At 54.6% G+C, this 110,712-nt stretch carries 123 protein-coding genes, 1 tRNA gene and 2 pseudogenes (1 of these 126 only partly in view); 78 read left to right on the forward strand and 48 right to left on the reverse strand.

Annotation, left to right across the window (positions count from 1 at the left end):
• Positions 1-546: 546 nt before the first annotated feature.
• Positions 547-1,179: a LexA family protein gene (locus ACOTW6_RS00005; RefSeq protein WP_017693163.1), complete on the reverse strand. Its 633-nt coding sequence runs from the start codon at positions 1,177-1,179 to the stop codon at positions 547-549.
• 98 nt (positions 1,180-1,277) lie between these two features.
• Between ACOTW6_RS00005 and ACOTW6_RS00010 the strand changes: the two genes are divergently transcribed.
• The 8 genes and pseudogenes from ACOTW6_RS00010 (at position 1,278) to ACOTW6_RS00045 (ending at position 5,776) form a co-directional block, all read left to right on the forward strand.
• The gene (locus tag ACOTW6_RS00010) at positions 1,278-1,499 is read left to right on the forward strand and encodes a helix-turn-helix domain-containing protein (RefSeq protein WP_017693164.1); all 222 of its coding nucleotides are present in this window, start codon (positions 1,278-1,280) and stop codon (positions 1,497-1,499) included.
• A gap of 29 nt (positions 1,500-1,528) precedes the next feature.
• Positions 1,529-2,074 carry a toxin YdaT family protein gene (locus tag ACOTW6_RS00015; RefSeq protein ID WP_062932851.1) on the forward strand — a complete coding sequence of 182 codons (546 nt, stop codon included), beginning with the start codon at positions 1,529-1,531 and terminating at the stop codon, positions 2,072-2,074.
• An 85-nt stretch (positions 2,075-2,159) separates the two neighbouring features.
• On the forward strand, positions 2,160-3,068 hold the full coding sequence (locus ACOTW6_RS00020; protein ID WP_219241102.1) for a replication protein: 909 nt from the start codon (positions 2,160-2,162) through the stop codon (positions 3,066-3,068).
• Positions 3,065-3,754: a replication protein P gene (locus ACOTW6_RS00025; RefSeq protein WP_421766208.1), complete on the forward strand. Its 690-nt coding sequence runs from the start codon at positions 3,065-3,067 to the stop codon at positions 3,752-3,754. Before ACOTW6_RS00020 ends, ACOTW6_RS00025 begins: the two co-directional genes overlap by 4 nt.
• A gap of 1 nt (position 3,755) precedes the next feature.
• Complete coding sequence (locus ACOTW6_RS00030; protein ID WP_421766209.1) at positions 3,756-4,052, forward strand: protein ren; 297 nt, start codon at positions 3,756-3,758, stop codon at positions 4,050-4,052.
• Complete coding sequence (locus ACOTW6_RS00035; protein ID WP_421766210.1) at positions 4,049-4,558, forward strand: ead/Ea22-like family protein; 510 nt, start codon at positions 4,049-4,051, stop codon at positions 4,556-4,558. The genes ACOTW6_RS00030 and ACOTW6_RS00035 overlap by 4 nt, the downstream gene beginning before the upstream one ends.
• Positions 4,555-4,995, forward strand: a pseudogene (locus ACOTW6_RS00040) (ead/Ea22-like family protein); the annotation flags it as partial. The gene ACOTW6_RS00035 and the pseudogene ACOTW6_RS00040, both read left to right, overlap by 4 nt.
• Before the next feature lie 181 nt (positions 4,996-5,176).
• Positions 5,177-5,776 (forward strand): DUF551 domain-containing protein, encoded by a 600-nt coding sequence (locus tag ACOTW6_RS00045; protein WP_246893686.1) that lies wholly within the window; start codon positions 5,177-5,179, stop codon positions 5,774-5,776.
• Between the two features lie 8 nt (positions 5,777-5,784).
• Here the strand turns inward: ACOTW6_RS00045 and ACOTW6_RS00050 are convergent, their stop codons facing one another.
• Positions 5,785-6,222: a hypothetical protein gene (locus tag ACOTW6_RS00050; protein ID WP_048981893.1), complete on the reverse strand. Its 438-nt coding sequence runs from the start codon at positions 6,220-6,222 to the stop codon at positions 5,785-5,787.
• 361 nt (positions 6,223-6,583) lie between these two features.
• On the opposite strand from ACOTW6_RS00050, the gene ACOTW6_RS00055 reads away from it, so the two are divergent.
• The 43 genes from ACOTW6_RS00055 to ACOTW6_RS00265 all read left to right on the forward strand — a co-directional run bounded on the left by ACOTW6_RS00055 (position 6,584) and on the right by ACOTW6_RS00265 (position 37,468).
• Complete coding sequence (locus tag ACOTW6_RS00055; RefSeq protein WP_032647533.1) at positions 6,584-7,033, forward strand: recombination protein NinB; 450 nt, start codon at positions 6,584-6,586, stop codon at positions 7,031-7,033.
• Positions 7,026-7,196: a NinE family protein gene (locus ACOTW6_RS00060; protein WP_193152047.1), complete on the forward strand. Its 171-nt coding sequence runs from the start codon at positions 7,026-7,028 to the stop codon at positions 7,194-7,196. The genes ACOTW6_RS00055 and ACOTW6_RS00060 overlap by 8 nt, the downstream gene beginning before the upstream one ends.
• Positions 7,189-7,479, forward strand: coding sequence for a DUF1364 domain-containing protein (locus ACOTW6_RS00065; RefSeq protein ID WP_015964709.1), 291 nt, complete (start codon positions 7,189-7,191; stop codon positions 7,477-7,479). Before ACOTW6_RS00060 ends, ACOTW6_RS00065 begins: the two co-directional genes overlap by 8 nt.
• Positions 7,476-7,838 carry a crossover junction endodeoxyribonuclease RusA gene (rusA, locus tag ACOTW6_RS00070; protein WP_032680713.1) on the forward strand — a complete coding sequence of 121 codons (363 nt, stop codon included), beginning with the start codon at positions 7,476-7,478 and terminating at the stop codon, positions 7,836-7,838. The genes ACOTW6_RS00065 and rusA overlap by 4 nt, the downstream gene beginning before the upstream one ends.
• The gene (locus ACOTW6_RS00075; protein ID WP_094166857.1) at positions 7,835-7,951 is read left to right on the forward strand and encodes a hypothetical protein; all 117 of its coding nucleotides are present in this window, start codon (positions 7,835-7,837) and stop codon (positions 7,949-7,951) included. The genes rusA and ACOTW6_RS00075 overlap by 4 nt, the downstream gene beginning before the upstream one ends.
• The gene (locus ACOTW6_RS00080) at positions 7,951-8,448 is read left to right on the forward strand and encodes an antiterminator Q family protein (protein ID WP_421766211.1); all 498 of its coding nucleotides are present in this window, start codon (positions 7,951-7,953) and stop codon (positions 8,446-8,448) included. Before ACOTW6_RS00075 ends, ACOTW6_RS00080 begins: the two co-directional genes overlap by 1 nt.
• A gap of 92 nt (positions 8,449-8,540) precedes the next feature.
• Positions 8,541-8,616: transfer RNA gene (locus ACOTW6_RS00085), tRNA-Arg, on the forward strand.
• A 187-nt stretch (positions 8,617-8,803) separates the two neighbouring features.
• Positions 8,804-9,109, forward strand: coding sequence for a phage holin family protein (locus ACOTW6_RS00090; protein WP_122008274.1), 306 nt, complete (start codon positions 8,804-8,806; stop codon positions 9,107-9,109).
• Positions 9,096-9,536, forward strand: coding sequence for a lysozyme (locus tag ACOTW6_RS00095; RefSeq protein WP_421766212.1), 441 nt, complete (start codon positions 9,096-9,098; stop codon positions 9,534-9,536). Before ACOTW6_RS00090 ends, ACOTW6_RS00095 begins: the two co-directional genes overlap by 14 nt.
• Complete coding sequence (locus tag ACOTW6_RS00100) at positions 9,533-10,006, forward strand: lysis protein (RefSeq protein ID WP_148369387.1); 474 nt, start codon at positions 9,533-9,535, stop codon at positions 10,004-10,006. Before ACOTW6_RS00095 ends, ACOTW6_RS00100 begins: the two co-directional genes overlap by 4 nt.
• A gap of 197 nt (positions 10,007-10,203) precedes the next feature.
• On the forward strand, positions 10,204-10,890 hold the full coding sequence (locus tag ACOTW6_RS00105) for a Rha family transcriptional regulator (protein WP_032665504.1): 687 nt from the start codon (positions 10,204-10,206) through the stop codon (positions 10,888-10,890).
• A 142-nt stretch (positions 10,891-11,032) separates the two neighbouring features.
• A complete protein-coding gene (locus ACOTW6_RS00110; protein ID WP_032621551.1) occupies positions 11,033-11,404 on the forward strand; it encodes a hypothetical protein in 372 nt (123 codons plus the stop codon).
• 5 nt (positions 11,405-11,409) lie between these two features.
• Positions 11,410-12,408, forward strand: a complete 999-nt coding sequence (locus ACOTW6_RS00115; protein WP_148369385.1) for a terminase small subunit — start codon at positions 11,410-11,412, stop codon at positions 12,406-12,408.
• Positions 12,386-13,690, forward strand: a complete 1,305-nt coding sequence (locus ACOTW6_RS00120; protein ID WP_044596244.1) for a terminase large subunit domain-containing protein — start codon at positions 12,386-12,388, stop codon at positions 13,688-13,690. Before ACOTW6_RS00115 ends, ACOTW6_RS00120 begins: the two co-directional genes overlap by 23 nt.
• Before the next feature lie 4 nt (positions 13,691-13,694).
• The gene (locus tag ACOTW6_RS00125; RefSeq protein ID WP_148369383.1) at positions 13,695-15,098 is read left to right on the forward strand and encodes a DUF4055 domain-containing protein; all 1,404 of its coding nucleotides are present in this window, start codon (positions 13,695-13,697) and stop codon (positions 15,096-15,098) included.
• A gap of 1 nt (position 15,099) precedes the next feature.
• Positions 15,100-16,206 (forward strand): phage minor head protein, encoded by a 1,107-nt coding sequence (locus tag ACOTW6_RS00130; protein ID WP_111995327.1) that lies wholly within the window; start codon positions 15,100-15,102, stop codon positions 16,204-16,206.
• A 2-nt stretch (positions 16,207-16,208) separates the two neighbouring features.
• Positions 16,209-16,352, forward strand: a complete 144-nt coding sequence (locus ACOTW6_RS00135; RefSeq protein ID WP_164078431.1) for a hypothetical protein — start codon at positions 16,209-16,211, stop codon at positions 16,350-16,352.
• A gap of 126 nt (positions 16,353-16,478) precedes the next feature.
• Complete coding sequence (locus tag ACOTW6_RS00140) at positions 16,479-17,231, forward strand: DUF6651 domain-containing protein (RefSeq protein WP_032621541.1); 753 nt, start codon at positions 16,479-16,481, stop codon at positions 17,229-17,231.
• A gap of 16 nt (positions 17,232-17,247) precedes the next feature.
• Positions 17,248-18,384, forward strand: coding sequence for a P22 phage major capsid protein family protein (locus ACOTW6_RS00145; RefSeq protein ID WP_032621539.1), 1,137 nt, complete (start codon positions 17,248-17,250; stop codon positions 18,382-18,384).
• A 39-nt stretch (positions 18,385-18,423) separates the two neighbouring features.
• Positions 18,424-18,693: a hypothetical protein gene (locus ACOTW6_RS00150; protein WP_241181360.1), complete on the forward strand. Its 270-nt coding sequence runs from the start codon at positions 18,424-18,426 to the stop codon at positions 18,691-18,693.
• Positions 18,694-18,695: 2 nt separating this feature from the next.
• Positions 18,696-19,178 (forward strand): DnaT-like ssDNA-binding protein, encoded by a 483-nt coding sequence (locus ACOTW6_RS00155; protein ID WP_111995326.1) that lies wholly within the window; start codon positions 18,696-18,698, stop codon positions 19,176-19,178.
• A 1-nt stretch (position 19,179) separates the two neighbouring features.
• The gene (locus tag ACOTW6_RS00160; RefSeq protein ID WP_022651630.1) at positions 19,180-19,533 is read left to right on the forward strand and encodes a hypothetical protein; all 354 of its coding nucleotides are present in this window, start codon (positions 19,180-19,182) and stop codon (positions 19,531-19,533) included.
• 2 nt (positions 19,534-19,535) lie between these two features.
• Positions 19,536-20,135 carry a hypothetical protein gene (locus ACOTW6_RS00165; RefSeq protein ID WP_148369379.1) on the forward strand — a complete coding sequence of 200 codons (600 nt, stop codon included), beginning with the start codon at positions 19,536-19,538 and terminating at the stop codon, positions 20,133-20,135.
• Entirely contained in the window at positions 20,125-20,571 is a 447-nt protein-coding gene (locus ACOTW6_RS00170; RefSeq protein ID WP_025759418.1) for a phage tail terminator-like protein, read from the forward strand. Before ACOTW6_RS00165 ends, ACOTW6_RS00170 begins: the two co-directional genes overlap by 11 nt.
• Before the next feature lie 46 nt (positions 20,572-20,617).
• Positions 20,618-21,550 carry a phage tail tube protein gene (locus tag ACOTW6_RS00175; protein ID WP_148369377.1) on the forward strand — a complete coding sequence of 311 codons (933 nt, stop codon included), beginning with the start codon at positions 20,618-20,620 and terminating at the stop codon, positions 21,548-21,550.
• A 141-nt stretch (positions 21,551-21,691) separates the two neighbouring features.
• Complete coding sequence (locus ACOTW6_RS00180; RefSeq protein ID WP_421766213.1) at positions 21,692-22,492, forward strand: phage tail tip fiber protein; 801 nt, start codon at positions 21,692-21,694, stop codon at positions 22,490-22,492.
• A 65-nt stretch (positions 22,493-22,557) separates the two neighbouring features.
• On the forward strand, positions 22,558-22,896 hold the full coding sequence (locus tag ACOTW6_RS00185; protein WP_148369407.1) for a phage tail assembly chaperone: 339 nt from the start codon (positions 22,558-22,560) through the stop codon (positions 22,894-22,896).
• Between the two features lie 62 nt (positions 22,897-22,958).
• Entirely contained in the window at positions 22,959-23,201 is a 243-nt protein-coding gene (locus tag ACOTW6_RS00190; protein ID WP_228037387.1) for a DUF1799 domain-containing protein, read from the forward strand.
• Entirely contained in the window at positions 23,201-26,272 is a 3,072-nt protein-coding gene (locus tag ACOTW6_RS00195; RefSeq protein ID WP_395127545.1) for a phage tail tape measure protein, read from the forward strand. Before ACOTW6_RS00190 ends, ACOTW6_RS00195 begins: the two co-directional genes overlap by 1 nt.
• Before the next feature lie 76 nt (positions 26,273-26,348).
• Positions 26,349-26,762, forward strand: coding sequence for a lipoprotein (locus ACOTW6_RS00200; RefSeq protein ID WP_045626278.1), 414 nt, complete (start codon positions 26,349-26,351; stop codon positions 26,760-26,762).
• Between the two features lie 482 nt (positions 26,763-27,244).
• On the forward strand, positions 27,245-27,424 hold the full coding sequence (locus ACOTW6_RS00205; RefSeq protein ID WP_016156674.1) for a hypothetical protein: 180 nt from the start codon (positions 27,245-27,247) through the stop codon (positions 27,422-27,424).
• A gap of 10 nt (positions 27,425-27,434) precedes the next feature.
• Entirely contained in the window at positions 27,435-27,932 is a 498-nt protein-coding gene (locus ACOTW6_RS00210; protein ID WP_261659141.1) for a type II toxin-antitoxin system death-on-curing family toxin, read from the forward strand.
• Between the two features lie 79 nt (positions 27,933-28,011).
• Positions 28,012-28,362 (forward strand): phage tail protein, encoded by a 351-nt coding sequence (locus ACOTW6_RS00215; protein WP_023622600.1) that lies wholly within the window; start codon positions 28,012-28,014, stop codon positions 28,360-28,362.
• Positions 28,362-29,132 (forward strand): phage minor tail protein L, encoded by a 771-nt coding sequence (locus tag ACOTW6_RS00220; RefSeq protein WP_350366779.1) that lies wholly within the window; start codon positions 28,362-28,364, stop codon positions 29,130-29,132. The genes ACOTW6_RS00215 and ACOTW6_RS00220 overlap by 1 nt, the downstream gene beginning before the upstream one ends.
• Positions 29,133-29,144: 12 nt before the next feature.
• Positions 29,145-29,876 (forward strand): C40 family peptidase, encoded by a 732-nt coding sequence (locus tag ACOTW6_RS00225; RefSeq protein WP_032621517.1) that lies wholly within the window; start codon positions 29,145-29,147, stop codon positions 29,874-29,876.
• A complete protein-coding gene (locus tag ACOTW6_RS00230; RefSeq protein WP_039270163.1) occupies positions 29,864-30,463 on the forward strand; it encodes a tail assembly protein in 600 nt (199 codons plus the stop codon). Before ACOTW6_RS00225 ends, ACOTW6_RS00230 begins: the two co-directional genes overlap by 13 nt.
• A gap of 55 nt (positions 30,464-30,518) precedes the next feature.
• Positions 30,519-34,094, forward strand: a complete 3,576-nt coding sequence (locus tag ACOTW6_RS00235; RefSeq protein WP_421766214.1) for a host specificity protein J — start codon at positions 30,519-30,521, stop codon at positions 34,092-34,094.
• Positions 34,095-34,135: 41 nt separating this feature from the next.
• A complete protein-coding gene (locus ACOTW6_RS00240; RefSeq protein ID WP_017382568.1) occupies positions 34,136-34,450 on the forward strand; it encodes a hypothetical protein in 315 nt (104 codons plus the stop codon).
• Positions 34,451-35,122: a hypothetical protein gene (locus ACOTW6_RS00245; RefSeq protein ID WP_045892418.1), complete on the forward strand. Its 672-nt coding sequence runs from the start codon at positions 34,451-34,453 to the stop codon at positions 35,120-35,122.
• Positions 35,123-35,229: 107 nt separating this feature from the next.
• Positions 35,230-35,463, forward strand: a complete 234-nt coding sequence (cor, locus tag ACOTW6_RS00250) for a phage exclusion lipoprotein Cor (RefSeq protein WP_017382566.1) — start codon at positions 35,230-35,232, stop codon at positions 35,461-35,463.
• Positions 35,464-35,521: 58 nt separating this feature from the next.
• Positions 35,522-36,835, forward strand: a complete 1,314-nt coding sequence (locus ACOTW6_RS00255) for a phage tail protein (RefSeq protein ID WP_421766215.1) — start codon at positions 35,522-35,524, stop codon at positions 36,833-36,835.
• 76 nt (positions 36,836-36,911) lie between these two features.
• Positions 36,912-37,151, forward strand: coding sequence for a hypothetical protein (locus tag ACOTW6_RS00260; RefSeq protein ID WP_063854111.1), 240 nt, complete (start codon positions 36,912-36,914; stop codon positions 37,149-37,151).
• The gene (locus ACOTW6_RS00265) at positions 37,151-37,468 is read left to right on the forward strand and encodes a hypothetical protein (protein ID WP_045911179.1); all 318 of its coding nucleotides are present in this window, start codon (positions 37,151-37,153) and stop codon (positions 37,466-37,468) included. Before ACOTW6_RS00260 ends, ACOTW6_RS00265 begins: the two co-directional genes overlap by 1 nt.
• Before the next feature lie 139 nt (positions 37,469-37,607).
• On the opposite strand, the pseudogene ACOTW6_RS00270 reads toward ACOTW6_RS00265, so the two are convergent.
• Positions 37,608-37,802 (reverse strand): annotated as a pseudogene (locus tag ACOTW6_RS00270) (PTS sugar transporter subunit IIBC); the annotation flags it as partial.
• A 179-nt stretch (positions 37,803-37,981) separates the two neighbouring features.
• Between ACOTW6_RS00270 and ACOTW6_RS00275 the strand changes: the two are divergent.
• The gene (locus ACOTW6_RS00275) at positions 37,982-39,010 is read left to right on the forward strand and encodes a Mal regulon transcriptional regulator MalI (protein WP_022647925.1); all 1,029 of its coding nucleotides are present in this window, start codon (positions 37,982-37,984) and stop codon (positions 39,008-39,010) included.
• 101 nt (positions 39,011-39,111) lie between these two features.
• Here ACOTW6_RS00275 and ACOTW6_RS00280 read toward each other — a convergent pair whose 3' ends face one another.
• Entirely contained in the window at positions 39,112-40,638 is a 1,527-nt protein-coding gene (locus tag ACOTW6_RS00280; protein WP_213788712.1) for a YdgA family protein, read from the reverse strand.
• Between the two features lie 99 nt (positions 40,639-40,737).
• Positions 40,738-41,913: a mannose-6-phosphate isomerase gene (gene manA / locus ACOTW6_RS00285; protein WP_121479061.1), complete on the reverse strand. Its 1,176-nt coding sequence runs from the start codon at positions 41,911-41,913 to the stop codon at positions 40,738-40,740.
• Positions 41,914-42,112: 199 nt separating this feature from the next.
• Here manA and fumA point away from each other — a divergent pair, with 199 nt between their 5' ends.
• Together fumA and fumC are read left to right on the forward strand one after the other, a co-directional pair.
• The gene (gene fumA, locus ACOTW6_RS00290; protein ID WP_121479060.1) at positions 42,113-43,759 is read left to right on the forward strand and encodes a class I fumarate hydratase FumA; all 1,647 of its coding nucleotides are present in this window, start codon (positions 42,113-42,115) and stop codon (positions 43,757-43,759) included.
• Positions 43,760-43,941: 182 nt separating this feature from the next.
• Complete coding sequence (gene fumC, locus ACOTW6_RS00295) at positions 43,942-45,336, forward strand: class II fumarate hydratase (protein WP_045332164.1); 1,395 nt, start codon at positions 43,942-43,944, stop codon at positions 45,334-45,336.
• On the opposite strand, the gene tus is transcribed toward fumC, so the two are convergent.
• From tus to ACOTW6_RS00310, 3 genes are all read right to left on the reverse strand, one after another.
• The gene (tus, locus tag ACOTW6_RS00300) at positions 45,337-46,266 is read right to left on the reverse strand and encodes a DNA replication terminus site-binding protein (RefSeq protein ID WP_062932602.1); all 930 of its coding nucleotides are present in this window, start codon (positions 46,264-46,266) and stop codon (positions 45,337-45,339) included.
• Between the two features lie 74 nt (positions 46,267-46,340).
• Positions 46,341-47,639 (reverse strand): two-component system sensor histidine kinase RstB, encoded by a 1,299-nt coding sequence (rstB, locus tag ACOTW6_RS00305; protein ID WP_213788714.1) that lies wholly within the window; start codon positions 47,637-47,639, stop codon positions 46,341-46,343.
• A gap of 281 nt (positions 47,640-47,920) precedes the next feature.
• A complete protein-coding gene (locus ACOTW6_RS00310; RefSeq protein ID WP_017384578.1) occupies positions 47,921-48,148 on the reverse strand; it encodes a hypothetical protein in 228 nt (75 codons plus the stop codon).
• 151 nt (positions 48,149-48,299) lie between these two features.
• On the opposite strand from ACOTW6_RS00310, the gene ACOTW6_RS00315 reads away from it, so the two are divergent.
• Entirely contained in the window at positions 48,300-48,464 is a 165-nt protein-coding gene (locus ACOTW6_RS00315; protein WP_213083756.1) for a YnfU family zinc-binding protein, read from the forward strand.
• A gap of 116 nt (positions 48,465-48,580) precedes the next feature.
• On the opposite strand, the gene ACOTW6_RS00320 is transcribed toward ACOTW6_RS00315, so the two are convergent.
• From ACOTW6_RS00320 to rstA, 3 genes are all read right to left on the reverse strand, one after another.
• Positions 48,581-48,799, reverse strand: a complete 219-nt coding sequence (locus ACOTW6_RS00320) for a cold shock domain-containing protein (RefSeq protein WP_121479058.1) — start codon at positions 48,797-48,799, stop codon at positions 48,581-48,583.
• A 387-nt stretch (positions 48,800-49,186) separates the two neighbouring features.
• Entirely contained in the window at positions 49,187-49,606 is a 420-nt protein-coding gene (iraM, locus tag ACOTW6_RS00325; RefSeq protein WP_048981886.1) for an anti-adapter protein IraM, read from the reverse strand.
• Between the two features lie 390 nt (positions 49,607-49,996).
• On the reverse strand, positions 49,997-50,713 hold the full coding sequence (gene rstA / locus ACOTW6_RS00330) for a two-component system response regulator RstA (RefSeq protein WP_047051867.1): 717 nt from the start codon (positions 50,711-50,713) through the stop codon (positions 49,997-49,999).
• A gap of 127 nt (positions 50,714-50,840) precedes the next feature.
• On the opposite strand from rstA, the gene ACOTW6_RS00335 reads away from it, so the two are divergent.
• Positions 50,841-51,176 carry a GlpM family protein gene (locus ACOTW6_RS00335; protein WP_032670034.1) on the forward strand — a complete coding sequence of 112 codons (336 nt, stop codon included), beginning with the start codon at positions 50,841-50,843 and terminating at the stop codon, positions 51,174-51,176.
• On the opposite strand, the gene folM is transcribed toward ACOTW6_RS00335, so the two are convergent.
• The 3 genes from folM to ydgH form a co-directional block, all read right to left on the reverse strand.
• Positions 51,173-51,895, reverse strand: coding sequence for a dihydromonapterin reductase (gene folM / locus ACOTW6_RS00340; RefSeq protein WP_062932604.1), 723 nt, complete (start codon positions 51,893-51,895; stop codon positions 51,173-51,175). The two genes, ACOTW6_RS00335 and folM, sit on opposite strands and share 4 nt — an antisense overlap.
• Positions 51,896-51,934: 39 nt before the next feature.
• A complete protein-coding gene (locus tag ACOTW6_RS00345; RefSeq protein ID WP_003857548.1) occupies positions 51,935-53,317 on the reverse strand; it encodes an amino acid permease in 1,383 nt (460 codons plus the stop codon).
• 185 nt (positions 53,318-53,502) lie between these two features.
• Complete coding sequence (ydgH, locus tag ACOTW6_RS00350; RefSeq protein ID WP_000769339.1) at positions 53,503-54,447, reverse strand: DUF1471 family protein YdgH; 945 nt, start codon at positions 54,445-54,447, stop codon at positions 53,503-53,505.
• 535 nt (positions 54,448-54,982) lie between these two features.
• On the opposite strand from ydgH, the gene pntA reads away from it, so the two are divergent.
• The 3 genes from pntA (at position 54,983) to ACOTW6_RS00365 (ending at position 59,131) form a co-directional block, all read left to right on the forward strand.
• Positions 54,983-56,512: a Re/Si-specific NAD(P)(+) transhydrogenase subunit alpha gene (pntA, locus tag ACOTW6_RS00355; RefSeq protein ID WP_421766216.1), complete on the forward strand. Its 1,530-nt coding sequence runs from the start codon at positions 54,983-54,985 to the stop codon at positions 56,510-56,512.
• A gap of 10 nt (positions 56,513-56,522) precedes the next feature.
• Positions 56,523-57,911, forward strand: coding sequence for a Re/Si-specific NAD(P)(+) transhydrogenase subunit beta (gene pntB, locus ACOTW6_RS00360; RefSeq protein WP_063132817.1), 1,389 nt, complete (start codon positions 56,523-56,525; stop codon positions 57,909-57,911).
• A gap of 107 nt (positions 57,912-58,018) precedes the next feature.
• Entirely contained in the window at positions 58,019-59,131 is a 1,113-nt protein-coding gene (locus ACOTW6_RS00365; RefSeq protein ID WP_047051864.1) for a mechanosensitive ion channel family protein, read from the forward strand.
• A gap of 38 nt (positions 59,132-59,169) precedes the next feature.
• On the opposite strand, the gene uspE is transcribed toward ACOTW6_RS00365, so the two are convergent.
• The 6 genes from uspE to ACOTW6_RS00395 all read right to left on the reverse strand — a co-directional run bounded on the left by uspE (position 59,170) and on the right by ACOTW6_RS00395 (position 66,045).
• Positions 59,170-60,120, reverse strand: coding sequence for a universal stress protein UspE (gene uspE / locus ACOTW6_RS00370; RefSeq protein WP_003857535.1), 951 nt, complete (start codon positions 60,118-60,120; stop codon positions 59,170-59,172).
• 137 nt (positions 60,121-60,257) lie between these two features.
• Complete coding sequence (gene fnr / locus ACOTW6_RS00375) at positions 60,258-61,010, reverse strand: fumarate/nitrate reduction transcriptional regulator Fnr (protein ID WP_000611906.1); 753 nt, start codon at positions 61,008-61,010, stop codon at positions 60,258-60,260.
• A 183-nt stretch (positions 61,011-61,193) separates the two neighbouring features.
• A complete protein-coding gene (gene ogt / locus ACOTW6_RS00380) occupies positions 61,194-61,709 on the reverse strand; it encodes a methylated-DNA--[protein]-cysteine S-methyltransferase (RefSeq protein ID WP_015570643.1) in 516 nt (171 codons plus the stop codon).
• A 9-nt stretch (positions 61,710-61,718) separates the two neighbouring features.
• Positions 61,719-63,245, reverse strand: coding sequence for a p-aminobenzoyl-glutamate transporter (gene abgT / locus ACOTW6_RS00385; protein ID WP_421766217.1), 1,527 nt, complete (start codon positions 63,243-63,245; stop codon positions 61,719-61,721).
• 44 nt (positions 63,246-63,289) lie between these two features.
• Positions 63,290-64,735: a M20 family metallopeptidase gene (locus ACOTW6_RS00390; protein WP_121479055.1), complete on the reverse strand. Its 1,446-nt coding sequence runs from the start codon at positions 64,733-64,735 to the stop codon at positions 63,290-63,292.
• Positions 64,735-66,045, reverse strand: coding sequence for a M20 family metallo-hydrolase (locus tag ACOTW6_RS00395; RefSeq protein WP_121479054.1), 1,311 nt, complete (start codon positions 66,043-66,045; stop codon positions 64,735-64,737). Before ACOTW6_RS00395 ends, ACOTW6_RS00390 begins: the two co-directional genes overlap by 1 nt.
• A 175-nt stretch (positions 66,046-66,220) precedes the next feature.
• Between ACOTW6_RS00395 and ACOTW6_RS00400 the strand changes: the two genes are divergently transcribed.
• Both ACOTW6_RS00400 and smrA read left to right on the forward strand, forming a co-directional pair.
• Entirely contained in the window at positions 66,221-67,126 is a 906-nt protein-coding gene (locus tag ACOTW6_RS00400; RefSeq protein WP_003857524.1) for a LysR family transcriptional regulator, read from the forward strand.
• 350 nt (positions 67,127-67,476) lie between these two features.
• The gene (gene smrA / locus ACOTW6_RS00405; RefSeq protein ID WP_003857522.1) at positions 67,477-68,040 is read left to right on the forward strand and encodes a DNA endonuclease SmrA; all 564 of its coding nucleotides are present in this window, start codon (positions 67,477-67,479) and stop codon (positions 68,038-68,040) included.
• Between the two features lie 32 nt (positions 68,041-68,072).
• On the opposite strand, the gene tcp is transcribed toward smrA, so the two are convergent.
• Positions 68,073-69,734, reverse strand: a complete 1,662-nt coding sequence (tcp, locus tag ACOTW6_RS00410) for a methyl-accepting chemotaxis citrate transducer (RefSeq protein WP_213788716.1) — start codon at positions 69,732-69,734, stop codon at positions 68,073-68,075.
• Positions 69,735-69,879: 145 nt separating this feature from the next.
• Here tcp and ACOTW6_RS00415 point away from each other — a divergent pair, with 145 nt between their 5' ends.
• On the forward strand, positions 69,880-70,746 hold the full coding sequence (locus tag ACOTW6_RS00415) for an aldo/keto reductase family oxidoreductase (protein ID WP_045142525.1): 867 nt from the start codon (positions 69,880-69,882) through the stop codon (positions 70,744-70,746).
• Positions 70,747-70,792: 46 nt separating this feature from the next.
• On the opposite strand, the gene ACOTW6_RS00420 is transcribed toward ACOTW6_RS00415, so the two are convergent.
• Positions 70,793-70,993 carry a hypothetical protein gene (locus ACOTW6_RS00420; RefSeq protein WP_003857516.1) on the reverse strand — a complete coding sequence of 67 codons (201 nt, stop codon included), beginning with the start codon at positions 70,991-70,993 and terminating at the stop codon, positions 70,793-70,795.
• 325 nt (positions 70,994-71,318) lie between these two features.
• Here ACOTW6_RS00420 and ACOTW6_RS00425 point away from each other — a divergent pair, with 325 nt between their 5' ends.
• Both ACOTW6_RS00425 and ACOTW6_RS00430 read left to right on the forward strand, forming a co-directional pair.
• Complete coding sequence (locus ACOTW6_RS00425) at positions 71,319-71,738, forward strand: translesion error-prone DNA polymerase V autoproteolytic subunit (protein ID WP_121479052.1); 420 nt, start codon at positions 71,319-71,321, stop codon at positions 71,736-71,738.
• A gap of 346 nt (positions 71,739-72,084) precedes the next feature.
• Entirely contained in the window at positions 72,085-74,514 is a 2,430-nt protein-coding gene (locus ACOTW6_RS00430; protein ID WP_126513950.1) for a glucose/quinate/shikimate family membrane-bound PQQ-dependent dehydrogenase, read from the forward strand.
• An 86-nt stretch (positions 74,515-74,600) separates the two neighbouring features.
• Here the strand turns inward: ACOTW6_RS00430 and pqqF are convergent, their stop codons facing one another.
• The 9 genes from pqqF to yajD form a co-directional block, all read right to left on the reverse strand.
• Complete coding sequence (gene pqqF / locus ACOTW6_RS00435) at positions 74,601-76,877, reverse strand: pyrroloquinoline quinone biosynthesis protein PqqF (RefSeq protein ID WP_213788717.1); 2,277 nt, start codon at positions 76,875-76,877, stop codon at positions 74,601-74,603.
• 5 nt (positions 76,878-76,882) lie between these two features.
• Positions 76,883-78,025: a pyrroloquinoline quinone biosynthesis protein PqqE gene (gene pqqE, locus ACOTW6_RS00440; RefSeq protein ID WP_213788718.1), complete on the reverse strand. Its 1,143-nt coding sequence runs from the start codon at positions 78,023-78,025 to the stop codon at positions 76,883-76,885.
• Positions 78,012-78,290, reverse strand: coding sequence for a pyrroloquinoline quinone biosynthesis peptide chaperone PqqD (gene pqqD / locus ACOTW6_RS00445; protein ID WP_121479048.1), 279 nt, complete (start codon positions 78,288-78,290; stop codon positions 78,012-78,014). Before pqqD ends, pqqE begins: the two co-directional genes overlap by 14 nt.
• Positions 78,291-78,292: 2 nt before the next feature.
• Positions 78,293-79,048, reverse strand: a complete 756-nt coding sequence (gene pqqC, locus ACOTW6_RS00450) for a pyrroloquinoline-quinone synthase PqqC (protein ID WP_003857506.1) — start codon at positions 79,046-79,048, stop codon at positions 78,293-78,295.
• A 2-nt stretch (positions 79,049-79,050) separates the two neighbouring features.
• A complete protein-coding gene (gene pqqB, locus ACOTW6_RS00455) occupies positions 79,051-79,968 on the reverse strand; it encodes a pyrroloquinoline quinone biosynthesis protein PqqB (RefSeq protein ID WP_121479047.1) in 918 nt (305 codons plus the stop codon).
• A gap of 55 nt (positions 79,969-80,023) precedes the next feature.
• A complete protein-coding gene (gene pqqA / locus ACOTW6_RS00460) occupies positions 80,024-80,095 on the reverse strand; it encodes a pyrroloquinoline quinone precursor peptide PqqA (RefSeq protein WP_002905689.1) in 72 nt (23 codons plus the stop codon).
• 138 nt (positions 80,096-80,233) lie between these two features.
• Positions 80,234-81,253 carry a dipeptidase gene (locus tag ACOTW6_RS00465; RefSeq protein ID WP_032653397.1) on the reverse strand — a complete coding sequence of 340 codons (1,020 nt, stop codon included), beginning with the start codon at positions 81,251-81,253 and terminating at the stop codon, positions 80,234-80,236.
• Positions 81,254-81,357: 104 nt separating this feature from the next.
• Positions 81,358-82,623 (reverse strand): Y-family DNA polymerase, encoded by a 1,266-nt coding sequence (locus tag ACOTW6_RS00470; RefSeq protein WP_121479046.1) that lies wholly within the window; start codon positions 82,621-82,623, stop codon positions 81,358-81,360.
• 259 nt (positions 82,624-82,882) lie between these two features.
• Positions 82,883-83,230, reverse strand: a complete 348-nt coding sequence (gene yajD / locus ACOTW6_RS00475) for an HNH nuclease YajD (RefSeq protein ID WP_119934427.1) — start codon at positions 83,228-83,230, stop codon at positions 82,883-82,885.
• Positions 83,231-83,437: 207 nt separating this feature from the next.
• On the opposite strand from yajD, the gene ACOTW6_RS00480 reads away from it, so the two are divergent.
• Positions 83,438-84,472 (forward strand): LLM class flavin-dependent oxidoreductase, encoded by a 1,035-nt coding sequence (locus tag ACOTW6_RS00480; protein WP_121479045.1) that lies wholly within the window; start codon positions 83,438-83,440, stop codon positions 84,470-84,472.
• Positions 84,465-85,412: a zinc-dependent alcohol dehydrogenase family protein gene (locus ACOTW6_RS00485; RefSeq protein WP_121479044.1), complete on the forward strand. Its 948-nt coding sequence runs from the start codon at positions 84,465-84,467 to the stop codon at positions 85,410-85,412. Before ACOTW6_RS00480 ends, ACOTW6_RS00485 begins: the two co-directional genes overlap by 8 nt.
• Here the strand turns inward: ACOTW6_RS00485 and ACOTW6_RS00490 are convergent.
• Positions 85,409-86,449, reverse strand: coding sequence for an AI-2E family transporter (locus tag ACOTW6_RS00490; protein WP_003857467.1), 1,041 nt, complete (start codon positions 86,447-86,449; stop codon positions 85,409-85,411). The two genes, ACOTW6_RS00485 and ACOTW6_RS00490, sit on opposite strands and share 4 nt — an antisense overlap.
• 132 nt (positions 86,450-86,581) lie before the next feature.
• On the opposite strand from ACOTW6_RS00490, the gene ACOTW6_RS00495 reads away from it, so the two are divergent.
• The 3 genes from ACOTW6_RS00495 (at position 86,582) to mdtI (ending at position 87,548) form a co-directional block, all read left to right on the forward strand.
• Positions 86,582-86,752, forward strand: a complete 171-nt coding sequence (locus ACOTW6_RS00495; protein WP_006808891.1) for a hypothetical protein — start codon at positions 86,582-86,584, stop codon at positions 86,750-86,752.
• Positions 86,753-86,869: 117 nt separating this feature from the next.
• Positions 86,870-87,232 (forward strand): multidrug/spermidine efflux SMR transporter subunit MdtJ, encoded by a 363-nt coding sequence (mdtJ, locus tag ACOTW6_RS00500; RefSeq protein WP_015570633.1) that lies wholly within the window; start codon positions 86,870-86,872, stop codon positions 87,230-87,232.
• Positions 87,219-87,548: a multidrug/spermidine efflux SMR transporter subunit MdtI gene (mdtI, locus tag ACOTW6_RS00505; protein ID WP_003857463.1), complete on the forward strand. Its 330-nt coding sequence runs from the start codon at positions 87,219-87,221 to the stop codon at positions 87,546-87,548. The genes mdtJ and mdtI overlap by 14 nt, the downstream gene beginning before the upstream one ends.
• Positions 87,549-87,553: 5 nt before the next feature.
• On the opposite strand, the gene ACOTW6_RS00510 is transcribed toward mdtI, so the two are convergent.
• From ACOTW6_RS00510 to ACOTW6_RS00525, 4 genes are all read right to left on the reverse strand, one after another.
• On the reverse strand, positions 87,554-88,375 hold the full coding sequence (locus tag ACOTW6_RS00510) for a trypsin-like serine peptidase (protein WP_003857461.1): 822 nt from the start codon (positions 88,373-88,375) through the stop codon (positions 87,554-87,556).
• Positions 88,376-88,477: 102 nt separating this feature from the next.
• Complete coding sequence (locus tag ACOTW6_RS00515; protein ID WP_057979992.1) at positions 88,478-88,561, reverse strand: hypothetical protein; 84 nt, start codon at positions 88,559-88,561, stop codon at positions 88,478-88,480.
• A gap of 92 nt (positions 88,562-88,653) precedes the next feature.
• Complete coding sequence (gene asr / locus ACOTW6_RS00520; protein WP_047051876.1) at positions 88,654-88,959, reverse strand: acid resistance repetitive basic protein Asr; 306 nt, start codon at positions 88,957-88,959, stop codon at positions 88,654-88,656.
• 149 nt (positions 88,960-89,108) lie between these two features.
• Positions 89,109-90,596 carry a carboxypeptidase M32 gene (locus ACOTW6_RS00525; RefSeq protein WP_033487066.1) on the reverse strand — a complete coding sequence of 496 codons (1,488 nt, stop codon included), beginning with the start codon at positions 90,594-90,596 and terminating at the stop codon, positions 89,109-89,111.
• 264 nt (positions 90,597-90,860) lie between these two features.
• Between ACOTW6_RS00525 and ACOTW6_RS00530 the strand changes: the two genes are divergently transcribed.
• On the forward strand, positions 90,861-91,451 hold the full coding sequence (locus ACOTW6_RS00530; protein ID WP_128755764.1) for a hypothetical protein: 591 nt from the start codon (positions 90,861-90,863) through the stop codon (positions 91,449-91,451).
• A gap of 73 nt (positions 91,452-91,524) precedes the next feature.
• Here ACOTW6_RS00530 and ACOTW6_RS00535 read toward each other — a convergent pair whose 3' ends face one another.
• A complete protein-coding gene (locus ACOTW6_RS00535) occupies positions 91,525-92,778 on the reverse strand; it encodes an MFS transporter (protein WP_063132805.1) in 1,254 nt (417 codons plus the stop codon).
• 121 nt (positions 92,779-92,899) lie between these two features.
• Between ACOTW6_RS00535 and ACOTW6_RS00540 the strand changes: the two genes are divergently transcribed.
• From ACOTW6_RS00540 to bioD, 3 genes are all read left to right on the forward strand, one after another.
• Positions 92,900-93,805 carry a LysR family transcriptional regulator gene (locus tag ACOTW6_RS00540; RefSeq protein WP_121479043.1) on the forward strand — a complete coding sequence of 302 codons (906 nt, stop codon included), beginning with the start codon at positions 92,900-92,902 and terminating at the stop codon, positions 93,803-93,805.
• Between the two features lie 121 nt (positions 93,806-93,926).
• A complete protein-coding gene (gene mlc / locus ACOTW6_RS00545; RefSeq protein ID WP_032658277.1) occupies positions 93,927-95,147 on the forward strand; it encodes a sugar metabolism global transcriptional regulator Mlc in 1,221 nt (406 codons plus the stop codon).
• Positions 95,148-95,278: 131 nt separating this feature from the next.
• Complete coding sequence (gene bioD / locus ACOTW6_RS00550; protein ID WP_062932618.1) at positions 95,279-95,974, forward strand: dethiobiotin synthase; 696 nt, start codon at positions 95,279-95,281, stop codon at positions 95,972-95,974.
• Here bioD and clcB read toward each other — a convergent pair.
• A complete protein-coding gene (gene clcB / locus ACOTW6_RS00555; RefSeq protein ID WP_062932619.1) occupies positions 95,909-97,219 on the reverse strand; it encodes a voltage-gated ClC-type chloride channel ClcB in 1,311 nt (436 codons plus the stop codon). The genes bioD and clcB overlap by 66 nt on opposite strands.
• A gap of 231 nt (positions 97,220-97,450) precedes the next feature.
• On the opposite strand from clcB, the gene ACOTW6_RS00560 reads away from it, so the two are divergent.
• Both ACOTW6_RS00560 and ACOTW6_RS00565 read left to right on the forward strand, forming a co-directional pair.
• Entirely contained in the window at positions 97,451-99,115 is a 1,665-nt protein-coding gene (locus ACOTW6_RS00560) for an S-type pyocin domain-containing protein (protein ID WP_074135685.1), read from the forward strand.
• Positions 99,112-99,579, forward strand: coding sequence for a DUF6392 family protein (locus tag ACOTW6_RS00565; RefSeq protein WP_062932621.1), 468 nt, complete (start codon positions 99,112-99,114; stop codon positions 99,577-99,579). The genes ACOTW6_RS00560 and ACOTW6_RS00565 overlap by 4 nt, the downstream gene beginning before the upstream one ends.
• Before the next feature lie 87 nt (positions 99,580-99,666).
• Here the strand turns inward: ACOTW6_RS00565 and osmV are convergent, their stop codons facing one another.
• The 7 genes from osmV to ACOTW6_RS00600 form a co-directional block, all read right to left on the reverse strand.
• A complete protein-coding gene (gene osmV / locus ACOTW6_RS00570; RefSeq protein ID WP_062932622.1) occupies positions 99,667-100,815 on the reverse strand; it encodes an osmoprotectant ABC transporter ATP-binding protein OsmV in 1,149 nt (382 codons plus the stop codon).
• Positions 100,815-101,462: an osmoprotectant ABC transporter permease OsmW gene (gene osmW / locus ACOTW6_RS00575; protein ID WP_022647970.1), complete on the reverse strand. Its 648-nt coding sequence runs from the start codon at positions 101,460-101,462 to the stop codon at positions 100,815-100,817. Before osmW ends, osmV begins: the two co-directional genes overlap by 1 nt.
• Before the next feature lie 8 nt (positions 101,463-101,470).
• Positions 101,471-102,370: an osmoprotectant ABC transporter substrate-binding protein OsmX gene (gene osmX / locus ACOTW6_RS00580; RefSeq protein WP_017694085.1), complete on the reverse strand. Its 900-nt coding sequence runs from the start codon at positions 102,368-102,370 to the stop codon at positions 101,471-101,473.
• Between the two features lie 18 nt (positions 102,371-102,388).
• Positions 102,389-103,099 (reverse strand): osmoprotectant ABC transporter permease OsmY, encoded by a 711-nt coding sequence (osmY, locus tag ACOTW6_RS00585; RefSeq protein ID WP_047719422.1) that lies wholly within the window; start codon positions 103,097-103,099, stop codon positions 102,389-102,391.
• A 250-nt stretch (positions 103,100-103,349) separates the two neighbouring features.
• Positions 103,350-104,099: a YoaK family protein gene (locus ACOTW6_RS00590; RefSeq protein ID WP_047719423.1), complete on the reverse strand. Its 750-nt coding sequence runs from the start codon at positions 104,097-104,099 to the stop codon at positions 103,350-103,352.
• Positions 104,100-104,245: 146 nt separating this feature from the next.
• A complete protein-coding gene (locus ACOTW6_RS00595) occupies positions 104,246-105,430 on the reverse strand; it encodes an MFS transporter (RefSeq protein WP_062932624.1) in 1,185 nt (394 codons plus the stop codon).
• A 57-nt stretch (positions 105,431-105,487) separates the two neighbouring features.
• Positions 105,488-106,615, reverse strand: a complete 1,128-nt coding sequence (locus ACOTW6_RS00600) for an alpha/beta hydrolase (protein ID WP_074135684.1) — start codon at positions 106,613-106,615, stop codon at positions 105,488-105,490.
• A gap of 114 nt (positions 106,616-106,729) precedes the next feature.
• Here ACOTW6_RS00600 and ACOTW6_RS00605 point away from each other — a divergent pair, with 114 nt between their 5' ends.
• The 3 genes from ACOTW6_RS00605 (at position 106,730) to ACOTW6_RS00615 (ending at position 108,730) form a co-directional block, all read left to right on the forward strand.
• The gene (locus ACOTW6_RS00605) at positions 106,730-107,614 is read left to right on the forward strand and encodes a LysR family transcriptional regulator (RefSeq protein ID WP_116329883.1); all 885 of its coding nucleotides are present in this window, start codon (positions 106,730-106,732) and stop codon (positions 107,612-107,614) included.
• A gap of 85 nt (positions 107,615-107,699) precedes the next feature.
• Positions 107,700-108,377 (forward strand): type A chloramphenicol O-acetyltransferase, encoded by a 678-nt coding sequence (catA, locus tag ACOTW6_RS00610; protein WP_062932627.1) that lies wholly within the window; start codon positions 107,700-107,702, stop codon positions 108,375-108,377.
• 38 nt (positions 108,378-108,415) lie between these two features.
• The gene (locus ACOTW6_RS00615) at positions 108,416-108,730 is read left to right on the forward strand and encodes a hypothetical protein (protein ID WP_062932628.1); all 315 of its coding nucleotides are present in this window, start codon (positions 108,416-108,418) and stop codon (positions 108,728-108,730) included.
• 114 nt (positions 108,731-108,844) lie between these two features.
• On the opposite strand, the gene ACOTW6_RS00620 is transcribed toward ACOTW6_RS00615, so the two are convergent.
• The 3 genes from ACOTW6_RS00620 to ACOTW6_RS00630 all read right to left on the reverse strand — a co-directional run.
• Complete coding sequence (locus ACOTW6_RS00620; RefSeq protein ID WP_003857437.1) at positions 108,845-109,156, reverse strand: YebG family protein; 312 nt, start codon at positions 109,154-109,156, stop codon at positions 108,845-108,847.
• A 109-nt stretch (positions 109,157-109,265) separates the two neighbouring features.
• On the reverse strand, positions 109,266-109,880 hold the full coding sequence (dmsD, locus tag ACOTW6_RS00625) for a Tat proofreading chaperone DmsD (protein WP_062932629.1): 615 nt from the start codon (positions 109,878-109,880) through the stop codon (positions 109,266-109,268).
• Between the two features lie 44 nt (positions 109,881-109,924).
• Positions 109,925-110,712: the 3' portion of a dimethyl sulfoxide reductase anchor subunit family protein gene (locus ACOTW6_RS00630; RefSeq protein ID WP_421766218.1), read on the reverse strand. It continues 67 nt past the right edge of the window; 788 of the gene's 855 nt are visible here — the last part of the coding sequence; its start codon lies beyond the right edge, outside the window — the gene reads right to left on this strand; the stop codon is at positions 109,925-109,927.

The following is a 110,712-nucleotide window of genomic DNA, read 5'->3' on the forward strand; positions in this document are numbered from 1 at the left end:
CGTTTAAACTCTGCGCTGAAATTTCTTTTTTTCATTATGACACCTGTGTTGTTCTGAGGTGAGCATATCACCTCTGTTCAGGTGGCCAAATTCAGTAAACCACTTCACACCAAGCATCGGCGCCCGGTGCTTGAGGTTGGCTCTGTAGTTACCCGCTGATGCGGGAGAAATGCTTTGGTCGGTGTGGTGGATTCGTGGACCGGATTGATCCGTGAGCATCACGAATCAGCTGCCCACCACACCCCAAAACATTCCAGTTACGCACCATTGCCGCTCTCCCTGAGCCCGCCGGGCGTCCGACGCATGGTTTACTGTCGCGCCGTTCGACTGACCGAATCTCCACTTCGCCGCTGGCTAACTTCGCTCAGCTGTCGATGTTTCGTTTCGATGGATTAAGGATACAGATAAAACTGTATTATCGTCAACAGACAAAACTGTATTTAATAGCGTGCGAAACATATGTTTCTGTATTTATGAGTAATTTATTTTGTAAGGACGAAAAAAAACCGGCGTTAGCCGGTTTGATTAGACGTTTGAGAGGGGGTTTTAGCGTTTGCGGCGGTAAATACGGTGCTCAATCATTACACCGATAATGGTTAAAGGTTGGTGATCGCTGTTAATGACAGGGTAGTCGTCATTGAGTGGGACCAGTTCAAAGTGCTGGCAGCCGAGAGGGTCTACCCATGTCGGGCGGTATTTTTTGAAGGTTGCCTGTGTTCCGCCGTTCTTCGCAACAACAAATTCCCCAGGCGTGGGTTCTACCTCAGGGTCGACAATAATAACGTCACCAGCCTTAAAATCTGGTTCCATTGAGTCGCCTTCAATACGCAACGCAAAGGTGTGCTGGGACACATCCAGATCAGTAAGTATGTATTCAAGGCTGCCATCGAAAGCCTCGATAGGGTTTTTCTCAGCCAAGGCTCCTGCCTGTACGTAGCTTATCAACGGAACTCTCCTGCTGTTGATCTCTGCCATCGGCATAAACGCGCCGCCGTTCATTAGCCAATCGGCGTCGCATTTAAGCGCCTTGGCTATTCCAATTATATTACGTGGCTTGAGAGTTTTCCCATCTTCAATGCTCTGCCATGACTGCTGCCGAATACCGGCCTTCTCAGCAGCTTCTGTCTGGGTTAATCCCAGCTCAATTCTTTTTTGTTTAACGCGATCCGCAAGGCTCATAAATCCCTCTCTCTGTATGCCTTGATAGTCACAGTTAAAACTGTAATTGACAAACAGAAATAACTGTCACAGAATACAGATAAAACTGTGGAGGTGATATGGAAACAATTTCTCAACGCCTCAAGCAAAAACGTGAAGAGATGAATCTGTCTCAGGACCAGTTAGCAAAACTGGCTGGCATGAAACAGCAATCACTTCAGGCCATCGAGGCCGGGACTACTAAGCGTCCACGTTATTTGGTTGAGCTGGCTCGGGCTCTCAAATGTGAACCTGAATGGCTTCTTTTTGGCGATGAGCCGAATAAAACAACAGCCGCTTAACGGCGGCTCTAACCACGAAAGGGAAAGCAATGCATTCACTTGCGTATCAACAAGGTAACAAATTTTCGCCAACGGCGATGATTTACCAGAATCGCCGGGAACCTGATTCCTCGGCGTTAAACATCGATGGGATCCGCGCAGCCGTACGCGCCTGGGCAGCTGATTGCCGCAGCCGTGAATTTGTCGCCGCTCTGATTGTTGAAGAGTGGCGGGCAACCGGCGGCACCGGGCTGGATATCCCGACTGACTCACACCGCCAGATGCAGAAGGTGTTCCGCTGGATCGACGGAGACACCGAATATGCGACCAACAACATTCGCCAGCTGGCGCCGGCAATCATGTCCGTCCTGCCGCTGGAGTATCGCAACCGCCTGACACCGCAGAACGACACGATGTCGCTTATCGCCTCTGCGATGAAAGAGTGTGCCGAGGCTAAGCAGGCTGTCCTGCTGGACGCCCCAGAGCATCAGAAGCTGAAAGAAGTAAGCGAGGGTATAGCATCGCTGTTCCGCCTCATGCCGGAGCAGGTAGGGCCGCTGATGACGATGGTTACGTCGATGCTGGGGGTTATGTGAGAAGCACCAGAAAAGAAAAAGCCCTTGAAGCGGTAACTTCAAAGGCCCTTATCACACTGTGTTACGCCAAGTAACGGGAGTAAGTATGTCAAACACCGCTGAAATAATCAATTTCCCAAATAAAACCGAACAACCGGGAGGTCGTATGGCCGACCTGTCGAACGGGTATACCAAGGTCGCTAACGAGATCCAACAGCTTAAGCCTCGCCTGAGACTGTCAGGCCGGGAATGGCAATGTTTTGAGGCGGTGATCTGGCTTACCTACGGCTGGAACAAGAAACAGGACCGCGTGACAAATACGGTTATTGCCGAGCTTACGGGCCTGAGCGATACGCATGTATCTGACGCGCTTAAGTCTCTCGCAGAACGCAAAATCATCTTTTCACAGAAGCAGGGCATGATGAAAATCGTCGGTGTAAACACTGACCTTTCAGCATGGAATTTAGACAAACCGGAAACGGGAAGAAAATTCCCGAAAACGGGAAAATCCTTCCCGAAATCAGGAATAACCTTCCCGAAAACGGTAGACACCCAATACAAGAACAAGAACAGTATTAAAAGATCTTCGTCCGAGAATTCTGACGAATCCTCTGACGTACGTCTGAAGAAATTTTTATCAGCTCATCCTGAAGCTGAGGTCTACACGCCATCCGGTGCGAAGTGGGGCTCTGCTGAAGACCTCAAAACCGCCCAATGGATATCTGCCAGGGTGAAGCAGATTAACCCAACCTGCAAAGCCCCGGACATGACCTCCTGGTCTAACACCGTTCGCCTGATGCGCCAGATAGACAACCGGTCGCACCAGGACATCTGCGCGCTGTACGACTGGGCAAGCAAGCACCACTTCTGGCAGACCAACATCCTGAGCCCGGAAAGCCTGCGTAAGCAGTGGGACAAGCTGACAATGCAGCGAAATGCTGGTGGCGAGCATCGCGCCGCTAAGCCGGATCTGGACTTCAACAACACTGACTGGGCCTATGGGGTGATCCGATGAAATCTCTTGCAGAGCAGATGCGTAACCACGACCGCGAGCAGATGAGCCGTATGGCCCATAACCTGCCAGAGCAGTACCAGGAGCGCGCGCCGGTCGAGCAGGTAGCGCAGGTATTCAACAAGCTGTTCAACGAGCTGCGCGCCGCGTTCCCGGCCAGCATGGCAAACTTCCGCACCCAGGACGACCTGAACGAATTCCGCCGTCAGTGGTTGCTGGCGTTTCAGGAAAACGGGATCCACTCAATGGCCCAGGTTGAAGCCGGTATGCGAGTGGCTCGCAGCCAGGTACGCCCATTCCTGCCGTCGCCGGGCCAGTTCGTCGCCTGGTGCAAACAGAGCGGCGGGGTGCTGGGCGTCAACGTTGACCAGGTGATCGCCGAATACTGGGACTGGCGTAACCGTTCGTTCGAGTTCACTTCCAGTGAACAATTCCCCTGGTCGCAGCCGGTCATGTACCACATCTGCGTTGAACTGCGCCACCGCAGCACAGAGCGCCAGTTAACTCATGGTGAGCTGGCGCGCGAAGCGGGCGATCTGCTGGACATGTGGGAGAAGCGCGTCACCGAGGGTAAGCCAGTACCGCCGGTACGCCGGGCGATTGCCGCACCGGCTGCCGAGCATGGGCCGACGCCGATCCAGCTGCTTCAGGCCAAGTACAACCGCAACAAGTCGAACGGGATAGTGTGAGATGAAAGGCAAACAGGCAATTCTGCGTTATCTCGAAACGCACCGGACCTTCACCGCGAAGGATGTTGCCACAGAGTGCGGCATGACCATCAACTGCATCACGAAGAACGCTATCGATCTGGAGCGGGCCAAGAAGATTGTCCGAGTGAGCAAGGTCTGGCGAACGGTGACCTATCGCCTAGCGACACCGGAAGAGCAGGCTGGTACCGCGCGCAGTTGTACCAACGGAATATTTCAGGAGTGCCGCAACAGCGCGGCGATGAAGCGAATTTTAAGCGTATACGGGGTGAGAGCATGAAACCGAGTTATGAAGAGTTAGAGCAGCAACTTGCAGTGTCTCAGCGCGAATTCCGTGCTACTGATGCGACTATCGAGAATCTGCAGATGCAGCTCAATGCAGAGCGCGAAGCGAAGTTGTCGCTGGCTGCGGAGAATGCGGGGCTGAATAAATACATCACGCAGAGTTGCTACGTGTTTGACGGTGAGCAGCATGAAATATCAGACGCGTATATCTGCGCTACAGATGGCGGGATACCAGAAACCCCAGCAACCGACGCTTTTTTTGATGACTTACGGGAGAATGCCCACAAAGAAGGCGCGCACTTTGTTGCTAACAGAATGCTGGCTGCATGGGATGCTGGTTTTATTGATGATACCGCGAAGAACGCCGCTGACATTGCGAGGATGATCCTTACCTCCACAGAGTTTATGGCTGATGCGCCGGAGGGGGATTTCGATCGCTCTTTCGCTGATGGCGTACTCGAAGACATCGCCGCCCAGCTTCGCAAAGGAGTGCAGTCATGAGCAACATCGACAAACTTATGGAAAAGCTGAAATCGGCTGCGCTAAAGCTTAACTGCGAGCAATGGCAAACACGCAATGGCTTTAGCGGCGTTGAGGTGATTGTTAAAGGCAGTGTGGCAAAGGGGCATGGTTGTGTGAGTTATCAGCCGGTCGCTTCTGAACTGGTTGATACCAAAACGGCAAAGGCAATCGCTTTATTTTGTCCGGCCAACATTTTGGCGCTGCTGGATGAGCTGGAAGCCAAAGATGCTCAAATAGCGAATCTTACCGCCGAACGCGATGCTCTTCGTGAAGGCGAGATGGGCGACGCCAAGCATAGTAATACACGGGCCGCAGCGGATATCTATTTCCAGTTGGTCGAGGAGTGCGAAATACCTGCCGGCGGCTCACTGGTTGAGTATGTAAGCCGGCTTCGTGAGTGTGCTGAGGCAGGTAAAGGAGTGTGATCATGAAACAGGGTGACATTATCGAAAGCGTCCACACCGGAAACAAATTCATCATCGAATACATCTCTAACGATGGGAAAAGTTTTGTGCTTGTCTACCAGGCTGATGCTACTCAGCCATCTCGGTGTTATGCGGATTATGACATCAGACGCAGTTTCAGGAAGGTGAACCCATGAGCACACTTACCAAAGAATGGCTCCAGCAGACAATCGCGGAGCTTGAAGAAGAGCGCGATGCGACGCCAGGCGCAGTAAACGAAGATGCGGCTATGGCGCTGGCGGCGATGAAGCTGGCGCTGGCCTCGCTCGAAGCGGATGGTACCCTCGCCAGTGAGGGTACCATAACAGCCACGCAGTTTAAGCCGGTAGCAGACCTCTACGAGGTAACCGTACCTAGCGGCAGGTCGACAACTTTCACAAAGTATGCTGCTGAGGCATCGGACTGTAGAGTAATGGGGTGGTCTGTGCAGGAATATGTCAAACTTGAGCGCTATCAGGCCGCAATGCTTCAGGGTGCGGCTGGCAACTCTCCGGTGATTCCGGATGGTTGGGTGGCTTGCAGTGAGCGTATGCCAGACATCGGCACAGAGATATTCTATTTCTGCAAGGATGATGGCCTGAGAGATTGCGGTATTGTTAGTTCATCAAATTTTAGCGGCAGAGGCGACGCACAGTTATACGTTCATGCAGAAGGCTATGACCTGCGTTTGGGCGTAGATATAACCCACTGGATGCCACTGCCAGCAGCACCGCAGCAGGGGGATTCTTTTTAATGTATTTGTTATAGTCCTTTATAGGTAACAATGATTCTCAAATCACGACCTATAGCATTGAGAGAGTCGTTAACGAGGACATAGTCTTTTCTGGGGGTGATATTGCTCGCCCCTTCCAAAGTACTCGCTATAAGATTCAGGTTTCTCGATGCTTTAATTATGCTTTTATGCTGAGGAAGTAAACGTAATTTAACGAAAGCGCCATATAGGGGGACCGCGTTAGATTTTGAAAGCAGTAGGGCCGAAGCGTGCTTTATTTCGTCAATCACTTCATTACTGGCGCTTAAGTTAATAATCTTGTTTTGCTCCCGTAAAAGAATTGCTGAGACCATCCCCAACTGCTCTTTGAAAGAGAGGTAAGGGTCCAAGATGCCCTTTACAAGAATGTGACCCGTCACAAAGACACAAACACCAGTAATGATAGTGGTAAATACCACGATGCTCATATTCCACCAGGCTAATTAGTTATTAGTGCTGACATGGTAATCCAGACATTGCCCATGAGGCGAGATGAATTATTGAATTTGTGTTAGGGTTTGGAGTCTAAGGTAATCCCTTCGGAAAGAACGCAGGTAGCTAGAAAGGTAAGTGTATTAAAAACAAAAGCTTGCAAACGATGTTCTCCCCGCGTTGATTTCCAATAATCATCAAGCCATAATCATGTCATCGGAGCCTGAACAACTCCGGTGACTTCTGCGCATTTAAGGGGACTTAAATGCGACCACAATCTGAACTCCTCACCTTGTCACAGATGCAGAAATGCACCTGCGATTTTCTGCATTCTGCGTTACCTCTCGGAGGTGGCGTATGAAGCAGCACTACTGCATCGTCAATGACACCGTTAAAGAGAACCTCATCGCGTACATTCGCACCCTGCCGGTAAACCCTCGCGCACCGATGGTAGTCGAGGCCAGGGAAGAGACACGCACCGACAAGCAAAACCGCCTTATGTGGCCGCTACTGAAAGACCTGTCTGACCAGGTAGTCTGGCACGGCGAAAAGCTGACCCGCGAAGAATGGAAGGACCTAATCACAGTTCTGGTGAATCAGACTCAGGACCAGGAGCAGAAGTCCGCGCCGGGCATCAACGGCGGCCGCGTATATTTCGGCGTCCGCACATCCAAATCCAGCAAACGCTACATGGTCGACGTCATTGAGGCGATTTACTGGTTCGGAACCGACCGCGGCGTGAAGTTCTCCGAAGCATCCAGTAAGCGCATTGCCTGGGCGCAAGAGTGGAGGGCTTCCCGTGGGTAGCCCTCTCGCACGCGTCATCACAAACGAAATCTTCCGCGTTCCGGCGCGCCGCCAGCGTAAGCCAGCGGTTAAGCCGTCCGACGTCCCGACCCTGAAAGACTACACCGCCCGCCTGGTGGATCAGAAATGGCTGCGTCTCGCGGCACGGAGGGCGCATGGCTAATTTATGCAAAGCGGCACGCGGGCGCGAATGTCAGGTGCGGATCCCCGGCGTATGCAACGGCAATCCTGAAACCTCAGTACTGGCTCACATTCGTCTTGCTGGCCTCTGCGGGACCGGAATCAAGCCGCCTGACCTGATCGCCACCATCGCATGCAGCAGTTGCCACGACGAGATTGATCGCCGCACCCGTCTGGTCGATGCGGAGTATGCAAAGGAGTGCGCGCTGGAAGGCATGGCTCGCACGCAGGTCATCTGGCTTAAAGAGGGGCTCGTAAAAGCATGAATGAATACCGCATCAGTCTCCCATGGCCGCCGAGCAACAACCGCTACTACCGGCATAACCGCGGGCGCACGCACATCAGCACAGAGGGGCAGGCGTACCGCGACAGTGTCGCCAGAATCATCAAAGACTCAATGCTGGATATCGGCCTGGCTACACCCGTGAAAATACGCATTGAGTGCCATATGCCGGATCGCCGCCGCCGCGACCTGGACAATCTGCAAAAGGCCGCGTTCGACGCCCTGACGAAATCCGGGTTCTGGCTCGATGACCAGCAGGTCGACTACTACAGCGTGAAGAGGATGCCAATCGTCAAAGGCGGCAGGCTTGAACTGACCATCACCGAACTGGAGGCCGAATGAATCACACAGACTTCCTGCGGTACCAGGCAGAAAGCGTTAAGCGCGCCAGCATGCCGCCAGTAGCAAAGCACAGCCAGACCAAAACAAACCAGCCACAGAAGGAAGCCGCATAATGAAACTGGAATTAACCAACGACCAGCATCAATGGGTAGACCAGTGGCTCCAGTTGTGGGGCGCATGGTGCCAGACCGGCAAGATTGATAAAGCGATGATCAACATGATTGCCAGATTCATGGCTACCGTCGAGCCCCAGCAAGCATCACGACCGGTATGTAGTGATGATGACGGGATGCTCATTGATGCTGTCATTCGCCACTACCTGAAGAATGTGGATGAAAATGCCTGGCGGGTTATCTTCGCCTACTATGTCTGCAACTCCAGCGAGATCCGAATTGCATTATGGCAGCATGCAGTAAGTAAGCCTCGCCTTATGAAGACGCGTGGCGGAAATCAGTACAAACACCCAAGCATCTCGACAATCCGTAGAGAGGTGAAGCAAATCATCAATGCTTCATTGTTCTGTTTATACCAACCGTTTCAAAATGCGTTTAACGATCGCGAAAATGTGAGGAAAATTGCAAATAAATCACACAACGTGCTTGCAATTTAATGAACAAATGAGCAAACTAATTCGTATATGTTGCCATTGTTGTGTGTGACATGAATGAATACCAAGCCTCGCCATCGTGCGGGGCTTTTTATTTGCCTGTAGCTCAGAGGAAAGAGCAACCGCCTTCTAAGCGGTTGGTCGCTGGTTCGAATCCAGCCAGGCGAGCCAAACCCAGCCAGGGTATTTACGGCCAGAGAGCCGACATTGCCTTACCCTCATCTTCCCGGCCTGTCGCCGGGTTTTTTATTCAGGCCGCAGACAATCAATTCCAGATGCCCAGTAGCTATCGTGTCTGACGGCCATTCCTACTACACAAACAGCACCCCGTTCTTTCGGAGGTGATATGGCTAAACGTATGCAAGATAAAGAAAGCATTGCCGGAGTGTCATGGCTGATTGTCCTTGCTCTGTCATGCTGGGGCGGCCTGGTCCGATACCTTATTGACGTTAAGCAGAACAAAGCTACCTGGAGCTGGATCAACGCGCTGGCGCAAATTGCAGTATCCGGCTTTACCGGCCTTATTGGTGGCCTGATTAGCGTAGAAAGTGGCCTGAGCCTTTACATGATTCTGGTTACGTCGGGCATTAGCGGGGCGATGGGTTCCGTGGCTCTGACCTATTTCTGGGAACGCCTGACGGGGATGAAGAATGCAAACCAGTGATAAAGGCATTGCCCTGATCAAGCAGTTCGAAGGCTGCAAACTCACCGCCTACCATGACAGCGTCGGAGTCTGGACGATCGGTTACGGCTGGACTCAGCCTGTCGACGGTAAATCAATCCGCGCCGGGATGACGATTAAGCAGGAAACTGCGGAGCGCCTGCTGAAAACCGGGCTGGTTAGCTACGAGAGCGACGTATCCCGCCTGGTTAAAGTGGGGCTGACTCAGGGGCAATTCGACGCCCTGGTGTCGTTCACGTACAACCTCGGCGCCCGGTCACTGTCGACATCGACCCTTCTGCGAAAACTCAACGCCGGTGATTACGCTGGTGCATCCGATGAGTTCCTGCGCTGGAATAAAGCTGGTGGGAAGGTGCTGAATGGCCTGACACGTCGCCGTGAGGCAGAGCGCGCTCTGTTCCTGTCGTGATTGGTGCACTGGTCAAGCGTTACTGGTTGCAGCTTCTGGTGGTGGCGTTAATCGGCGTGCTGGCGTTCTTCGTAAACCGCTACCGCGACAACGCCATTACCTACAAAGACCAGCGAGATAAAGCAACCAAGAGTCTCCGCCTGGCTAACGAAACCATCAAAGACATGCAGATCCGCCAGCGTGATGTCGCTGCACTGGATGCCAAATACACGAAGGAATTGTCCGATGCGAAAAAAACCATTAACGATTTGCGTCGGGATGTCGATTCTGGCGCTAAACGGCTGCGCATCGCCGCAACCTGCCCTGGAGTGTCAAAAGCCACCTCCGCCACCGGCGTGGATGATGCAGGAACCCCCGAACTTACTCCAGACGCTCGACGGAATTATTTCGATCACCGGGACGGAATCGCAACCGCTGACAAAATGATTCGCGGCATGCAGGACTACATCAAAGAGCAGTGTCTTAAGTGATTCGTCACCCAAATAACAGAGCCTGACTTCGGTCGGGCTTTTTTATGCCCGAATTTCACCGCGCACCGCAGCGCATTCAACCCACGTCGAACCATACCCTTTGAAATGAGCCTTTGAGGAAGTCAGTTAGTGCTGGCGAGCCTCGACGGGCTGATTTCCTATGCGGCAAAGGTTCATCTCAAAGAAAGGTACACGCCATGCAATTAGTTGAAATCAAGAAGCTCGACCTGGTCACCAACTCGGCAGTGATCGCCAGTGGTGTCATGAAGGATCACAAGCCAGTGATTCAACTCATCAGGAAGTACAAAAGCGACCTCGAAGAGTTCGGAAGGGTGGAATTTGAAATGCGACCCTTTCAAACCGATGGAGGCATGCAGAAGCAGGAAATAGCACTGCTAAACGAACAGCAAACCACGCTGTTGATCACCTACATGCGAAACAATGAAGTTGTGCGTGAATTCAAAAAGCGCCTGGTAGCTGAATTCTTCACTATGCGCAGTGCGCTGGCGAAAAAGAAGATGGACCGCAACTCCGCGCGCCTGGAATACAAACCCATGACCGACGCCATCAAGCATGAGCGTGAGGCGCAGGGTAAGCAAATCGCCCCGCATCACTTCAGCAACGAAGCTGACCTGATTAACCGGCTGGCGCTGGGCATGACGGCGGCCAAGTTCCGTGTGCATCACGAAATCGGGAAGAAAGAGCCGATCCGCGATTACCTGACGCCGGAACAAATTCACTGCATCACCGAGCTACAGCGCGCCAACACGGTATTCATCAGCATGGGGTGGGACTTCGAACAACGCAAAGAAGTGCTGCGCGGCATGTTCGAGCGTAATCACCGCCAGCCACTTATCGAAGAGCAGCACCGCTTGGCCGCATAACCACAAATCTGTGGTTTTTGAGAGCCACTTTCACAGCGGCTTTCCATTACAAAGCTCATCTCCGGGTGGGCTTGATAATGGATATCCCACTGAGCGGATAAATCAAAAATAACCCCTGCAACGGATAATGACGGAGCAACAAATGGCAAAAGCCAAATGGCACAGACTTCCGGCATTCACCATTCCGCTGTTTCAAAGTGCGCATGTCTACCTCGCAACAACCAGAGAACAGTTTCAGCACGCTGATAAATTCCTTGGCGGCAGCGGGGATGAGAGGCCGTTTAACTCTGGACTGGCAAGCAACTATGAAAACACCGATACCGGAGAGCGTTGCTACCTGATCGGAGTATTCGATAATCAGATATCCACGCTCGTTCATGAATGCGCTCACGTATGCTTTTACGTTTGCTGTGATGTCGGCGTGACAACCAAGCCGGAAGACGCCAACGAAACGTACTGCTACATGCTGGATCGCATGTTCAGTCACTTCCTGCCATACATCAAACAGGAATAAACAATATGGCAAAACCGGACTGGGGCGCGCTTCAGCAACGGTTCCTGTCCGACCATGCCGTAACCGGCGTATCACCGAAGGATTGGTGTGAAGCGCAGGGACTGAATTATGCAACCGCACGCCGATATATCAAAAAACCTTCTGCGCAAACTGCGCAAAAATCTGCGCAGAAAAAAGTGCGCACTGCGCAGAAAGAACAAAGCGCAGAAGAGCTGGTGGATGATGATGGATTAACGGCACAGCAAAGGCGTTTTGTCGCAGAATACCTAAAGGATGGTAACGCCACACAAGCAGCTATCAGGGCGGGTTATAGCAAAAAATCCGCTGAACAAATCGGTTATCAACTTCTTCAGAAAACTTCAGTTGCACAGGCCATTGCGCAGCAGCAGAAAGCCTCCATTGCGCGCACGCTTGGCAGTGCTGATGAGGTTCTCTCCCAGATGTGGCAACTTGCCACTTTCGATGCAAACCAGCTTTCACAGTATCGTCGCGGAGCTTGTCGCTATTGCTGGGGCTTTGGCCACCAGTATCAGTGGCGTGATGCCGTGGAGTTTGAAGAGAAGCTCGCTGAGGCTGTAGCGAAAAAAGGTAAAGAGCCAAATGATAGGGGCGGCTATGGCTACGATCACACCCGAGAGCCTAACCCTGGCTGTCCGCGCTGCAACGGCGATGGTATTGGCCAGCCGTATTTCGCCGACACCCGGAAACTCTCCCCTGTTGCTGCTCTGGCTTATTCCGGTGTGAAGCTGGGGAAGAATGGCGTCGAGATAACCGCTATCAGCCGCGAGCGCATGTATGAAGCCGTTATGAAGCGGCTTGGCCTGGCAGATAGCGAATTCGCGCAGCGCCTCCAGCAGATCGAAATCGACCGCCGGCAGCTGGAGGTTGAGAAACTCCGCAAAGAGCTGGCCGGTGATGGTGATGATGACGAACCAACGCCAGTTGCAATCAATATCAACGTAGTGGACGCGAGGGCGGAAGATGGGGATCAGCCCGACACTTAATATCCCTCAGGCGCGGTTCCTGGCAATGCAGCACAAATTCAAAGCCTACGTTGCTGGGTTCGGTTCCGGTAAGACGTGGGTGGGTTGTGGCGGCATTTGCAAAGGAATGTGGGAACACCCGAAGATTAACCAGGGCTATTTCGCGCCAACGTACCCGCAAATTCGTGACATCTTCTACCCGACGATTGAAGAGGTGGCCTTTGACTGGGGGCTGACCGTCAAAATCAACGAGGGGAACAAAGAGGTTCACTTCTACGAGGGGCGACGGTACCGCGGGACAACTATCTGCCGCTCGATGGAGAAGCCCGGCTCGATAGTCGGCTTTAAAATCGGTAACGCGATGGTGGATGAGCTGGACGTTATGGCGGCTGCCAAAGCGCAGCAGGCGTGGCGAAAAATCATTGCCCGTATGCGTTATAAGGTTGATGGGCTGCGTAACGGTATTGACGTCACGACCACGCCAGAAGGGTTCAAATTCGTCTACCAGCAGTTCGTTAAGGCTGTGCGTGAAAAACCTGAGCTTTCTGCTTTGTACGGGCTGATTCAGGCCAGTACGTTCGACAACGCGAAGAACCTGCCCGCGGATTACATCCCTTCGCTGATGAACTCCTATCCTCCGGAGTTGATTAAGGCGTATCTGAGGGGGCGCTTCACCAACCTGACCAGCGGCACTATCTATCACCAGTTCGATCGACGCCTGAATAACTGCACCGATGAAGAACAGGCAGGCGAGCCGCTGTATATCGGCATGGACTTTAACGTTGGCAAAATGGCAGCCATCGTCCACGTCCTTCGGAATGGCGAGCCGCGCGCCGTTCGCGAATTGATAAAAGTTTATGACACGCCGGCCATGATAAAGCGTATCCAGGAAGAGTTCTGGCGCTACGAGGGCGGACGCTACGTGTCGTCCAGGCAGATTTATATCTTTCCAGATGCCTCTGGTGATTCGCGCAAATCGAATAACGCCAGCGCTACGGATATTGCGCAGCTCAAACAGGCCGGATTCAGCGTGGTGGTAAACGCAGCCAACCCGCCAGTGAAGGATCGCATCAACTCCATGAACGCCATGTTCTGCAATGGCAACGGCGAGCGCCGCTACAAAGTGAATGTTGCTCGCTGCCCGGTCTATACCGACAGCCTTGAGCAGCAGGTATGGGCGGCAAACGGCGAACCGGATAAATCAGCCGACAACGATCACCCCAACGATGCTGGTGGCTATTTCATCGTGAAGCAATTCCCGATCATCAAGCCGACCGGAAAAGTCACTCAACTACGGATGTAATTCCATGCCTGACATCTCAACACCCAATCTGGACTATGGGAACATGGTCGAGGCGTGGGATATCAACGATGCCCTGATGGGCGGCACGCTCTATATGCGACAGCTTGGAGAGTCTTATCTCCCGCGCTGGCCAAAAGAAGACAAAGAGGACTACAAAAAACGCCTCGCCGTGGCCACGCTTCTGCCAGCCTACGAAGAGACCATTAAGCAAAACATCGGGCGTGTATTCGCCGAGCCCATTAAGCTTGCCGAGAATGTGCCGGATCAGCTTCGAGAGTATGCGAAAAACTTCGACCTTGAGGGGACGCGCCTGGACGTATGGGCGCAGGCATTCTTCGGTCTGGCGATGCAGTATGGACTCTCCCACGCGCTGGTGGATTATCCCAGGGTGGACACCGAAAAGGTGAAAACCAAAGCTGAAGAGAAAGCTACCGGCGCGCGCCCCTATGTCACCATGCTTAATCCACGCCAGGTAATTGGCTGGAAGTCGAAAATGGTGGACGGCAAAGTGGTGCTGACTGCGCTGCGTATCAAAGAGGTTGTGGTCGAAGACGGCGACGACTTCGGGCAGACCAAGGTCGAGCAAATACGGTACCTGACACCTGGAAAGGTGGAAATTTACCGCAAGGCCAAAGATGCTGACGGTGCCGCGAACTGGGCGCTATTCGAGGAGTGGCAGACATCCCGCCAGGATATCACTCTGGTCACGCTCTACACCAAGCGCACCGGGTTTATGTGCGGATCACCGCCACTGCTCAACATGGCCCTGCTGAATATCAAGCACTGGCAGAGCCAGAGCGAGCAGGACAACATCCTGCACGTCGCCAGAGTGCCGTTGCTCACGGTGTTCGGGCTGGAGGAGGGGCAAGAACTTGTGATTGGCTCATCCTCTGCCACTTCATTCTCCGATCGGCAAAGGCAGGGCCTGGAATACGTCGAGCACACAGGTTCCTCCATCGGTGCCGGCAAAGAGTCGCTGTCAGAGCTGGTGGAGCAGATGCGACAGGCGGGTGCGAAGCTGCTGCGCACCGAAAACACCTCAACTAAATCGGTAGACCAGACCTCTGAAGAGAAAATGCAGGAGCAGTCACCGCTCTACACCATGGCGACAAGCCTGGAAGATGCGATCGACAATATCCTGCAAATCATGGCTGAGTACATCGGTGAAGCGGAAGGCGGCAACGTTGATGTGCGCACCGAGCTTGATGTCGAGTCGAAAGAGTTTAATCCACCAGCGGCGATGGCCATTCAGTCGCTGCGCCAGGGCGGTGACCTTCGTCGTATCGATGCAATCAGAGCCCTGCAAAAACTCAACCTGATTGATGCCGACGCTGATCCCGATGTGGTTCTGAGCGAGTTGCTTGCTGAGTCAGCATCTTTAACTGAACCGCCACCTGGCGAGGTGTGATATGGCTCGTTCGGTAAACGACAGGTTGCAGGACGAGACCATAGCTCACGGACTTTACGTGACGCGCTACGGTACGGGCGTTGCCCGACGAATGGTGACGCTGCTTAACAGGATGGATGCTGAACTGGCTGCCCGACTGCTTGTACTGCTGGAGGGTAAGCGCGCTGACAACTACAGCGCGCGTCGCCTTGCATCGCTACTGGCTGGTGTGCGGGATCTAAACCAGCAGGCCTACGAACCGGTCAATGCTGCTCTGATGCGCGAACTGACGCGTTACGCTGATTATGAGACCGGGTATCAGTTTGACCTGTTCAGCAGCCTCATTCCAGGACAGGTGCTTAAGCATGTCCCGCTGCAAAGCATTGTCCCGGAACAGGTCTATGCTGCTGCGGTGGCGCAGCCGTTCCAGGGGAGGTTGCTGAAAGAGTGGGGCAAGAAACTCGAATCGGATCGGCAGGAAAAAATTACCAGTGCCGTGCGCACCGGATTTCTTCAGGGTGAAACCGTCGAGCAAATTGTGAAGCGGGTCGCCGGCACGCCGCAACTTAAACGCCAGGACGGGGTTATCAATGCCTCACGTCGAGACCTTGCGGTAGTAACCCGCACGGCGGTGAACCATGTGGCCGCTACAGCGCGCCAGGAGTTCGCCCAAGCCAACAGCGATATCGTGAAGGCTAAACAGTGGTCTTCGACTCTGGACACCCACACCAGCCAGTGGTGCATCATCCGCGACCGCAAACTCTACTCGCTCGATGGCAAGCCGCTGGGCCATGCAATCCCATATCTGCGCGGGCCCGGCAAAATTCATTTCTGCTGTCGCTCATGCGAAATTCTGATCACTAAATCGTGGGAGGAATTGCAGATAGCCTCTGGCGAACTGAGCAGCGCCACACGCGCTTCGATGGATGGACAGGTGCCTTCGCATACCAGCTATGCCGAATGGCTCGTAAGACAACCGTACGCACGGCAGGAGCAGGTGCTGGGCGTTACTCGCGCGCGGATGCTGCGTGACGGCAAAATCACCGTGCCTGAGATGTTCAATGATGCCGGGGAGTTTTTGACCCTGGACGAGCTGCGCCGCGTGGATGCATCGGCGTTTGAGGGTTAACCATGCAAACTGAGAAAGACAAAACTGTCACCCTGACCGAGGCTGAGCGCAAATTCATCATGATTGCGATGATTGCCTATGCCTTATCTGGTGAGCCGTCAGAAGAAGACGCAAAAATCGCAGAGCAAATAATCAATAAGCTCTGAGCATTACAACATTCAACTCAAGGCTGCCTTCGGGCGGCTTTTTTTATGCCTGCCGCTAAGCGGATGCGACGCGGTGACCGGGTCGGATGACCTATTACCAATGGCCGGAAGGCTGGAGCAAAAACAATGAAACTGAAACTTGATGCTAACGGAAATGTGGTCGTTGAAAACGGTATGCCTGTGTACATCCATGATGATGGCAAAGAAATCCCGTTCGACGCAGCCGCAGCGATGACCAAAATCACCTCCCTGAACGGTGAAGCTAAAACTCACCGTGAAGCGAAGGAGGCGGCGGAAGCCAGTCTCGCGAAATTCTCTGGCATCACCGATCCGACCAAGGCGCTCGAAGCCCTGGAGATGATGACCAAAATCGACCAGAAAAAACTGATCGACGCTGGCGCTGTTGACCAGGTTAAGGCTGAGATTACCAAGGTATTCCAGCAGCAGCTGGATGAAGCGAACGGCAAGACCAAACAGCTCGAAAGCCAGCTCTACGACGAGATGATCGGCGGCCGCTTCGGTGGCTCCAAATTCATTTCAGAGAAGATGGCGATCCCGGCTGAGTTCGTGCGTTCGTACTTCGGGCAGAACTTCAAAATCGAAGACGGCAAGGTCGTGGCCTTCGACGGTCAGGGCAATAAGGTGTTCTCCCGCACCAAGCCCGGCGAGCTGGCCAGCTTCGATGAAGCGCTGGAATCTCTGGTCGAGTCGCACCCGCAGAAAGACTACATCCTCAAAGCGTCCGGCAACAGCGGCGGTGGTTCTCACCAGTCGCAGCATCAGGCTGGGCAGAAAACCATGAAACGCGCTGCTTTTGACGCCCTGCCACCAGCTGAACAACAGGCTGCGATTGGCGGCGGCACGAGCATCGTTGATTAATCGAAAGGAAAAATAAATGTCCAACACTTTGACTGGCCTGATCCCGACCATCTACACGGCACTGAACCGCGTATCCCGTGAGCAGGTGGGCTTTATCCCGGCGGTGGCCCGTAACGCTAAAGCCGATGCCGCGGCCAAAGACCAAACCGTGACCGCACCGGTAGCACCAAAAACCACCACCGTTGATATCACTCCGGCGGCAACCGCGCCAAACGACGGTGATCAGAACATTGGTACCGTGGACGTGAAAATCACCAAATCCAAAATGGCCCCGGTCAAATGGAATGGTGAAGAGCAGCTTGCCATCGGACCATCAGGCACTTATGACGTTGTCCTGGCTGACCAGTTTTCTCAGGCGTTCCGCGCACTGAGCAACGAAATGGATGCTGACCTGGCATCGCTGGCTTATAAGTCTTCCCGCGCTGTTGGTGCTCCAAAAGATACACCGTTCAGTGTCAAAGACGACCTGTCTGATGCGGCGAACGCTCGTCAGGTGCTGACTGATAACGGCGCACCAACCACTGACCTGCGCATGGTACTGGGCGGCGAAGCGATGGCGTCAATCCGTGGTAAACAGTCCGTACTGTTCAAAGCGAACGAAGCCGGTACCGATCAGCTGCTGCGTGAAGGCATCATTGGTCGTGTGATGGGCTTTAACCTGCACGAATCCGCCAACATCAAGCGCACCGCGAAAAGCACGGCGGCGGGCTATAAGGTCAATGGCGAGAAGAAAGAGGGCGACATCATTATTGCTATCTCTGCTGGCACTGGCGGTATTGCTGCCGGGACCGCAGTCAAGTTCGATGGTGATGACAACCAGTACATGGTTGTAGCGGCAACCTCTTCGACTATCACCATCGGCGCACCTGGCCTGCGTCAGGATCTGGCAGATCAGGCAACTGTCACTGTGCTGAGCGAGTTCGTGCCAAACGTTGCCTTTGACCGTAACGCATTCCTGCTGGCTTGCCGTACCCCGGCCATGCCAAAAGGCGGCGATACCGCTGATGACGTGATGAACGTAACCGATCCGGTCTCTGGTATTACCTTCCAGATCGCGCTGTACCGCCAATACCGTCAGGTGCGTTACGAGGTTGGTGTGGCGTGGGGTGTGGCCTCCGTTCAGCCTGAACATTCCACCATCATCATGGGTTAACCCAGGGGGCTTCGGCCCCTTTGTTATTCAGGAGGCCCGATGGCCGGATTAACAAAAGAGCAGCGCGCGCAGCGTGAAGCGGAAAAGCTTGCAGCTCAGCAGACCGCTGATAATAACCCTGCCCAGCAGGAACAGCAGCAGGAACAGCAGCAGGAACAGCAGCAGGAACAGCAGCAGGAACAGCAGGGTATTGAGCTGGTGGTCATGGTTCGCGACACCCCAGAATTCCCAGGCGGCCCGCTGCGCGCAGATGTTCATCCTGACGAAGTGAATAACTGGCGGGCGCTGGACTGGCGTTTGGAGGAATAACCATGCTGGTTGCCGATCCCCATTCGCCGGACTTTAACAGCTACGCCAGCGTGTCCGACCTGCGGGTCTTTGCCGCCGCGCGTGGATACACCATTCCTGCCGAAGATGGCGAGTGTAGCCAGATGCTGATGCAGTCGATGGACTTTCTGGAAGGAAGGTCCTGGCGTGGTCAGCGCTCCAGCGCATCTCAGCCTCTATCCTGGCCGCGCTCCGGCGTACGCTTCGATGGCGTGGACCTGCCGGATGATGCTATTCCACAGCGCCTGATTGATGCCCAATGCCGCCTGGCTATCGAGTCGCAGGAGATTGATCTCACGCCGTCGGTCTCCGGTGGCGGCGCGGTCATAGCTGAGAGCGTACAGGGGGCCGTCTCTGTGCAGTACGAGCCGGGAACGAATAAGGCCACTCCTTCATTCCCCTGGTTCTATTCCTCGCTGCGCGGGCTTGTGGTGGGCGGCAACCAGGTCCGGATCGAAAGGGGGTAGCATGGCAATCGACTATCGCCGCATGCGCGCCACGGCAACGCGGCTGCTGACGGAGAACGGCAAAGCCTACCAACTGACTCGCGGCGGAACCACCACCCGCGATCAGTACGGGAAAGAGGTTATCACCGAGCCTATTACAGCGACCGTTACCGGCGTTATCACCGAATACTCCACGCGTGAAATCGACGGTTCACTGATTGCTACGGGCGATAAGAAACTGGCGGCCACGTTTGAAACGGAAGTGCGCATTGGCGACCTCATTGATATCGACGGCAAAAAGTGGCGCGTGGTTCAGCCGAATCCGGTTAAGCCCGCAGATGTGCTGATCTCCTACAACATCCAGCTGAGGACCTGATTATGACCAGTTCTGCAAATCAGCCGTTCCTGGCTGCCATTCAGTTGTTCGTAGATGGTTCAAAGCAGGAGATTGAGGAGGCGGTCCGCCGGACGGGTATCAAAATCCTCGGGCGGTTGGTGGACATGTCACCTGTCGGGCAGCCAGAAATCTGGCAGGTAAACCAGACGGCATCAGCCTATAACACCGCGGTGCGAGAGCATAACGCGGCGCTACGTAATGATCCGGCCAACCTTACAAAAGCAGGGCGGCTCAGGCGAGGCCTGCGTGTCAACGATTCGATGGACATCAAAAAGCCAGAGGGTTATGTCGGCGGGCGATTCAAAAATAACTGGTATGTGGGTCTCGACAGCCAGCCTACAGAGACGAACGATACCCCAGATGCTTCCGGGCAGGGTTCCAACTCCCGCGGGCTGGCGGTGCTCGAAGTGTTCCGGGTGGGGCAGGTGAACTCTATTTACTTTACCAATAACCTGCCATATGCCCAGGCGCTGGAGAATGGTCATTCGAATCAGGCGCCCGGCGGCATGGTCGGACTGACCGCATTGGATGCTGCGCAATATTTCCGAGAGGCAATGAGCGAGGTACGCAATGGTCGGTGATCAGTCCATGCGAATAGCTGACCTGCTGGAGAGTCGGGTAGCCATAATCTCGGCCTCTCTCGGCTTGCCGATCGCCTGGCCGAATATCGTATTTGATCCACCGGATGCGCCATACGCCCGTGTTTATGTTTTACCTGCACAAACTGTAGGTCAGGACATAGAAGGTCTGATGCGTACCTATCAGGGGATCTTGCAGGTAAACATCATTACTCCCGCAGGCTCAGGCGTGAGCCAGGCGAGAGGGCTTGCCCAGTCGGTGGCAGATGCATTCCCTGAAGGACTGCCGCTGGTGGACGGTGATCTGACGGTTTACATCAACGGGCCGCCGCAGGTGAGACAACCCATCCAGGACCGGCCAACCTCGGCGCCCAACGGGTCCAGTGGCTCCATAACCTACACCATTCCCGTCAGCATGCAGTACCGCGCTGACTACTGACCCGCCGGATGGCGGGTTTTTTATTACCTAAATTCAGGAGAGTGCTATGGCATTCGCAATCCCTAACGGCTCGCGTGTGAACGTGGCCAAGGCCTATCAAGCCCCAATCACCTTTACCGCTGCCTCTAACGCGACGGAATGCGAACTGACCGTTGCATCGGCCTCCGGCATTCTGGCCGGTGACGTAGTTCAGGTGAGTTCCGGCTGGTTAAAGCTCGATAACATGGTGCTGCGCGTCAAATCGGTGACCAGTAATAAAATCGTGCTGGAAGCATTCGATACTACCGACACCACCAAATTCCCGGCAGGCACTGGCGCGGGCACGCTGCGCAAAATCGACTCATGGATCACCATGCCTCAGGTGATGACACTATCAACTGAAGGTGGTGACCAGCAGACCATCAGCGTGCAGTTCCTGGAAGATGATAAGGCCCGTACCATCCCGACGTTCAAAAACGCCGTGGTTCAGGTCTACACCTTCGCACACGACCCGATGTTGGCGATCTACAAGCGCCTGATTGACCTGGACGACTCCAGCGATACCACAGCGGTGTGGTTCCACAACCCGCGCGGCAAAGCGGATCGTTACTACTCTGCCAAAGTGTCTTTCCAGCGCGTGCCGCGTACCGAAATCAACGCCGTTGAGAGCAACGAAGCGCGTATGAACTTCGAATCGGATATGCAGATTTACCCGATCGCCGATTCATCCGTGACGCCGCTGGCGTTCCTGACCGACCTTCCGTCCACGAAAGCACTCGCAACTGGCGCTGCGCTGGATCTGGCTGTGGTTATGCAGGGTGGTTCCGCGCCGTACACCTATGTATGGAAGAAAGGCAGCACCGCTCAGCCTGGTAAAACCGCCTCAACGTTCAACATTCCGTCTGTCGCATCCAGCGATGCTGGCGTCTACACCTGCGAAGTCACCGACGCCGCGGGCAAGACCCTTACTTCCGCTGCCTGCACCGTCACTGTCAGCTAACCAAACAGGCCCGGCGCGCCGGGCTTTATTTTGCGCATCGCACGCGCACATCGAAGAAAGTCTTTCAGCTGTGAGCCTGGGCAAACCGATAACTTTCGGCGGTTTTGCCGTGCGACAGGCTCACGTCTAAAAGGAAATATCATGTCTCAGACATATCAAATTTGTGAAGCAACAGTAACGCTCCCGTCTTTAGGAACCATCACTACTGACGGCCCCGGAAACCAGATTAAGCATGGAGATAAATGCCGTGTGCATCTTTATGCCGTTAAACCTGACTGGCACTCCGGGACTATCTTTGAGGGCTTCAACGTTGGGGCTATCTGCTTTACCGGTTACACAGACTCACCATTCAAACGTTCTCAAAAAATCATGATGCCAGACGGTTTTAAATTAGTGGCACTGCGAGTGGATGATGACGGAGTGCCAACGTCATGGGAAAGCCTGCCAGTGCAGTTTTCCGGCGGACTCATCAGCCTGAACGATGCCGATGGAGCTATCAGAGCAAGGATTGGCAAGATTGATGGCGCAGAGCCCTTAATCAAGGATACCGCAATTGGTAATAGCATTGTTTCTGCGACCTATAGCGTAAATCTGAATATCAACAATAATGGCAAACAGCACGCTGCGGGTATGGCTATTGAAGTTGAAGATGGCCAGAGCACCGTTGAGTTTATGGCTGATCGCTATACGGTGCATGAAACCGCTTCATCCATCATCAAAAACGCCGCCGCAACAAGCGCGAAGACGAAGATTAGGCTTCGCGATGAAATGAAGCAGGCCATCATTGATGCCGTGCGTGAAAGTGATTTATTCGCATCCCTCAAGGCAAATATTGATGCGCAAACAGCGTCAGTAGCTGGCCTGCAACAGGCGGTGAGCGAAGCGGCCACCAATACTATTAAAAACGCGCTGAAGCCCGGCGGCCTGCTTTACAACCGTTAACCTCCCATCACGCACTCGAATACTCAACCCGCTTCGGCGGGTTTCTTTTTTTCTAAGGAACCGTAATGACCAAATTTTCTCTGATCCCCAACCCAACTTTTTCTGTGACCGCGAACATTCCACGCGCTGGTGCCGAAGACGGCAAGCTGACGTTCACTTTCCGCCATAAAACGCTTGAAGAGCTGCGCTCCATGGATGCGAAGATGCAAAAGGCCGCCGAAGGTAAAAAGGATGCTATCGAGCCGCAGGCCGACTACCTCATGGAAATTGTCGAGGGGTGGGCGCTTCCCGATGAGTTCAACCGCGAAAACGTTATTGTCCTTCTGCGGAACTATCCACGCGCGTTCGACAGCATTGGTCTGGCATACACCAAAGAGCTGATGGGTATCCGCGAAAAAAACTGAGGCAGGTCGCCGCAGCATTGTATACGCCGGGACCGACTCTCGCGGAGCTGAGCGCTTTTGGTTTGACGCCTGAGGACGTGGAGGAAGAGGTGGGGATACTGCCCTCAGTGTGGAGGTCCTTCACCATCTTCTCTTCCCTGGCGACCCAGTGGCGAGTCGGCGCGAGCGGGGCGACCGGCCTTGATTACAACGTTCTCCCCTGGATGTTCGAGTTACACGGGGTTGAGGATGCGGCGGCCTGCATGGCTGACCTTCAAATTATGGAAAGCGAGGCTCTCAAGGTAATGCATAAGGAGACGAAATAATGACAGACCAGATCGCCTCGATTACTTTGCGGGCCGATGTTTCTGACCTGAAAACAGCCAGCAACGAACTGGATAAACTCGGCCAGGCGGCGGCCGGTGCTGTAGATAAAGCAGATGATCTGAATAGCGTGTTTCGCGCTGGGGCCGATGCCGGCAAGCAGAGCGCAGCGGCTTTATGGGAGCAACAAAAATCCTTCAAGGGGCTGCTTGAAAGCATAGATCCAACTCTCGCAGCCTTAGGTAAGCTTGATGATCAGCAGCAAAAACTGCGGACAATTCATAGCAAGGGGTTACTCGATACTGAGGAATTTACTCATTATCAAAAAATCCTGGACGACACCCGCCTCAAGCTGACCGATACCGGAGAAGCCGCGGCGCGCGCTCAGGCCGAATTAGCCGCTACCCAGGCGGCAGAGAAGCAGTCCGCAGCGTTAAAGAACCTGCTGGGTTCCATCGACCCGACTATCCGCGCGTTTAATTCATTGGATGAACAGCACGCACAGCTGGTGGCCCATTTCGAAGCAGGGCGCATTAACGGTGCTCAGTTCGAGCACTTTAACACAATCCTTAACCAGACGCGTGAGCGCCTCTCTGGTGTCGCAGACGTACTACCAGAAGCTCTATCCCGGCAGGAAGCTGCTGCCCGGCGCGCTGGAATCTCCGTTGGTCAGTACAGCGCAGCGATGCGTACGCTTCCGGCACAGTTCACCGATATCGCTACGCAGCTGGCTGGCGGTCAGTCTCCGTTCCTGATCCTGCTGCAACAGGGCGGGCAGATTAAAGACCAGTTCGGCTCGGTTCAGGGGGCGCTGTCCGGTGTCGGCGAATACATCCGCAGTATGGCTGGGATGATTAACCCTACCACAATTGCACTTGGTGGTCTGATTGGCACGATCGGCCTGCTGGCTGCCGCTGCGTACAACTCCTCTGAGCAATTTGACCAGGTGGCACGCTCGGTCATTATGATGGGTGGGGCTGGCTTCTCCTCAATGCAGCAGCTCAACCAGGCCGCTGAGGAAGTGGCCGGCAAGACGAATACATCGATCAGTTCCACCGTCGATACGCTGGTTACGCTGAACGATACTGGTAAATATACCGCCAGCCAGATGAAGCAGATCGCAACGACCATCACCCTCATGGGTAAGGCCGGAAACGATACCAAAACGGCAATGGCCGACTTCGGCAAGATTGTCAGCGACCCGGTTAAAGGGCTGGCCAGCCTCAATGAGCAATATGGTTTCGTTGATGAGGCCATGATTAAGCACATCATCCAGCTTCGTAAGCAGAAGGGTGAGCAGGCGGCTGTTACTGAAGCCATTAACCTGTTTGCTGGCGTCATGGAAAAACGCGCACAGGAGACTATTGAGGCAACGGACAATATTGGCAAAGCATGGACTGGGCTAAAAGCATTCGCCTCTGACACTTTCGGCCAGATCGGAATTACTGTGCGGGCTTGGGGCAATCAGGTTATCGAGGTGTTCAAGTTATTGAGCACTTCGTTTGAAGCCCTTTTCGTCAAGATGAAAGAGGTCTCCCTTGAAATTATGGGGGGGATGATTACCGGTTTCACGGATATTGCTAACAAACTACCGGGCGGGGAAGCTCTCATCAAATCCATGGGGTTTGATGGGCTCGCTGAGAGCGTTGCCGAGAGCAGAAAGGCTGCAAGCAAGGAATATACTCAGCTTACAGCTGAGTACAATAAGCACATTGCTAATCTCAGTAAATCCCAGTGGCAATGGGAGGAGGAAGCGAAGAATGGTTCTGGTGGTGTAAAAGGCACAGGCTCAGTTGATCGGCAAACTAAGGATGCTGTTTCGAAGCTTGCTCAGGACTCAGACAAAAAGACCAAAGAGGCGAAAGCCACTCTGGAAGCTGGCGATCGCACCCTGGAGAACTATCGCGCCCAGGCCAGAACGTTAACTGAAACGCTCGAGACCCTCCGACAAACAGGAGAAACCCACGCTAAAAACACCGAGTTCAGTAAACAGCAATCTCGATTCGCTGAATTGGATGAGGCAGCCAAAACCCGCGCGCTGACTGCTCAGGAAAAATCTTTACTGTCGAGCCGTGAGGCGATTCTGAACGCCGCCAAGGTGGTTGATCAGAAGAACAAGGAAGTAGAGGCGCAGCAGAAGATTAACGGCCTGGCGCAGCAGGCGAATAAATACGTCACGCAGATGTCGGAAAAAACCGATGCATTGCGTGATAGTGCAGGCCTCAGCAGTCGGCAAACGCAGCGCATGATGGAAGAGGCGCAGCTTCGCCAGGGCTGGCTCAACGGTGGCGGTAAGCTTGACGATGCCGGTTATAAAAAAGAACTGGCAGCTCTCAGGAAATATTATGCCGAAGAGGACAAATTACGGGGCGACTGGAAGGCAGGGGCTGTTGCTGGCTGGAATGAATATCTGGACGCCGCTACCAACACCTATGACGCCGTTAAGAATGTGGCCAGTTCCACACTGACAGGTCTATCTGACATGCTCACCGAACTCATGACAACCGGAACCGCTTCGGTTAAAGAGTTCGGGAAGTCTATGTTGAAGATGATTCTTCAGATAACCAATCAACTCTTGGTTGCCTATGCAGTTCAGGCTGCGATGGGTTGGATAAACGGTGGCAGCAAAGGCGGAAGCACCCCAGGGGGATCATATGCGAACGCTGCTGCTGGCGTAACGTTCAATGCCAAAGGCGGCGTGTATGATTCATCCGGGTTAAGTAAGTATGTGAATGGCGTCTACGATTCTCCTCAATACTTCACGTTCCAGGGGGCGTCGAAGTTTGCCAAAGGTGGCGTCTTTGGAGAAGCAGGGCCGGAAGCTATTATGCCGTTAGCTAAAGATTCAGCAGGGCGGTTGGGAGTGCGTGCCCAGGGCGGTGGCGGTATGGCTCCGGTTATTAATACCACCGTTAACGTTGATGCTGGTGGTTCTGCAACTGTTCAGTCTTCCAGCTCAGGTGATGCTATGGGCCGTGCCCTTGCTGATGAAATGCAGAACGCTGCGTTGCAGGTTATCCAGAAGCACCTTAAGCCTGGTGGCATGATTTACAACTTTAGCAAAGGTAGATAGCCCGCTTCTGCTGGTTTTGCCTTTGTCTGAATGCTGTTAGGATTAGTCCGAGCTTTCACCGAGGGAAGATAGGGACATGAAGAAACTTATTTTGGTTATGGGTATCATCGCTTTGGTTGGGTGTGCCACCAAGCCAATTTCAACTGAGCAGGCTAAGCCAGCGCCAGCAAAACAAATTCTTGATAACACTCTCTTCACGAAAAAGGCTGGCACCGGGGAGGTTGTGATTAAACGTGACTCTGGTTATGTGGGGAGTGCTTGTTTGACGAGGGTTTATGTCGATGGGCGTGAAGTTGCCGATCTTGACCCTGAACAAAAAATCACAATCTACCCCACCTTGGGGGATCACATCTTCAGCGCGTGGCCAAAAGGAATGTGTGGTGGGGGAATGAGTGAGCAGGCAGGTAAAGTAATCGAAGGTAAGGTATTAACTTACAGGATAGGTTACGGCTCTGGTTCAGAATTTGGGATTTACCCAACCGCATTTTAACCACTAACCAAGACCTCCCGGGCCTATAGCCCAACAAGCCTCGCAGATGCGGGGCTTTTTTGTCGGCGTAAGACTCGGTCTTGTTGGTTAAAATCTGAGCGTCACTTTCAAAGGGGGCGAAATACTACAGCAATCTTTTGGTTGGTGCATTGCTATCTGGACACTGTTTTTGTGCAAAAAGTGCTATTTGTGCGCATTGGTACAGATTGAAACGCATTGGAACGTATTGCAACTTTGCACGATCATGTTGTGATTCTGCAATCACCTTAGAGGTAACTTCGGTGAAACTGATTTCAACGTGCTTTAAGTGCTTCGGAAATGTCGTCGAACGTGCATCCATCTTCAGACATAGACCCATTGCTCAAATAAGAAGAATGGTATTAAATTGTCCTCAACCACTAAGAGTGGTCATGAATTATTTGGATGTGTTTGCATCCTACAATTTGAGAAAGCACTGCCAAACGTGCATGAGGGTGATAATCATGGGTCACGCATTAAAAAAGGCAGATCGCTTGTACATTCCGCCTCGTGACAAATCCACAGTGGCGAAACCTCGTGCAGCGATCAGCGAAGCATGTTCACATACTGGTCAAGTTAAAAATGCCTTTGAATTTGGATTTGCTCGTTACGAGAAGGCGATGGAAGAACTTTCAAAGGTCTGAGTAAAAACGGATGACGATAGAGTATGTTGAAGGAGTCAATTATCTTTCCATTGACGATATCGTTTTCATCAACAGGTCTCTGATCGAGACTCAGACGCCAAATGAACCAATAGGCGTCCTGAATCCGAATAACCTCAGTTCTTCACAGTCACGACCAAGTACCATTCGATATTATGAGCAGACAGACGATATGTTTCGTCTGTCTGCTGTGCTAATTGAAAGCCTGATCCAGAATCATCCATTCGCAAATGCAAACAAACGCACTGCCATGATGGCTGGTTACGTATTCCTGTTGCTGAATGGATATGAGCTTACAGCACCCAGTGATGAGGTCGTAACCATCGCAGAGGGTTTGGCTCGTAAGGATTATTCAGTGGATGACCTAGAGAATTGGTTATGCCACTGGTCTCGAGAGTACGATTCCAGAACGTTATGTGCTACAGGCGGAAATTCGCTTCAGGCTCTCGTGGCGACTTCACACTACATCCGAATCATATCGAATAACTGAATCCGCTAAGAGGCGGTTTTTCTGCCGACCAATACTGAATTATATAACCCGCTTCGGCGGGTTTTTTTATGGAGTAAATATGGCAGTTGAAACATACAGCTGGCGCTCGCAGCTCGGTGCTGGGGCGATTGAATATAGTCAAACGGTGCGCGCTGCGCAGTTCGGTGATGGCTATGAGCAGGTTGCTGATAATGGCATTAACTCTACTGCTATTCAGGTGCCAATGAAGCATACCGGCACCGAAACGGAGGTGAACAGTATTCGTGATTTCCTCCTGGCTCATACCGTTAAAGCTTTTATCATCACGCCGCCCGGCGAAGCGAAGGGGCTTTATCGGGTAGTCGCCGATTCCGTACGGAAAAATCAGATCAGCAGCAAGTTTGCTGAGCTGACGTTCACCATCAAACGGGCTTACGGAGTGTATGCATAATGGCATTAGTCGATCAGGCGGCGATGCTGGCACCGGGTGGCAGAGTACGCCTGGTTGAAGTTGACGCCTCAGAATTCAGTGGCGGGATTCACCGATTCCACTACGCACCTTTCCCCCATACACCGGAAGAAATTGATGCTGCCAATGGAGATGAAGAAAGGCTTGGACCCAAGCCAATCGTCTTCGGTGGCAACACCTACGATTTTTGGCCGTTTCAGGTTTCAGGCCTGGAGCTTTCAACAGACCAGGCGGCGGAGCCCACTCTCAGCGTCTCAAACCTTGACGGCCATATCACTGCGCTGTGCCTGCAATTTAAGGACATGGTTAACGCCAAAGTGAGCATTATCGATACCTATGCGGTCTATCTCGATGCTTTGAATTACCCTGGTGGGATGAACCCGACCGCCGACCCGTCGATGTTCACGCTTCAGACCTTCTGGCTTGACACGAAAACCTCCGAAGACGACGAAGTGGTTTCGTGGTCACTCAGTAGCCCCGCAGACTTGCAGGGGCTTGTTATCCCAACCCGACAAATCACCTCGCTCTGCGAATGGGCGCTACGCGGGCAGTACCGGAGCGGCGATGGATGCACCTATAACGGCACTGCGTATTTCGACGCTAAAGGGAATCAGGTATCAGATCCTGCCCTTGATGTGTGCGGCGGCTGCCTGAGTGACTGCCGTAAGCGGTTTGGTGCCGGGCTGGCAGAGCCTAATACCGCGACCCTTGATTTTGGGGGCTATCCAGCCACCGTGCTTTTTTCCCGATAACCGGACGTACCAATGAATAAAACCATAATGGCAGCTATCCGGGCGCATGCACTGGAGGAATCCCCGCGTGAGTGCTGTGGCTTCGTTATTCAGTCTGGCCGTCGCCAGCGCTACATTCCCGTGCCGAATACGCACGAAAATCCGACAGAGCATTTCCGCATCGACGGCGAGCACTGGGCTAACGCCGAAGATATCGGGACGATTATTCGCGTCATCCACTCCCACCCTGGCGACGGTGCCCGGCCTATTCCGTCCGATCTGGACCGACAACAGTGCAATAACTCCGGCGTGGTCTGGGGCATTTACGCGCCGGACAGCGATGAATACGCCGAGATAATGCCGGAGGCGGTGCCGCTTATTGGGCGTCCGTTTATCCTGGGCTCGAATGACTGCTGGGGGCTGATTATGGACTGGCACGCCATTCAGGGCGTCACGCTGAACGATTTTCGCGTCGATTACCCGTGGTGGGAAAGCCAGTACCCGGACAATCTCTATTTCGAAAACTGGGAGCGGGAAGGGTTTGTCGAATGCGACCCCGCGCCAGGCTGCATGGTAATCATGCAGGTTGAATCCGCTAAGTGGAACCACGCGGGCATCATCACTGAAGAAGGTGAACTGCTCCACCACCTTTACGGCCAGCCTTCCTGCATTACCCCGTATGCCCGAGGCTATTTCAAAGACCGCACGATGATCTGCGTTCGTCACAAAGACCTGCCGCAGGAGATAAAGCCATGGCGCGTTTAACCACCATTCGTCTGTATGGCGCACTGGGCGCCCGCTTCGGGCGTGTGCATAAACTGGCAGTGCAGACATCTGCCGAAGCGGTAAAAGCCCTATGTATCAACTTCGACGGGCTGGAAGACTATCTGATGAATGCCAAAAAAAATGGCATGACCTTCGCGGTGTTTCGCGGTAAGCGCAACATAGGCGTGCAGGACTTCCAGGAGTTGGCAGGCGATAGCGATATTCGCATAGCGCCAGTTATGGAAGGGGCGAAGAAGGCCGGCATGTTCCAGACAATCCTCGGCGCCGTGATGGTTGTTGCTGGTGTCATTACTGGAGTGGTAACCGGCTGGACGGGCGTAGGTTTGACATTTGGGGCTGGACTTATCATGTCGGGCGCGTCAATGATGGCCGGCGGTATTTACCAGATGCTTTCGCCCCAGCCCAAAGGGTTACAGGGGCGAGACGACCCTGACAATAAACCCTCTTATGCCTTTGGTGGCTCAGTGAATACCCTTGCGATGGGAAACCCGGTCGCGCTGCTTTATGGTGAGCGCGAGATTGGCGGTGCCATCATCAGCGCTGGCATAGTCGCCGAAGACATCTGATAACTCCTTTCTGAATATCAAGCACCCAGTCGGGTGCTTTTTTTATGGATGTAATATGGAAGCGATCACTGGTGCAAAGGGTGGCAGCCAGAAGCAGCACACACCTGTAGAACAACCTGATTCGGCGCAGTCAATGGCGCGCTGCCGCATGCTGCTGGCGCTCGGGGAAGGTGAGTTTGCTGGTGGTCTGGATGCGACCAGCATTTTCCTGGACGGTACGCCGCTGGGAAACTCAGACGGAACGATGAACTTTGAAAACGTTTCCTGGGAATTTCGGCCAGGCACACAGACCCAGACGCCGATTCCGGGTTTCCCCGCAGTGGAGAACGAAACTACAGTCGGCGTATCGCTGACAAAAGCCACGCCCTGGACGCGCGCGCTGAGCAACACCCAGATTGACGCTGTGCTCGTTCGCATTGGTATTCCGGGTTTGCAGCAGCAGGAAGACGACGGGGATATTGTCGGCACTACCGTAAAGTACCATATCGATCTTGCTGTAGATGGTGGTGCGTTCTCTACGGTCATGACAAGAACCGTCACAGAGAAGCTCAGTTCGCTCTATGAACTTACCCATCGCATTAATCTTCCGAAAGCCAGTACGGGCTGGCAGATTCGCGTGGTCCGCGACACCGACGACAGCACCAGCCAGATGTTGCAGAACAAAACGCAGGTACAGGCGATCACTGAGGTTATTGATGCGCGCCTGCGTTATCCCCACACGGCGTTGCTGTATGTGTCGTTCAACGCCAAATCGTTCAATAATATCCCGAAGGTTTCCTGTAAACCTAAGGGGCGCATTATCCGCATCCCTTCGAATTACGATCCGATAGCCCGAACCTACAGCGGCACATGGGACGGGACGTTTAAGTGGGGCTGGACGAATAACCCGGCCTGGATTTGGTTCGATGTTCTGACAGAGCCGCGTTTCGGCCTTGGCCGCCGCGTGACGCCAGAAATGCTCGATAAGTGGGAGCTCTATCGCATCGCCCAGCGCTGCGACCAGAAGGTACCCGACGGGAAAGGCGGAAGCGGTACCGAGCCGCGCTTCATGTTTGACGTGTACATTCAGGCGCAGGCCGACGCCTGGCAGGTGATCAAGGATATCGCCGCAGGCTTTAACGGCATGACGTTCTGGGGCAACAACATGTTCAATGTTGTCTCTGACATGCCGGCGGACACGTCGAAGCTGCAAATCCTTACCCGCGCTTCGGTGGTGGGCAAGCCGGTTTACTCGAGCGGCAGTGAAAAGACCCGCTTCTCCAGCGCGCTGATTAACTTCAGCGACCCTGACAATCACTATCAGGACCGCACAACAGCGGTGATGTTCCCGGACCTGGTTAAGCAGTTCAAGTTTAAGCAAACGCAGATCACCGCAATCGGCTGTACGCGCGAGAGCGAAGCACAGCGCCGTGGCGGGTGGGCTGTGTACTCCAACTCACTTGACCGGATTATCACGCTACAGACCGGGCTTGATGGCTATGTCTACGTGCCGGGCACCGTGTTTGCATTTGCTGACGAACGCCTTTCAGGGCGTGTTTATGGCGGGCGTATAACCGGATATAACGCCGGGTTGAAGGCTGTGATAACCGATCGGGGAACCAGTGCCGTTGCGGGTGACACACTGATGATCCGCACACGGGGCGGTACCGTTGAAAGCAGGGTGATCCAGGCCGTAAACGGCACGCAGCTGGTGGTCGCCACGCCTTTCACGGCAGAGCCGTTACCCAACGCTGTATTCGTCATCGATGCCGGGCAGTTGCGCCTGCAATACTTCCGCGTTACGAACCTGAGATTTGATGATGAAGAAAATACCTTCACAATCATCGGGGCCGAATATAACGCATCAAAATATGATGCGGTCGACAACAATGCCCGCCTGGACACGCCGCCAATCAGTCTGATACCAACCGGCCTCGTCAACCAGCCGACCAATATCGTGGTAGCGAGCTATGACGCAGTGCGCCAGGGGCAGCGAGTGGCTACCCTGACGGCATCCTGGGATGCGCCGGTCGACAAGAACGGCAAACCACAGGCGGATGTCATAGCCTATCGGGTGCAGTGGAAGCGCGGCGACAATGAGTGGGTTAACGTACCGGAGACCGGTCTTCGCAATATCGAAGTGCCTGGCATCTTCGAGGGTGATTATCTGGTCCGTGTACGCGCGATCAACTCCGGCGGTGCATCGAGTCTCTGGGCAACTTCCGCGCTTACACACCTGAAGGGGCGTACGGGGGATGTTCCTAAGCCTGTCGGTCTTACGGCATCTGAAAATGTCGTTTTTGGGATCCATATAACTTGGGGCTTTCCCGCCGACACAGGTGACACGTTGAGTACAGAACTGCAATACAGCGTTGCGGCTGACGGCTCAAATCCGATTCTATTGGCCTCTGTTCCTTACCCGCAGAAACTTTATCAGCAGATGGGGCTGAAGGCGGGGCAGGAATTCTGGTACCAGGCACGGCTTGTCGACAGGATCGGGAATCAGAGCGGATGGACCGACTGGGTGCGCGGGCAGGCCAGCATCGATGTATCCGGTATCACCGGTGCAATTCTGGAGGACATGAAAGGCTCCGATACGTTCAAAGACCTGATCGAGAACGCGGTAGACAGCAATGAAAAAATTGCTGGTATGGCTGACGACATTAAACAGGCCAACGACGAACTGGCGCAACAGGCGCAGGAAATAGCAAAAAACGCCGAGGATATCGGGAAGGTTCAGACCAGCGTTACAAACCTGACGAGCACGGTCGGAGATGTGTCTTCTTCTCTGAACGAGCTTGAGCAGACCGTTGCGACTGCTGATACCGCGCTGGGCCAGCGAATCGATAACATCAGCGTGTCTGTGGACGGCATGGCGGGAGGAGTGAAGAACTCCGCCATCGCGATTATTCAGGGCAACCTGGCGCAGGTGGCTGCGCGCAAAACGCTGTCTGCATCGGTCGCCGGTAACAGCGCGCAGCTGGACCGCATTGATGAGGTGATCGTCAACGAGAAGGAGGCAACGGCGCGTTCGCTGCTGAGTTTGCAGACTGACGTGAACGGCAACAAGGCATCCATAAACAGCCTGAACCAGACCTTCTCCGATTACCAGCAGGCCACCGCCACGCAGATAAACGGCATCACGGCGACCATCAACGGACATACCTCAGCCATTACCACTAACGCTCAGGCCATCGCGAACGTTAACGGGGATCTGAAGGCGATGTACAGCATCAAGGTCGGGTTATCCAGCAACGGTCAGTATTACGCGGCTGGGATGGGGATCGGCGTTGAGAACACGCCATCCGGCATGCAGTCACAGGTCATCTTCCTGGCTGACCGCTTCGCCGTAACGCACCAGGCCGGAGCCACGGTGACCCTTCCGTTCGTTATCCAGAATGGGCAGGTGTTCATCAGAGACGCGCTTATAGGTGATGGCACCATCAGCAACGCCAAGATCGGCAACTACATCCAGTCCAATAACTATGTCGCTGGCTCAGTCGGGTGGAGGCTGGATAAGGGCGGTACGTTTGAGAACTACGGTTCGACAGCTGGTGAGGGGGCCATGAAGCAGACAAACCAGACAATCAGCGTGCGGGATTCCAACAATGTGTTGAGGGTGCAGATCGGGAGAATCACGGGAACATGGTAACGGGAGGCCTCTTACGGGGCCTCTTTTTTCAGGAGAAATGAATGGCGGAATATGGTGTTCAGACATGGGACGCATCAGGCAAGGTAAACAACTATGGCGTTAAGCCTGTCAGCGTTTGTGGCTATCTCCAGCTGGCCCAGAACCAGAAAACAGGCTCTTACACCGTAGCGCTTCCACCGGGTTGCAGGCTGACCTATTTTCAGAGCATGAACGGCGATCAGTTTGGTACGAGTCGGAGGAAGATCACCATTTCGGGGGGAACAGCAACAGTGTCAGCAGCAGGTGATACCGACTACTCAGCAGGGACTGAGCCTGCGGCAGCGGCTTATCTCATTTTCCAGATCGAGAGGGCATAAATGGCGGAGTATGGCGTTTTACTGACGACCACGAGCGGGGAAGTATGGGTGACCGCGAACAGCTCGCCAATCGCTCTTCAGGCGCGAAAGACAGCGGCACTTCAGGGAACATCGGGGTTCAATACCAAAGTGACGCACACATTCCCCGCAGGTCAGCCTGTTGTCGCCTTCGTTCATTGCACGGTTGAGGTCGAAATAACTCAGACGATAAGCGGGAACACCATCACGATTGATTTTCTCAGACCGAATGCAACCGGCACAGCGTACGTTTATTTTTTCTCTATTTTCCCGCAGACAAAGCCAGACTACGGGCTGGCTGTGTGGGATGCATCAGGGACGCTGATTTTAACAAACGAAACGCGCACGCTGAGTGATGTAGTCACCCTCGGTACCGCCGGGGTGGATGCCAGCTCAGGATACAACATCAATACAACTCTGGCGGGGAAGTGGGCCTGTATGCCTGCCATGCTGGGGCTAATTACCGGGGTTATATCGGCTGGCGGTCAGCCGCAGCCATACATGGCAATATATAAAAGCATGGCAAAACTTGAGGGAAGCAATACGCGGATATTCGCCAGGCCGCAGACAACCCCTGGCGGCAACCTTCAAAACGTCGCGTATTCAAATCTGAGGAACGTGATTATGGCCATCAACTGCGCCAACTATGATTGATCGTTTTGAACGATCAATTTTGAATAATTGATCTACCAAATCAATTATATCCCGTTGATTCATATTGTTATTGTGTAGCTTCATGAATGCCCTGGGATATAACCACTATGAAAAATATGATTCTTTGCCTGGCGGTAGCGGTATTGCTCTCCGGTTGCGCTGGCGTTATTGAGAAGCAGCAACCCGTATGCACCGGAACAGCCCTGGTCGGCGGACAGGAAAGCAGCGTCCAGATCTACGGAGTCCGCAAGCAAAACAATCAGACGCAGTACCGCGCCGGTTATCCCTTTAACTGGTCATGGGTGAGCGCCAACACGTTCACCAGCACCACCTGCCACTAACCCATTCAGTTTTGAACAAACCCCGCTCCGGCGGGGTTTTTTATTGCCTGGAGAAAATATGCTTTATAACACTGGCACCATCGACATTAACGGAAATACAGCCACCGGCACCGGTACGAACTGGACGGCACCCGCCAGCCAGATCCGGGTTGGCCAGACGTTGTTTGTTCTTTCTAACCCGGTACAGATGTTTCAGATCACCGCCATCAACAGTGCGACGTCACTGACGGTTACGCCTGCCGCGTCTCCGGCGTTGAGCGGCCAGAAGTACGGCATTCTTGTTACTGATAGTCTCTCGGTCGACGGCCTGGCGCAGAGCATGTCTCAGCTCATCAACGAGTACGACGAGAACATCGGCGCGTGGGAGACGTTCGCCACCACCTCAGCAAACCAGAACATCACCGTCACCATCAACGGCGCTCGTGTAACTATTCCGGCGATCGGCAAACTTGTCCAGAAAGCGAGCAATGGGGCGGTTGGAGTTTCGGACGGTGGGACCGGAGCAACGAATGCCGCTGACGCTCGCACAAACCTCGGTTTGGGAACATCTGCAACAAAGAACACGGGAGAATGGGATGACGATGTATTGGCACCAGGTTCATTTGGTGTCGGTTCAAAAAATCTTCCTGTAATTTCAGACATCTGGGACAAAAGCCAGGGAACCCGCTTTTGCAATGTTAATCCCGCGACCTCTGGCGGTCCTGGAATGTATGGTTCTGGCATCCGGTTATCAGACCGTAATATTGGGAGTGGAAGCACTCCGGCAGCGCAACAATCATTTGCTGCGCTGATTCTTAGCGGGAAAATTATTCAGTTCATGAGTATGGCGGATGGCAATGATTCTGGCTGGATGCAGATTTACCACACCGGAAATACGACCCGTGCATCTGACGGTACGTTAAAAGCCGCTTCTCCGATTGTACAGTTGTTCGGTGATGGTTCGTGTCAGCTTAACGATGAATCTGAAGGATGCACTGTAACACGCCAGGCTATCGGTGAGTATCTGATTGAAGGGTGTGTGGGGCTGAACGCTGACGCGGCATGGGGTGGGATAGATGGAGGTTTTGACATCCCAACCGATCGCAATAAGCAGCCGCTTATCTGGCTGGATTATGAGGTAAATGCAGACGGATCGGTGCTGGTAAAAACATTCCACCGGGAATACCCTACAGCGCCGTCATTTGCGAGGAACGTATTGAAGGGTGTGGCGGATGGCGAACCGGTCGATATTCCCGCCGACCAGTTCGTAAGTGTTCGCGTGGAAATGCCCGTGGACAGCCTCTGGAACCAGCGACGCAAAGATGCATTTACAGTGTCGAAGCAAGAGCAAAATCCCCGTTTGGACAGTAACCTGCACACCAACGAAAATTGATAGCCAATATCTGCATTGACCGATAGCCCTGTCAATATGATACTGTGTTTATGTACAGTATTTTTGTGAGGTAATGATGCCACGCACAGCAGATATACACACCGCCTTCGTCGCGGCAATAGAGGTTAACCCTAAAGGCTACCGTTATCTGAGAACAGACAACTTCATCAAAAAGTTGCGGGGGTTTAACTGGCATTTCAGCCGTGCAGAAGCGAACACATGGATAGAACGCTATCAACCCGGTTTTGCAGATAAGACAACTGACGGCAGTGATAACAGATACTGGATCCTGCGTAACATGGGGAGGGTGCACTGATGGGATTTCCTTCACCGGCGGCTGATTTCGTAGCACCGCGTTTATCTCCGGAAATTATCTGCGGGATCGGCATGGACAGCCGCATCCTCGAAACCTCGTCTGGCTTTGCGGTTATCGAGCCGTGCACCAGACTGGCACAGAATCAGGTTCTGCTAATCCTCAGCGGCGGACGGACTCAGTTTGCCAGGGTCATGGGCAGGGCGCTGATTTGTGATGATGGTGAAGCGATAGAGGGGGAGGCTGCGGAAGAGGTTGAGGTGATGGGGCGGGTGACGTTCTTCATCAACAGCGTGATGCAGGATGACAGGGTGGTGTGATGGGGCATGGGTGGGGCATAAAGTTACCGCGAAACGACGTTAGTTCATTGCACATGACAAATCGTATCGCGGCAACATAGCAGAAGTTACCGCACATCAATCCAACATCAAGCCACTTCGTTAAAAGACTTAATAGTCTCCAGATGAAGATCGCCTGAAGTACCGGATTTCCGAGGAAAGGGATCAGGGTAATGACGTCATGGCTGCTTAACGAGCTGCCGATCCCCAGCATGATCCCGCAAAAAGAGAGAAGCGCCACGGGCAGCATAAAGGTTTTACCCAGTTGCTGGAAAAACTCCCACAGCGATATTTTTTGTGCTGCTTTCGTCGTCATAAAACGACTCCTTAAATGGTAGAAAGAGATTTAACGACCTCGATGGGGCGAGAAGATAAAACGTTTTATCAAACTTTAGTGCGCGCTAAATCACATTCTCAGGCTTTTACTGGTAGTATAAAGATAACGTATTGATAAAACGTTTTAGCGATCTCATTATCAAGGAGTCACGCCACCACATGGCTGTAGCGAAAAAGATCACCATCAACGATGTCGCGCTGGCGGCGGGGGTTTCCGTCAGCACCGTTTCGCTGGTATTGAGCGGGAAGGGGCGCATCTCTCCTGCAACGGGTCAGCGCGTCAACGAGGCCGTTGAGCAGTTAGGCTTTGTGCGTAATCGCCAGGCGTCGGCGCTGCGCGGTGGGCAAAGCGGGGTGATAGGGCTGATCGTTCGCGACCTCGCGTCGCCGTTTTATGCGGAACTGACCGCCGGGCTTACCGAGGCGCTTGAAGCGCAGGGGCGAATGGTTTTCCTGCTCCACGGTGGGCGCGAACCGGAGCAACTGCTCTCCAGGCTGGATATGCTGCTGACGCAAGGGGTGGATGGGGTGATCGTGGCCGGCGCGTCCGGCGTGGGCAGTGAATTGTGTGAGCGCGCGGCGCAGAAAGGCGTACCGCTGGTGTTTGCGTCGCGCGCCAGCTATCTCGACGAAGCCGATACCCTTCGGCCGGATAACATGCAGGCCGCGCAAATGCTGACCGAGCATCTTATTCATCGCGGCCATCAGCGCATCGCCTGGCTCGGCGGTAAAAGCTCGTCCCTGACGCGTGCCGAGCGGGTGGGCGGTTACTGCTCCACGCTCATCAAATACGGCCTGCCGTTTCACAGCGAATGGGTGGTGGAGTGTGAATCCAGCCAGAAAAAAGCCGCGGAAGCCATCGGCACGTTGCTCCGCAACAGCCCGACGATCAGCGCGGTGATTTGCTATAACGACGTCATTGCGATGGGGGCGTGGTTCGGTTTGATCCGCGCCGGACGCCAGAGCGGTGAGGGCGGGGTAGAAACGTTCTTCGGCCATCAGGTGGCGCTGGGGGCGTTTGCGGATGTCGGTGAAAATGCGTTAGACGATCTCCCCATCGTCTGGGCGACGACGCCGGCTCGTGAAATGGGGTACACCCTGGCAGACAGGATCATGCAGCGCATTGAAAATACGGACGTGCAGGCCGGGCATCAGATTGTCGCTGCGCGGTTAGTGACCGTGAAGTAAACGCTTTGCTTGCACGGGCCTGCAACGGCTCATGATCGTAGGCCGGGTAAGCGTCAGCGCCACCCGGCAATAAAAAACCCCTCATGCGAGGGGTTGTTCGTTTACTGCTGCGGTACTGCCGGCGGCGCTGCCGGGTCAGCCGGTTCCGGCATGCCCAGCGTCGGCATACCAAACATGCCGACAAACTCTTCCAGCGGCATTTTGTCGCCGTTGAGCGTCACCTGGCCATTAGCATATTGCAGGCTGGTGGAAATGGTGTTGTCTTCCACCTTCGTGATGCGGAACATCTGGCCCATCGCCGCCAGGCCTTTCACCTGTTGGTTTGCCAGTTTACCTGCATCCTCTTCACCATACCCTTCAAGTTTCGCAATCTGGGTCATGAACTCGGTCGCCATATCCATCGGGATGGTCAGCTTGCTGTCGAGCGATTTCACGCTGCGGTCAACTTCCTGCGCCAGGGGCTGCGGTTCGCCGGTTGCGGCGGCCGGATCCTTCAGGAACAGCGACAGGTTGAAGTTGGTTTCGCCTTTGCCGTTTTTCCAGCTCAGTGGCGCAACGGTAATCACCGGCTCGCCCTTCAGCAGGATCGGCAGGTTATTAAACAGTACCGTCATCGCCTGCTGCTGGTACGCCTGCGGGTTCTGTTGCAGGGCGGCATCGGTCAGCAGAGCCTGGCTCTCTTTGCTGTATTTCTGGCTGAATTCGTGCCACGCCTGGCCGTCAATATTGCCGATTTTAAGAGACAGCTTACCGGTACCCAGATCCTGATTCTGTACTTTCAGGCTTTTCAGGCTGTAATCCAGCTGGGTGTTGATGCTTTTACCGTCTTTGGAGACGTCAGACTTACCGTCCAGATCCATGCCTTCCAGTACCGCCATCTCTTTGCCTTCGATCGCAATGGCGATCTTATCGAGGCTCAGTTTCTGGTCGCCGATACGCTCATCAAAATCGGTCATACGGCTATTGCCGCTGGCTTTCAGGTTGTTGAAGGTAAGCTGAACCTTCTGGTTATATTCATTGACTGAATTTACCAGGCCGCTGGCGGCATCGCCGGTGAGAGAGACATTCTTGCCGTCGCGATCGGCATCAAGCTGGAAATTACCGCCGCTGAAGGCGACTTTATCGGTGCCTTGTTCGTAATTCAGGGCTTTCAGGTCGATGTCGGAATGCGTATCACCGGCATAGCTGATGCGGGTATTGATCTCAAACGGCGACTCATTTTTCGCCATATCGAAAATCGGCTTCGTCACCTCGTTATTCACCAGTACGGTTCTGGCGGATGCCATGGAGGGGATCAGGTTAAACTTTTTCAACTGCGCCAGCGGGAACGGACCGTGGCTGACCACTTCATCCAGCACCACGCTCTGGCCCGGTTTCAGCCAGGCGTTCTGATTACCCGCAACTGGCTTCACCACCACCTGCATATGGCTGGTAAACACGCCACGCTGGTAGTTCTGGTAGCTCAGCTCCAGACCTGCTTCAGGCGCGCTGCGCTTAATCTCGCTGTTTGCCTGCGCCATCATCTCTGCCAGACGGCTTTCCAGCTGTTTCCCGGTATACCAGGAAGCACCCGTCCAGATCACGCCTAAAGCAACAATCACTCCTACCGCTACGACCGATTTTTTCATTGCGATTATCCCTAAAATGAAACCAGGCGGTTAAAACCGCCTGGTGTTACAACGCCTGTTACTAGCTTAGCAAGAGTTGTTAAAAAATTCAGTAAGTCCCTAAAGCTTATTAAAAACACGCGCCAGGCGACCGGTGCCGCTCACCCGGACAGGCGACTCGTTGGCCGCGACAAAGGCGGATTCACCCGGTTTGAGCACCAGACGCTCGCTATCTTTGTGCAACGTCGCTTCGCCTTCCACACAGAACAGGATCGCGGCGCTCTCCTGTGCAATGGCGGTTTCGTCTGCGCTGAGGTCGTGCAGCGAGAAGGCAAAATCATCAACCGGAATCGGGAAGTCCAGCTCTGCGCCGTTTTTCACCGGCTGCGTAAGCAGCTCCGCAGCAGGTTTCGCCACGAACTTCACGTTGGCAACCAGCTCAGGGATGTCGATGTATTTTGGCGTCAGGCCCGCGCGCAGTACGTTATCGGAGTTAGCCATCACCTCCAGCGCCACGCCGTTCAGGTAGGCGTGCGGGGTTTCAGCGAACAGGAACATCGCTTCGCCCGGGTTGAGCTTCACCACGTTCAGCAGCAGCGGAGAGAAGAGACCGCTGTCGTCCGGATAAAACGTGGAAATTACGCGAATGGTGTCCCATGGCTCACCCTGCTGGCTGTTCAGCGCGGCTTTCAGCACAGCCAGCGCGTGGGATTTTTCCTCGCCCTGCATATTCAGCAGGCTGGCAAACAGCTCGCTCAAGGCTTCTGCGTTCGGGTTTTCCAGGAAATGGGCGATCGCGTTGTGAGCCCCGGCGACCGGTTGCAGCAGGGAGATGATCTCGGAAAACTCGCGGAAGGCATTCATCGCCAGGAAAGGGGTAAGGGCGAAAACCAGTTCCGGCTTGTGGTTAGGATCTTTGTAGTTACGCTCTGCGGCGTCTAATGGAATACCGGCGGCATTTTCTTTGGCAAAGCCCAGCTCAGAGGCTTTTTTGTTCGGGTGAACCTGAATGGAGAGTGGCTGGTCGGCGCACAATACCTTGAACAGAAACGGCAGCTCACCAAAACGATTCGCCACTTTATCGCCGAGCAGTGCGGCTTTGTCGGCGTCGATGACGTCACGCAGGCTGCGAACCTGGCCGCTGGCATCTTCAATTTTTGAGCTGCTCTTCGGATGCGCGCCCATCCACAGCTCTGCCATCGGCAGGTTGCCCGGGTTGGCGATGCCGTAGAGATCCGTTAACGCAGTTTTACTTCCCCAGGCGTAGTTTTGCACTGAGTTGATGAGTTTTTGCATTATCAAGCCCTGATTCATATGTGGAATTAACTCCGCGTATTAAAGCAATAAACCGAATGGAAGTAACCTGCGGATGTAAAAAGTCGTACTAGTCTCAGTTTTTGTTAAAAAATTGTGTAGGATAAGCTGACTCGCTTTTAAGCCGGGCAGCGGAACATCTGCCCTGAATAAACAGACCGAAGCAGTAAGTGAGAGAACAATGTCGAATAAACCCTTCCATTATCAGGATCCTTTCCCCCTCAGTCAGGATCAGACCGAGTATTACCTGTTAACCCGCGATTACGTTTCTGTCTCTGAGTTTGAAGGGCAGGAGATCCTCAAAGTTGACCTGCAGGCGCTGACGTTGCTGGCGCAGCAAGCCTTCCACGATGCTTCCTTTATGCTCCGTCCGGCGCATCAGCAGCAGGTTGCTGATATCCTGAGCGACCCGGAAGCCAGCGAGAACGACAAATACGTCGCGCTGCAATTCCTGCGTAACTCTGATATCGCGGCGAAAGGTATTCTGCCGACCTGCCAGGACACCGGCACGGCGATTATCACCGGTAAAAAAGGCCAGCGCGTCTGGACCGGCGGCGGTGACGAAGCGGCGCTGGCGCGCGGCGTTTACAATACCTACACCGAAGACAACCTGCGCTATTCGCAAAACGCGGCGCTGGATATGTACAAAGAGGTGAACACCGGCACCAACCTGCCTGCGCAGATTGACCTCTACAGCGTCGACGGTGACGAGTACAAATTCCTCTGCATCGCCAAAGGCGGCGGTTCAGCCAACAAAACCTATCTTTACCAGGAAACCAAAGCGCTGCTTACCCCGGGCAAGCTGAAGAATTATCTGGTCGAGAAGATGCGCACCCTCGGCACCGCGGCCTGCCCGCCGTACCATATCGCGTTTGTGATTGGCGGTACGTCTGCTGAAAGCACGCTGAAAACCGTTAAGCTGGCCTCAACCAAATACTACGATGGGCTGCCAACGGAAGGTAACGAACACGGTCAGGCGTTCCGCGACGTGCAGCTTGAGCAGGAGCTGCTGGAAGAAGCGCGTAACCTGGGCCTCGGCGCGCAGTTTGGCGGCAAATACTTCGCTCACGACGTGCGCGTGATCCGTCTTCCGCGTCACGGTGCTTCCTGTCCGGTGGGGATGGGCGTTTCCTGTTCAGCGGACCGTAACATTAAAGCGAAGATCAACCGCGACGGCATCTGGATCGAGAAGCTGGAGAACAACCCGGGCAAATACATCCCTGAACACCTGCGTAAAGCGGGCGAGGGGGAAGCGGTTCGCGTGGATCTGAACCGACCAATGAAGGAGATCCTGGCGCAGCTTTCGCAGTATCCGGTTTCAACGCGCCTTTCCCTGAACGGAACGATTATCGTGGGCCGCGACATCGCCCATGCGAAGCTGAAAGAGCGCCTGGACAACGGCGAAGGGCTGCCGCAGTACATTAAAGATCACCCGATCTACTACGCAGGCCCGGCAAAAACGCCTGATGGATATGCTTCCGGCTCGTTAGGCCCAACCACGGCGGGCCGTATGGACTCCTACGTCGACCAGTTGCAGGCCAACGGCGGCAGTATGATCATGCTGGCGAAAGGCAACCGCAGCCAGCAGGTGACGGACGCGTGCCACAAGCATGGCGGCTTCTACCTCGGTAGCATCGGTGGCCCGGCGGCGGTGCTGGCGCAGGGCAGTATCAAGAGCCTGGAGTGCGTGGAGTACCCGGAACTGGGTATGGAAGCGATCTGGAAAATTGAAGTGGAAGACTTCCCGGCGTTCATCCTCGTGGATGACAAAGGTAACGACTTCTTCAAACAGATCCAGTCTTCCCAATGTTCGGCGTGTGTGAAGTAAGTCTGTAAATTGCCGGGTGGCGCTGACGCTTACCCGGCCTGCATTCTCGCAGGTCGGGTAAGGCGCAGCCGCCACCCGACATCAAAAAGAGCGCACAAAGCGCCATAACGTTTCTCAGAAGTCATCAATACTTATCTCTTAAGCATGTGAGCAATCCCATCTTTGTTATCAAGGAGTAAGTAATGACAATGCATCGCCGCGAGAAAGACTCCATGGGCGCCATCGACGTCCCGGCCGACAAGCTATGGGGCGCACAAACCCAGCGTTCGCTGGAGCATTTCCGCATTTCGACAGAGAAAATGCCCGTCTCGCTAATCCAGGCGCTGGCGTTGACCAAACGCGCTGCCGCCAAAGTCAATCAGGATCTGGGCCTGCTGGATGCCGATAAAGCCACCGCCATCATCAATGCCGCCGACGAAGTGCTGGCGGGCAAACATCCCGACGAATTCCCCCTTGCCATCTGGCAGACCGGCTCAGGCACCCAGAGCAACATGAACATGAACGAGGTGCTGGCGAACCGCGCAAGCGAGCTGCTTGGCGGCGTGCGCGGCATGGAGCGCAAGATCCACCCGAACGATGACGTGAACAAAAGCCAGAGTTCCAACGACGTGTTCCCGACGGCCATGCATGTGGCGGCCGTCATCGCTATCCGCGAGCAGCTTATCCCGCAGCTCAACGTGCTTAAATCTACGCTTAATGAGAAAGCGCAGGCCTTCCGCGACATCGTTAAAATTGGTCGTACGCACCTTCAGGACGCGACGCCGCTGACGCTCGGCCAGGAGATCTCCGGCTGGGTGGCAATGCTGGAGCACAACCTTAAGCATATCGACAATAGCCTGCCGCATCTGGCGGAGCTGGCGCTCGGCGGGACGGCGGTGGGCACTGGCTTAAACACCCATCCCGAGTACGCGGTGCGTGTGGCCGAAGAGCTGGCGAAGATCACCGGGCAGCCGTTTGTTACCGCTCCGAATAAATTCGAAGCGCTGGCGACCTGTGATGCGCTGGTGCATACCCATGGCGCGCTGAAAGGGCTGGCGGCCTCGCTGATGAAAATTGCCAACGACGTGCGCTGGCTGGCCTCCGGCCCGCGCTGCGGCATCGGCGAAATCAGCATTCCGGAAAACGAGCCGGGCAGCTCCATTATGCCGGGTAAAGTGAACCCGACGCAGTGCGAAGCCATGACCATGCTGTGCTGTCAGGTGATGGGTAATGACGTGGCGGTTAACATGGGCGGCGCGTCGGGTAACTTCGAGCTTAACGTCTATCGCCCGATGGTGATCCACAACGTACTGCAATCGATTCGTCTGCTGGCCGATGGCATGGAGAGCTTTAACGAGCACTGCGCGGTGGGCATTGAGCCTAATCGCGAGCGAATCAGCCAGCTGCTGAATGAGTCTCTGATGCTGGTAACGGCGCTGAATACCCATATTGGTTATGACAAAGCGGCCGAAATCGCTAAAAAAGCGCACAAAGAGGGGCTTACCCTGAAAGCCTCTGCGCTGGCGCTGGGCTACCTGACGGACGCCGAGTTTGATGCCTGGGTCCGCCCGGAAGCGATGGTGGGCAGCCTCAGGTAATCACTGCGCCACATACAGGTGCAGCCGCGGAATAATCAGCTGTAGCGGCTGCGCCTGGGGTTTATAGCGATGCTGAACGTTTTCAGCATCGTAGTTCAGCAGTTCCCCGATATCCGGCACCACCGCACCCTGATCGGCATCATAGAGCGCAATCAGCGGCGTCGGGCAGGCGTATTGCACCTGCTTTTGTTGTCCGGCGTACCAGACGCGGGCGATAGGCTGCACCTTCACCGGACGCTTTATTTTAAGACGGGTATCAGCTGGCAGGGAGGCAATGCTGTGGTACTCCTGCTCCAGCCTTTCAATCCACTGTTCCCGCGACCACGGGGCGACCGTTCGCGGCGATTTCAGGCTTTTCTCCAGCTGAGCCAGGATCTCATCGCGCGTGAAATTTTTAATGATGTGCTTGTTGGCCCAGCCGAAGCGCAGCGTGGCGGGGTGGCGCAGTACCGTCAGCGTGCGGTAAGCATTCAGGGTGATCAGCCCCGGAAGCTGGCGATGCACCCATTCAAAACGGGCAGCCGGCGCCAGCCCGGACTCAACGGTTACAATCTTCTCGAAGGCGGCTTTCAGGGTATTGATATGCGTAATCTGCGCCTCAATTCCTTCACGCGTTGCGGCATCCGTTTGCAGACAGATGACGCCGGGCAGGCGAACGGCGGCCTTACTGCTGCGATTTTCGGACTGCTGCTGGATGAAAAGGCGACGATAGTGCTGCAACGTCAGTTCCAGCGCTGCCTTGCCAATATGCTGCGTCACCTCAATGGTGTTCAGCGGGTCGTGCTCGGCGCCTTTCGCTACCTCGGGCAGGGAAAAGACGCGGGCGGCCAGCAGTCGGCAGTCCTGAAGTTGCCCCGTCAGGGTCAGTAACGCCTGCTCTATTTCCCGAAATGTGGTGTTAAGCCTTTCAATGAGATCGTAAGTTGCCATGGTAGCCCCTAATTAGTTACAACATACTACTGATATAGCACAACACGCCGGGTCAGGCCAGCGTGCGGTTTAGGTCAGGCAGGTACGGGAAGGGGAATGTTGTGATAGATCGGCCAGCTAAAGACGAAACGGGCCCCACCCAGCTCGCTCGCTTCGCAGCGAACCGTACCACCCATCGCCTGGGCAATGGAACGGACAATAGCCAGCCCCAGGCCACAGCCGCCGGTAGCCCGGTCGCGGCTGGGATCGAGGCGCACAAACGGCTCGAAAACTTTTTCACGCTCCGCCGGCTCAATGCCGGGGCCATCGTCTTCTACACACAGAATCGCCTGGCTTCCCTGCAAATCTAAACCTATGCGCAGCGTCGTTTCGCTGTAGCGCATGGCGTTGTTCATCAGATTATCCAGCACGCGTTCCATCAGTCGCATGTCCAGCGCGCCGTACGCGCCGGGGGTAATGGCTGCCAGCAGTTTTCGCTGAGGGTTAACGCTCTGCACATCGTTAATATGCGTCTGTAGCCAGACGGGGAGATCCGGTGTACTGAGGCGCAACTCCGTCTGAGGACGATCGAGGCGGGCATAGGTCAGCAGCTCTTCAATCAGCGCTTCAAGCTGGCCAATATCCCGATTGAGCGCCTGCGATTCCGCCCCGGTGAGGTTCTCGCTCATCTCCAGGCGATAACGCAGGCGTACCAGCGGAGTACGCAGTTCATGTGCAATGCCGTCGATCAGCTGCTTCTTGCTGGCAATCAGGGCGTTGATATTATCGGCCATCTGGTTAAAGGCAATGCCGAGACGATCAAAACTGGAACCGCTGTCGAAATGGATGCGTTCAGTTAAATGACCCTCCCCAAAACGCTGTGCGGCGGATTCCAGTTTCAGCATGTCCTGCCAGTGCGGTCGCATCCAGATGAACACAGGCAAAGCGAGCGAGATGGCAATAAAGCCCAGCAGGGCGAGATCCAGCAGGCGCATCTGGTGCAGGTAATAGAGATAGGGCACCGGCCCGACGGCAAGGACATAGTGGCTGCGTGGAATACGCTGAATGAAGGTATATTTCTCGTCCAGTGCGACGATGTCTCCGTCGCGCAGACGCTGCATCGCAGGCGGCGCCAAATCAAAATCCTTCATGGGTTCGATACGCAGATCAAACGACAGATTCAGATCCAGCTCTTTTAACGTGCGCGCCCAGTCATGAGGAGGAATTTCTCGCAGCTCGCTACGCATCAGGTAGAGCGAGCTTTTCATCAGATCGTCCAGGGATTGCCTGCCCGCGCGCTCTGCGGTGAATTTGTAGACCAGCCCGACCAGCATGGTCATCACCAGAAAGCAGACAAACAGCAGGAGATAAAACTGCACAAACAGCTTTTTCATTGGATAGCACCGCTAAATCAATCAATTAAGAACCCGGCTTTACTTCGTCAGCCCTGCGTGGACATCCATATCACCACAGGAACGAAGAAGGTTGATGATACACTTTCTTCGAAAACAGAGGGAGCAAAGTGAGCAGCACGATTATGCGGAATAGTTAAATTTAAAGGGCAATGTCGTAAAAAAGCCTGCATTTTGCAGGCATTAATAATGATGGATTGTAATTTTTCTCATTCTGAGTGAAATAAATGCTGTGTTGTTAACCGGACTAGTGACAGAAAATATTATAAATATTGTTTGGCAGCATCAGATATTTCCTGAGAGGTAAGTTCCCTGTCTGAAGCAACATAGATAGAATTATGATCTCCCGTCAACGACGGAAAGCTTGCAGTCATGATCTGAAGATTAATTTCTTCACCATCCGGATATGTCTGGCGTACAGACGTTATGCCCTTAAGCACGATAATGACTTTGCTGGGGTTGGCATTAAAAAAAATGATCACCTTTTTCATATATCACTCTATATCTCTTTGTGATTGTGCAAGGTAAGAATGTTCCAGAAGCGTGGCTCCTTTCTATTTTTTGCTCTCTTTGGAAAATAAAAGCAAGCAATATCCTGCCTTAACGTGTATGGTGGCAATCCTTTTCATTCAGGAGCAGCCTATGTCGGGACGTAAAAACTCGCAACTCCGTCGCAATTATTTAGTCAAATGTTCATGTCCAAACTGCGCTAAAGAGTCAGAGCACAGTTTCACTCGCATACAAAAGGGGGCCCAACTTGTCTGTCCCTACTGTAGCGCTTTGTTTAAATCCTCTCAGCGTCTCTGAAGAAATACGCATACAATAAGTGGAAGAGATGATGCTTTTGAGATCGCCTGACCTCATTAACAAGGCCCGGTCTGGTCAGGGAAAACTATCATCGTTATCGCGGGTCCTTGTTAATATCATTTATCGCAAAGCGTTACATTCACAGCAGCAGGGCCTTTATTGCCGCTTACGATGATAAATTCGACTTTCTGACCTTCAAAAAGTGTTTTGAAGTTCTCTCCCTGAAGGGCAGAGAAGTGCACGAAAACATCTTTGCTGCCATCTACAGGGGAGATAAAACCAAAGCCTTTATCTTCCTTAAACCACTTAACCAGACCTAAAATTTTTGATGACATAAAGACCCCATTTGAACATTTTCGAAGTGATAGAAAAGCTAATAAACATATAATGCTAAGGTATGGACTCAAAAGGAGGGGATATCAGCGATAGCGCCTGGTTATGAGAATTGTCATGCAAGGTGTTAAACTATTATTGGATCGGACTAACGAGACCATTAATGCACGGGCAGGGTTAATTAGCAATTTTTATTTTGGCCTTCCGGATGGCTTTCTTAAAAGTGCACGATAAAAATTAATTTAGTACAAGAAGCCAGAGTTGCCAGGCGTGACTACAGCCCAAATGTCCCTACAGGAGCATTTGGGCTGTAGTCACGGAGATTTATCCGGACAAAGGCAGCGCAGCAGAAATATTAATTATCATGAACTCAATATTTCCGATTTTCGCTAATGTCTGGATTTACCTGTGCTGACAATCAGTGGGTTGGTGGCAAACCCATGCGGGCATTTCCGCGCGTTGCAATGCACCGCGTATGTGCATATCTCCTCTTGCTGGTTTCGATTGTATGGGCAGGCCATCTTGTTTTTAATTTCACTCCACAACATTTCGTTGTAAGGGGATATGTTGTATATCGATATAGGCTTGAAAACGCCATTTATGAAGACGCCATTTTTTGTCGGATATATCCTGTCGCCGGGGTACAAATAGACATCGCTTTCATACCAAATGATGAGTTTCAAGAACTTGAGCCCCAAGATGCTTGAATAAACGATTCCCGTGTTAGGACAAATTACCGAGCTAATGACTCTCCATGACATTGCTATACCTCTTTCATTAAATAATTGAGAGAGTATAAGGTTTAGCATGAGAATTAGATTTCTGCAAACGCGTAAGCCATTGAAAAAGATCGATATTATTTATATGGTTGCCATTATCCCCTTTGTTTTCATAAGGATAAGATAATGATTAAGTCAATTGTAAAGATTATTTTTAGCTCAATGTGCATTTAAGTGACGGATTTTTGATCGATGATAGTGCCCGATCTGCTGAATATATATTGTACTATAGCAATCAAATACATTAGGACTACTTTTGTTTAGGCGAAAAATGCCCATCAAAATAGAACTGGAGAGAGGAAGCAGACCAGGGGATATTTCATAACTGACGATGCATATAATCGATAACTTTCGACGAATACCGATAACAATTCCGATGCATCGTAAGTTATTTTTCGAATATTCCTGTTTGCACCTTTTTCAGGTTTCCCAGGCGTGCGGTGCAAACAGATAGCCCTTATTGCGTACGGTTTTAATGCGGTAAGGTTCCGTGGCGTTATCCAGTAGTTTTTTACGCAGTCGTGAAATCGCCACATCAACGCTACGATCCATTCCGTCGTAACTTACGCCGCGCAGATTTTTCAGTAATGCATCCCGGTCCATAATTTGCCCGGCATGGGTTGCCAGCTCCCACAGCAGGTCAAAATCTGCGGTTGAGAGCGCAATCAGCTCCCCGGAAAGCATAACCTGTCGGTTGACCGGGTCGATAGAAAGCGTGCCGAAACGCATCGCTTTATGCGGCGTTAAAGAGGGGGCAGGCGCTTCACGCTCAGCGCTGGCACGCTGACGCAGATGCAGGCGCAAACGGGCGAGCAGAACCGCCGGCGGCGTGGTTTTCAGGATGTAGTCATTTGCCCCCATCTCAAGCGACAGAATATGATTCATATCGCTGTCTAGAGAGGTCAGCAGCACAATCGGGCCGTCCCACTTCGCGCGCAAATCCCGGCAGAGCGTCATACCATCCTTCCCGGGCAGCATGATGTCCAGTAACACCAGGTCCGGGTTTTCGCGGGTGACGACGTCTTCAGCGCGATCGCCACGAGGCTCGACAACCACTTCCATATCATGTTTACCCAGATAAGCGGCGATCAATTGTCCCACTTCGGGTTCATCTTCAACATAAACAATCTTATTCATACAACGTCTGTCATCGCGAAAAACGTCAACATACACCGCGCAACCTTAACCTTCCATTAATCTTTCAAAATTAGCCGGAGTTCCGTTATCCTGCACGGGAATGTTATTTGATTGTTAAGGGAAAAGAATGGGGCTGGTGATAAAAGCCGCGCTGGGTGCGCTGGTCGTGCTGCTGATTGGGGTGCTGGCTAAAACGAAGAACTATTACATTGCCGGACTGATCCCGCTGTTTCCCACCTTTGCGTTAATCGCGCACTATATTGTGGCCTCTGAGCGGGGTATTGAGGCGCTGCGCGCCACCATTGTGTTCGGGATGTGGTCGATCATCCCGTATTTTATCTACCTGCTGTCGCTGTGGTACTTCACCGGTTTTCTGCGTCTGCCCCTGGCGCTGGGCGGGGCGGTGGTCTGCTGGAGCCTCAGCGCCTGGGTGCTCATCTTCTTCTGGAGCCGCTTTCACTAGCGCAGCGGGCGGCCACCGTCCACGGCAAACGTTCGGCCCGTGACGTAACAGCTGGTCAGCAGATAATCGACCAGGTCGATCACCTCTTTCTCGCCAGGCGCGATTTTCATCAACGACTTGTTGAGCGCCTGCTGACGATACTCGGCATCATCGCCTTCGTTAAATAAAATCATCGCCGGAGCAATCGCGTTGACCTTTACCTCGGGCGCCAGCTTGCGCGCGAACGAGCGGGTCATATTATCCAGCGCGGCTTTGCTGGCGGCGTAGGCGATGTGTTTGTCGCTTCCTCTCTCCACCACGTAATCGGTGAAATGGATAATGTCGCCTGCGGCATGGCCGTGTCCGCGCAGCAGATCCTGTAGGGCATGGTTGAGCAGATAAGGCGCATTAACGTGGATCTGCATCATGCAGGCGAGCGTTTCGCTGAGCGAATGTCCTGCTTTTTCGGGAAGCCAGGTACTGGCGTTATGAATAACCGCCCGCAGCCCGTGGGTGGTCGATTTCACTTTGTCCGCGAAGGCGAGAATACCTTCATCCGTGGAGAAATCCGCCTGAATGCAGACTGCTCCGGCATTTCGTAGCCCTTCAATGGACGGATATTCCGTGCGGTAACTGACGATAACCGGATGGCGAAGGTTGAGAAAGTGATGGGCGAGGGCCAGGCCGATGCGACGGCCTGCGCCAGTGATCAATATTGGGCGTTGCTGCGTGTGTCCCATCGTAATCTCCTTTTCAGTTCAACAATGGGACAGGCGACGCTATCCCATTAACATCCACGTTGCCGGTACGGCAGCGACTAACAGCAAACCTATCAATGCCATTTCGCGGCGCTTAAGGGCATTATCAAGCTGATGCGTACGGCGAGCGTAGATAAACACCAGCAGGCCAGGGGCGTAGAGCACCACGGACAGCAGCAGATGCATCGGGCCGGAAGCATACAACAACCATAGACCGTAAATACAGGCGCCGACGCCTACCGCATAGTGTGCCGGGCGGGTCGCAATTTTTAACAGATATGCGCCCACTAAGAAATAGGGTACCAGAATCATCTCGGAGGCGATGGTCAGCAGCGTGTTATAGTCCGATCCTGTGAGCCAGATCAGCACCAGACAGACCTGCACGCTGATGTTGGTGAGCCACAGAGAGGCCGATGGCGCACTGTTTTTGTTCTGACGGGCAAACAGGCGCGGGAACGCTTTATGCGTGGCGGCCAGGAACGGGACTTCCGCTGCCATAATGGTCCAGCTCAGATAGGCGCCGCAAACGGAAACAATCAGACCCGCTGCGATAATCACGTCCCCCCAGGGACCCAACATTTTCACCATCAGCCCGGCCATGGACGGGTTACGCATTTCCGCCAGTTCAGGGCGGGCCACCACCCCGAGCGACAGCAGCGTCACCAGCAGATAAACGCCCAGCGCCGCCAGTACGGCCAGCAGCGTGGCGCGTCCCACGTCGCGCTTGTTACGCGCGCGGGCAGAGACCACGACGGCACCTTCAACGCCGATGAACACCCACAGGGTGATCAGCATGGTATTTTTCACCTGTTCCCAGACGGGAACGCCCAGCGCAATGCCGCTGAAATCGAGCGTAAAGACATCGAGACGGAAGGCGAGGAAGGCCAGCACGACGAACAGGCCAAGCGGCACCAGCTTGGCCAGCGTCGCCACCAGGTTAATGCTGGCCGCGGTCTGGACGCCGCGCAAAATCAGCCAGTGAACAATCCACAGCAGCACCGAGGCGCCGACGATAGACTGCCAGGTATTGCCGTCGCCAAACAGGCGCAGTTCGGGCGTGTCGGTAAAGAAGCTGAGCGCCGAGAAGACGATAACCAGATAGGAGACGTTGGCGATCACCGCGCACAGCCAGTAACCCCAGGCGGAGCAGAAGCCGATCAGCTCGCCGAAACCTTCCCGGGCGTAAGTGAATATTCCGCCGTCCAGATCCGGTCGGATACGGGTCAGCAGCAGCATGGCGAATGCCAGCAGCAAAATCCCGACACCGGTAATGCCCCAGCCAATCAGTAATGCGGCCGGGCTGGCGACGGCCGCCATGTTCTGCGGCAAACTGAATACGCCCGCGCCCAGCATTGAGCTCAATACAAGTGCAGTTAAAGCACTCAGGCCAAGTTTCTTTTCCATTGGCTTCCTGTTATGAAAAGTCCAAATCCAGAATAATTATTTCGCTAAGGCGCATAAAAATGGTGGATCACGCTAAGGCGCGGGATTTTACGGAGTGTGAAGGATGCATGCAATGACGTGTGGCAGAAATCAGAAAAAAAGTAACAAAAAAGGCGGCACTGCGCCGCCTTTATGAAACCGTTTTGTTACTTGTACAGATCGGCGCTGATGGTCAGGTTGTTACCACGTTCCTGCCACTGGCGGGTGATGTGGTAATACTTCGCACCTTTCTTCGCAGCACGCTTCGCCACCTGATAGGAGATTTCCGTCATGTTGCCATAGTTGCCCGTAAACTTGATGCTGTCGAACGGCACCATCTGCGCGGCAGTGGCTTTGTTCAGCTCTTCAATTTTCGTGCCGTCTGGTAACGTAACGGTATATCGACCGCCTTTGGTGGATTGGGTTTCAAAGAAACGACCCACTTCAGCGCTTGGTGCCGCCGAGGTTGCAACGCCCGGGATTTCCACTTTCTTCGCTTCTTCACCGCCTTTCGCTAACGCGGCACGTCCCGCATCTGAATCCGCTGGAATGGCATCCGGGCTTTGCACGACGCGTTTTTTCGCATCTTGCTTATAGATGAAGGCGGTGATGCGCTGGTTTCCGCCCTGGTTGGCGTCAACCTGACGCACGATATAGAACGCGTAAGCGCCTTTTTCTCTCGCGGCTTTGGTGATGGCATCGTTAACTTCAGGCTGGCTGCGGTAGAAGCCCTGAACGGTCACGGTGTCATACGGTTCCAGCTGAACAGCCTGATCTTTCGGCAGTTCAACAATGCCGTTAATCACGCGGTTTTTCTGTTCATCTGCTTTTGGGGCATTCTCTTTGTACAGCGCAATCGTCACGCGCTGGTTGCCGCTGTTGCCCTGATCGGACTGGTCAACAACGTAAAACGAGGCAGCGCCGTTTTTATCGGCGGCTTTTGATGCAGCGGCGACGGCATCGCCAATTGAGTTATAGCGACCCACAATGACCGTATGGTCAAAAGGTTTTAACGCTGCCGCTTGCTCCGGCGTCAACTCTGTCGCGGCATTCGCAGACAGGGCGGTCGCGGAAAGAAGTGCGGACGCCAGGAGTGTGTTCTTAAGCTTCATAAAAATAATCCTTCGCCTTGCGCAAACCATGTACTGGTGTTGTTGTTAATTTGAGACGGTCCCGATTATGGCATTTAACACCCGTCGCTGTCTGCGGCATTTTTCACAGCCTGTGCTCACCAAAGGACCTGATTCGATAACATTTTGTGATATGTGGAAAAAACAGGCGTTTCACAAGCAAAACTGATTAAGCATATGACTTTTACAAGTTAATTTAATGTTAATGAGTTGATCTTTTATGGCGCTATATCATGTTTTTACCGCTTCGCTTGCGCGATTTATCGGTCCTGAAGGCGAATTTAAGGTAAATATCTCTGTCAGTGACCCCGATCGCTTATTTTTCACAGATAAAGTAAGAAATAGTGTTTTCTGGCGGTAGATCACGGGCGCTATTTTCAGTAGGTTATAGAAAGTTTGTTACTGTTTTATTTTCCGGGGTTAATCATTTTCCGTCGTTATGTCGATGGCGAAAATTGATACAAACCGCGGGCAATTATCGACAAACCATCATCAAAAACCGATGGAAGGGAAAACTATGCGTATTGGGGTACCAAAAGAACGGTTAGCCAATGAAACCCGCGTAGCGGCAACACCAAAAACGGTGGAGCAACTGCTTAAACTGGGTTTTACCGTCGCGATTGAAAGCGGCGCGGGCAAACTGGCGAGTTTCGATGACGAGGCCTTTACTCAGGCTGGCGCGGACGTAGTGGACGGTGCTGAGGTCTGGCAATCACCCATCATTCTGAAGGTCAACGCACCGGAAGAGAGTGAAATTGAACTGCTGAACGCGGGCACGACGCTTGTGAGCTTTGTCTGGCCAGCCCAAAACCCGGAGCTGATGGAGAAGCTGGCAGCACGCGGTGTCACCGTGATGGCGATGGACTCCGTGCCGCGTATTTCGCGCGCGCAGTCTCTGGATGCGCTGAGCTCCATGGCGAACATTGCCGGCTATCGCGCTATTGTCGAAGCTGCGCATGAGTTTGGTCGCTTCTTTACCGGTCAGATTACGGCGGCGGGTAAAGTACCACCCGCGAAGGTGATGGTGATTGGTGCCGGTGTGGCAGGTCTTGCCGCTATCGGGGCCGCAAATAGCCTGGGCGCTATTGTACGCGCGTTCGATACCCGGCCGGAAGTGAAGGAGCAGGTGCAGAGTATGGGCGCCGAATTCCTTGAGCTGGACTTCAAGGAAGAGGCGGGCAGCGGTGATGGTTACGCGAAGGTCATGTCTGAAGCCTTTATTAAGGCGGAAATGGCGCTCTTTGCGGCGCAGGCAAAAGAGGTGGACATCATTGTCACCACCGCGCTTATTCCGGGTAAACCGGCGCCGAAGCTGATCACCCGTGAGATGGTGGATTCCATGCAGCCGGGCAGCGTTATTGTCGATCTGGCGGCGCAAAACGGCGGTAACTGTGAGTATACCGTGCCAAACCAGGTCACGACGACCGCGAACGGTGTGAAGGTGATCGGTTATACCGACCTGCCAGGGCGTCTGCCAACCCAGTCCTCTCAGCTGTACGGCACGAACCTCGTTAACCTGCTGAAGCTGCTCTGCAAAGAGAAAGACGGCAACATTACCGTTGATTTTGATGATGTGGTGGTGCGTGGCGTTACCGTGGTGCGTGAAGGGGAAATCACCTGGCCTGCACCACCGATTCAGGTTTCCGCTCAACCTCAGGCTGCGCCGAAAGCGGCGCCAGAGCCGGCGGAGCCAGCAAAACCTGCGCCGCCGTGGCGCAAATACGCCATCATGGCGCTGATCATTATCCTGTTTGGCTGGCTGGCGGACGTCGCGCCAAAAGAGTTCCTTGGCCACTTCACCGTCTTCGCGCTCTCCTGCGTGGTGGGTTACTACGTCGTGTGGAACGTTTCCCATGCGCTGCATACCCCGCTGATGTCGGTCACCAATGCCATCTCCGGGATTATCGTGGTCGGGGCATTGCTGCAAATTGGTCATGGCGGCTGGATCAGCTTACTGAGCTTCATTGCGGTGCTGATCGCCAGTATCAATATTTTCGGTGGTTTCACCGTGACTCAGCGCATGCTGAAAATGTTTCGTAAAGGCTAAGGGGTAGCATATGTCTGGAGGATTAGTTACAGCCGCATACATTGTTGCTGCAATCCTGTTTATTTTCAGTCTGGCGGGGCTTTCCAAACACGAAACGTCTCAGCAGGGAAATAACTTTGGTATCGCCGGGATGGCGATTGCGCTGATTGCCACCATCTTTGGGCCGGACACCGGCAACGTGGCGTGGATCCTGGTGGCGATGATCATCGGCGGCGCGATTGGTATTCGTCTGGCGAAACGCGTTGAAATGACCGAGATGCCGGAGCTGGTTGCCATTCTGCACAGCTTCGTGGGTCTGGCGGCGGTGCTGGTGGGCTTCAACAGCTACCTGTACCACGAACCGGGCCTGGAGCCGATTCTGGTGAACATCCACCTGACGGAAGTGTTCCTCGGCATCTTCATCGGTGCGGTAACCTTCACCGGGTCGATTGTGGCGTTCGGCAAGCTGCGCGGGAAGATCTCTTCCAAACCGCTGATGCTGCCTAACCGCCACAAGCTGAACCTGGCGGCGCTGGTCGTTTCCTTTGTGCTGCTGGTGGTCTTCGTGCGTACCGAAAGCGTAGGCTTGCAGGTGCTGGCGTTACTGGTGATGACCATCATCGCGCTGGCCTTCGGCTGGCATCTGGTGGCGTCTATCGGCGGGGCAGATATGCCGGTGGTGGTTTCCATGCTGAACTCCTACTCCGGTTGGGCGGCGGCGGCGGCAGGCTTTATGCTGAGCAACGACCTGCTGATTGTCACCGGTGCGCTGGTCGGTTCTTCCGGTGCGATCCTGTCTTACATCATGTGTAAGGCGATGAACCGTTCGTTTATCAGCGTCATCGCGGGTGGCTTCGGTTCTGACGGCTCATCAACCGGTTCTGATGAGGAAATGGGTGAACACCGTGAAATCAGCGCGGAAGACACCGCAGAGATGCTGAAAAACTCGCATTCCGTCATCATCACCCCAGGCTATGGCATGGCGGTGGCGCAGGCGCAGTATCCGGTGGCGGAAATCACCGAGAAACTCCGCGCGCGCGGCATCAAGGTCCGCTTTGGTATTCACCCGGTGGCGGGGCGTCTGCCAGGCCACATGAACGTGCTGCTGGCGGAAGCGAAGGTGCCTTACGACATCGTGCTGGAAATGGACGAGATCAACGATGATTTCGCCGACACCGACACCGTGCTGGTGATTGGCGCCAACGACACCGTTAACCCGGCGGCGCAGGACGACCCGCGTAGTCCGATTGCGGGTATGCCTGTTCTCGAAGTGTGGAAGGCGCAGAACGTCATTGTCTTCAAACGCTCTATGAACACCGGCTATGCTGGCGTGCAGAACCCGCTGTTCTTTAAAGATAACACCCACATGCTGTTTGGCGACGCCAAGGCCAGCGTGGATGCGATCCTGAAAGCGCTGTAATTGCGCTTCATCCTGACAAACCGCCCCCTGGGGCGGTTTTCTTATTTCTGCGGCCAGCTTTTCTCCTCTGTCTATACTTTACCCTTTGTGTAATACGAGGAGGTGTAATGCGATTTTTGTCCCGCTTCGACATCATCGAGCTGATGATGACGCCGTCTTTCTGGATCGGCGTCGCCACGGTGGTCTTTGTGACTCTGCTGGTGTACTGGCTGCTGACGCGCCTGATCGCCTTCGTTAAGAAAGGGATCACCACCTGGGGCGACAAGCACCCCAGCACCAACCGGATGCGCTTTATCCTGACGGATATGCTTAACCGCACCAGCCGCGTCCTGCTTTTTATCGTGGCACTGTTGTTCAGCCTGCGCTTCGTTGACTTACCGGATCATCTCTTTGGCACCGTGAGTCACGCCTGGTTCCTGGTCTTCGCCATCCAGGTGGCGCTGTGGATGGATCAGGGGGTGGTGTCGTGGCTTCGTCACGTCATGCTGGCGCCGGGAAGCCATAAAAACCCGGTGACGCTGGTGATCACGGGGCTTATCCTCCGTGCCATAGTCTGGTCAGTGATGCTGCTGTCTATTCTTGCTAACGCGGGCGTCAACATCACTGCTCTGGTTGCCAGCCTTGGGGTAGGGGGGATTGCTATCGCCCTCGCGGTGCAAACGATCCTGAGCGACGTGTTTGCATCGCTCTCCATCGGTTTTGATAAGCCGTTCGAAATCGGCGATTTTGTGGTGTTTAACGATGTCGCCGGGACGGTAGAGCACATTGGCCTGAAAACCACCCGTATCCGCAGCCTGAGCGGGGAGCAGATTGTCTGCGGGAACGCCATCCTGCTGCAACAGACGCTGCATAACTACAAGCGAATGCAAACACGCCGGATCGTCTTTACCTTCGGGGTTGCCAGCGACACGGCGCCGGACAAACTGCGTTCAGTGGGTGAGATGGTCAAACAGATCATTACCGACGTCGGGGAAACGAAGTTTGACCGCGCCCATTTCCTGGGCTTCGATCGCGATCGCCTGACCTTCGAGGTGGTCCATATCGTTAACACGGCGGACTACAACAAGTACATGGATATTCAGCAGGAGATCAATATTCGTATTCTGGAGGGGCTGAACCAGCAGGAGATCAAGCTGGCGCTGCCGAGCATGGTTCTGCACGCGCCCTGGATGAATGCCGGCGACGAGGCACCGACGCAGCGGTTGAGCGAAGCGCAATAAAAAAAGCCCGCTGTTACCGGCGGGCTTTCATTTTGGGGTCAATCGTCTTCCTCATCGTCCAGCTCAACCGGTGTCTGATACTGATCCGGTTTGATGACCAGAAGATCGCAGCGCAGATGGTCGATCACCTGCTCGGCGGTATTTCCCAGGAACGCGGCAGAAATACCGGTCCGGCCAATGGTGCCCAGCACCACAATCCCGGCCTGCAAATGCTCCGCCAGATCCGGAATAACCTCTTCCGGTAACCCTTTTTCTACGTGCGTCATATTCTCATCGATACTGAATTTCTGGCGCAGCGCTTTCATGGCCAGCAGATGCTGACCGCGAATCGCGTCGTTATATACGCTCGGGTCAAATTCAGGCAGCTCGATGGCGATATTGATTGGCGTAACCGGATAGGCACCCACCAGATGGACTTCGGTGTGGTTAACCTGGTCGGCAAGCTGAAGCGTCTCCTTCACCAGCTTCTCGTTCAGCGAATTGTGATAATCCTCTTCGCTGGCCAGATTCACCGCCACGACGGCTTTCCCGCCCTCAGGCCACGGCTGATCTTTCACCATCCATACCGGACAAGGGCATTTACGCAGCAGGTGCCAGTCGGTCGGGGTGAAAATCACGGATTCCAGTTTGTCATGCTGGTGCGCCATTTTCAGCAGCAGGTCATGCCCACCGGCCACCACTTCCTGAATAATGGCTTCGAAAGGTCGGTTGTGCCAGACCACTTTGATATCAATCGGTACGCCCGCTTCCAGGTAATACTTCGCCTGCTCGCGGATCCACGCGGTACGCTGGCTGATCACTCCCTGACGCATAGCGGTGCGCTCGTCAGGCGACAGAAGGGTGGTCATCTCGTATGAGAAGTCATAAATCGGCAAAAAGGCTTTAATTTTGCCACCAATCCGTTGATGTAAATACACAGCACGTCGTAATGCCGGCTGATCGTCCTGGTTAGGATCGATAGCCACCAGCATGTTTTGATACTTTGCCATACAGGTCTCCTTACTACTGTCACCACAGTCTGTAAGTAAAAGAGTAACCTATATATCTTGAATGAAACAGGGGGGAAGTTTTTGCCAGATCAATAATCATGAAAATTTATCGACCTGGCATAAGATATCCGGGAGAGTTATGCCACGTTACGTGAGTGACCCGCCAGAATGGCCAGCGCTTCACCGTTTTCGATGGTGATGTACTTACCTTTAACCGCCAGCATTCCGCTCTTCTGGAAGCGACCCAGCAGACGGCTGATGGTTTCCACGGTCAGGCCCAGATAGTTACCAATATCGCCGCGCGTCATGGTCAGACGGAATTCACGCGGGGAGAAGCCACGTTCCGCGAAACGGCGGGAGAGGTTATAGATAAAGGCGGCCAGACGCTCTTCGGCATTCTTTTTGGAAAGCAGCAGGATCATATCCTGATCGCCTTTGATCTCACCGCTCATCAGACGCATCATCTGCTGACGCAGGTTCGGCATCTTACCGGACAGATCGTCCAGCGTCTCAAACGGGATTTCGCAGACCATAGAGGTTTCCAGCGCCTGAGCAAAGCTCGGGTGATGGCCACTGCCGATGGCGTCAAAGCCGACTAAATCGCCTGCCAGATGGAAGCCGGTGATCTGCTCGTCGCCCTGTTCGGTAATGGTGTAGCTTTTGATGGTGCCAGAACGGATAGCATAGAGCGATTTCAGTTCGTCTCCCGCCTTAAACAGCGTCTGCCCTTTCTGAATAGGCTTTTTGCGCTCGATGATATTGTCAAGCTGATCGAGTTCATGCTCATTCAGAGTAAACGGGATACAGAGCTGGCTGATGCTGCAATCCTGGCAATGGATAGCACAACCGCCAGACTGAATGCGTCGTATAATTCGCTTTTCCGGGATCATAGGTTTGCTCAAGCCTTAATTGATATTGGTCAATTTTAACATCTTTTTGGTAAGGACGTAAGTCTGGCAAACCCCCAATAAAGACAAGAGACGGCACCACGTTGCCATCTCCTTGAAATTCCACAGAATGATTAAGGATTATCAGCCTGGCAGGAAGAAAATTAAGCACAAAAAGCCTGGGAGTTACAGCAGAAAATACCCTTCGTGACGCAGCAGCCACTCTTTGCGCTGTACGCCCCCGGCATAGCCGGTGAGGGTGCCGTTGCGCCCAATCACGCGATGGCAAGGCACCACAATGCTGACGGGATTTGAGCCATTTGCCGCACCGACCGCGCGTGCCGCACCGGCACGGCCAAGCTGTTCTGCCAGCTGACCGTAGTGCATTACCTGTCCGCAGGGAATATTACGCAGCGCCTGCCACACCTCGCGCTGGAAAGGGGTACCCGCCGTGGCGGTTGGCAGGGTATTAATAATGCTGAGATCGCCCTCGAAGTAGGCCGTCAGTTTATCGCTCAGCCCGCCAGGATTACGGGCAGTAATACGCTCGTAACCCTCGGCGCGATAATGGATGTTGAGCAGCTCAACCATCCGGTCGCTGTGCTCTTCCCATTCAACCGCGCGCAGATTGAACGCTTCATCCGCGATAACCCACAGCGGCCCCAGCGGCGTCGCAATCTTATCTTCGAGTAATCTCAGCATCAGTACTCCTTAGTTCAGCCTCGGGTAAACACCCGGTCCAATCGGCAGGCCGACAAGATACCACGCCACCAGCATCACCAGCCATACCCCTAAGAAGATAAGCGGATAGGGCAGAACCAGCGAATAGTAGGTACCCAGCTTAGCCTCCGGTCTGTAGCGTTGCAGGAAGCCTAAAAACAGCGGAACGAAGGGTGACACGGGCGCCAGCGGGATCACCGAGGAATCGGCGACACGGAACAGGATCTGGGCGAACGCCGGATGGAAGCCGAGCATCATAAACATGGGGACAAAGATGGGCGCCAGAATCGACCAGATGGCCGACCCGCTGGCAATAAACATGCACAGCAGAGACGACAGCAGCGCCAGGCCGACAAACGCAGGAATACCGCTCAACCCCGCCGCCTCCAGCGCGTCCGTCAGGCTCACGGCCATAAACTTGCCCATATTGCTCCAGTTAAACATGGCGACAAACTGCGCCAGCGGGAACACCATCACGATAAAACCCGCCATCTCCTTCATCGGCTCGATCATCAGGTGCGGCAGATCTCCCTGACGGCGGATTTTGCCGGTGGCGATGCCGAACGCGAGCGAAACGACGAAGAAGAAGAGAATTATCAGCGGCACAATGCCCTGAATAAACGGCGAGGGCAGTACGGTATGTTTGATTGGATCGCGCAGCACGCCATTCTCCGGCACCACCATCAGCGCCACCACCGCAATGAACGCCAGCGAGACGATCCCGGCTACGCGCAGGCCGAACTGCTGCTCTTTGCTCAGCGTCTCCAGCTTTTCATCGCTCCGGCCTTCCCATTTACCCAGGCGCGGCTCAATGATCTTATCGGTAATCAGCCCCCCGACAATCGTCAGGACAATCACCGAACTGGCCATAAAGTACCAGTTGTCGATCACGCTGACGTGCATGGTCGCATCGATGGTGCTGGCTGCCTCTGTGCTGATGCCGGAGAGCAGCACATCGGTGGTCACGATCAGCAGGTTAGCGGTAAACCCACAGCCGACGCCCGCAATCGCCGACAGCAGACCCGCAACAGGATGACGGCCAACGGCGAGGAAAATCAGCGCCCCCATCGGCGGCATGATCACCAGCGCCGCGTCGGACGAGATATGGCTGAAGAAGGCAATAAACAGCGCCATATAGCTGGCATAACGCGCGCTGACGTGCGAGGCCATTTTCACCATCAGCGCAGGCAGCAGACCCACGCGTTCGGCCAGTCCCGCGCCTAACACCAGCGCCAGGATGGCGCCCAGCGGCGCAAAACCGCTGAAGTTTTTAATCACGTTCGGTAAAAACCAGTGCAACCCTTCAACGCTGAGCAGGTTTTTCACTGCCACCATGCTGCCGTCGGCCGGGCTGCGCACGCTCACCTCAAAGGCGGACAGCACGGCCGTCGCGACCATCAGGATGACAATTAAATAGATAAAAAGCAGGAAAGGGTGCGGCACTTTATTACCGATCCTTTCAACCCAGCCATAGAGCTTACCGGATGGGGAATGCGAAGGTATGGAAGACATACTCATGGGCGTTCCTCGGGACTGTTGTTGTGTTGTTGTGTTGTGTTTTTTTATTTTAAAGGTGACGGTGTCACGCCCTGCGGGATCGGACACTCGTACGGTTTTTCTGTTATGTGTTGTTCGAACTCTTCCCGGCATTTTCGCAGCAGGTCGGCATCCTGAAGCAGATGCAGCGCAGTCGCGCCCATCACTTTTCCGGCCAGCAACATGCCTTTATGGGCAATTGAGGTACGCCCCTGCGCCACTAATTGCCAGGTATGCAGTGGGGTGCCGACGGTAAAACAGGGGCTAAAGCACTGTGCGACAGGCATCTTCCAGCTGACATCCCCCACATCGGTGGAGCCTGCCAGCACGTTATCGGTGATGGCGTAAGGGGCAACTTCATCCACCAGCAGCGTCTCCTGATGGCGTCGGGCGAACGCTTTTCCCTCTTCGGCCCCCGTTGCGGCAATGTTTTTCAGGCTGTTTTGCAGGTCGTTTGCCGTGAGCGTGGCGCGGATTTCACGGGCAAATTCGCGTTCCTCTTGCGTCCAGGCTGGCGTGCCGTAATGCTGCAATGCGCGGTACATCGCCGCTTCGAGCGTACGGTTCGGCAGATAGCTGGAGCAGGCTTTATCAAAGCGGCACTCGACGGTGGTTTCGGTCATCATCGCCGCGCCCTGGGCGATTTTCTCGATGCGCGCGTAGATCTGCTGCGCATCGGCCATCTCCGGGGCGCGGATCAGGTACAGCACCTCGGCCTGGGCCTGTACCACGTTGGGCGAAATCCCGCCGGTATCGGTGATGGCGTAATGAACGCGCGCTTTTTCAATGATGTGTTCGTTGAGGAAGTTTGTGCCGGTGGTCATCAGCGTCACGGCATCCAGCGCGCTGCGCCCCAGATGTGGGGAGTTTGCGGCATGAGCGGCGATCCCCTTAAACTGCCAGGCGGCCTGAATATTGGCCAGCGTGCTGACGTTAAACATCCCGGCAAAGGCTTCCGGGTGCCATGTCACGGCAGCGTCCACGTCGTCAAACAGACCTTCACGTACCATAAAGGTTTTACCGGAGCCGCCTTCCTCGCCGGGGCAGCCGTAAAATCGTACCGTTCCGCTGCCGCCGTGTTGTTCCAGCCAGCTTTTCACCGCCACCGCCCCGGCAAAGGCAGCGGTGCCTAACAGGTTATGTCCGCAGCCGTGGCCGTTCGCCCCCGGTGTGGCGGATTGCGCCGTCGCGCAGTGCGCCTGCTGGCTTAGCCCGGCCAGGGCATCGTATTCGCCCAGAAGGGCGATAACCGGCTTGCCGCTGCCGTAGCTGGCAATAAAGGCGTTGGGAATGCCTCCGGCTTCCCGCGTCAGGGTAAAGCCCTCGGCTTCCAGCGCGCTGGCGAGCCGTTCGGCGGACCAGAACTCTTCGAAGCGCGTTTCGGGATGATCCCAGATGTCGTCGGCAATATCGGTAAACGTCTGACATCGCATGTCGATGGCATCAGCGATAAAAGCGTAGTTCTCCTGCATTACACACCTCGCGTCCACGGGAAATTAAGCGCTGTTCGCGCCAGCGTTTCGATGGCAACGTTCATCACCTGCTCATCAAAATCGAATTTTTCGTTGTGATGTCCGGCGCTCAGCTCGGTGCCGAAGACCATATACGAGGCCATGCCGCCGTTCTGCTGTACGCGGGCCATCATCAGCGTGGCATCTTCGGAGCCCGCAGGCGCTTTGACCTTATTAATGGCCTGAGTCACGCCGGGCACCTGGCTTGCCTGCTCGCGCAGATAATCGACCCAGGCCGGGGAAGGGGCGCTGGAGGTCGCCGCCCCCATCAGGTTTATCCCGGCTGTTACGCCGTAGAGCGCCGCCGCGCCGGTAATTACCGCCTGCGCGCGTTCAAAGACATACTGATTAATGGCCTCGCTTTCGCCGCGGGTTTCAACCTTCAGCAACGCATCAGCCGGAACCACGTTGCGTCCGCTGCCCGCCTGCATGACCCCGACGTTAACCCGGGACGCGCCTTCGCTGTGTGGCGCGATGCCATGCAGTGCGATGGCGGCCTGGGCAGCCGCGAGCAGGGCGTTACGGCCCTCTTCCGGTTTACCGCCAGCGTGTGCGGCGACCCCGGTAAAGCGCACGTCAAATTTGGTGGTTGCCATGAAGTTATCGCTGCCGCAGATCACCGTCCCTTTCGGCACGCCGGTCCCGATATGAATGGCGGTAAAGTAGTCCACGCCGTCCAGCGCGCCTGCGGCGACCATAGCCCGCGCGCCGCGCGTACCCTCTTCGGCAGGCTGGAAGATCAGTTTGATGGTGCCGTTGAGCTGCGCTTCATGCTGCTTAAGCACCTGCGCAAGCCCCAGACCAATGGTGGTATGCCCGTCGTGGCCACAGGCGTGCATCATGCCCGGGTTGCAGGAGGCAAACCCGTCGCGGAAGGGGCGATGACTTTCGTCAAGCGCTTCGCTTAAATCAAGTGCATCCATGTCTACCCGAAACGCCAGCGTTGGGCCCGGACGTCCGGTATTCAGGGTCGCCACAATGCCGGTAAATCCGCCCTCAAACGGCGCCAGCCATTTCTCCGGCGCGCCCTGTGCCCGGGCGCGGGCAAACTCTCGCGAAAGGGTGGCGTCATCGGGCAGTCCCATACGGCTTTCGGCATCGACCACGTCGCGCCCCATCGCCAGTTCGTAGCCCAGCGAGTCGAGGATCTCCGCGACTTTCGCGGCTGTTCGAAACTCCACCCAGCCGGATTCCGCGAAATGGTGGAAATCGCGACGCCATGCGCTCAGTTGTGGGGCTAATGTCTGGATGTACTGCGCCAGTGCATTCATATCTTTTCCTGTCATCATTAAAATATGTGAACTGCTTCACGCTGTGATAGTTTTTACTTATCACTAATCGTTTTTTCACAGTTTTAACCGTTCAGGAATTACCCTCGCACATCCGTTTCCATTAAAGTAGATGACAGTTTCTTTACTCTGATAAACAACGGTTATCGGTCGCGTTATGTCATTTCAGATTAAATTTCATCAAATCAGGGCGTTTGTCGAAGTGGCGCGTCAGGGCAGTATTCGCGGCGCCAGCCGGACGCTTAATCTTTCCCAGCCCGCGCTGACCAAATCCATTAAAGAGCTGGAAGAGGGCATGGCGGCCCAGCTGTTTGTGCGCCGGAGTAAAGGCGTCGCGCTGACCGAGTGCGGAGAAGGGTTTTATCACCGCGCTAATTTGATTCTGGAAGAGCTACGTGCGGCGCAGGATGACATCCGCCAGCGGCAGGGCGAACTTGCCGGGCAGATCAATATTGGGATGGGGGCCAGTATTTCACGCAGCCTGATGCCAGCCGTTATTACGCGTTTTCATGCGCAGCATCCTCAGGTCAACGTCCGGATTATGGAAGGCCAGCTGGTGTCGATGATTAATGAATTACGTCAGGGTGAGCTGGACTTTACCATCAATACCTATTATCAGGGGCCGTACGATCACGAATTTACGTTTGAAAAGTTGTTCGAAAAGCCTTTTGCCGTATTTTGTCGGGCAGGGCATCCGGCGACAGGGGCGACCTCAATTAATGAGCTTTTGCAATATAACTGGACGATGCCTACGCCCCGGGGAAGTTATTATAAACAGTTGCAGGATACTTTTAACCACCGCTCTCAAATACCGCGAATTGGCGTTGTCTGTGAGACCTTTTCCTCCTGTATTAGCCTCGTCGCACAAAGCGATTTCATCAGCATTTTACCGCAGGAGCTGGGCTGCGATCCGCTTCTGGCGCACCGTCTGATAATGCTGCCGGTTGTCGAAACCCTGCCTAAAGCAGCATATTATTTAATTCAGCGTCGTGATTCTCGCCAGACACCGCTTGCCGAATCATTAATCACGCAGTTTCGAAGGGAAGCCAGGAAATTAATTTAATCAAAATAACAACAATAAAAAAATAGAGTCTGCCCGACATCAGACAGACTCCACAGTACACACAGTCGTGCTTCCTTTCGCGGATCCTACATGCATTATCCATTGGGCAGGTTTATTAAGTTATAACAGCTTTTTCTTAAAAGAGAAGGACGTTGAGTGATTGATTTCACGATTTTTTAACGTAAATTATTTAATTAATTACGGCTGAAATTTAAGTTAAGGTTGGATTAAATTTATTGCGTCTGCGATTATCCGTTCCTTAAGCCATTATTTGAACCCGTGCCCGGATGATTGAGACCCGCAACGGGCGCAGGTATAGTACATCACTCAGATGTAGCCGGAGGATTTCCATGAACCCTGACGACAAATCACTTTTTCTTGACGCCATGGAGGATGTCCAGCCGCTCAAACGCTGCGCGGATATTCACTGGCAGCAGAGCCGCAACACGCGGGCGCGTCAGGAAATAGATACTGAGCAGCTCGATAACTTTCTGACGCTGGGGTTTCTGGAACTGTTGCCCCTTGACGAGCCGCTGATGTTCCAGCGGGAAGGGGTACAGCAGGGGGTATTTGATAAGCTGCGTTCCGGCAAATATTCCCGTCAGGCCAGCTTAACGCTGTTACGCCAGCCTGCGGAGCAATGCCGCCAGCTGGTCTATTCCTTTATTCGCCAGGCCGGACGTGACGGGCTACGCAACCTGATCATCGTGCATGGTAAAGGGCGTGAGCAGCAGTCGCATCCTAACGTGGTGCGCAGCTATCTTGCGCGCTGGCTGACCGAGTTCGACGAAGTACAGGCCTTTTGCGAAGCGCAGCCGCATCACGGCGGCAGCGGAGCATGCTATGTCTCGTTGCGTAAGTCAGAGGATGCGAAGCGAGATAACTGGGAGCGCCACGCCAAGCGCAGCCGCTAATCAGGAAGGCGGGCGAGATGCCCGCCTGTCACTCAGAAGGTTTCCCAGTTCGCGTCAGCTGTATTCGCGCCTGCCGCTGACGGGCGCAGCAGTACGGGCGTTTTCACGTTTTTAGGGCGAGCCGCCGGCGATTCCTGAGCGTTCAGCCGGAATGCCGCCACGGCCTGACGCAGCTGTTCAGACTGATCTTCCAGCGCTGCCGCCGCCGTTGCCGACTCCTGTACCAGCGCGGCGTTTTGCTGCGTGACGCTGTCTATCTGCGAGACCGCCAGGCTGACCTGCTCTATACCGCGGCTCTGCTCGTCAGACGCAGAGGAAATCTCAGCCATAATATCGGTTACGCGCGTCACGGCCGCGACGATCTCTTTCATGGTCGCACCCGCCTCGCTTACCTGTTCCGAGCCGATATTCACCCGGCTGACAGAGTTCTCGATAAGCCCTTTGATCTCTTTTGCCGCCTGCGCGCTGCGGCTGGCCAGCGTCCGTACTTCACCTGCCACGACCGCAAAGCCGCGACCTTGTTCCCCGGCACGGGCGGCTTCAACCGCCGCGTTGAGCGCCAGAATGTTGGTCTGGAAGGCAATGCTATCGATAACGCCGGTGATATGCGCAATTTGCTGAGAACTGTCGGCAATGTCATTCATGGTACGCACCACGTTATCCACCACCTGACCGCCGCGTGCGGCGGTTTCAGACGCATTCTTCGCCAGCAGCGTCGCCTGGCGGGCGTTATCCGAGTTCTGTTTCACCGTGGCAGTCAGCTCTTCCATACTGGCGGCGGTCTCTTCCAGCGAGGCTGCCTGCTGCTCGGTTCGCGCGGAAAGGTCGTTACTCCCGGCGGCAATTTCTCCTGCGCCCGTGTAGATCGAATCGGTGCTGCCGCGCACGGCGCTGACGGTGCTCACCAGCGACTGCTGCATCTCGTGCAGACCAGCAGCCAGCTGGCCCATCTCGTTGCGCCCGGTAATCGCGACATTTTGCGTCAGATCGCCGCTCGCGATGGTGCGAATATGGTTCATGATGGCGTTGAGCGGTTTCAGGAGCAGGTGCTGTAAACCCTGCCAGATCACCACCAGCACGGCGATAACGGTCAGGAAGATCGCCGCCAGCGTCCACTGCATCTGGGTAAAGCTGCTCTGATTCTCTTCGGCGGCGGCTTTCAGCAGCACGTTGTTTTCAGCGCGCCAGCGGGTATAGACCGCCTCCATCTCATCCTGCGCCTGCTGGGCGTCCAGGTCGCCATAGGCCTGATACTTATCGGCGCGCAGATACTCAATGGACAAGCGCATCACCTCGTGCATTTGCTTCCAGGCTTTCTGCATCTCTTCGGTGAGCGCGGCATTCTGGCCCTTCACCTGCGGAATCGCCTGCCAGTTTTTGTAATAGTCTTCGGCTTTGGTCAGCGAACCGTTGGCGGTGCCCAGCAGCGTGTTGATTGCTGCGAGAGAGGCCGGATCGCGCTGGTTTTTCAGGTAGCGGATCGCCACGCGGGTGACGGTAACGCGCGTTTTCACCAGCGTGTTCACGCTGTCGCTCAGGCTCTCCTGTTGGGCATTGAGTAACCCGGAGTTCTGAAAGTTGTGACGATCGTTGTTAACGGCAGAGTAGAACAACCCTCCCGTGACAACTTGCAGCAGACAGAATATGGTGAGTGCAAAGATAATACCGGTAATCACGTGCAGATTTTTCAGCATGGCGGTCATCCGTAAGAGAAGAGGCAGGGTTACATCAATACTATCGTCGTAGCGAATTTAAACTTTAATTTTACTATTGCTTAACTAATGGTTTCGTTGCGGAACCTGTTGTAAACCCGGATCATTTTTTATGAGGAAGGTCAGCATGAGCAGCATAGATAAAAGCGGAACGTTCACGCTCGGAACGCGTACGGTTAAACGATTTGGCTATGGCGCGATGCAGCTTGCCGGGCCTGGCGTTTTTGGTCCGCCAAAAGACAAAAATGCGGCGCTGGCGGTGCTGCGTGAAGCGGTGGCGTCGGGTGTGAATCACATTGATACCAGCGATTTTTACGGCCCTCATGTGACCAACCAGCTTATCTGCGAGGCGCTTCATCCGTACCGGGACGACCTTACGATTGTGACCAAGATCGGCGCCCGACGCGGCGAGGATGCCTCCTGGCTGCCGGCGTTTTCCGCGCAGGAGCTGACGCAGGCGGTGCATGATAACCTGCGTAACCTGAAGCGGGATGTGTTGGACGTGGTTAACCTGCGGATCATGTTTAGCGCCCACGGACCGGCGGAAGGCTCGATTGCCGCGCCGCTGAGCACCCTTGCGGAGCTGCAACAGCAGGGGCTGGTTCGCCATATTGGGCTGAGCAACGTCACCGCTTCGCAGGTTGCTGAAGCGCAGAAGATGGTTTCCGTGGTGTGCGTACAGAACATGTACAACGTTGTGAATCGTGGTGACGATGCGCTGGTCGATTCGCTGGCGCAGCAGGGGATTGCCTGGGTGCCGTTCTTCCCGCTGGGTGGTTTCACGCCACTGCAATCTTCCGGACTACAGGCGGTGGCGGATTCACTGGGCGCGACGCCGATGCAGGTGGCGCTGGCATGGCTGCTGCAACGCTCGCCAAATATCCTCTTGATCCCGGGAACCTCGTCGGTGGCGCATCTGCGTGAAAACCTGGCGGCAGCCGATCTGGTATTGCCGCCTGAGGCGCTGGAGACGTTAAATTCGCTGGTGGGGTAATCCCGATACCAGCAAAAGCCCGGAGAATTTTTCGGGCTTTTGCTGTTTATGATCCAATCTGACTTCTTTGGCGATGAAGCGCTAACGCTTCCGCCACGATTTCCTGCTTACTTTTCCGTGTTTCATACGCAGTAATGCGGATGTACTCCATCAGCGCAGGATCGATGCGCGCGCTTAACATCCTGAGTTCGGCCTCCTTTGCGACACCGCGAGCAACACGCTTATCGGGATAATCACGGGCGGGCATAGAAAACGTCCTCCAAAAATTGTCTTGTTAATTTGTGCTGTAAAATATGCGCCAGTCTAAATAGAAAGTCAACGGGTAGTGATTATGCAGTGATGGTGCTTTGTCTTTTATACATTTACAAGTCATCAATAAGTGATGCTGTAGTGATGTTTTATGACGCGTTAAGCTTGCCCATGCGTAAAAATTTACAAAACAAATAATCTTCATTGCTATAGAGGGTTATAAGCGAAGCGGTTAAGGCGTAGCCAGCCGCTTACGCTGACATGGCTTGATCGATACCTCAGTTAAAACTACTGTATATAAAAACAGTATGGAGGTGTTTATTATGATCTTTTTCAGACCCGCAGAGTTGCGTGAAATCGTTGCTATTCCACTTTTCAGCGACTTAGTACAGTGCGGCTTCCCCAGCCCGGCAGCGGATTATGTAGAGCGGCGTATCGATTTAAACGAGTTATTAATCGCCCATCCCAGCTCCACTTACTTTGTCAAAGCCGCCGGTGACTCGATGATAGAAGGGGGGATTAATAACGGTGATTTGCTGGTGGTGGACAGTTCCCGCAAGCCTGAGCATGGCGATATCGTGATTGCGGCGGTAGAGGGCGAATTTACCGTGAAGCGCCTCCAGTTGCGTCCCAATATTCAACTCAACCCCATGAACAGCGCCTATTCACCGATTATTGTCGGCAGCGACGATACGCTCGATATCTTTGGTGTAGTGACGTATATCGTGAAATCCGCGAGCTGATCGTGTTTGTGAAGCTTAATTAATAGGCAATAAGTTAATTCTCATCATGCAAAAATCTTACGTTATCCGGGCTGACTTGTCGGCAAACCTGATATTCATCGCATAAGCCGGAACTGACTGGTCAAATATTCTGGTATTGGCGAATTACAGAGTGATATCCCATTTTTTTATTTTGTTATGTTCCTGCACTTTAGTGAGTTTTCTTTTTTTCCGACAGAATACATTTTGTCTACATTATAATTTTAATTTATGATTCGCACACGAACAATTGATGTTGTGCGGGGTTTTAGCATCGTGGCAGTCAATAAAACCCTGCTGTTATAAAGTAATCAGGAGATTCATTTTTATGTCAGACAATAATCCCCGCCCATCCGGCTGGTTAGGCCCGTGGTGCCTGCTGGTGGGTGTGATACTTCTTGTAACGGGGCTCTTTTTTGCCATCGGCGGTTTTAAACTGGTTTCCCTGGGGGGGAGTTGGTATTTTCTCATCGCCGGGGTTATCACTCTGCTCTCTGCAATTCAGTTCTTCCGCCGCAAGTCCTCTGCCGTGGGGCTGTTTGCCCTGGTGTTTCTTGGCACCCTGATTTGGGCATTTTTCGATGCCGGGCTCGACTTCTGGCCGCTGGTTTCCCGTTTAATGGTACCCGCCGGGCTGATGGTGCTGGCAGCCGCTACCTGGCCTGCATTGCGTAAACGTGAAGGAAAACCGTCCTGCGCAAAAGGGGCCGTGGGGGTCTGCGCGGTCCTTATTATCGCCATGGGCGTCACCTTTGTTCAGATGTTTCAACCCCATCCGACCGTGCCGTTTAGCGGTGAAAAACGCCCGCTGGTGCCGGTAAAAGATGATGCGAAACAGGAGAACTGGGATCACTACGGTAATACGGCTGGCGGTAGTCGCTTTGTGGCGCTGGACCAGATAACCCGTGACAACGTGAAAAACCTGAAACCGGTCTGGACCTACCATACCGGTGACGTACCGGAAAGTCCGGACGGCAATGGCGCAGAAGATCAGCAAACGCCGCTACAGGTTGGCGATCGTGTCTTCCTCTGTACGCCGCATAACAACGTGATTGCCGTGGATGCCGATAGCGGGAAAGAGATCTGGAAAGCGGAAATCAACGCCAAGTCTGCAATCTGGATGCGCTGCCGTGGCCTGGCGTACTTTGATGCCACCAAACCGCTGGCACAGCCAACGGTAGCTGGCTCCACGCCGGTTCTGCCAGCGCAGGTCGCACCGGGCGCTGCATGCCAGCGCCGTATCCTGATGAATACCATCGACGGTAAGCTGATCGCGTTAGACGCCGATAACGGCAAGTTCTGCCCGGACTTCGGTACTAACGGCAGCGTTAATCTGCATGAAGGGATGGGCGACGCGTCAGATCCCACCTACGTGCTGACGTCGGCCCCGACGCTGGCGGGTACGACGGTTGTCGTTGGCGGCCGCGTTGCGGATAACGTCAGCACCGATATGCCGGGAGGCGTTATACGTGGTTATGACGTGATCACCGGCCAGCTGCGCTGGGCGTTCGACCCGCGTAATCCGGATCCGAACTATGTTCTGAAGCCGGGCGAACACTACAAACGTAGCTCTGCAAACTCCTGGGCCCCTATGTCCTGGGATGCGTCGATGAATACCGTGTTTATCCCGATGGGAAGTTCCTCTGTCGACCTGTGGGGCGCTGACCGTATTCCGGAAGATCACAAATACGCCACCTCAATCCTCGCGCTGGATGCGACTACCGGGAAAGAGAAGTGGGTATACCAGACCGTACATAACGACCTCTGGGATTTCGATATCCCGATGCAGCCGAGCCTGGTTGATTTCCCGACAAAAGAGGGCAACAAGCCCGCGGTGGTGGTGGGCACCAAAGCGGGGCAAATTTATGTTCTTGATCGCCTGACGGGTAAACCGCTCACTGAAGTGAAAGAGGTTCCGGTAAAACCAGCGGATATTCCACGTGAACAGTACCCGGCAACGCAGCCGCGCTCTGTGGGGATGCCGCAGATTGGCGCGGAAACCCTGAAAGAATCGGATATGTGGGGGGCGACGCCGTTTGACCAGCTGGCCTGTCGTATCAGCTTCAAATCAATGCGTTATGACGGTCTGTACACGATGCCGGGAACCGATATTTCCCTGAGCTTCCCGGGCTCGCTGGGGGGAATGAACTGGGGTAGTCTGTCCACCGATCCGAACAACCAGTACATCTTCGTCAACGACATGCGTCTGGGTCTGTGGGTCCAGCTGATTAAACAAGATCCGCAGAGCGCGGTGGCAAACACGGGCGGTGAAGCCGTGAACGCCGGGATGGGCGCCGTTCCGATGAAAGGAACGCCGTATTCGGTCAACAAAAACCGTTTCATGTCACCGCTGGGCATTCCGTGCCAGAAACCACCGTTTGGCTCCCTCTCCGCGATTGACCTGAAAACGCAGAAAATCGTCTGGCAGGTGCCGGTCGGTACCGTTCAGGATACCGGTCCGTTTGGGGTAAAAATGCGTATGCAGATGCCTGTCGGTATGCCGACGCTGGGCGGTACGCTGGCCACGCAGGGCGGCCTGGTCTTCATTGCGGGAACCCAGGATTACTACCTGCGCGCCTTTGATTCCTCCACGGGGGAAGAAGTGTGGAAAGCGCGTCTCCCGGTGGGTAGCCAGGGCGGACCTGTCAGCTATGTATCACCGAAAACCGGCAAACAGTACATTCTGATCTCTGCCGGCGGTGCACGCCAGTCGCCGGATCGTGGTGACTACGTGATCGCCTACGCGCTGGATAAATAACAGCGAAATAAGCAGCCCGGCCCCGTCGTAGTACGGGGCTTTTTTTTGACTGAAAACCACGCACAGGAAGAAAGCGCCGGTTCCGGTCAGCCCGTGAAAAGCACCCGCCAGCGTCGGCGACGGCGAGTCATCTCGCGCCATAGCGCGACTATCTCGTCAGGTTGCAGGGCATCAATAGCCTGCGGCGTTAACACCGGCAAACCATAGCGCTGGCGCAGGGCGGCCACTGCCGTGGCGCTGGCATCCATCGGTGAGCGGATCTGCGTCGCCAGCTGCTGTCGCAACATGCTGAACGCTGCCTCATCGCACGGCGTCAGCTCACGCAAAAATCGTTTGCAGCAACCCAACAGGTTCACGGGAGAACGGTCAGGCGACTGTAACGCCAGCAGCAGGCCATCGCGATCGGCAATACGCTGATAACGACAGCTGACCACGTAGCCAATCTGCTGTTCCACGCGCAGGCGCTGGAAAAATTGCGGTTCGCAGCATAACGCCAGCATCCGCAGCGCGGCGAGCGACGCGCCCGGCGGCAGGGGAATAAACACCAGCAGCGCCGAATCCGCGCTGGCGTGCGGGATGTGTTCGATCCCGCCGGGACAACCGCTTAACGGCAACGGCTTAGCGTTAACCGGCGTCCGGAGCAGGCCAAGCTGCCGGGCTAACCCGTGCGCGTGTCCGGCGCTGCCGCCAACTAACGCCGCCAGCCAGCCGTCCCGTGGCGGATCCGATGCCAGACGTTCAGGCAATTGCTGAAGCAGCTCACGGATGGCAATGCCTTCTGGCGCTGGCGTAATCGCCGGAGCGGGGTGGGAGAGGCGATCGATTATCGCCCCGATGATGGGCTCCGCCGTCACCATGGCGTCAGGAAGCCGCAGGGTGAGCTGCCAGCTACCGTCAACCGTTTGCCACTCGGCGCTGCCGTCGATATGGCGCAGTTCAGCAAGGAGAGGGCGTAACTGTTTGCCCATCGCCACCCCCTGAGACCTGTCCACGCGCGAATAAAAAGGCCTGCGCAGGATCAGCGTCGGCGGTTGTGTCTGCGCCGTCAAATGCAGCAGCGGAGCGGCTTCTGACGTCGGGGCTGGCGCAGCATACCTGGCAGTCTGCGGGTAGAAGGAAAACGCGATGGGGCTATCATCTGCAACCGGCTGGCGACGCCAATGGCTAAGCGGCAGGGCAAAACCCTGGCTGGCAATAATTTCAGCGGTTTCCATTTTTTTGCAGGCCAGATACGAGACTGGCGCCGCCAGTAAGTCAGCACAGAAGGCGGAAAAACCTACGGGCGCCGCGCCGGGCGCAAAACCAAATGCCCGCTGGCGCAGCTGCTCCAGCGTCGGCAGGGCGCTGAAACGCTGCTGTGCCAGCCGATAATAATGCCGCTGCTGCTCATCCGTCGTTTGCTGTAGCGCCCGTAGCCAGTGCGTAATATGCGGGTCAATGTCCTCGGGCCGTTCGCTATCAACCGTTAGCGCCAGCCAGCCGTAATCGTCATCCTGATAAAGCCAGTTCAGGGCTACCTCTTCTGCCAGTCCGCGCGCCCGTAGCCCGGCAATCAGGCTTCCGGGGGCGTCGTCCAGTAAAAACTCCCGAAATAAAGTGACGTTGTCACTTTTTGGAATGAGCGGACAACGCCACAGTGCGGGTCGCTCCGTCACCGCCAGCTGATAATCTGCTTCAGCGCTAAGACGCAACGGGGGAGCGGTTTCAGGCATGCCTCCTGACGCAAAACCTGACGCAAACGTATGGGCAAGCTCGGCCAGGACATCCAGCGTTTGCGGCCCTTGCAGCCACAATTGCAGGTGCCCGGCTACATAATAGCGACGATGAAAGTCGCGCAACGCGGTTTGCAGCGATACCGGGTCCTGCCCGAGAGACTCCTTGCTACCCACCTGAAAACGGCGAAAAACCGCGGGTTCTTCCATCGCGTGGCGCGCCGCCGCTTCGCGCCTGGCGGAATCATGTTGCTGGATGAGCCGGTTTTCCGCATCAATGACCGCCACTTCGCGCTGTATGTCATGCGGTGAAAGCAGCGGCGCCAGCAACATATCCCGCAGCCGCGCGACGCCGTCGGACAGGTTATCGGCGGCAACGTCGAAGAAAAAAGCGCTGTGGCGAGCCAGCGTGGTGGCATTGACGCTGCCGCCCTGGCGCTGGACCCAGGCCATGAGTCGATCATCGCCCTGATAGCGCTGGCTACCGCGGAACAGCAGGTGCTCAAGCAAATGCGCCAGACCGGCGAAGCGCGGTGGCTCGTGATGGCTTCCGGCACTCACGCGCGCCAGCGCCGCCGCGCGTGTCGCCTGCGGCTGATGCACCAGCGTTGCGCGCAAACCGCCTGCCAGTTCCACGATGCGGGTGGTCATTATCGTTACAGTTCCCGGGTTTTATAGATAAGCTGAGAACGGGTACGGTTGCGGAACTGAAGCTGACCGATCTTCATATCACTACAGGCTGCTTCGCGGCGCGCCTCGAGGATTTTATGATGATGCAGCGATTTGCTGCACACCGGATCGGCGTTATCAGCATTCCCGGTGAGCATAAAGGCCTGGCAGCGGCAGCCGCCGAAGTCCTTCTCCTTTTCATCGCAGGAGCGGCACGGCTCTGGCATCCAGTCAAACCCGCGATAGCGGTTGAAGCCGAAAGAGTCATACCAGATGGATTCCAGACTCTGCTCAAGCACCGACGGGAAATCCACCGGCAGCTGGCGCGCGCTGTGGCAGGGCAGCGCCGTGCCTTCCGGGGTCACGCTGAGGAAAATCGACCCCCAGCCGCCCATACAGCCTTTTGGCCGCTCTTCGTAATAATCGGGGGTGACGAACAGCAGGTTGGTCAGATTGCCGCTGGCGGCCATTTTTTGCCGATATTCGGCAACCACGCGTTCCGCGCGGGCAATCTGTTCCCGCGTCGGCAGAAGCCCCTGACGATTAAGGAACGCCCAACCGTAGAACTGGCAGGTGGCAAGTTCGACATCGTCGGCGTCCAGTTCGATGCACAGCTCGATGATTTTATCGATCTGATCGATATTATGCCGGTGCAGGACGAAATTCAGCACCATTGGGTAATCGCGGGCTTTGACCGCTCTGGCCATGGCCAGCTTCTGCTGGAAGGCTTTTTTATTCCCCGCCAGCGCAGCGTTGAGCACTTCATCGCTGGCCTGGAAGCTAATCTGGATATGGTCCAGACCGGCCTCGCTGAACGCGTCGAGCTTGCTTTCCGTCAGGCCAATTCCCGAGGTGATCAGGTTGGTATAAAAACCGAGATCGCGGGCGGCGCGGATCAGCTCCGGCAGATCTTTACGCGTCAACGGTTCGCCGCCGGAAAAACCTATCTGCACGCTGCCCATCGCCCGCGCCTGGCGGAAAACCTCAATCCACTGTTCGGTGGTCAGCTCCTGATCCTGCCGGGCAAAGTCCAGCGGGTTAGAGCAGTAAGGACACTGTAGCGGACAGCGATAGGTCAGCTCCGCCAGCAGCCACAGCGGTGGATTGACGGCGGGTTTATTCTGGCTCACGGAAAATCATCCACTTCTGTTGATAAGCGATTTGCAGGAATTCTACGACGTCGTCATCCACGCCGCCGGCTTCCGGGAACCGTTCGTTGAGTATGGCAATGATGGCCGCCGCGTCGCGTTGGCCATCGACCAGTTCGAGGATCGCGGCCGCGGTCTCATTGAGTTTAGCCATGCCTTCCGGATAGAGGATGACATGGCTGTCCTGAGCGGCTTCCCATTGCAGGCGATAGCCGCGACGAAAGGCGACGATGGAGTTTTTTTGCATGCTTATACCAGTCGGGTTGTGTGCCAGGCCGCTTTGTCGGTGACCGTGTGATAAGGCGGACGCTGTAGCGCGTAGGCCATGGTCATCGCGTCGAGCATCGACCACAGGATATCGAGTTTGAACTGGAGGATCTCCAGCATCCGATTCTGCTTTTCCGCGCTATCGCAGTAACGCTTCGCCAGCTCCAGGCCGTGTTCAACGTCGCGGCTGGCCTGGCTGAGGCGGCTGCGGAAATAAAAATAGCCTTCCTCTTTGATCCACGGGTAGTGCTGTGGCCAGCTGTCGAGACGCGACTGATGGATTTGCGGGGCGAACAGTTCGGTGAGCGAGCTGCATGCCGCCTCCTGCCAGTTGGCGCGGCGGGCGAAGTTAACGTAAGCGTCGACGGCGAAACGGACGCCGGGCAGCACGTGGCGTTCGCTGATTAAGTCCTCGCGGCTGAGCCCCACGGCTTCGCCCAGCTGTAGCCAGGCTTCGATACCGCCGTCATGACCGTTGCTGCCGTCGTGATCGAGGATCCGCTGCACCCATTTGCGACGCGTGTGCGGATCCGGGCAGTTCGCCATAATTGCCGCGTCTTTCAACGGGATCGTCGTCTGGTAGTAAAACCGGTTCGCCACCCAGCCCTGGATCTGCTCGCGGCTGGCCTCGCCGTTATGCATCGCGATATGGTACGGATGGTGAATATGATAGTAGGCGCCTTTCGCCCGGAGGGCGTGCTCAAACTCTTGCGGCGAGAGCGTTTCGCGAATGTGCATAGTTAGTCCTGAAGCGTGATGTTCATCCCGTCCCAGCTCACTTCTATTCCCTGCTGCGCGAGGGCGTGACGCTGCGGCGACTGCTCGTTAAGGATCGGGTTGGTGTTATTAATGTGGATCAGAATCTTGCGCTTTGCCGGCAGCGAGGCCAGCAGCGCCATCATGCCGTGTTCATCGCCGAGCGCCAGATGCCCCATGTCGCGGCCGGTATTGCGCCCGACGCCGGTGGCCTGGAGTTCATCGTCCTGCCAGACGGTGCCGTCAATCAGCAGACAGTCCGCTTTTTTAAGCCACGGCAGGATGGTGTTATCGGGTTCACCGAGACCCGGTGCGTAGAACAGCGTCTGACCGTTGCGGCGGTTTTCGATAAACAGCGCCACGTTATGCCCCGGCAGCGGGCGGTCGCGCCACGGCGAATAGGGCGGCGCGTTACTGGCGATGGGGACAGCGGTAAACTGCAAATCAGGGCAGGCTTCCACGCTAAAGGCGGTGAGCGGCGCGATCGGGTGATGAATCAGGCCGCCGTTCCAGTGCCGGAGCATGGTAAAAATCGGGAATCCGCTGGAAAGATCTTCATGCACCTCCGGCGTACACCATACCTGATGTGGGCACCCCTCGCGCAGGCTGAGCAGCCCGGTGGTGTGGTCAATCTGGCTATCGGTGAGAATAATGCCGCCAATATGCGTGCCGCGCAGAACCTCTTTCTTATTCAGTTCTGGGGTATGGGCAATCTGCTGGCTGATATCGGGGGAGGCGTTACACAGCACCCACTCTTTGCCGTTATCGCTGACGATGATCGACGACTGGGTGCGAGGGGTCGCCTGAAGGGTACCGTCGCGCAAACCCTGACAGTTGGCGCAGTTACAGTTCCACTGGGGGAAACCACCGCCAGCGGCGGAACCGAGGACTTTTATAAACATGAAGATGGGCCAGGTAGTCAAACAAAAATGCCCGCACGGATGGCGGGCAGAGCGATTAGCGGTTGGAAATGTACAGGGTCACTTCCAGGCCAAGACGTAAATCAATAAAAGCAGGTTTCTTCCACATCGTTTTTTCCTCTTTAAAAATGCAGCACCAACGCCATTGTTTGTGCCAGTTTTGTGATGGTCATCAAATAATGCGTCACAGGAGGGCAAAGCTCAACCCGAAAGATGTAAGGAATTAACTTAATGTTTACAACGTAACCTATTGTTGCCAAACATTTTGCAATACCTTTTGCCAGTTGCCCCACAGCAGCTTATTCAGCACAAATTGATCATAGCCGCTGTCACGCAACGCGCTGATTAGCCGCGGTAAACCACTCACATCGTGTAAGTCATCAGGCAACGTAATGCCGTCAAAATCGGAGCCCAGCGCGACATGATCGTCACCCATGATGTTAATAAGATAGTCGATATGGCGAACAATCGTACTCAGCGGGGTATCGCTATCGCGTTTACCGTCGGCGCGCAGAAACGCGTTGCCGAAATTGACGCCTGCCACGCCGCCGCTGTCGCGGATAGCCAGCAGCTGCCGATCGGTCAGATTGCGCGGTTGCGGGCATAGCGTATGGGCGTTGGAATGGGTGGCGACCAGCGGTGAAGAGGAATGACGAGCGGTATCCCAGAACGCTTTTTCATTCATATGCGAAACGTCAATCAGCATGTTCAGGGCGTTAGCGTGCTTAATGAGGGCGATACCCTCTGCGGTAAGCCCTGGGCCGCTGTCCGGGCTGCCGGGAAACGCCCCGTTAACGCCTGTGCCAAAACGGTTAGCAATGTTCCAGAAAGGCCCAATGCTGCGTACACCGGCGGCATAGAAAGCCTGTAGATCGTCTCCCTCGCCGTCAAAACCGCCCGCGCCCTCAATATGCGCCACCATCGCCAGCACTTTATCCTGACGGCAGCGTTCGATATCCGCCGCGCTCAGGCACAATCGCGCCCGGCCATCGGAGTGGGCGACAAGCTGCTTAAGGATCGTCAGCTGCTGCCAGAGAATGTCGACCGGCTGCCACGGCTCGCTGGCGTATTGTGGCGCCATGCGGGCGATATACTCCTGCGGCGGCACGAACAGCGCGAACAGCCCGCCGGAAAATCCGCCTTGCTGCATGCGCGGATAATCGAGGTGTCCCTTCTCAATGCCGGAGAAGAAGGCCGTTACCGGATCCTGGCGATGGTGAAGCCATAAATTAAGCAACAGGTCATTGTGACCATCAAAAATCGCCATAGCGCATCCCACTGTCTTTTATTGCTGCGAAAGTTGCCTGGCACGATAACCGATTTGTCCGGTCCGGCAAGGGGAAAATTACAACTTAGCAGCAATTGTTAATATCACTTAACAGTGAGGAGATCCGCAAAGCGGGTGGTGTAGCGGGGTGAAAGCATCTCCCGTTTCATCTGCCACGGCTGCTGTATACCCTGTCCCGCGAAGTAAAGCGTGCCACGGCCATTTTCAGCATTCAGATGGTCTAATACATCCATTAACTGTTGGCTGTTTTTCCTGGGTGCGTTGTCGTCAAACAGATTAAGTTGCGCGACGCCCTGGCTATAAAAATCTCCCAGCATCACTCCGGCTTTCTGGTACCGATGGCCGTTCTTCCAGACCGCATCCAGACAACGAACTGATGCGCTGATAATATCCCGGCTATCCTGGGTTGGGGTGAGCAGTTTTACCGACGCGCTATTGCCATAATATGGCTCGTTAAGCGCGAAGGGCGAGGTTTTAACAAATACGGAGATAAAGCGGCAATGCTGATGTTCATGGCGAAGTTTTTCTGCTGCCCGGGCAGCATAACTACAGATGGCCTGGCGTACATCGTCATATTCCGTGATGCGTTCGCCAAACGAGCGCGAACAGACGATTTCTTGCTTTACCGGGGCAAATTCTTCCAGTTCAAGACACGGTTCGCCCCGTAATTCACGCACCGTTCTCTCCAGCACGACATTGAAATGTTTTCTTATGAACCGGATATCGGTGTCTGCCAGTTGCAGGACGGTCTTAATCCCCATCATCTCAAGCTTCTTCGCTATGCGACGTCCTACACCCCAAACGTCTTCGACGGGTAGCGCCGCCATCAGCTTTCTCTGACGATCCACATTGGACAAATCAACAACGCCTCCCGTCTGGCGCTGCCAGCGTTTCGCCGCGTGATTTGCCAGTTTCGCCAGCGTCTTTGTGGGTGCGATGCCCACCCCGACGGTCAGATGGGTGCGTTGCAGTACGGTCGCTCTCATTTCATGCCCAAAATCGGAAAGGTCGCGACAATTACGCACGCCGGTAAGATCGCAAAAGATCTCATCAATTGAGTATATTTCGCTACGAGGCGACATCGCTTCAAGCGTGTTCATTACCCGGTTGGACATATCCGCGTAAAGCTCATAATTACTGCTGAAACAAACCACGCCATGATGCCTGAAGCGATCTTTCTGTTTGAAGTACGGTTCACCCATTTTCACAAAGGGTTTGGCTTCAGCGGAGCGAGAGATGACGCACCCATCGTTATTGGACAACACGACCACCGGTCGTCCCTTCAGGTCCGGGCGAAAAACCGTTTCACAGGAAGCATAGAAAGCGTTCACATCACACAGTGCAAACATGGTCAGCTCGCTCTGGTATCGCCAGGTGGGGTGAAAAACTGCATTATGATCACCGTTAATTGATACTGTATTTATATACAGTATTGTATGTTGGTAGCAAAGATCAAGGGGGAACGAGGAGTGACGTCGTACGGGGGCAGGAGGGCGAGGGTTATGTCCATAATGGCGGCGAGGCAAATCTGGCGGAAAGGGTATTTAATGAAATGTTTAAGGAATATAAGTGCCCATACGGCAGGTATGGGCAGTGATGCCGTCGATATTACTTCTTCTTGTTCATCATCGACTTGAGATCGGCAAAGGGGTTAAACGTGGCGACACCCACGTCTTTTTGCGCATCCTCACCCGCGACAACGGTGGTGCCGTACTGATCCGCTTCGGTGTACTTTGAGTGTTCGTGATCGTGACAAAACAGGCACAACAGCTCCCAGTTACTGCCATCTTCCGGGTTATTGGTGTGATCGTGGTCGATATGGTGAACCGTGAGTTCACGAAGATTTGAATAAACAAACTCACGCGAGCAGCGTCCACAAACCCAGGGGTAGATTTTTAGCGCTTTTTCACGGTAGCCGCTTTCCAGCCGTGCGTAGTTTTTGGGGATCAGAGCCATTGCTGATGTTACCTGTTAAAAAGAGAATAATTCACACTATATCCCATTATGAGATGTCAGGAGAATGCCTCCTCTGCGGGAAGGCAGCGTGCGATTTGCGTGTTTCTGTCAGTTTATTTGAAGCATTCCGTTAAATAATCACCATTTATTCTCATTCGTTAATGCGTAGAGTAGGGATAACGCAATGCTTTATCAGGATACTCAACTATGAAAAAGATCGGATTTTTGTCGTTTGGTCACTGGACGCCGTCACCCCAGTCCGGCACGCGAACCGCAGCTGACACGCTGCTACAGTCCATCGATCTGGCGGTCGCCGCCGAAGAGCTGGGCGCGGACGGGGCTTATTTCCGTGTGCATCACTTTGCCCGCCAGCTCAGTTCGCCATTCCCCTTGCTGGCGGCAATAGGCGCGAAAACCAAACGCATCGAAATCGGGACGGGCGTGATCGACATGCGGTATGAAAATCCGCTGTATATGGCGGAAGATGCTGGCGCGGCAGATCTCATCTCCGGCGGGCGATTACAGCTTGGTATCAGCCGGGGTTCCCCGGAGCAGGTGATTGATGGCTGGCGTTATTTTGGTTACGTGCCGCAGGAAGGGGAAAACGAGTCTGATATGGCGCGCCACCACACTGAGGTACTGCTTGATGTATTACGCGGTGAGGGGTTTGCGAAGCCTAACCCACAGCCGATGTTCCCAAACCCGCCGGGATTGTTGCGTCTGGAGCCGCATTCAGAAGGCTTACGCGATCGTATCTGGTGGGGGGCTGGCTCTAATGCAACGGCAGTATGGGCGGCAAAACTGGGGATGAACCTGCAAAGCTCAACGCTGAAAGATGATGAAACCGGCGAGCCGTTCCATATTCAGCAGGCAAAACAGATCCGTGCCTACCGAGAGGCCTGGGCTGAGGCAGGGCATACCCGTCAGCCACGCGTTTCGGTCAGCCGCAGTATTTTTGCCCTGATGGACGGTCGCGACCGGATGTATTTCGGCTCAAGCCGCAATGAGAGCGACAGCGTGGGCTATCTGGATGAGAAAACGCGGGCCATTTTCGGACGCAGCTATGCCGCAGAGCCAGACAAGCTGATTGAACAGTTGAAAAAGGATGAAGCGATCGCGGAAGCAGATACGCTGTTGCTTACCGTGCCGAATCAGCTGGGCGTGGAATACAACGCACATGTGATCGAGTCCATCCTGAAACATGTCGCACCGGAAATGGGATGGCGCGATCGCAATGCGTAATCTGGCCCTCTGGTATCGCCGGTTTGGTGAGCCTGAATCGGTACTGCAAGCGGAAACCGCGTCATTGTCGCCGCGACAGCCGGGAGAGATACGTGTGCGCATGCTTTTTTCTCCGGTGAACGCCTCCGATCTCATCCCCATCACCGGGGCATATCGCCATCGCACGCCGCTGCCTGCGATAGCCGGTTATGAAGGGGTCGGAATAGTGACCGAAACGCCCGCCGCTTATCCGGCGCTGCTGGGCAAGCGGGTCCTGCCGTTACGGGGGCAGGGAACCTGGCAGCGCTATGTCGACTGCCCGGCGGCGTATGCGGTTCCCGTCCCGGACGACGTCGACTCGCTACTTGCCGCGCGGGGGTATATCAACCCGCTTGCCGCACAGATGATGCTGGACCGCTATCCTCCGGTCGGGAAAACGGTGCTGCTCACCGCTGCCGGTTCTGACTGCGCCGTTCTGCTCGGGCAATGGGCACGCCAGGCGGGTGCAGAGGCGGTTTACGGGATCCATCGCTCGCCCGTGCACGCTCAACGTCTGGCTGAAATGGGGATCGTCCCGATTGCGCAACATGATACGGCCGCCGTCAACGCTGCCGCCGTGCAAGCGGAGGTGGTGTACGACGCCACGGGCGGCAGCCTGGCGGAGACGATCCTGAGCGTGATGCCCGAAACCGGCACCTTTGTCTGCTACGGGCTACTCTCCGGGCAGACCTTCCGGCAGCAGCGGCCGTTGCCGCGCGTGGCGTGGTTTCACATTCGTAACTATCTGGACGCGCTGAACGCTGAGGCGTGGCAGGCGGAGTTTCGGCGCATCTGGCCTAAACTGCGCGCCAGCCAGTGCAGCGATGTCACCCTCTACCCGCTGTCGGAATGGCAGCGGGCAGTAGGCAACTATCGTGAAGCGGGAAGAACGGGTAAGCCCATGCTGTCGATGGACAATTAGTCGGCCTTATGGCTCATGTCGCTCAGCAGTACAGCGATACTTTGTCCACCGGCGGTCTGCTCCAGGCCAATTTTGACAATAATTGTCAGTGGAACGGAGAGCAGCATGCCGACAGGCCCGAGCAGCCAGCCCCAGAAAATCAGGGACAGGAACACAACAAGGGTTGAAAGCCCCAGCCCGCGTCCCATTATCCGTGGTTCGAGAATGTTCCCGAAGACAAGGTTAATCACCAGATAGCCTGCCAGCAGGATCAGGGCATCATACAAACCGCTGAAAACCAGCACCTGAAGGATAGGGGGGATCGCCGCCAGCACGGAGCCGATGTTAGGAATATAGTTGAGCGCAAAGGCCAGCAGCCCCCAGACGAAGGCAAAACGCACATCCAGCGCGGCGAGCATCCCCCAGACCACTAATCCCGTCACCAGGCTGATGGCCGTTTTCAGCACCAGATAGCGTGAAACGCTGTCGAGCGCGCGCTGAATGGCGCCCATTCCCTCTACCGGACGCACCATGATGTGCTGGAGCTTTGCAGGCAGCTGTGGGACTTCCAGCAGCATAAACACAACCGTCAGGAACAGCAGGAAAATGGAGGTCATGGCGTTGGAGAGTTGTGCCAGCAGGCTGGTGACAATCGTCATGGCGGCATTCGGATCGATGTATTTAAGCAGTTCCTCAACCGAGACTTCGATACCCGCGCGTTGCAGCCAGGGTTCAATTTGCAGCAGCGGGGTCGCCAGGGAAGAGCGGTATGTCGGCAGCGTCCGCGCCAGCTCGTTCAGGGAGGTTCCCAGATAGGCGACTAACAGCACCATCGCAACGATAATAATACTGATAAGCAGGCTTATCGCCAGCACACGCGGGATGCGCAGCCGCACCATTCGCTGCACCAGCGGATTGAGGATCACCGCGATAAAAAGCGCCAGGATAAAAGGCACGATGATATCGGCCGCAAAACGAACGCCGGTCAGAATGATCACCAGCATGCCCAGCATGATGACGATCTTAAGCCCGTTGAGGGTGATAATAGGTTTGGCCATGGACGTTCCTGAACAGTTTTTTATTTATAATAGAGGGGAAAGCGGATTAAAAAAACTAACCAAAATCAAACAGACTGGGTAAAGAAATGAAAAGGCTTTGAGTAAATTCCTGGCTTATGATACAAATCAGGCGTGTTCAACTACCGAGGACAATTTTCATCCGCAAAGACGAGAAGCAACACCGCGGATAATTGTAATTTTATGGACAATTTGTTCAGGACGTATTTTTCAAACAACTCTGCTCTGTTTTCAACCTCCCTCTGCCTGCTTTCTGGTGAGCAACACTGGCGTTCCGCGCTATAGTCACGTCTTCTGCCTGAGCTGGCGCTATGCGCTTAGCTAACTGATTTAATTCCCAATTTTTTGGTTTGCTGTCCGCAGCGAGCCTCGATGGATTATATTCTCAAGCAGGAGAAAAACATGTTTTACTGGATTTTATTAGCTCTGGCGATCGTCGCTGAAATTACTGGCACCTTGTCGATGAAATGGGCGAGCGTGAGTGATGGCAGCACCGGTTTTATTTTGATGCTGGTCATGATTACGCTTTCCTATATTTTCCTCTCATTCGCGGTTAAAAAAATCGCGCTGGGCGTGGCATACGCATTGTGGGAAGGTATTGGTATTTTATTGATTACGCTGTTTAGCGTCATGTTATTTGATGAAACCCTGACGACAATGAAAATTGCCGGGCTGACGACCCTGGTCGCAGGTATCGTGCTGATTAAATCGGGTACACGCAAACCGGCAAAACAGCAGAAGGAGCAGACCCATGCAGCAGTTTGAATGGATCCACGCGGCCTGGCTGGCTTTCGCCATCGTTCTGGAAATTATTGCCAACGTCTTTCTGAAGTTCTCCGACGGTTTTCGTCGCAAAGCCTACGGCCTGTTATCGATTGCTGCGGTTCTGGGGGCGTTTAGCGCCCTGTCGCAGGCGGTGAAAGGCATCGATCTGTCCGTGGCCTATGCGCTGTGGGGTGGCTTCGGTATTGCCGCCACCCTGGCGGCAGGCTGGATTATGTTCGGGCAGCGTTTAAACAATAAAGGCTGGATAGGGCTGGTATTACTGCTCGCCGGTATGATCATGATTAAACTGGCCTGAGTGACCTACTGCTGCGCCAGGGCTTCCAGCCGGTCGCGAAAACCGGTCACCGACAACGCCCGGTTATCGGCGCGCCAGCGGTCTTTCGCCGCTGGCGCAGAACTCTGAACGCCAATCAGCTGCCAGCCGTTATCGGTTTTTAACATCAGGGGCGATCCGCTATCACCCGGTAGCGTATCGCACTGATGCGACAGCACGCTGTTTTGCGCCCAGCCCGTCACCACGCAGTCCGTATGGGTGTACAGCGAATCGAGGTGATCAACAGGATAACCTGATTGCGTCACTTTTCGATCGGCGGCTTTCAGGGCGGCGGTGAGCGCGGCCTTATCGCCATCAAAGAGCGGCAGCGGGGTGATCCCGGACGGCGGATAACGTAAAACGATCAGCCCGAAATCCCAGGAGGCCGCCCCGGGCGGCACAATCCAGCCATCGCCATCCGGTTTCAGGCGTTTGCCAAGCGACGGATCCACCCGCCCCTCAATACCGTGAATTTCGTAGCGCCATATTCCTTTTTGCGACACAAAGCGCAGGGCGATTGCTTTATCCGGTTTGCCTTCAGGCGGCATTAACAGGCAATGACCCGCCGTCAGCGCAAGGCGTGGCGTAATGAGGGTCGCGGTACATAAATTGCCGCTGGCGGTTTCCAGTTGCCCGATGGCATCCCAGGGCGATTCGGTAGGATCGGTGACACGCGTACGATCGTCATGACCAAAAAACAGCGTCTTTACCTCTTTGGCGCTAATGGCGTCATCGTCGCCATCATCCGCATGTGAAAAGCCAGCAAAAAGGCTAAACGTTCCCAGTAACAACACAACAGATTTACGCATATCACACTCTGGTGGGGGTAATTATGATTATTAAAAGTGAACCCTATGAAAATACTATAGACGCGACGGCGAGAAAGTGGGAGTAAAATCAGCGTGCTACATTCAGGAAAGATAAAAGTGGCTGGCGATGAGCGCGCATAAAATTAGCAGGATAAGAATGAACTCAAACCGATAGCGCCGCAGCATACGCCCTCCGGATAAAAAAACGGCGCTGACCGCAAACCCGTTCAGCGCCGGTTTACCAACGTGCCCCGAAGGGCACGGTTAAGCTTGTACTCTTACGCTGCTGGCTGTGCAGCAGGTTTAGCCGCTTCGTGTTTTGCCGCTTTTTTGTGATGCTTTTTAGCCGCCTGGGCTTTTTGCTCTACCGCAGGTTTTGCCGCTTTTTTGTGGTGCTTTTTCGCGGCCTGCGCTTTCTGTTCTGCCGCTGGTTTAGCCGCTTTGTGATGTTTTTTATGGTGAACCGTTTTGGCCGGAGCAGTGGTGGATGCCGCAGGCGCTGCGGTGGCGGTAGTTTCAGCTGCGAATGCAGCGGAAGACAGACCCATAGCAGCGGCAACAACCAGAGCTAATACTTTTTTCATTTTCATACCCTCGAATTTGGTTTCTCATTTAACCCCACTGCGGGGCCGTTGAAATAACTATATCCCTGTAAATTCGGGGTTTCCGTGAGTGATTGGTATCGGCGTGTAACCATATGTACAACGCCGGGGTGGACCCCCGGCGCGTCCGGTTACAGGTAGCGGGACGTCAGGTGTTCGCGGAAGTAGCGGATATTCAGATCTTCACCCGTGGCCTGGGTGATGAGCTGCGATGTGCTGAAACGGCTGCCGTGCTGCCAGATATTCTGACGCAGCCAGTCAAACAGCGCCGAGAAATCGCCCCCGGCGATGGATGCCTGCAACCCGGGCAGCGCAGTTTTGGCGGCATGGAACAGCTGTGCCGCATACATTGCCCCCAGCGTGTAAGACGGGAAGTAGCCAAAACCGCCGTCGGTCCAGTGGATATCCTGCATACAGCCGTTGCGGTAGTTATCTTTGGTGGATAACCCAAGCCAGGCCTGCATTTTCTCATCCCATAACGCGGGAATATCATCGACTTCAATTTCGCCATTGATTAACGCACGCTCGATCTCATAGCGCAGCACCACATGCGCCGGATAGCTCACTTCATCCGCATCAACGCGAATGTAGCCCGGCTTCACGCGCTGGTTCCAGGCAATAAAATTCTCTTCGCTGAATGCCGCCTGGCTGCCGAAACGGGCATGAACCGCCGGAAGCAGATGCTTCAGGAAAGCGTCGCTGCGGCCCAGCTGCATTTCAAAGAACAAGCTCTGGGATTCATGGATCGCCGTAGAGCGCGCCAGCGCAACGGGCTGACCGGCCCACGCTCGCGGAAGGTTTTGCTCGTAGCGGGCATGTCCGGTTTCGTGGATCACGCCGAAAAGCGCGCTGAGCAGTTCATCTTCATCGTAACGCGTGGTGATACGCACATCTTCCGGCACGCCGCCGCAGAACGGGTGGGCGCTAACGTCCAGACGACCGCCGTTAAAATCGAAGCCAAGCATTTTCATCGCTTCCAGGCCCAGCTCGCGCTGCGTGGCGGTCGGGAAGGGACCCTGTGGCGGAACGAACGATCGTTGAGCCTGTTTTTCCACAACCTTTGCCAGCAGCTCCGGCAGCCAGGACTTCAGATCGCCGAACAGCACATCCAGGCGAGCGCTGGTCATGTCGGGTTCAAAGATATCCAGCAGCGCGTCGTAAGGCGTGCAGCCTTTAGCCTCAGCGCGCAGGCGGGCTTCTTCACGACTGAGTTTCACCACCTCTTTCAGGTTGGCTGAAAAGCCCTGCCAGTCGTTGGCCGGACGCTGAGTGCGCCACGCGTGTTCACACCTGCTGCCTGCCAGCGATTTGGCCTCCACCAGCGATTCCGGCAGTAAAGTGGCCTGCTGGTAGTGGCGCGTCATTTCACGCAGGTTGGCCTGCTCAACGTCGTTCAGATCTTCGTCTGCCGCCGCCGCCAGCCATTCACCCACTTTTTTATCGGTCAGGATCTGATGTTGCAGGACGCTCATCTCCGCCAGCGCTTCACCGCGCGCGGCACTGCCACCTGGCGGCATCATGGTGAACATGTCCCAGCTGGCGATGGAGGAGAGGTGCGAGAAGCGGGAGAGGCGCTGGAAGGTTTTGGTAAGAGATTGATAAAAATGGTTATTTTTCATTCTGTGCTCTCGTTGTGTTTGAATGTCATAACGAGCATACAGAGGTTCATATCTGATTAAAACATATGTTACTTATTCAAATGACGTTGATATTCTATGTTATCGAATAACCTGCGCAAATAAATAATGTTGTTTATATTGATTGGGTGAATTATTTGGATGTTGAAAATAGCTCTCATAGTCAAATATAGAAGAGTGTATAGGAATATTCTTATCTGGCGCGATATTCAATGCGTCAAAGTCAATTAATAGGCAACTCTTATAATGAATAAATTTATTTTCTGCGCGATTGCAGCGCCTTTGCTAAGTGGCTGCGCGATGCAACCCGTTCCTTCTCAGTATAGAAATGCCACAATTACCCTTATTGGGCATAGTAAGGCAGAAGCAATGACTGATTTAGGGATACCAACACGTACAATGCCCATCAATGGCAGTCAGACGATGTATCAGTGGGACAGTAATCAGGGGACAACGTCTGTCGGTTCTTTTAGTACTGATACTAATGCTGTGGCGGTGAGTGGTTCCAGTTATCAGGGATATGGTAACGGTTTTTCTGGTGGGGCGGTTGGAACATCTGACACCACTGGAAATTATGGCAGTGCTACGGCAACTCATATTTGTGCATTGTCATTATCAATAGATAATAAAACTGATAAAGTACTTTCGGGCACCTTCAATGGAACTGTTGATGAAGCTTGCATGAATCATTTTAGCAATGTTATTACATTGGACCCTAACGCGGTTAATGCTAATAAAGCAGCAATAATGCATAACCAGCATGTAAAAGAGGCTAAAGCAGTGGTGGGTGTATTGGCTATTGTTGGCGCAGGTATTGCCGCTTACAATACTCGTTGATTTAAGTCTTTTAAAACGAAAGGCCATCAAATTTGGCCTTTCGTAATATGCAATATCGTCAGTTCAATTAAATTTAATGCAGTCGTTTATGCAGGCTCGCGCCCACCAGCAGCGCCGCGCACAGCATCAGCGCGATAAATCCGCCCACGCCGTTCCAGCCGTAGTTGTGCCAGAACACCCCGCCGAGCGTACCGGCTATGCTGGAACCAAGATAGTAACTGAACAGATACAGTGACGAAGCCTGACCTTTGGCGCGGCGCGCGCGTGGGCCAATCCAGCTGCTGGCAACGGAATGCGCGGCAAAGAAGCCCGCAGAGAAGAGCAGCATTCCGGCAAAAATCAGCCACAGGGAAGAGAAAAGCGTCATCAGCAGTCCGAACAACATCACGGCGGTGGAAACCAGCATCACCGGACCACGACCGAAGCGCGCGGTCATGGCGCCCGCTTTTGGCGAACTCCATGTCCCGGTGAGATATGCCACAGAGAGCAAACCCACCAATGCCTGACTAAGATGCCACGGTGAAAGCATCAGACGATAGCCGATGTAATTAAACAGCGTCACGAACGAGCCCATCAGCAGGAAACCGGTCAGGAACAAACGGGGCAGCCCTTGATCGCGCCAGTGCAGACGAAAGTTGATAAATAACGTTTTCGGACGCAGGGAGGTCGGGCGGAAATGGCGCGATTCCGGCAGGATTTTCCAGAACATCAGCGCCGAAGCGAGGGCGAAGCAGCCGATAACGGCCAGCGCAATGCGCCAGTTAAAGAAATCAGTAAACACACCGCTGAGCAGGCGTCCGCTCATCCCGCCGATAGAGTTCCCGCTAATGTACAGCCCCATGGAGAAGGCCACGAAGCTCGGGTGGATCTCCTCGCTGAGATAGGTCATCCCGACCGCCGCCACGCCGCTAAGGGATAACCCAATCAGCGCGCGCATGACCAGAATGCCGTGCCAGCTGGTCATCATGGTGGACAGCAAGGTACACACGGAGGCCAGCATTAACGCCGTTACCATGACCTGCTTACGCCCGATGGCATCCGAAAGTGGCCCGGTGAACAGCAGACCGATCGCCAGCATCCCGGTTGAAATGGAGAGCGAAATACTGCTGCTGGCTGGCGACACGCCAAATTCATGCGACAGGACCGGCAGGATCGGCTGAACGCAGTAGAGCAGGGCGAAAGTGGCGAGACCCGCTGAGAAGAGCGCCAGCGTGACGCGCATAAACTGGGGGGTACCACGTTTAATAAACTGAACCGGCTGCGGTGCTGCGGGTAAATCATCAATGTCGCTGGCCGGCGCGATATCAATGGTCGTTGTACGGCTCACACATATTCCTTGCTTAAACATCCCCGTGGTTTCTGGTGACGGGTATGACCACAAGAATAGGGTAGGAAAATGTAAATATTCTGTCTAATATATTAATAATCTCAAATGATACTTTATAAATATGAATATCGAGCTGCGCCACCTACGCTATTTTGTCGCCGTCGCCGAAGAGCTGCATTTTGGTCGTGCGGCGGCAAGGCTGAATATCTCTCAGCCACCGCTAAGCCAGCAGATCCAGATCCTGGAGCAGCAGGTCGGGGCGCGTCTGCTGGCGCGAACCAACCGCAGCGTGAGCCTGACGGCGGCGGGAAAACAGTTTCTTACCGATAGCCGACAGATCCTGAGCATGGTGGAGGACGCCGCCGCCAGAGCGGAACGGCTTTATCTTGGGGAGACGGGGGAGCTGCGCATCGGGTTTACCTCATCGGCCCCCTTTATCAGCGCTGTTTCACAAACGCTATCCTCGTTTCGCCGTAATTTTCCGGATGTGCATATTCAGACGCGCGAAATAAATACCCGGGAGCAGATAGCGCCGCTTAACGAAGGATCGCTCGACCTGGGGCTGATGCGTAACACGCAGTTGCCTGATACCCTGGCGTGGCAGGTGATCCTCCGCGAACCGCTGATGGCGATGATCCCCCGGGATCATCCGCTCGCCGCGCAGCACAGCGTCACGCTGGCTGAACTGGCGAAAGAGCCGTTTGTCTTTTTTGACCCACAGGTGGGTACCGGGTTGTATGACGACATTCTTGGTCTGATGCGGCGATATGGCCTTGTCCCGACTATCGCGCAGGAGGTGGGGGAAGCCATGACGATCATTGGTCTCGTTGCCGCAGGGCTTGGCGTGTCGATTCTCCCGGCCTCGTTTAAACGGGTACAACTGGCGGAAATGCGCTGGGTGAAGATAGCCGAGCAGGATGCAGTCTCAGAGATGTGGCTGGTATGGTCTAAACATCATGAACAGAGCCATGCGGCACAGCGTTTCAAAGAACAATTAATTACCGCTTCTCACGGGCGTTATTTATAGGGAAAAGTGGGCGAAAATGTGCAGTAAATCACATGGCTAAGTAAAAATTTGACGTCAGCCATTGAAGTGCTTCACCATAGCCCTCAGTTTATTTCGAAGCTCGAAAATAAGGGAGTACGAGGTGGTTGCTGATAGTCAGCCAGGGCATATCGATCAGATCAAGCAGACCAACGCGGGCGCCGTATATCGCCTGATTGATCAGCTTGGTCCGGTTTCGCGTATCGATCTTTCGCGCCTGGCACAACTGGCACCCGCCAGTATTACCAAGATTGTCCGCGAAATGCTGGAAGCCCATCTGGTTCAGGAGACAGAAATTCAGGAGCCGGGCAGCCGTGGTCGTCCGGCGGTAGGGCTGGTGGTGGAAACGGAAGCCTGGCACTACCTGTCGCTGCGGATTAGCCGCGGGGAAATCTTCCTCGCGCTGCGCGACCTCAGCAGCAAGCTGGTGGTGGAAGACCGGCTGGAACTCCCGCTTGATGCAGAGCAACCACTCCTCGATGCCATTCTGACCCACATCGACCAGTTCTTTATTCGTCACCAGCAGCGTCTTGAACGTTTAACGGCGATTGCGATCACCCTGCCGGGAATTATTGATACCGAAAATGGCATTGTGCACCGCATGCCGTTTTATGAAAACGTCAAAGAGATGCCGCTGGGCGACGTGCTGGAAAACCACACCGGTGTGCCGGTCTACATTCAGCATGATATCAGCGCCTGGACGATGGCGGAGGCGTTGTTTGGCGCCTCCCGGGGCGCGCGCGACGTGATTCAGGTGGTGATTGATCATAACGTTGGCGCAGGTGTGATCACCGACGGGCGTCTGTTGCATGCTGGCAGCAGTAGCCTGGTGGAGATCGGCCATACGCAGGTCGATCCGTACGGAAAACGCTGCTACTGCGGTAACCATGGCTGTCTGGAGACGATTGCCAGCGTCGAAAGCGTGCTGGAGCTGGCGCAGGTGCGGCTCAGCCAGTCGATGAGCTCCACGCTGCACGGTCAGCCGTTGAGCGTTGAGGCACTGTGCGCTGCGGCAAGGCAGGGCGATCTGTTGGCGAAGGATATCATTACCGGCGTGGGCAATAATGTCGGGCGCATTCTGGCCATTATGGTGAACCTGTTTAACCCGCAAAAAATACTGATCGGCTCCCCGCTCAGCCAGGCGGCGGATATCCTCTTTCCGGCGATTTCCGCCTGCATCAATCAGCAGGCGCTTCCCGCGTACAGTAAAAACATCGTGGTCGAAAGTACGCAATTTTCCAACCAGGGCACGATGGCTGGCGCCGCGCTGGTAAAAGATGCGATGTACAACGGCTCGTTACTGATTCGTTTGCTTCAGGGCTAACTCTTTTCCAGAGATGTACGAAAAATTGCGCTATCTCAAGCCGGGTAGCGCACGCTTCCCGTAGACTTTCCCCACTGAATTATTTACCTGGTTTATATTTTTTGAAGCATACCCAAGAGGTGGAATGAGTCATGCTTAAGCGTTTCTTTATTACTGGTACGGATACGTCTGTCGGGAAGACAGTCGTATCCCGCGCGTTACTCCAGGCCCTGGCGGCAAGCGGTAAACGCGTTGCAGGATACAAGCCGGTTGCAAAAGGCAGTAAAGAGACGCCAGAAGGGCTGCGCAATAAGGATGCCCTGGTTCTGCAAAGCGTCTCGTCTCTGGAACTGCCTTATGATGCCGTCAATCCTATCGCCTTAAGCGAAGAGGAAAGCAGCGTCGCCCACAGTGGGCTGATCAACTACAGCCTGCTTTCTGATGGCCTGGCAAATCTGAGTGAAAAGGTTGACCACGTGGTCGTTGAAGGGACCGGCGGATGGCGCAGCCTGATGAACGATTTACGTCCCCTTTCCGAATGGGTGGTGCAGGAGCAGTTGCCGGTGATTATGGTCGTGGGCATTCAGGAAGGGTGCATCAACCATGCCTTGCTGACGGCGCAGGCTATCGCTAATGACGGCCTGCCGCTGATTGGTTGGGTGGCGAACCGTATTAACCCGGGCCTTGCGCACTACGCTGAAATCATCGACGTGCTGAGCAAAAAGCTGCCTGGCCCGCTGGTAGGCGAACTGCCTTATCTGCCCCGCGCCGAGCAGCGCGAATTAACGCACTATATCGATCTCTCGGCTTTCGGCGGTATGCTGGCCGTAGATCGAGTCGTGGCGTAGCGTTCTCGATAATACCGACGCCACAACACAGGCAACCAGCAAACCGGGTAGTAAAAAATACTGCCCGGTCATCTCACAGACCATCAAGGCCGACATGATTGGCGCATGCGTTGTGGCGGCGAGCAGCGTCGCCATACCCGCCAGCCCAAGCAGGATCGCCGTCTCAGAGCCAGGAAACCACAGCGCAAAGATCTGCGCAAACAGCATTCCCGTTGCTATACCGACGAACAAGGTTGGCGTGAACACGCCTCCCGGCGCGCCGGACCCGCTGCTTGCCAGCACCGCCAGCAGCTTGCAAATAAAGACGCCAGCAATCACCGACAGCAGCGGCGGCGACTGCAAAAACGCCTGAACCACGCTGTAGCCATTCCCCCATACCTTCGGCGTCAGCAGCGACAGCAGCCCGACGATCAGACCACCCAGCGCCAGCTGCCACGGCGGTGAAAGTTTGAGACGCAGAAACAGCCTGTGGCTGGCCGCCATCAGCCACATCAGCAGCGGGCCGCAAACGCCAGCCAGCAGACCCACGCCAACGATCAGGAAATAATCCACCGCCGTAAGCATCTCGCTGAGATGGACATCATATAGCGTATTCGCGCCGGGACTTAACAGGCGCGTGGTCAGCAGGGCCACTACAGCGGCAATCACCACCGGGCCGAGGGAGGCCAGCATCAGCGTGCCAAACAGGATCTCTGCGATAAACAGGCTGCCCGCCAGCGGCGCATGATAGGCGCTGGCCATCCCGGCGGCGGCACCGCAGGCGATCCACAGTTTCCATTCGGATTTCGGCGTACAACGTTGTGCAAAAAAGGAGGCGGCGAGGGCGGCGAGCAGGATCATGGCGCCTTCACGGCCGATGGCGCTGCCGCTGGCGACCACCAGCAACGACGCGAGGGATTTCACCAGGCTGGCGCCGTAATCAAAGTGGCCGTCACCGGTCTCAAGCGCTTCCATATAATCGGTGGGGGCGTGGGGACGTTGTGCCGTCATGCGCTGCCATCCCCACAGTAGCATTCCCGCGGCCAGACCACCCAGCGCAGGCGTCAGCGCCCGCCGCCAGGGCGATAACGCGGCTGCGGCGTTCACCAGACTTCCGCTTTCGTTGCTGAGAAATAGCCACTCCAGCAGATACATGCTGTGGCGGAACACCGCAACGGCCAGCGCCGCCAGCACGCCGATGATGGAAGCGATCAGGAGTCGGCGCAACATCACGCGGATGTCGGGGTAAGCATTAAGACGTTGCATGGGTCGCAATTAAATGAGGACAAAACAATATTGTGATGGGAAAACGTGAGGTTAGCAAAAGGTATGCGTGCGGATTCGGAAGGGAATAAACAGAAGTGCTGTTAGCTTAATAAATGCAGGTTAATCTCAAGGATGCTTCAATGTTTAACATATTGAAAATAAACATTTTTACTCTGAAGGCGGCGGTGATAAAATTGGATCTATTTTTCCAGGGATAGAGAATGTGTACCAATGGGATACCGTACCGATAATTATGGACGGGGGCAGGCGCTCGAAAATGACAGGACAACCACCGGCGCCAGATGTATTGCTTCCATCACGGACAGCACTGAATTTGGCCGCAGGATACTCCGGGTAGGTGATAAAACCACTCCCTGCCCCAGATGCGGGAAACAGGGCGTCATTGTATCAGGTGAGCCGCGCGTAAGTTTTCACGGCGTACCTGTAGCCGTTCATGGGTCCGAAGTACATTGTGGTTGTCCGCCTGGTTCGAACCGGGTGATAGCCCCGGCAGGTCAGTGGCTGGGACGTGGACGAGACCCGGTTGACGTTGCCAGGGAAGAACACGCCGCCAGGCTGGCAGCAGAAAAGCAGGCCGAAGAAAAACGCAGGGAGGAGGAAAGGGAGCGCAACCGGGTATTCGCAAAATCCTGCCTGCGTGGTGAGGGTTGCAATGATGCCGGTGACCAGCGCGAGCCCCACACTAATTTTGCCGATATGGCATTTTATCACGCCATGCCCGCCAGCGATTCAGACGTCCCGCAGTACGCACAGACCGCTAAAAAGAAAAAGCCTGAAAATATCCCCAAACCGAAGAAGCGCAGCGCTCTCTGGCGCTGGTGGAACGGTAACCATGAGGAGATGGATTACCAGGCCGCCGTTGCTGCCGCGTCTGCTGCTGCACGGGCGCAGGCGGCCACGGCAGGCGCAAGCCTACTGGAGCTGATAAGCGGCAGGGCGCTGACCTACGGCACCTGGGCGGTGCGTGGCGCTGTTGCCGGACCCGGTGCACCTGTGGCAGGTCTGCTGGTGGGGATGATGCCCGGCAGGCTGAATGACGGCGAACAGGACTTTATCGACCGTATGCGCCTGGAGCAGATGCGTGAAGCCCCGAGCCGTATTCGCTATACGTGGGAGAACGACAGCAGGGGGAACCCGGTGCCGCATGGCTGGCACACACCACCTGGCCGGGACAGTGTGCGCGTCAGAAAAATGGAGTATGACAGCAGACAGCAGGCGTACATCTTCACCACCGAGGCAGAACCGCGCATAACCATCGTCTGGACGCCTGATCGAACGGACGAGAAAAAGCCGTGGAATACCGGCAACCAGGCGCGGCCGGTGCTGCCGAACCCGGTGATTGTGGACCCGCTACCCAATAACACCGGCATAACGGCGACCACCAGCCCGGCACTGGAGGAAAAGAGTTTCGCGGATTACATTCTGATCCTGCCGTTCCCTGACCTGCCGCCGATTTATATCTACCTGAGCAAACCGCCGGTGGAGTTTCTGGAGGTCGAATTATACAGTGACTTTAAACGCCGTTCGCGGCAGGGGATTTATGAGGCAGATCATATGCCGTCAAGAGCTGCTGTTGATGCATATCTGAGAGCTAATTATCCGTTGTTAGACGATGACGAAATACTTTCGCTGACTGATAAAGTTTCTGCCATCGTGATCCCGAAAGAGATGCATCAAAAAATAAGCGAGACATATGGTGGACGTAATACGCCTAAACAAATTGAGCTTGACTCGAGGAACCTCAGGGCAGCAGTTGACCGCAATCTGGATGCCATAAAACCGGCATTGAAAGAGCATGGAGCAACCGAAATCCAGATCGAAGAAGCAAGGGTAAAAATTCATAAAATAAACAGTGAAACGGGGTTGTACAAATGACGGTAAACGTTGAAGCGCTGATAAATAGTCTGGGTAAATCTTATCAATATATGCTTGATAAGGATTTAATTCCGTATAAGTCTCCACCAAAGGGAGCTTCTGGAACGCCAACCATTAATCTCGAAATGGCCCAGGAAGGAATTTTTCTTTCTTTCTGGCGGGAGGGACGGATATTGAAATCTGTCACACTCAGAATTCAGCACGAACCTGCGTCCAGTTGGACATTCCCTAATGAACTACCAGCACCTTTGCAGGTGTCTATGTCACGCAAATGGGTTAATGAAAATCTTGGTGAGCCTCTACGAAGTGCGCCTCCTTACACTGTAATGAATAAGGATTATGGCTGGACAGACCTTTATGAAGTAAAGGATTACGATATTCCTACCAGTATGCAAATTAACTATGACGTAGCGGATAGCGTGAGGTCTGTAACCTTCATGCCAACGTCAGAGCTTCGCTGGTAGGAGAATTCAATAACGTTACTAGCGAACAATGATTACGCGGCACGAAGGGCTATTATGTTTTAATAGCCCTCGATTCGGTCCTGGTGATTAAGTTTCGCTATGAATATTCAACGCCCGGCGCGTACGCCCTGAGCTCAAATATTCCGCAATATAATCCTGGGATATCTCGCCGTTATAGCGTCCGTCCTCGTCCACAATCGGCATCCAGCTGGTGTTGCTCTCATACAGGCGAGAAAGCACCACGCGCAGGTTATCCTCGGCCTTACCGGTCATGCGGAACGGATGCAGAATATCCCCGCAGCTGCCGCTGGCGTTACGCGCTTCGCGGCGCTTCACAAAGCCGAGCGGTTTGCCGTGCTCATCAACCACGGTAATGGCGCGAATATCGTTGTCATCCATGGTGGCGAAGGCCTCCGGCAGCGGCGTCGATTCGCGTACCGTAATGGTCGGCTGCTGGTCGGTGACGTCGCCCGCCGAGACCAGCAGCAGGCGTTTCAACGTCCGGTCCTGACCAACAAACGAGCCGACAAACTCATTCGCGGGTTTCGCCAGCAGCTCGTCCGGGCTGGCGCACTGCACGATACGTCCCTGACGGAAGACGGCAATACGGTCGCCCAGCTTCAGCGCTTCGTCAATATCGTGGCTCACCAGCATCACGGTCTTTTTCAGCTTGCGCTGCATCTCCAGGAACTGGTTCTGGATCACTTCTCGGTTAATCGGGTCGACCGCGCCGAACGGTTCATCCATCAGCAGGACCGGAGGATCCGCTGCCAGCGCGCGGATGACGCCGATACGCTGCTGCTGACCGCCGGACATTTCGCGCGGATAGCGGTGAAGGAATTTATGCGGATCCATTGCCACCATATCCATCAGCTCTTCGGCGCGGGATTTACAGCGCGCTTTGTCCCAGCCCAGCATGCGCGGCACGACGGTAATGTTCTCTTCGATGGTCATGTTCGGGAACAGGCCAATCTGCTGGATCACGTAGCCAATGTTGCGGCGCAGGGTCACGGTGTCCATTCCGCTGGTGTCTTCGCCGTTAATCAGGATCGTCCCGCTGCTTGGCGTAATGAGACGGTTGATCATCTTCAGGGTAGTGGTTTTCCCGCAGCCGGACGGGCCGAGCAGCACGCACATTTCCCCTTCAGGCACGTTCAGGTTGACGTTGTCGACGGCCTTAAACGTCTGGCCGTGTTTCTGTGAAAATTGTTTGGTGAGGTTTTCCAGTTTTATCATTATCGAATCCCCTTCGGAGTCAGTACCACCTGCAAACGGTGCAGCAACCAGTCGAGCACAATCGCTAAAAGACAAATCATCAGCGCGCCCGCAATCAACATACGAATATCACTCCCGCCAATACCGTTAAGCAGCAGCAGGCCCAGCCCGCCCGCACCGATCACGGCGGCAATCGCCATGACGCCAATGTTCATCACCACGGCGGTGCGGATGCCGCCAAAAATCACCGGCAGCGCCATCGGGATTTCCACCCAGCGCAGACGCTGCCAGAAGGTCATGCCGATGCCGCGTCCCGCTTCTCGCAGGCCCGGCGGCAGGCTGTCGAGCGCCGTGTGGGTGTTACGCACAATCGGCAGCAGCGAATAGAGGAACACCGCCGTAATCGCGGGCAGGGCGCCAATGCCCTGACCGATCAGCGAAAAGAGCGGGATCATCAGGCCGAAAAGCGCAATTGACGGGATGGTGAGCACAATGGTGGCAATCCCCAGCACCGGCGTTGCCAGCCATTTATGGCGGACAATTAAAATGCCCAGCGGCACGCCAATCACAATCGCCAGGCCGACGGCGAGCGCCACCAGCCACAGGTGTTGCAGCGTCAGGGTTAAGAGATAGTCCCAGTTGTCGAGAATATAGTGAATCGTCTCCATAGCGCCTCCTACAGCAACTGTTTGCTACGCAGGAAATCACGGGCGACCTGCTGCGGTGACTGATGGTCGATATCCACCTTCTTATTCAGTTCGGTGATAACGTCGTTATTGAGCTGGGCTGAGAGGGTGTTCAGCGCCTCCTCCAGTCCCGGGTTAGCCTCCAGCGTGTCTTTTCGAACAACTGGCGTCACGGCGTAACTCGGGAAGAAGCCTTTATCGTCTTCCAGCACTTTAAGATCGAAGCCCTTTACGCGCCCATCGGTGGTGTAGATCAGCCCCGCATCGACAAACCCGTCGCGCACCGCGTTATAGACCAGGCCCGGATCCATCTGGCGGATCTGCGGGCGGTCCAGCTCCATGTTGTAGGCCGCCTGCAACGGCTTCATCCCGTCGCTGCGCCCGGCAAATTCCAGGTCAAGGCCCAGCAGCCAGTTGTTATCCGGATCGGTTTTACGGATCTGCTCAATCTTTGCCACCATTTCAGACATGGTATTGATATGTTCAGCCTCGGCGCGCTTGCGCTGCATGGCAAAGGCATACGTATTGTTCATATCGGCAGGTTTAAGCCACACCAGACCGTGCTTCGCGTCGAGGCGTTTCACCGTCTCGTATGACTCCTGCGGCGACATGCGTTTGTTGATGTGGTTGAAGATGATCAGTGACGTGCCGGTATACTCCCAGGTCATATCAATCTGCTTGTTGATCATCGCGTTGCGGGAAATCACCGTTGCAATATTGGTCTGCGGCTGTACCTGAAACCCTTTCTTTTGCAGATACTGCACGGTCATGGCCGAGAGAATGTGCTGCTCGGTAAAGCTCTTGGTTGCCAGGATCAGCGGCGCGGCGAGCGCCTGGCTGGTGAAGAGCGCGGCGGCGCACAGCGCCGTCAGGCCGGAAAACAGTCTCATAGAAGCTCCTTGTTATAATTATCGCGCGAGATGCGGGCTCAGTAGCCGACCCAGCGCCGCCAGCAGCGTATCCAGAATCAGGGCGAACAGGGCGGTGGCCGCCGCGCCCAGGATCAGCGTCGGGAAGTCATTCAGATAGATCCCCGGGAATATCAGCTCGCCGTAGCTGCTGGCGCCGATCAGGAATGCCAGCGGTGCGGTACCGACGTTAATCGCAGTGGCAATGCGAATACCGGAAAGCATCACCGGCCAGGCGTTAGGCAGTTCGACCTGACGCAGGCGCTGCCATTTGGTCATGCCGATGCCGTTTGCCGCTTCCAGCAACGACGCGGGAACAGAGCACAGCCCGGCATAGGTGTTACGCACAATCGGCAGCAGGGAAGCCAGAAAGAGGGCGATAATGGCCGGTTTATCACCGATGCCAATCACCACCATCGCCAGCGCCAGAACGGCCAGCGGCGGCAGGGTGTTGCCCACGTTAAAGATTTGCATCACATATTCGGCGATACCACGCGCGGCCGGACGGCTCAGCAGAATACCGCTTGGAATGCCCACCAGCAGGGCAAAGAACATTGATGAAAAGACCAGAATCAGGTGCTGTTGCCCGAGGTAGATCAGGTCAACCTGGCGCGCCTTAATCGTCTCCAGTCCAATTCCCCAGGTGAGGAGAGCGAGAACCACGATAATCGCGCCGACAAAAAGCAGCGAACGTTTAAGTAATGGGTGCATTGCGGTGTGTCTCCCTGTGCGCATGCGTTATAGCAACCACCGGTTGCCTGTTGTTATGCCATGTTTCGGCAGGGGTACTTCACCTATAGCAAGCGAAACGGAAGGGTTCCAGCGAAGGGGGTAAAACAGTAACCCTATGAAATTAGTGACAACCTGAGTGAAGCCTTATGGCATAAGGGCTGTCAGTGGGCAGGCAGAATAGTCTTAAAGAAGCACGCCTTAGGTGACAACGTCACGTAAGGCGTGCTGATTAAACCTGACGACTGAGCGCGGCGCGCACCTTGCGTACCCGCCACGAGATGCGGACGATAGAGAAGGCGGCAACGAGTACCAGCATCAGGCCCAGCGCCAGCATTGCGTGGAATCCAAACGCTCTGAACAGGATCAGCCCCGCGATCCCGCCGCTGATAAAGGAGAAAAGGGTAGTTAAATGGGTCTTGAGCTGACTCTTTTGCGCGGCCGTATCTTTGGAGTAATCCCGGCGCAGCATGGCGACCATAACGGAGGCCAGCGAAATGCCCGCATCGGTCAGCGTGCCGGTGATGTGCGTGGATCTCACCCGACCGCCGGATAGCTGAGTGGAGGTGGAATTATGAATGCCCATCAACCCGCACAGGAAAATAATAATCTCCTGATTCGTGGCGAAGGAGTGAAAATACATTTCGTACAGGGATACCCCGGCCAGTAATAGCCCTTCAACAAACAGAACCTGGCTGAATACCAGCCTGACGTTATGGATAATCCCCCAGATAACAATAATCCGCGCAGCGATGGCGCCTGAGACAAACGACAGAATAATGGCGCCAAAGAAAAGAATATCGCTGAGATCGGTGGAGGAAACTTCGCTGGATAACTGCGAGGTATTACCCGTCATATGCGAGGGAAAAAAGCCGAACGCGCCCAGCGCAATGGCATTCAGCAGTCCCGCGGAGGTCGCCAGCCAGAGGGCAAGACGACGATCCTCCTGATGCGTTCGTTCTTTCTTTAATTTAATCAGCAAAGAATACCTCCGGTTTGAGCTTTGCCTGAATGCTCAAGCTAACAAAGCGATGTCGCTGGCTGACCAGGATATTGCTTAATTATTATTTCAACGGGAGGAGTGCGAGGTTTTGTAATTAAATAAAATAACCTTGTAAATATAATGCCTTATTTCCGATGGCGCGACGTCGTAAAAGTCAGTATTACGGCACTCAGGAGTAATATGCCGCTTAAAGCGAAGGTGCTCTGCCAGCCAAAGGTATCAAACACCACGCCACCCGCCGTTGAGCCAAGCGCAATGGAGAGTTGGATCACCGCGACCATCAGCCCGCCGCCAGCCTCGGCATCTTCCGGTAACGTACGGGCGATCCACGTCCACCAGCCCGTGGGGGCCGCAGTTGCCAGCATTCCCCAGAAACCTAACAGCAGGGCCACGATCCACAGGCTGTCACCGGTGAGCATTAATACCCCTGCAATCAGCGCCATAAGCAGCGGTATGGCCATTAAGGTGAGGTAAAACGCGGCATTCAGGGCCAGCGCGACGATCAGCGTGCCGATGAAACCTGCGATACCGATAGTGAGCAGGATCAGCGATAAGGCGGAAGGACTGACGTGGGTGACGGTTTCGAGGAAGGGGCGCACATAGGTAAATAACGCAAACTGTCCCATGAAGAACAGGCCGCACGCCATCAGACCCACCGAAACCGCAGGCTGGTGGAGCAGGCGTAATAGGCTTTTACGTGGCGACGGACCCTGGTGCCCGCCCATGTTGGGCAGGCTAAAATATTGCCAGATGAACGCCACAATCGCCACGGGAACCAGGCACAGAAACGCGCCGCGCCAGCCAATGGTCGAGCCGAGATAACTGCCCAGCGGGGCGGCGACCACCGTCGCCAGCGCGTTGCCGCCGTTGAAAATTGCCAGCGCACGAGAGACCTGATGCTGAGGCACCAGCCGAATGGCGGTGGCAGCAGACATCGACCAGAAACCGCCGATGGCGATGCCGATCAGCGCCCGGCCTGCCATATACATCAGAGCATTCGGGGCGAAGGCGATAATGATCCCTGACAGCGCCATCAGGACGGTCATGCCTAAAAGAAGATGTTTGCGATTCATATTCCCGGCAAGCCGGGAAAGAAAAAGGCTGGTCAGGACAGCCAGCGCCCCAGAGATGGCGATCCCCTGGCCAGCCATCCCCTCTGTCACCCCTAAGTCTCTGGCGAGGGGCGTGAGCAGACTGACGGGCATAAATTCCGAGGCAATGAGGACAAAAACGCACAGGGTCATGGCAAAAATACCGCCCCAGTGTGCACGCTCAGCATCACGGGATGAGGTTTGATTCAGTGTGGACATAGGTGTAATTCACGGCGAAGAGAAGATAAGCCCCCTGATTGCCGGGGGCGAAGAGAATTAATCCAGACTGGTTTTGAAAAACTGCCCGAACTGCGCGAACGGGATTTTCCCTGCGACGTTATCGTAGAGATCAACGTGATTCGCACCGGGAACAATCACCAGTTCCTTCTGTTTGCTGCCGACAGCTTTAAACGCATCTTCCGCAAAATAACGTGAGTGCGCGTTTTCACCGGTCACAATCAGCGTTGGGATGGTGATCTCCCCGGCATAGCTCAGCAGCGGCATATTCATAAAGGACAACGGCATGGTCGCGGTCCATGCGCCGGTGGAGTTTACGGAACGGGCATGGAAGCCGCGCGGCATACGGTAGTAATCATAGAACTCTTTCAGTACCGGATGCGGATCGGCGGGCAATGCTTCCGGCAGAATACGCCCGGCCGCTGTTACCTTACCGTTTTCATCGACATAAATATCGTGGCCGCCATGGGCGAAGGTGCCGCTTTCAGCATCTTTCCAGCGTTGCGCGTTCAGATACTGCAACACGGCCCGGCGATCGGCCGCTGAATAACGATCTCTCCCGTCGCCCACGCCGTGACCCATCGCGCGGCTCATATCGTACATTACGCTGGTGGCGACCGCCTTCACGCGGGTATCCATGGATGCCGCGTTCAGCGCCATACCGCCCCAGCCGCAGATCCCGAGAATGCCGATACGGTTACGGTCGACTTCTTTCTGTAATCCGAGGAAATCCACTGCGGCGCTAAAGTCTTCGGTGTTGATATCAGGGGAGGCAACGTTACGCGGCTGGCCGCCGCTTTCACCCGTGTAGGATGGGTCGAAGGCCAGGGTCACGAACCCCTGTTCAGCCAGAGTCTGGGCGTAAAGACCGCTGGATTGTTCTTTAACCGCACCGAATGGTCCACTGACGGCAATCGCCGCCAGCTTCTGGTCGCCGCTGTTCCTGGGAATGTACAGATCGCCGACCAGGGTGATCCCGTATCGGTTCTCGAACGTCACCTTGCGGTGGTCGACTTTATCGCTCCTGGCGAAGGTCTTATCCCAGGTTGTCACCATCGAAACGGGGGCGTCAGGATTTCGTGTTTCTGCATAACTCATTGTTGTCACTCCACTTAATGATGCGCATAGCAGCAGCGCAACGGACAGTTTTTGGGTGAATGTTTGCATAAGAGGTACCGTGTGTTGTTGTCATGCGGTCATTATAGTTAGCAGAAATAGTGCTGATTAGAGGCCAAAAGCTGCTAGGATTAATATCATATTGTTATCAATTGATGAGACATGATGGCGAAGCGGGAAAACTACAATGAGCTGTATCTGTTTATCCAGGTGGTGCGGGAGGGAAGTTTCACGGCAGCCGCGCAACGGCTCGGGCTGGCACAATCCGGCATCAGCCGATCGGTTCGCGAGCTGGAAGAGCGGCTGGGCGTTCAGCTTCTGGTGCGTACCACGCGCAAACTGTCGCTGACCCATGCCGGGGAGCAACTTTACCAGACCGCTGGTTCAGCCTTTGATGCGCTCGATACCGGGCTGACAAGACTGGCGCATTATCGCCAGACGCCGTCCGGCACGGTGCGCATTAATGCCAGCCAGCACGCCATCGAAAAATGCCTGCTGCCAAAGCTTGCTATCTTCAAACAGCGTTATCCGGATATCCGTCTGGAATTGATGAATGAGAGCCGGTTCGTGGATATCATTACCGAGCGATTCGACGCGGGCGTCCGGCTGGGGCCGGAGGTGGGACAAGGAATGATTGCCGTGCGCATCACGCCCGATATGGAGATGGCTGTGGTTGCCGCTCCGGCGCATTTTCGGCGCTATGGTTTCCCGCAGACGCCCGCCGATCTGGATGCTCATCCCTGCATTGCCTACCAGTTTGCCGACGGTAACCACTATCAATGGGAGCTGGTTCAGGACGGGAAGCGAGTTACTCACCGCCCGGAGGGGCAATGGGCCTTTTCCGACAGCTACATGGAGGCCGAAGCGGCCAGGCTGGGACTCGGGCTGGCCTATGTCCCGGTTGAGCTGGTGGCTGACGATCTGGAGCGTGGCACGCTTATACGCGTCTTACAGCGCTACAGCCTGCGGATGGACGGACTGTACCTCTATTATCCACACCGCAACGTGTCCCCGGCGCTGAGAGCGGTGATTGATACGCTGAAAATTTAGGGTGCCTCTACGCTACGGTCTATACAGCCCCTGGGTTTGTGATACGCTACTATTTTATATAGCGCAGCTCAACTAAGGCTATGAAATGACAAAAATAACGCCAGAATATACGGTAGTTGACTTATCACGTTGGGCAAGAAAGGAACACTTTGAAGTATTTCAGGGCTTTGCTCAATCTACATTTAACCAAACGGTTCAGCTGGACATTACCGTGCTGCTAAAGCATATCAAAGAGGTTGGCTGGAAATTTTATCCTGCGATTATTTCCCTAATTTCTGACGTCGTAAACCGGCATCCGGAATTCCGTATGGCCATGAAGGATGATGAGCTTGTAATATGGAATGAGGTTCATCCAAGCTATACCCTTTTCCATAAAGAAACGGAGACGTTTTCATCGTTGTGGAGTCATTACGATGGAAATATTCACCATTTTCAGCGCGTTTATGCAGAAGATGTTGCCCGCTATGGCAATATCCTTGCTTACTGGCCTAAGGAAGAGTCCCAGGAGAATATATTTTTCATATCGGATATTCCGTGGGTCAGTTTTAGCAGTTTTAACGTCAACGTCGCTAACATGCGGAATTTTTTTGCGCCCATGTTCACGTTTGGAAAATACTATGACCAGGATGGAAAAGTCTTGTTGCCTTTCGCCGTTCAGGTCCATCATTCTGTTTGTGATGGCTTTCATGTGGCCAGGATGATCAACGAGTTACAAGAGTTGTGTGATAATTTACCGCACCATTCAGAGGCGCCCAACGTGTGATGCACGTGTTTTTAACATACGCCTGACGAGGGGAAATAATGGAACCGAATTTTACGCCAGAACAGATTGAAATGATTAACCGCATTGTTTTCGAGCAGATCGAGATCATGCATGAGAAAGTGGCAGAAATAATCGCAGATACAGAGACGGTGGCGCATCAGCGCCTGAAGGATAACGGGATCACTACGACAGATTTTTATCCTGCAAATAAAAATTTTCTGATGATGACCCTTGTACAGGATCTGATAGATAAAGTGCACGGGGGCGATAAGGACCAGGCCAAAACAATAATAACCATGGAAGCAAAAAGGCTGAATATCAGCGTAAACGTTGAGGCGGACAAATCAAGATAACAGGACGTAATTTCACGGTTATGGTTGATGAATATAAGGTTCAGCCGACCATAATAAAGCCGCGAGCCGTTTCCGGCCCGCGGCAACAGGACAGGTGATGAGACGTTCTGACGATCAGGCGGCTTTGACGGCCCGGATTTTTTTGCTGCTATCCGCATCTGATGCTGTTTTATCCGTTGCAGCATTGCGCTCGGGAAGCTTGCTGGTACGCAGGATATGCTGCACGGACTCTTTCTGCTCGGCGAGATACAGACCAAGATTCTCCGCCTGCGTTTCATCCATCTGCATTCCGCTTTGCAACAGCCAGTCGGTGAACGCTTCTGCCATATCGAGCAGTTTGTCGTGAGCGTCAGCCTCTTTCTTACTGGCAAATGTCATTTTCTCTTCACCTTTTCTTACGACAACAAATTTTGTTTCAACAGCCATTGTGCACCCCCGTATACTGTAATTATATACAGCATAACAGTTGTGACGTTGTGTTGCAGCAAAAATGTGCGAACCTGGCCTGCACAACGGGTGGACAAGCCAGGCGCTGTTATCGGTACAGCGTTTTTTCGGCAATCGGGATCAGCAAAGTGGACTGCCATTCCGCCAGCGTCAGCTGGGCAAGTTTACCCAGCGCGGTGTAGAACGGATGGGCCGCGTTTTCAACGAATACGCTCAGGAAACGCGTGCTCCATGGCAGCAGATGCCACGCAAGAAGCTGGTCGCGTTCTGTTTCGCGACCGTTCTCGGCAAGCCATGCCGCCAGCATCAGCAACATTCCGAAATGATCTTCAGGCTCATTCTGCTGCATCTCAAAGGCGATATGGTTTTCACGCATCCACTGACGCAACGCGAGGGTCGAATCGCCAAACAGCACGGACTCGCGATCAAGCCAGACCGAGCCCCACGGGGGGGCGGGCAGGGCATACGGGCCAATAAACAGACGCTGCCAGGCGTCTTTCAACGCTTCATCCAATGGGGTCTTAAACATACTGGCGACGGGCAGCAGGTTTTCCTCCGCCAGCGGCCAGTCCTGAACCCAGTCACCTGCGGTCAGGGCACTCACCAGCGGCGCGGTCTGCTCGCTGTCTGGGGCGAAATAAAACAGCGCGCCCAGTACCCGGGCGCTGAACGCGAACGATTCGCGGTGTGAGACTTCATTCATTACAACTTTCCTTACTTGCGCGCGGGTAGCCCCGCGCACCTGTGTTAACCTGCAATTGCTAACCCTGCGGTCATATGCAGACCATAAAATAGCCCACGGCCAATCAGTTCACCCAGCGCCACCAGCACGACACCTGCAAACAGGCCGAGCGTTTTTGGCTCCTGACGACGAATCAGCGGGCAGATCCAGCAGCCTAAACCCGCCGCCAGCAACGCGATGCGCCATACCTGAAGCGAACCATAATCCGGAAGCAGGGCGTTAGCCTGCTGGATGGAACTCTGTATCGTCCCCAGCGTATTGCTTTGCAACACGACGACCGCCACGCAGACGATAAGTGCCAGTACGCTGACAGACGCGGCAAGAGTACCTTTGAATGTCACGTTTGCCACGCGCAGCAGCAGCGCGGCCAGCAGAGGACCAGCAAGGACCATCGTCAGGAAGAAGCTCAGCGTGGTGTAACCCGTATACCAGGTCGGGACAGTCTCAATCTTATAGACCCGGGTCATCGCCCAGACGAAAACGATGCCCAGGAGCTGGCTGACAACCAGCCAGATTTTGCCCAAAGCTGGGGGCATTTTACCGATAACCGACACCAGCCACCAGAAACCGCCCACGGCAAAGAAGATCGAACCCGCCGCGATCTCATTACTCAGCGCTGACGCGCCCACGCGGTTAAGCGAGTTGAAGGCACGCAGCGGGGAGCCTAGATGCAGTACCGAGGCCATAAACCCAATACCCATTACCAGCCAGAGAAAAAACAGGCTGCGCACGATACGCATTCTGGCCTTGTCATCATTTTCCTTAAGCCAGACGAAGCCCGTCACGATTAACG

This window comes from Enterobacter cloacae complex sp. IR5403 (assembly GCF_049238705.1).
Classification (GTDB): domain Bacteria; phylum Pseudomonadota; class Gammaproteobacteria; order Enterobacterales; family Enterobacteriaceae; genus Enterobacter; species Enterobacter hormaechei_C.

Coding starts and splice junctions, on each gene's coding strand:
- yajD (WP_119934427.1), bottom strand. CDS start 83,230: ATGGCTCTGATCCCCAAAAACTACGCACGGCTGGAAAGCGGCTACCGT.
- manA (WP_121479061.1), bottom strand. CDS start 41,913: ATGCAAAAACTCATCAACTCAGTGCAAAACTACGCCTGGGGAAGTAAA.
- ACOTW6_RS00395 (WP_121479054.1), bottom strand. CDS start 66,045: ATGAATGCACTGGCGCAGTACATCCAGACATTAGCCCCACAACTGAGC.
- ACOTW6_RS00205 (WP_016156674.1), top strand. CDS start 27,245: ATGGGTCACGCATTAAAAAAGGCAGATCGCTTGTACATTCCGCCTCGT.
- ACOTW6_RS00020 (WP_219241102.1), top strand. CDS start 2,160: ATGTCAAACACCGCTGAAATAATCAATTTCCCAAATAAAACCGAACAA.
- ACOTW6_RS00465 (WP_032653397.1), bottom strand. CDS start 81,253: ATGGCGATTTTTGATGGTCACAATGACCTGTTGCTTAATTTATGGCTT.
- ACOTW6_RS00510 (WP_003857461.1), bottom strand. CDS start 88,375: ATGCGTAAATCTGTTGTGTTGTTACTGGGAACGTTTAGCCTTTTTGCT.
- ACOTW6_RS00025 (WP_421766208.1), top strand. CDS start 3,065: ATGAAATCTCTTGCAGAGCAGATGCGTAACCACGACCGCGAGCAGATG.
- fnr (WP_000611906.1), bottom strand. CDS start 61,010: ATGATCCCGGAAAAGCGAATTATACGACGCATTCAGTCTGGCGGTTGT.
- uspE (WP_003857535.1), bottom strand. CDS start 60,120: ATGGCAAAGTATCAAAACATGCTGGTGGCTATCGATCCTAACCAGGAC.
- pntA (WP_421766216.1), top strand. CDS start 54,983: ATGCGTATTGGGGTACCAAAAGAACGGTTAGCCAATGAAACCCGCGTA.
- ACOTW6_RS00240 (WP_017382568.1), top strand. CDS start 34,136: ATGGCGGAATATGGTGTTCAGACATGGGACGCATCAGGCAAGGTAAAC.
- ACOTW6_RS00620 (WP_003857437.1), bottom strand. CDS start 109,156: ATGGCTGTTGAAACAAAATTTGTTGTCGTAAGAAAAGGTGAAGAGAAA.
- ACOTW6_RS00320 (WP_121479058.1), bottom strand. CDS start 48,799: ATGTCATCAAAAATTTTAGGTCTGGTTAAGTGGTTTAAGGAAGATAAA.
- ACOTW6_RS00155 (WP_111995326.1), top strand. CDS start 18,696: ATGCTGGTTGCCGATCCCCATTCGCCGGACTTTAACAGCTACGCCAGC.
- ACOTW6_RS00120 (WP_044596244.1), top strand. CDS start 12,386: ATGGGGATCAGCCCGACACTTAATATCCCTCAGGCGCGGTTCCTGGCA.
- ACOTW6_RS00125 (WP_148369383.1), top strand. CDS start 13,695: ATGCCTGACATCTCAACACCCAATCTGGACTATGGGAACATGGTCGAG.
- ACOTW6_RS00050 (WP_048981893.1), bottom strand. CDS start 6,222: ATGAGCATCGTGGTATTTACCACTATCATTACTGGTGTTTGTGTCTTT.
- rstA (WP_047051867.1), bottom strand. CDS start 50,713: ATGAATAAGATTGTTTATGTTGAAGATGAACCCGAAGTGGGACAATTG.
- ACOTW6_RS00480 (WP_121479045.1), top strand. CDS start 83,438: ATGAAAAAGATCGGATTTTTGTCGTTTGGTCACTGGACGCCGTCACCC.
- ACOTW6_RS00245 (WP_045892418.1), top strand. CDS start 34,451: ATGGCGGAGTATGGCGTTTTACTGACGACCACGAGCGGGGAAGTATGG.
- rusA (WP_032680713.1), top strand. CDS start 7,476: ATGAATGAATACCGCATCAGTCTCCCATGGCCGCCGAGCAACAACCGC.
- pqqC (WP_003857506.1), bottom strand. CDS start 79,048: ATGCACATTCGCGAAACGCTCTCGCCGCAAGAGTTTGAGCACGCCCTC.
- ACOTW6_RS00065 (WP_015964709.1), top strand. CDS start 7,189: ATGGCTAATTTATGCAAAGCGGCACGCGGGCGCGAATGTCAGGTGCGG.
- tus (WP_062932602.1), bottom strand. CDS start 46,266: ATGGCAACTTACGATCTCATTGAAAGGCTTAACACCACATTTCGGGAA.
- ACOTW6_RS00145 (WP_032621539.1), top strand. CDS start 17,248: ATGTCCAACACTTTGACTGGCCTGATCCCGACCATCTACACGGCACTG.
- fumA (WP_121479060.1), top strand. CDS start 42,113: ATGTCGAATAAACCCTTCCATTATCAGGATCCTTTCCCCCTCAGTCAG.
- mdtI (WP_003857463.1), top strand. CDS start 87,219: ATGCAGCAGTTTGAATGGATCCACGCGGCCTGGCTGGCTTTCGCCATC.
- pqqB (WP_121479047.1), bottom strand. CDS start 79,968: ATGTTTATAAAAGTCCTCGGTTCCGCCGCTGGCGGTGGTTTCCCCCAG.
- smrA (WP_003857522.1), top strand. CDS start 67,477: ATGAACCCTGACGACAAATCACTTTTTCTTGACGCCATGGAGGATGTC.
- ACOTW6_RS00400 (WP_003857524.1), top strand. CDS start 66,221: ATGTCATTTCAGATTAAATTTCATCAAATCAGGGCGTTTGTCGAAGTG.
- cor (WP_017382566.1), top strand. CDS start 35,230: ATGAAAAATATGATTCTTTGCCTGGCGGTAGCGGTATTGCTCTCCGGT.
- ACOTW6_RS00115 (WP_148369385.1), top strand. CDS start 11,410: ATGGCAAAACCGGACTGGGGCGCGCTTCAGCAACGGTTCCTGTCCGAC.
- ACOTW6_RS00315 (WP_213083756.1), top strand. CDS start 48,300: ATGTCGGGACGTAAAAACTCGCAACTCCGTCGCAATTATTTAGTCAAA.
- ACOTW6_RS00210 (WP_261659141.1), top strand. CDS start 27,435: ATGACGATAGAGTATGTTGAAGGAGTCAATTATCTTTCCATTGACGAT.
- ACOTW6_RS00030 (WP_421766209.1), top strand. CDS start 3,756: ATGAAAGGCAAACAGGCAATTCTGCGTTATCTCGAAACGCACCGGACC.
- ACOTW6_RS00225 (WP_032621517.1), top strand. CDS start 29,145: ATGAATAAAACCATAATGGCAGCTATCCGGGCGCATGCACTGGAGGAA.
- ACOTW6_RS00160 (WP_022651630.1), top strand. CDS start 19,180: ATGGCAATCGACTATCGCCGCATGCGCGCCACGGCAACGCGGCTGCTG.
- ACOTW6_RS00540 (WP_121479043.1), top strand. CDS start 92,900: ATGAATATCGAGCTGCGCCACCTACGCTATTTTGTCGCCGTCGCCGAA.
- osmX (WP_017694085.1), bottom strand. CDS start 102,370: ATGAGACTGTTTTCCGGCCTGACGGCGCTGTGCGCCGCCGCGCTCTTC.
- rstB (WP_213788714.1), bottom strand. CDS start 47,639: ATGAAAAAGCTGTTTGTGCAGTTTTATCTCCTGCTGTTTGTCTGCTTT.
- pqqD (WP_121479048.1), bottom strand. CDS start 78,290: ATGCAAAAAAACTCCATCGTCGCCTTTCGTCGCGGCTATCGCCTGCAA.
- ogt (WP_015570643.1), bottom strand. CDS start 61,709: ATGCTGAGATTACTCGAAGATAAGATTGCGACGCCGCTGGGGCCGCTG.
- ACOTW6_RS00470 (WP_121479046.1), bottom strand. CDS start 82,623: ATGTTTGCACTGTGTGATGTGAACGCTTTCTATGCTTCCTGTGAAACG.
- ACOTW6_RS00075 (WP_094166857.1), top strand. CDS start 7,835: ATGAATCACACAGACTTCCTGCGGTACCAGGCAGAAAGCGTTAAGCGC.
- ACOTW6_RS00135 (WP_164078431.1), top strand. CDS start 16,209: ATGCAAACTGAGAAAGACAAAACTGTCACCCTGACCGAGGCTGAGCGC.
- ACOTW6_RS00275 (WP_022647925.1), top strand. CDS start 37,982: ATGGCTGTAGCGAAAAAGATCACCATCAACGATGTCGCGCTGGCGGCG.
- ACOTW6_RS00170 (WP_025759418.1), top strand. CDS start 20,125: ATGGTCGGTGATCAGTCCATGCGAATAGCTGACCTGCTGGAGAGTCGG.
- abgT (WP_421766217.1), bottom strand. CDS start 63,245: ATGAGTATGTCTTCCATACCTTCGCATTCCCCATCCGGTAAGCTCTAT.
- osmV (WP_062932622.1), bottom strand. CDS start 100,815: ATGATAAAACTGGAAAACCTCACCAAACAATTTTCACAGAAACACGGC.
- ACOTW6_RS00605 (WP_116329883.1), top strand. CDS start 106,730: ATGGCGAAGCGGGAAAACTACAATGAGCTGTATCTGTTTATCCAGGTG.
- ACOTW6_RS00165 (WP_148369379.1), top strand. CDS start 19,536: ATGACCAGTTCTGCAAATCAGCCGTTCCTGGCTGCCATTCAGTTGTTC.
- dmsD (WP_062932629.1), bottom strand. CDS start 109,880: ATGAATGAAGTCTCACACCGCGAATCGTTCGCGTTCAGCGCCCGGGTA.
- ACOTW6_RS00035 (WP_421766210.1), top strand. CDS start 4,049: ATGAAACCGAGTTATGAAGAGTTAGAGCAGCAACTTGCAGTGTCTCAG.
- ACOTW6_RS00265 (WP_045911179.1), top strand. CDS start 37,151: ATGGGATTTCCTTCACCGGCGGCTGATTTCGTAGCACCGCGTTTATCT.
- ACOTW6_RS00530 (WP_128755764.1), top strand. CDS start 90,861: ATGAATAAATTTATTTTCTGCGCGATTGCAGCGCCTTTGCTAAGTGGC.
- ACOTW6_RS00485 (WP_121479044.1), top strand. CDS start 84,465: ATGCGTAATCTGGCCCTCTGGTATCGCCGGTTTGGTGAGCCTGAATCG.
- ACOTW6_RS00365 (WP_047051864.1), top strand. CDS start 58,019: ATGCGATTTTTGTCCCGCTTCGACATCATCGAGCTGATGATGACGCCG.
- ACOTW6_RS00565 (WP_062932621.1), top strand. CDS start 99,112: ATGACGGTAAACGTTGAAGCGCTGATAAATAGTCTGGGTAAATCTTAT.
- ACOTW6_RS00525 (WP_033487066.1), bottom strand. CDS start 90,596: ATGAAAAATAACCATTTTTATCAATCTCTTACCAAAACCTTCCAGCGC.
- ACOTW6_RS00230 (WP_039270163.1), top strand. CDS start 29,864: ATGGCGCGTTTAACCACCATTCGTCTGTATGGCGCACTGGGCGCCCGC.
- ACOTW6_RS00105 (WP_032665504.1), top strand. CDS start 10,204: ATGCAATTAGTTGAAATCAAGAAGCTCGACCTGGTCACCAACTCGGCA.
- catA (WP_062932627.1), top strand. CDS start 107,700: ATGACAAAAATAACGCCAGAATATACGGTAGTTGACTTATCACGTTGG.
- ACOTW6_RS00200 (WP_045626278.1), top strand. CDS start 26,349: ATGAAGAAACTTATTTTGGTTATGGGTATCATCGCTTTGGTTGGGTGT.
- ACOTW6_RS00490 (WP_003857467.1), bottom strand. CDS start 86,449: ATGGCCAAACCTATTATCACCCTCAACGGGCTTAAGATCGTCATCATG.
- ACOTW6_RS00260 (WP_063854111.1), top strand. CDS start 36,912: ATGCCACGCACAGCAGATATACACACCGCCTTCGTCGCGGCAATAGAG.
- ACOTW6_RS00425 (WP_121479052.1), top strand. CDS start 71,319: ATGATCTTTTTCAGACCCGCAGAGTTGCGTGAAATCGTTGCTATTCCA.
- ACOTW6_RS00090 (WP_122008274.1), top strand. CDS start 8,804: ATGCAAGATAAAGAAAGCATTGCCGGAGTGTCATGGCTGATTGTCCTT.
- ACOTW6_RS00110 (WP_032621551.1), top strand. CDS start 11,033: ATGGCAAAAGCCAAATGGCACAGACTTCCGGCATTCACCATTCCGCTG.
- ACOTW6_RS00180 (WP_421766213.1), top strand. CDS start 21,692: ATGTCTCAGACATATCAAATTTGTGAAGCAACAGTAACGCTCCCGTCT.
- ACOTW6_RS00560 (WP_074135685.1), top strand. CDS start 97,451: ATGGGATACCGTACCGATAATTATGGACGGGGGCAGGCGCTCGAAAAT.
- ACOTW6_RS00235 (WP_421766214.1), top strand. CDS start 30,519: ATGGAAGCGATCACTGGTGCAAAGGGTGGCAGCCAGAAGCAGCACACA.
- clcB (WP_062932619.1), bottom strand. CDS start 97,219: ATGCAACGTCTTAATGCTTACCCCGACATCCGCGTGATGTTGCGCCGA.
- ACOTW6_RS00175 (WP_148369377.1), top strand. CDS start 20,618: ATGGCATTCGCAATCCCTAACGGCTCGCGTGTGAACGTGGCCAAGGCC.
- ACOTW6_RS00140 (WP_032621541.1), top strand. CDS start 16,479: ATGAAACTGAAACTTGATGCTAACGGAAATGTGGTCGTTGAAAACGGT.
- ACOTW6_RS00390 (WP_121479055.1), bottom strand. CDS start 64,735: ATGCAGGAGAACTACGCTTTTATCGCTGATGCCATCGACATGCGATGT.
- osmW (WP_022647970.1), bottom strand. CDS start 101,462: ATGGAGACGATTCACTATATTCTCGACAACTGGGACTATCTCTTAACC.
- ACOTW6_RS00015 (WP_062932851.1), top strand. CDS start 1,529: ATGCATTCACTTGCGTATCAACAAGGTAACAAATTTTCGCCAACGGCG.
- ACOTW6_RS00195 (WP_395127545.1), top strand. CDS start 23,201: ATGACAGACCAGATCGCCTCGATTACTTTGCGGGCCGATGTTTCTGAC.
- ACOTW6_RS00430 (WP_126513950.1), top strand. CDS start 72,085: ATGTCAGACAATAATCCCCGCCCATCCGGCTGGTTAGGCCCGTGGTGC.
- ACOTW6_RS00220 (WP_350366779.1), top strand. CDS start 28,362: ATGGCATTAGTCGATCAGGCGGCGATGCTGGCACCGGGTGGCAGAGTA.
- ACOTW6_RS00130 (WP_111995327.1), top strand. CDS start 15,100: ATGGCTCGTTCGGTAAACGACAGGTTGCAGGACGAGACCATAGCTCAC.
- ACOTW6_RS00415 (WP_045142525.1), top strand. CDS start 69,880: ATGAGCAGCATAGATAAAAGCGGAACGTTCACGCTCGGAACGCGTACG.
- ACOTW6_RS00615 (WP_062932628.1), top strand. CDS start 108,416: ATGGAACCGAATTTTACGCCAGAACAGATTGAAATGATTAACCGCATT.
- ACOTW6_RS00080 (WP_421766211.1), top strand. CDS start 7,951: ATGAAACTGGAATTAACCAACGACCAGCATCAATGGGTAGACCAGTGG.
- asr (WP_047051876.1), bottom strand. CDS start 88,959: ATGAAAAAAGTATTAGCTCTGGTTGTTGCCGCTGCTATGGGTCTGTCT.
- ACOTW6_RS00055 (WP_032647533.1), top strand. CDS start 6,584: ATGAAGCAGCACTACTGCATCGTCAATGACACCGTTAAAGAGAACCTC.
- pqqF (WP_213788717.1), bottom strand. CDS start 76,877: ATGACCACCCGCATCGTGGAACTGGCAGGCGGTTTGCGCGCAACGCTG.
- ACOTW6_RS00150 (WP_241181360.1), top strand. CDS start 18,424: ATGGCCGGATTAACAAAAGAGCAGCGCGCGCAGCGTGAAGCGGAAAAG.
- bioD (WP_062932618.1), top strand. CDS start 95,279: ATGCTTAAGCGTTTCTTTATTACTGGTACGGATACGTCTGTCGGGAAG.
- iraM (WP_048981886.1), bottom strand. CDS start 49,606: ATGCTAAACCTTATACTCTCTCAATTATTTAATGAAAGAGGTATAGCA.
- ACOTW6_RS00310 (WP_017384578.1), bottom strand. CDS start 48,148: ATGAAAAAGGTGATCATTTTTTTTAATGCCAACCCCAGCAAAGTCATT.
- fumC (WP_045332164.1), top strand. CDS start 43,942: ATGACAATGCATCGCCGCGAGAAAGACTCCATGGGCGCCATCGACGTC.
- ACOTW6_RS00345 (WP_003857548.1), bottom strand. CDS start 53,317: ATGGAAAAGAAACTTGGCCTGAGTGCTTTAACTGCACTTGTATTGAGC.
- ACOTW6_RS00420 (WP_003857516.1), bottom strand. CDS start 70,993: ATGCCCGCCCGTGATTATCCCGATAAGCGTGTTGCTCGCGGTGTCGCA.
- pntB (WP_063132817.1), top strand. CDS start 56,523: ATGTCTGGAGGATTAGTTACAGCCGCATACATTGTTGCTGCAATCCTG.
- ACOTW6_RS00010 (WP_017693164.1), top strand. CDS start 1,278: ATGGAAACAATTTCTCAACGCCTCAAGCAAAAACGTGAAGAGATGAAT.
- ACOTW6_RS00335 (WP_032670034.1), top strand. CDS start 50,841: ATGGGGCTGGTGATAAAAGCCGCGCTGGGTGCGCTGGTCGTGCTGCTG.
- ACOTW6_RS00095 (WP_421766212.1), top strand. CDS start 9,096: ATGCAAACCAGTGATAAAGGCATTGCCCTGATCAAGCAGTTCGAAGGC.
- ACOTW6_RS00255 (WP_421766215.1), top strand. CDS start 35,522: ATGCTTTATAACACTGGCACCATCGACATTAACGGAAATACAGCCACC.
- ACOTW6_RS00185 (WP_148369407.1), top strand. CDS start 22,558: ATGACCAAATTTTCTCTGATCCCCAACCCAACTTTTTCTGTGACCGCG.
- ACOTW6_RS00005 (WP_017693163.1), bottom strand. CDS start 1,179: ATGAGCCTTGCGGATCGCGTTAAACAAAAAAGAATTGAGCTGGGATTA.
- folM (WP_062932604.1), bottom strand. CDS start 51,895: ATGGGACACACGCAGCAACGCCCAATATTGATCACTGGCGCAGGCCGT.
- ACOTW6_RS00515 (WP_057979992.1), bottom strand. CDS start 88,561: ATGCTGCGGCGCTATCGGTTTGAGTTCATTCTTATCCTGCTAATTTTA.
- ACOTW6_RS00045 (WP_246893686.1), top strand. CDS start 5,177: ATGAGCACACTTACCAAAGAATGGCTCCAGCAGACAATCGCGGAGCTT.
- osmY (WP_047719422.1), bottom strand. CDS start 103,099: ATGCACCCATTACTTAAACGTTCGCTGCTTTTTGTCGGCGCGATTATC.
- ydgH (WP_000769339.1), bottom strand. CDS start 54,447: ATGAAGCTTAAGAACACACTCCTGGCGTCCGCACTTCTTTCCGCGACC.
- ACOTW6_RS00595 (WP_062932624.1), bottom strand. CDS start 105,430: ATGTCCACACTGAATCAAACCTCATCCCGTGATGCTGAGCGTGCACAC.
- mdtJ (WP_015570633.1), top strand. CDS start 86,870: ATGTTTTACTGGATTTTATTAGCTCTGGCGATCGTCGCTGAAATTACT.
- ACOTW6_RS00215 (WP_023622600.1), top strand. CDS start 28,012: ATGGCAGTTGAAACATACAGCTGGCGCTCGCAGCTCGGTGCTGGGGCG.
- tcp (WP_213788716.1), bottom strand. CDS start 69,734: ATGCTGAAAAATCTGCACGTGATTACCGGTATTATCTTTGCACTCACC.
- ACOTW6_RS00600 (WP_074135684.1), bottom strand. CDS start 106,615: ATGCAAACATTCACCCAAAAACTGTCCGTTGCGCTGCTGCTATGCGCA.
- ACOTW6_RS00280 (WP_213788712.1), bottom strand. CDS start 40,638: ATGAAAAAATCGGTCGTAGCGGTAGGAGTGATTGTTGCTTTAGGCGTG.